The 114746-nt window shown below is 59.6% G+C and carries 112 protein-coding genes and 1 riboswitch (1 of these 113 only partly in view); of the genes, 53 read left to right on the forward strand and 59 right to left on the reverse strand.

Annotated elements, in window-relative coordinates:
• Nucleotides 1-31: 31 nt before the first annotated feature.
• The 9 genes from mvk to IEX40_RS03080 all read right to left on the reverse strand — a co-directional run bounded on the left by mvk (nucleotide 32) and on the right by IEX40_RS03080 (nucleotide 10874).
• Entirely contained in the window at nucleotides 32-970 is a 939-nt protein-coding gene (gene mvk / locus IEX40_RS03040; protein ID WP_229680526.1) for a mevalonate kinase, read from the reverse strand.
• The gene (locus IEX40_RS03045) at nucleotides 942-1952 is read right to left on the reverse strand and encodes a mevalonate kinase family protein (RefSeq protein ID WP_188745605.1); all 1011 of its coding nucleotides are present in this window, start codon (nucleotides 1950-1952) and stop codon (nucleotides 942-944) included. The genes mvk and IEX40_RS03045 overlap by 29 nt, the downstream gene beginning before the upstream one ends.
• A gap of 13 nt (nucleotides 1953-1965) precedes the next feature.
• The gene (locus IEX40_RS03050; RefSeq protein ID WP_188745606.1) at nucleotides 1966-3132 is read right to left on the reverse strand and encodes a hydroxymethylglutaryl-CoA synthase; all 1167 of its coding nucleotides are present in this window, start codon (nucleotides 3130-3132) and stop codon (nucleotides 1966-1968) included.
• Nucleotides 3133-3147: 15 nt separating this feature from the next.
• A complete protein-coding gene (gene fni / locus IEX40_RS03055; RefSeq protein ID WP_188745607.1) occupies nucleotides 3148-4176 on the reverse strand; it encodes a type 2 isopentenyl-diphosphate Delta-isomerase in 1029 nt (342 codons plus the stop codon).
• Nucleotides 4176-5213 carry a hydroxymethylglutaryl-coenzyme A reductase family protein gene (locus IEX40_RS03060; protein ID WP_188745608.1) on the reverse strand — a complete coding sequence of 346 codons (1038 nt, stop codon included), beginning with the start codon at nucleotides 5211-5213 and terminating at the stop codon, nucleotides 4176-4178. The genes fni and IEX40_RS03060 overlap by 1 nt, the downstream gene beginning before the upstream one ends.
• A 161-nt stretch (nucleotides 5214-5374) precedes the next feature.
• Nucleotides 5375-6751: a TolC family outer membrane protein gene (locus IEX40_RS03065; protein WP_188745609.1), complete on the reverse strand. Its 1377-nt coding sequence runs from the start codon at nucleotides 6749-6751 to the stop codon at nucleotides 5375-5377.
• Nucleotides 6752-6784: 33 nt separating this feature from the next.
• A complete protein-coding gene (locus IEX40_RS03070) occupies nucleotides 6785-7405 on the reverse strand; it encodes a LuxR C-terminal-related transcriptional regulator (RefSeq protein ID WP_188745610.1) in 621 nt (206 codons plus the stop codon).
• 1 nt (nucleotide 7406) lies between these two features.
• A complete protein-coding gene (locus tag IEX40_RS03075) occupies nucleotides 7407-8723 on the reverse strand; it encodes an HlyD family type I secretion periplasmic adaptor subunit (RefSeq protein WP_188745611.1) in 1317 nt (438 codons plus the stop codon).
• 30 nt (nucleotides 8724-8753) lie between these two features.
• A complete protein-coding gene (locus tag IEX40_RS03080) occupies nucleotides 8754-10874 on the reverse strand; it encodes a type I secretion system permease/ATPase (RefSeq protein WP_188745612.1) in 2121 nt (706 codons plus the stop codon).
• 90 nt (nucleotides 10875-10964) lie between these two features.
• Here IEX40_RS03080 and IEX40_RS03085 point away from each other — a divergent pair, with 90 nt between their 5' ends.
• Nucleotides 10965-11351 (forward strand): hypothetical protein, encoded by a 387-nt coding sequence (locus IEX40_RS03085; protein WP_188745613.1) that lies wholly within the window; start codon nucleotides 10965-10967, stop codon nucleotides 11349-11351.
• Nucleotides 11352-11376: 25 nt separating this feature from the next.
• On the opposite strand, the gene IEX40_RS03090 is transcribed toward IEX40_RS03085, so the two are convergent.
• The 3 genes from IEX40_RS03090 to IEX40_RS03100 all read right to left on the reverse strand — a co-directional run bounded on the left by IEX40_RS03090 (nucleotide 11377) and on the right by IEX40_RS03100 (nucleotide 15348).
• Nucleotides 11377-12963: a hypothetical protein gene (locus tag IEX40_RS03090; protein WP_188745614.1), complete on the reverse strand. Its 1587-nt coding sequence runs from the start codon at nucleotides 12961-12963 to the stop codon at nucleotides 11377-11379.
• A 177-nt stretch (nucleotides 12964-13140) separates the two neighbouring features.
• Nucleotides 13141-14367 carry an argininosuccinate synthase gene (locus IEX40_RS03095; RefSeq protein ID WP_188745615.1) on the reverse strand — a complete coding sequence of 409 codons (1227 nt, stop codon included), beginning with the start codon at nucleotides 14365-14367 and terminating at the stop codon, nucleotides 13141-13143.
• A gap of 111 nt (nucleotides 14368-14478) precedes the next feature.
• Nucleotides 14479-15348 carry a flagellar protein MotY gene (locus IEX40_RS03100; RefSeq protein WP_188745616.1) on the reverse strand — a complete coding sequence of 290 codons (870 nt, stop codon included), beginning with the start codon at nucleotides 15346-15348 and terminating at the stop codon, nucleotides 14479-14481.
• Nucleotides 15349-15561: 213 nt separating this feature from the next.
• Between IEX40_RS03100 and rnt the strand changes: the two genes are divergently transcribed.
• Nucleotides 15562-16182 carry a ribonuclease T gene (rnt, locus tag IEX40_RS03105; protein WP_188745863.1) on the forward strand — a complete coding sequence of 207 codons (621 nt, stop codon included), beginning with the start codon at nucleotides 15562-15564 and terminating at the stop codon, nucleotides 16180-16182.
• 68 nt (nucleotides 16183-16250) lie between these two features.
• Here rnt and IEX40_RS03110 read toward each other — a convergent pair whose 3' ends face one another.
• Both IEX40_RS03110 and grxD read right to left on the reverse strand, forming a co-directional pair.
• The gene (locus IEX40_RS03110; protein ID WP_188745617.1) at nucleotides 16251-16853 is read right to left on the reverse strand and encodes a peroxiredoxin; all 603 of its coding nucleotides are present in this window, start codon (nucleotides 16851-16853) and stop codon (nucleotides 16251-16253) included.
• Nucleotides 16854-16984: 131 nt separating this feature from the next.
• Nucleotides 16985-17323 carry a Grx4 family monothiol glutaredoxin gene (grxD, locus tag IEX40_RS03115; protein ID WP_188745618.1) on the reverse strand — a complete coding sequence of 113 codons (339 nt, stop codon included), beginning with the start codon at nucleotides 17321-17323 and terminating at the stop codon, nucleotides 16985-16987.
• A 303-nt stretch (nucleotides 17324-17626) separates the two neighbouring features.
• On the opposite strand from grxD, the gene IEX40_RS03120 reads away from it, so the two are divergent.
• The 7 genes from IEX40_RS03120 (at nucleotide 17627) to IEX40_RS03150 (ending at nucleotide 25780) form a co-directional block, all read left to right on the forward strand.
• Nucleotides 17627-18820, forward strand: coding sequence for an aspartate aminotransferase family protein (locus IEX40_RS03120; RefSeq protein ID WP_188745619.1), 1194 nt, complete (start codon nucleotides 17627-17629; stop codon nucleotides 18818-18820).
• 60 nt (nucleotides 18821-18880) lie between these two features.
• The gene (gene argF / locus IEX40_RS03125) at nucleotides 18881-19792 is read left to right on the forward strand and encodes an ornithine carbamoyltransferase (protein ID WP_188745620.1); all 912 of its coding nucleotides are present in this window, start codon (nucleotides 18881-18883) and stop codon (nucleotides 19790-19792) included.
• A 120-nt stretch (nucleotides 19793-19912) separates the two neighbouring features.
• Complete coding sequence (locus tag IEX40_RS03130) at nucleotides 19913-20830, forward strand: LysR family transcriptional regulator (protein ID WP_188745621.1); 918 nt, start codon at nucleotides 19913-19915, stop codon at nucleotides 20828-20830.
• A gap of 126 nt (nucleotides 20831-20956) precedes the next feature.
• Nucleotides 20957-22312, forward strand: coding sequence for a class II 3-deoxy-7-phosphoheptulonate synthase (locus tag IEX40_RS03135; protein ID WP_188745622.1), 1356 nt, complete (start codon nucleotides 20957-20959; stop codon nucleotides 22310-22312).
• A complete protein-coding gene (locus tag IEX40_RS03140; RefSeq protein ID WP_188745623.1) occupies nucleotides 22309-22635 on the forward strand; it encodes a YqcC family protein in 327 nt (108 codons plus the stop codon). Before IEX40_RS03135 ends, IEX40_RS03140 begins: the two co-directional genes overlap by 4 nt.
• A gap of 31 nt (nucleotides 22636-22666) precedes the next feature.
• Nucleotides 22667-24646, forward strand: coding sequence for a monovalent cation:proton antiporter family protein (locus IEX40_RS03145; RefSeq protein WP_188745624.1), 1980 nt, complete (start codon nucleotides 22667-22669; stop codon nucleotides 24644-24646).
• 75 nt (nucleotides 24647-24721) lie between these two features.
• Nucleotides 24722-25780, forward strand: a complete 1059-nt coding sequence (locus IEX40_RS03150; protein ID WP_188745625.1) for a DUF3549 family protein — start codon at nucleotides 24722-24724, stop codon at nucleotides 25778-25780.
• A gap of 13 nt (nucleotides 25781-25793) precedes the next feature.
• Here IEX40_RS03150 and IEX40_RS03155 read toward each other — a convergent pair whose 3' ends face one another.
• The 3 genes from IEX40_RS03155 to purU all read right to left on the reverse strand — a co-directional run bounded on the left by IEX40_RS03155 (nucleotide 25794) and on the right by purU (nucleotide 28361).
• Nucleotides 25794-26468, reverse strand: coding sequence for a replication protein P (locus tag IEX40_RS03155; protein ID WP_188745626.1), 675 nt, complete (start codon nucleotides 26466-26468; stop codon nucleotides 25794-25796).
• A gap of 64 nt (nucleotides 26469-26532) precedes the next feature.
• Complete coding sequence (locus IEX40_RS03160; RefSeq protein WP_188745627.1) at nucleotides 26533-27435, reverse strand: DnaT-like ssDNA-binding domain-containing protein; 903 nt, start codon at nucleotides 27433-27435, stop codon at nucleotides 26533-26535.
• Nucleotides 27436-27506: 71 nt separating this feature from the next.
• A complete protein-coding gene (gene purU / locus IEX40_RS03165) occupies nucleotides 27507-28361 on the reverse strand; it encodes a formyltetrahydrofolate deformylase (protein WP_188745628.1) in 855 nt (284 codons plus the stop codon).
• Nucleotides 28362-28516: 155 nt separating this feature from the next.
• On the opposite strand from purU, the gene IEX40_RS03170 reads away from it, so the two are divergent.
• The 5 genes from IEX40_RS03170 to IEX40_RS03190 all read left to right on the forward strand — a co-directional run bounded on the left by IEX40_RS03170 (nucleotide 28517) and on the right by IEX40_RS03190 (nucleotide 33399).
• Nucleotides 28517-30049 (forward strand): thymidine phosphorylase family protein, encoded by a 1533-nt coding sequence (locus IEX40_RS03170; protein WP_188745629.1) that lies wholly within the window; start codon nucleotides 28517-28519, stop codon nucleotides 30047-30049.
• Nucleotides 30049-30939 carry a ribose-phosphate pyrophosphokinase gene (locus IEX40_RS03175; protein WP_188745630.1) on the forward strand — a complete coding sequence of 297 codons (891 nt, stop codon included), beginning with the start codon at nucleotides 30049-30051 and terminating at the stop codon, nucleotides 30937-30939. The genes IEX40_RS03170 and IEX40_RS03175 overlap by 1 nt, the downstream gene beginning before the upstream one ends.
• Nucleotides 30940-31097: 158 nt before the next feature.
• A complete protein-coding gene (gene nfsA, locus IEX40_RS03180; protein ID WP_188745631.1) occupies nucleotides 31098-31835 on the forward strand; it encodes an oxygen-insensitive NADPH nitroreductase in 738 nt (245 codons plus the stop codon).
• 116 nt (nucleotides 31836-31951) lie between these two features.
• Entirely contained in the window at nucleotides 31952-32275 is a 324-nt protein-coding gene (locus IEX40_RS03185) for a hypothetical protein (RefSeq protein ID WP_188745632.1), read from the forward strand.
• 113 nt (nucleotides 32276-32388) lie between these two features.
• Nucleotides 32389-33399 (forward strand): CobW family GTP-binding protein, encoded by a 1011-nt coding sequence (locus IEX40_RS03190; protein WP_188745633.1) that lies wholly within the window; start codon nucleotides 32389-32391, stop codon nucleotides 33397-33399.
• Between the two features lie 103 nt (nucleotides 33400-33502).
• Here the strand turns inward: IEX40_RS03190 and IEX40_RS03195 are convergent, their stop codons facing one another.
• Nucleotides 33503-33715, reverse strand: coding sequence for a cold-shock protein (locus tag IEX40_RS03195; RefSeq protein WP_010325086.1), 213 nt, complete (start codon nucleotides 33713-33715; stop codon nucleotides 33503-33505).
• Between the two features lie 871 nt (nucleotides 33716-34586).
• Here IEX40_RS03195 and IEX40_RS03200 point away from each other — a divergent pair.
• Nucleotides 34587-36563 (forward strand): methyl-accepting chemotaxis protein, encoded by a 1977-nt coding sequence (locus IEX40_RS03200; RefSeq protein WP_188745634.1) that lies wholly within the window; start codon nucleotides 34587-34589, stop codon nucleotides 36561-36563.
• On the opposite strand, the gene IEX40_RS03205 is transcribed toward IEX40_RS03200, so the two are convergent.
• The 3 genes from IEX40_RS03205 to IEX40_RS03215 form a co-directional block, all read right to left on the reverse strand.
• Entirely contained in the window at nucleotides 36560-38887 is a 2328-nt protein-coding gene (locus IEX40_RS03205) for a YgiQ family radical SAM protein (protein WP_188745635.1), read from the reverse strand. The genes IEX40_RS03200 and IEX40_RS03205 overlap by 4 nt on opposite strands.
• 82 nt (nucleotides 38888-38969) lie before the next feature.
• Entirely contained in the window at nucleotides 38970-39650 is a 681-nt protein-coding gene (gene mtgA / locus IEX40_RS03210) for a monofunctional biosynthetic peptidoglycan transglycosylase (protein WP_268235759.1), read from the reverse strand.
• A gap of 243 nt (nucleotides 39651-39893) precedes the next feature.
• Entirely contained in the window at nucleotides 39894-41315 is a 1422-nt protein-coding gene (locus tag IEX40_RS03215) for an aminotransferase-like domain-containing protein (RefSeq protein ID WP_188745637.1), read from the reverse strand.
• 172 nt (nucleotides 41316-41487) lie between these two features.
• Between IEX40_RS03215 and IEX40_RS03220 the strand changes: the two genes are divergently transcribed.
• From IEX40_RS03220 to IEX40_RS03230, 3 genes are all read left to right on the forward strand, one after another.
• Nucleotides 41488-41658 carry a YjiS-like domain-containing protein gene (locus IEX40_RS03220; RefSeq protein WP_188745638.1) on the forward strand — a complete coding sequence of 57 codons (171 nt, stop codon included), beginning with the start codon at nucleotides 41488-41490 and terminating at the stop codon, nucleotides 41656-41658.
• 199 nt (nucleotides 41659-41857) lie between these two features.
• Nucleotides 41858-43564, forward strand: a complete 1707-nt coding sequence (locus IEX40_RS03225; protein WP_188745639.1) for an ATP-binding protein — start codon at nucleotides 41858-41860, stop codon at nucleotides 43562-43564.
• A complete protein-coding gene (locus tag IEX40_RS03230) occupies nucleotides 43561-43932 on the forward strand; it encodes a hypothetical protein (RefSeq protein ID WP_188745640.1) in 372 nt (123 codons plus the stop codon). Before IEX40_RS03225 ends, IEX40_RS03230 begins: the two co-directional genes overlap by 4 nt.
• 15 nt (nucleotides 43933-43947) lie before the next feature.
• Here IEX40_RS03230 and IEX40_RS03235 read toward each other — a convergent pair whose 3' ends face one another.
• The 9 genes from IEX40_RS03235 to IEX40_RS03275 all read right to left on the reverse strand — a co-directional run bounded on the left by IEX40_RS03235 (nucleotide 43948) and on the right by IEX40_RS03275 (nucleotide 52898).
• A complete protein-coding gene (locus IEX40_RS03235; RefSeq protein ID WP_188745641.1) occupies nucleotides 43948-44334 on the reverse strand; it encodes a c-type cytochrome in 387 nt (128 codons plus the stop codon).
• A 190-nt stretch (nucleotides 44335-44524) separates the two neighbouring features.
• The gene (locus IEX40_RS03240) at nucleotides 44525-46030 is read right to left on the reverse strand and encodes a fumarate hydratase (RefSeq protein WP_188745642.1); all 1506 of its coding nucleotides are present in this window, start codon (nucleotides 46028-46030) and stop codon (nucleotides 44525-44527) included.
• 159 nt (nucleotides 46031-46189) lie between these two features.
• Nucleotides 46190-47044 (reverse strand): prenyltransferase, encoded by an 855-nt coding sequence (locus IEX40_RS03245; RefSeq protein ID WP_188745643.1) that lies wholly within the window; start codon nucleotides 47042-47044, stop codon nucleotides 46190-46192.
• 81 nt (nucleotides 47045-47125) lie between these two features.
• Entirely contained in the window at nucleotides 47126-48478 is a 1353-nt protein-coding gene (gene trhP, locus IEX40_RS03250; RefSeq protein ID WP_188745644.1) for a prephenate-dependent tRNA uridine(34) hydroxylase TrhP, read from the reverse strand.
• Nucleotides 48479-48498: 20 nt separating this feature from the next.
• On the reverse strand, nucleotides 48499-49068 hold the full coding sequence (gene thpR / locus IEX40_RS03255; RefSeq protein ID WP_188745645.1) for an RNA 2',3'-cyclic phosphodiesterase: 570 nt from the start codon (nucleotides 49066-49068) through the stop codon (nucleotides 48499-48501).
• Nucleotides 49069-49156: 88 nt separating this feature from the next.
• Nucleotides 49157-50047, reverse strand: coding sequence for a hypothetical protein (locus IEX40_RS03260; RefSeq protein ID WP_188745646.1), 891 nt, complete (start codon nucleotides 50045-50047; stop codon nucleotides 49157-49159).
• A 105-nt stretch (nucleotides 50048-50152) separates the two neighbouring features.
• The gene (gene groL / locus IEX40_RS03265) at nucleotides 50153-51793 is read right to left on the reverse strand and encodes a chaperonin GroEL (RefSeq protein WP_188745647.1); all 1641 of its coding nucleotides are present in this window, start codon (nucleotides 51791-51793) and stop codon (nucleotides 50153-50155) included.
• Between the two features lie 73 nt (nucleotides 51794-51866).
• Nucleotides 51867-52160, reverse strand: a complete 294-nt coding sequence (locus IEX40_RS03270; protein WP_188745648.1) for a co-chaperone GroES — start codon at nucleotides 52158-52160, stop codon at nucleotides 51867-51869.
• 237 nt (nucleotides 52161-52397) lie between these two features.
• Nucleotides 52398-52898 (reverse strand): FxsA family protein, encoded by a 501-nt coding sequence (locus IEX40_RS03275; protein WP_188745649.1) that lies wholly within the window; start codon nucleotides 52896-52898, stop codon nucleotides 52398-52400.
• Between the two features lie 257 nt (nucleotides 52899-53155).
• On the opposite strand from IEX40_RS03275, the gene IEX40_RS03280 reads away from it, so the two are divergent.
• A complete protein-coding gene (locus IEX40_RS03280) occupies nucleotides 53156-53917 on the forward strand; it encodes an SDR family oxidoreductase (protein ID WP_188745650.1) in 762 nt (253 codons plus the stop codon).
• Between the two features lie 50 nt (nucleotides 53918-53967).
• Here the strand turns inward: IEX40_RS03280 and IEX40_RS03285 are convergent, their stop codons facing one another.
• The 3 genes from IEX40_RS03285 to IEX40_RS03295 are packed head-to-tail and all read right to left on the reverse strand — an operon-like array spanning nucleotide 53968 to nucleotide 58041.
• Nucleotides 53968-55053, reverse strand: coding sequence for a lipocalin-like domain-containing protein (locus IEX40_RS03285; protein WP_188745651.1), 1086 nt, complete (start codon nucleotides 55051-55053; stop codon nucleotides 53968-53970).
• A complete protein-coding gene (locus IEX40_RS03290; RefSeq protein WP_188745652.1) occupies nucleotides 55046-57379 on the reverse strand; it encodes an ABC transporter permease in 2334 nt (777 codons plus the stop codon). Before IEX40_RS03290 ends, IEX40_RS03285 begins: the two co-directional genes overlap by 8 nt.
• On the reverse strand, nucleotides 57370-58041 hold the full coding sequence (locus IEX40_RS03295) for an ABC transporter ATP-binding protein (protein ID WP_188745653.1): 672 nt from the start codon (nucleotides 58039-58041) through the stop codon (nucleotides 57370-57372). Before IEX40_RS03295 ends, IEX40_RS03290 begins: the two co-directional genes overlap by 10 nt.
• A 119-nt stretch (nucleotides 58042-58160) precedes the next feature.
• Between IEX40_RS03295 and IEX40_RS03300 the strand changes: the two genes are divergently transcribed.
• Together IEX40_RS03300 and IEX40_RS03305 are read left to right on the forward strand one after the other, a co-directional pair.
• Nucleotides 58161-59504: an AmpG family muropeptide MFS transporter gene (locus tag IEX40_RS03300; protein WP_188745654.1), complete on the forward strand. Its 1344-nt coding sequence runs from the start codon at nucleotides 58161-58163 to the stop codon at nucleotides 59502-59504.
• Nucleotides 59505-59621: 117 nt separating this feature from the next.
• A complete protein-coding gene (locus IEX40_RS03305; protein ID WP_188745655.1) occupies nucleotides 59622-59879 on the forward strand; it encodes a PA4570 family protein in 258 nt (85 codons plus the stop codon).
• Between the two features lie 22 nt (nucleotides 59880-59901).
• On the opposite strand, the gene IEX40_RS03310 is transcribed toward IEX40_RS03305, so the two are convergent.
• The gene (locus tag IEX40_RS03310; protein ID WP_188745656.1) at nucleotides 59902-60384 is read right to left on the reverse strand and encodes a YajQ family cyclic di-GMP-binding protein; all 483 of its coding nucleotides are present in this window, start codon (nucleotides 60382-60384) and stop codon (nucleotides 59902-59904) included.
• Nucleotides 60385-60499: 115 nt separating this feature from the next.
• On the opposite strand from IEX40_RS03310, the gene IEX40_RS03315 reads away from it, so the two are divergent.
• From IEX40_RS03315 to IEX40_RS03335, 5 genes are all read left to right on the forward strand, one after another.
• The gene (locus tag IEX40_RS03315; RefSeq protein WP_188745657.1) at nucleotides 60500-61429 is read left to right on the forward strand and encodes a ketopantoate reductase family protein; all 930 of its coding nucleotides are present in this window, start codon (nucleotides 60500-60502) and stop codon (nucleotides 61427-61429) included.
• Entirely contained in the window at nucleotides 61426-62187 is a 762-nt protein-coding gene (ppk2, locus tag IEX40_RS03320; RefSeq protein WP_188745658.1) for a polyphosphate kinase 2, read from the forward strand. Before IEX40_RS03315 ends, ppk2 begins: the two co-directional genes overlap by 4 nt.
• A gap of 66 nt (nucleotides 62188-62253) precedes the next feature.
• Nucleotides 62254-62447: riboswitch (cobalamin riboswitch) on the forward strand.
• Nucleotides 62448-62494: 47 nt separating this feature from the next.
• On the forward strand, nucleotides 62495-64444 hold the full coding sequence (locus IEX40_RS03325) for a TonB-dependent receptor (protein ID WP_188745659.1): 1950 nt from the start codon (nucleotides 62495-62497) through the stop codon (nucleotides 64442-64444).
• A gap of 33 nt (nucleotides 64445-64477) precedes the next feature.
• On the forward strand, nucleotides 64478-65092 hold the full coding sequence (locus tag IEX40_RS03330) for a cob(I)yrinic acid a,c-diamide adenosyltransferase (RefSeq protein WP_188745660.1): 615 nt from the start codon (nucleotides 64478-64480) through the stop codon (nucleotides 65090-65092).
• Nucleotides 65067-65354 carry a hypothetical protein gene (locus IEX40_RS03335; protein WP_229680530.1) on the forward strand — a complete coding sequence of 96 codons (288 nt, stop codon included), beginning with the start codon at nucleotides 65067-65069 and terminating at the stop codon, nucleotides 65352-65354. Before IEX40_RS03330 ends, IEX40_RS03335 begins: the two co-directional genes overlap by 26 nt.
• A gap of 4 nt (nucleotides 65355-65358) precedes the next feature.
• Here the strand turns inward: IEX40_RS03335 and IEX40_RS03340 are convergent, their stop codons facing one another.
• The 3 genes from IEX40_RS03340 to acuI all read right to left on the reverse strand — a co-directional run bounded on the left by IEX40_RS03340 (nucleotide 65359) and on the right by acuI (nucleotide 69003).
• Nucleotides 65359-66906 carry an HDOD domain-containing protein gene (locus tag IEX40_RS03340; RefSeq protein ID WP_188745661.1) on the reverse strand — a complete coding sequence of 516 codons (1548 nt, stop codon included), beginning with the start codon at nucleotides 66904-66906 and terminating at the stop codon, nucleotides 65359-65361.
• A gap of 120 nt (nucleotides 66907-67026) precedes the next feature.
• Nucleotides 67027-67908 carry a cobalamin-binding protein gene (locus tag IEX40_RS03345; protein ID WP_188745662.1) on the reverse strand — a complete coding sequence of 294 codons (882 nt, stop codon included), beginning with the start codon at nucleotides 67906-67908 and terminating at the stop codon, nucleotides 67027-67029.
• A 111-nt stretch (nucleotides 67909-68019) separates the two neighbouring features.
• Nucleotides 68020-69003, reverse strand: coding sequence for an acrylyl-CoA reductase (NADPH) (acuI, locus tag IEX40_RS03350; protein ID WP_188745663.1), 984 nt, complete (start codon nucleotides 69001-69003; stop codon nucleotides 68020-68022).
• 209 nt (nucleotides 69004-69212) lie between these two features.
• On the opposite strand from acuI, the gene IEX40_RS03355 reads away from it, so the two are divergent.
• Nucleotides 69213-69947, forward strand: coding sequence for a FadR/GntR family transcriptional regulator (locus tag IEX40_RS03355; RefSeq protein ID WP_229680531.1), 735 nt, complete (start codon nucleotides 69213-69215; stop codon nucleotides 69945-69947).
• Nucleotides 69948-70010: 63 nt separating this feature from the next.
• A complete protein-coding gene (locus IEX40_RS03360; protein ID WP_188745665.1) occupies nucleotides 70011-70541 on the forward strand; it encodes a Z-ring associated ZapG family protein in 531 nt (176 codons plus the stop codon).
• 27 nt (nucleotides 70542-70568) lie between these two features.
• On the opposite strand, the gene IEX40_RS03365 is transcribed toward IEX40_RS03360, so the two are convergent.
• Nucleotides 70569-71342: a Nif3-like dinuclear metal center hexameric protein gene (locus tag IEX40_RS03365; RefSeq protein WP_188745666.1), complete on the reverse strand. Its 774-nt coding sequence runs from the start codon at nucleotides 71340-71342 to the stop codon at nucleotides 70569-70571.
• A 77-nt stretch (nucleotides 71343-71419) separates the two neighbouring features.
• Here IEX40_RS03365 and IEX40_RS03370 point away from each other — a divergent pair, with 77 nt between their 5' ends.
• Complete coding sequence (locus tag IEX40_RS03370) at nucleotides 71420-72562, forward strand: trypsin-like peptidase domain-containing protein (RefSeq protein WP_188745667.1); 1143 nt, start codon at nucleotides 71420-71422, stop codon at nucleotides 72560-72562.
• 61 nt (nucleotides 72563-72623) lie between these two features.
• On the opposite strand, the gene hisD is transcribed toward IEX40_RS03370, so the two are convergent.
• The 9 genes from hisD to IEX40_RS03415 form a co-directional block, all read right to left on the reverse strand.
• Nucleotides 72624-73931: a histidinol dehydrogenase gene (hisD, locus tag IEX40_RS03375; protein WP_188745668.1), complete on the reverse strand. Its 1308-nt coding sequence runs from the start codon at nucleotides 73929-73931 to the stop codon at nucleotides 72624-72626.
• Nucleotides 73928-74581, reverse strand: coding sequence for an ATP phosphoribosyltransferase (hisG, locus tag IEX40_RS03380; protein WP_188745669.1), 654 nt, complete (start codon nucleotides 74579-74581; stop codon nucleotides 73928-73930). The genes hisD and hisG overlap by 4 nt, the downstream gene beginning before the upstream one ends.
• A gap of 16 nt (nucleotides 74582-74597) precedes the next feature.
• Nucleotides 74598-75860, reverse strand: a complete 1263-nt coding sequence (gene murA, locus IEX40_RS03385) for a UDP-N-acetylglucosamine 1-carboxyvinyltransferase (RefSeq protein ID WP_188745670.1) — start codon at nucleotides 75858-75860, stop codon at nucleotides 74598-74600.
• A gap of 25 nt (nucleotides 75861-75885) precedes the next feature.
• Entirely contained in the window at nucleotides 75886-76125 is a 240-nt protein-coding gene (locus tag IEX40_RS03390; protein ID WP_188745671.1) for a BolA family protein, read from the reverse strand.
• Between the two features lie 156 nt (nucleotides 76126-76281).
• Nucleotides 76282-76578, reverse strand: coding sequence for an STAS domain-containing protein (locus tag IEX40_RS03395; protein ID WP_188745672.1), 297 nt, complete (start codon nucleotides 76576-76578; stop codon nucleotides 76282-76284).
• Entirely contained in the window at nucleotides 76565-77230 is a 666-nt protein-coding gene (locus tag IEX40_RS03400) for an MlaC/ttg2D family ABC transporter substrate-binding protein (RefSeq protein WP_188745673.1), read from the reverse strand. The genes IEX40_RS03395 and IEX40_RS03400 overlap by 14 nt, the downstream gene beginning before the upstream one ends.
• A 1-nt stretch (nucleotide 77231) precedes the next feature.
• Entirely contained in the window at nucleotides 77232-77690 is a 459-nt protein-coding gene (gene mlaD, locus IEX40_RS03405) for an outer membrane lipid asymmetry maintenance protein MlaD (RefSeq protein ID WP_188745674.1), read from the reverse strand.
• Nucleotides 77691-77692: 2 nt separating this feature from the next.
• On the reverse strand, nucleotides 77693-78475 hold the full coding sequence (mlaE, locus tag IEX40_RS03410) for a lipid asymmetry maintenance ABC transporter permease subunit MlaE (RefSeq protein ID WP_188745675.1): 783 nt from the start codon (nucleotides 78473-78475) through the stop codon (nucleotides 77693-77695).
• Nucleotides 78476-79288, reverse strand: coding sequence for an ATP-binding cassette domain-containing protein (locus IEX40_RS03415; protein WP_188745676.1), 813 nt, complete (start codon nucleotides 79286-79288; stop codon nucleotides 78476-78478).
• A 220-nt stretch (nucleotides 79289-79508) separates the two neighbouring features.
• On the opposite strand from IEX40_RS03415, the gene IEX40_RS03420 reads away from it, so the two are divergent.
• The 12 genes from IEX40_RS03420 (at nucleotide 79509) to yjgA (ending at nucleotide 88329) form a co-directional block, all read left to right on the forward strand.
• Complete coding sequence (locus IEX40_RS03420) at nucleotides 79509-80480, forward strand: KpsF/GutQ family sugar-phosphate isomerase (RefSeq protein WP_188745677.1); 972 nt, start codon at nucleotides 79509-79511, stop codon at nucleotides 80478-80480.
• Nucleotides 80480-81016: a KdsC family phosphatase gene (locus IEX40_RS03425; protein ID WP_188745678.1), complete on the forward strand. Its 537-nt coding sequence runs from the start codon at nucleotides 80480-80482 to the stop codon at nucleotides 81014-81016. The genes IEX40_RS03420 and IEX40_RS03425 overlap by 1 nt, the downstream gene beginning before the upstream one ends.
• Complete coding sequence (gene lptC / locus IEX40_RS03430) at nucleotides 81017-81586, forward strand: LPS export ABC transporter periplasmic protein LptC (RefSeq protein WP_188745679.1); 570 nt, start codon at nucleotides 81017-81019, stop codon at nucleotides 81584-81586.
• Complete coding sequence (gene lptA, locus IEX40_RS03435) at nucleotides 81576-82097, forward strand: lipopolysaccharide transport periplasmic protein LptA (RefSeq protein ID WP_188745680.1); 522 nt, start codon at nucleotides 81576-81578, stop codon at nucleotides 82095-82097. Before lptC ends, lptA begins: the two co-directional genes overlap by 11 nt.
• Before the next feature lie 2 nt (nucleotides 82098-82099).
• On the forward strand, nucleotides 82100-82825 hold the full coding sequence (lptB, locus tag IEX40_RS03440; RefSeq protein ID WP_188745681.1) for an LPS export ABC transporter ATP-binding protein: 726 nt from the start codon (nucleotides 82100-82102) through the stop codon (nucleotides 82823-82825).
• Nucleotides 82826-82871: 46 nt separating this feature from the next.
• Nucleotides 82872-84389: an RNA polymerase factor sigma-54 gene (locus IEX40_RS03445; protein WP_188745682.1), complete on the forward strand. Its 1518-nt coding sequence runs from the start codon at nucleotides 82872-82874 to the stop codon at nucleotides 84387-84389.
• 51 nt (nucleotides 84390-84440) lie between these two features.
• Nucleotides 84441-84731 (forward strand): ribosome hibernation promoting factor, encoded by a 291-nt coding sequence (gene hpf, locus IEX40_RS03450; RefSeq protein WP_036189264.1) that lies wholly within the window; start codon nucleotides 84441-84443, stop codon nucleotides 84729-84731.
• Nucleotides 84732-84755: 24 nt separating this feature from the next.
• The gene (locus tag IEX40_RS03455; RefSeq protein ID WP_188745683.1) at nucleotides 84756-85223 is read left to right on the forward strand and encodes a PTS sugar transporter subunit IIA; all 468 of its coding nucleotides are present in this window, start codon (nucleotides 84756-84758) and stop codon (nucleotides 85221-85223) included.
• Nucleotides 85223-86080 carry an RNase adapter RapZ gene (rapZ, locus tag IEX40_RS03460; RefSeq protein WP_188745684.1) on the forward strand — a complete coding sequence of 286 codons (858 nt, stop codon included), beginning with the start codon at nucleotides 85223-85225 and terminating at the stop codon, nucleotides 86078-86080. Before IEX40_RS03455 ends, rapZ begins: the two co-directional genes overlap by 1 nt.
• Before the next feature lie 28 nt (nucleotides 86081-86108).
• The gene (locus tag IEX40_RS03465; RefSeq protein WP_188745685.1) at nucleotides 86109-86378 is read left to right on the forward strand and encodes an HPr family phosphocarrier protein; all 270 of its coding nucleotides are present in this window, start codon (nucleotides 86109-86111) and stop codon (nucleotides 86376-86378) included.
• 69 nt (nucleotides 86379-86447) lie between these two features.
• Nucleotides 86448-87800, forward strand: coding sequence for a magnesium transporter (gene mgtE / locus IEX40_RS03470; RefSeq protein ID WP_188745686.1), 1353 nt, complete (start codon nucleotides 86448-86450; stop codon nucleotides 87798-87800).
• Between the two features lie 4 nt (nucleotides 87801-87804).
• Entirely contained in the window at nucleotides 87805-88329 is a 525-nt protein-coding gene (yjgA, locus tag IEX40_RS03475) for a ribosome biogenesis factor YjgA (RefSeq protein ID WP_188745687.1), read from the forward strand.
• Nucleotides 88330-88363: 34 nt separating this feature from the next.
• Here the strand turns inward: yjgA and IEX40_RS03480 are convergent, their stop codons facing one another.
• From IEX40_RS03480 to IEX40_RS03510, 7 genes are all read right to left on the reverse strand, one after another.
• Nucleotides 88364-89227, reverse strand: coding sequence for a carbon-nitrogen hydrolase family protein (locus IEX40_RS03480; protein WP_229680533.1), 864 nt, complete (start codon nucleotides 89225-89227; stop codon nucleotides 88364-88366).
• Nucleotides 89224-93057 (reverse strand): YhdP family protein, encoded by a 3834-nt coding sequence (locus tag IEX40_RS03485; RefSeq protein WP_188745688.1) that lies wholly within the window; start codon nucleotides 93055-93057, stop codon nucleotides 89224-89226. Before IEX40_RS03485 ends, IEX40_RS03480 begins: the two co-directional genes overlap by 4 nt.
• A gap of 14 nt (nucleotides 93058-93071) precedes the next feature.
• Nucleotides 93072-94544 carry a ribonuclease G gene (gene rng / locus IEX40_RS03490; RefSeq protein ID WP_188745689.1) on the reverse strand — a complete coding sequence of 491 codons (1473 nt, stop codon included), beginning with the start codon at nucleotides 94542-94544 and terminating at the stop codon, nucleotides 93072-93074.
• 15 nt (nucleotides 94545-94559) lie between these two features.
• Nucleotides 94560-95156: a Maf family protein gene (locus IEX40_RS03495; protein WP_188745690.1), complete on the reverse strand. Its 597-nt coding sequence runs from the start codon at nucleotides 95154-95156 to the stop codon at nucleotides 94560-94562.
• A 14-nt stretch (nucleotides 95157-95170) separates the two neighbouring features.
• A complete protein-coding gene (gene mreD, locus IEX40_RS03500) occupies nucleotides 95171-95659 on the reverse strand; it encodes a rod shape-determining protein MreD (RefSeq protein ID WP_188745691.1) in 489 nt (162 codons plus the stop codon).
• Nucleotides 95652-96506, reverse strand: coding sequence for a rod shape-determining protein MreC (mreC, locus tag IEX40_RS03505; protein ID WP_188745866.1), 855 nt, complete (start codon nucleotides 96504-96506; stop codon nucleotides 95652-95654). The genes mreD and mreC overlap by 8 nt, the downstream gene beginning before the upstream one ends.
• A gap of 65 nt (nucleotides 96507-96571) precedes the next feature.
• The gene (locus IEX40_RS03510; RefSeq protein WP_188745692.1) at nucleotides 96572-97609 is read right to left on the reverse strand and encodes a rod shape-determining protein; all 1038 of its coding nucleotides are present in this window, start codon (nucleotides 97607-97609) and stop codon (nucleotides 96572-96574) included.
• A gap of 186 nt (nucleotides 97610-97795) precedes the next feature.
• Here IEX40_RS03510 and gatC point away from each other — a divergent pair, with 186 nt between their 5' ends.
• From gatC to IEX40_RS03545, 7 genes are all read left to right on the forward strand, one after another.
• Nucleotides 97796-98083, forward strand: coding sequence for an Asp-tRNA(Asn)/Glu-tRNA(Gln) amidotransferase subunit GatC (gatC, locus tag IEX40_RS03515; RefSeq protein WP_188745693.1), 288 nt, complete (start codon nucleotides 97796-97798; stop codon nucleotides 98081-98083).
• Between the two features lie 30 nt (nucleotides 98084-98113).
• The gene (gene gatA, locus IEX40_RS03520; protein ID WP_188745694.1) at nucleotides 98114-99565 is read left to right on the forward strand and encodes an Asp-tRNA(Asn)/Glu-tRNA(Gln) amidotransferase subunit GatA; all 1452 of its coding nucleotides are present in this window, start codon (nucleotides 98114-98116) and stop codon (nucleotides 99563-99565) included.
• A gap of 14 nt (nucleotides 99566-99579) precedes the next feature.
• Complete coding sequence (gene gatB, locus IEX40_RS03525; protein ID WP_188745695.1) at nucleotides 99580-101034, forward strand: Asp-tRNA(Asn)/Glu-tRNA(Gln) amidotransferase subunit GatB; 1455 nt, start codon at nucleotides 99580-99582, stop codon at nucleotides 101032-101034.
• A 331-nt stretch (nucleotides 101035-101365) separates the two neighbouring features.
• Entirely contained in the window at nucleotides 101366-101560 is a 195-nt protein-coding gene (locus IEX40_RS03530; protein WP_188745696.1) for a (2Fe-2S)-binding protein, read from the forward strand.
• Between the two features lie 142 nt (nucleotides 101561-101702).
• Nucleotides 101703-102176: a bacterioferritin gene (bfr, locus tag IEX40_RS03535; protein WP_188745697.1), complete on the forward strand. Its 474-nt coding sequence runs from the start codon at nucleotides 101703-101705 to the stop codon at nucleotides 102174-102176.
• 3 nt (nucleotides 102177-102179) lie between these two features.
• The gene (gene bfr / locus IEX40_RS03540; RefSeq protein ID WP_188745698.1) at nucleotides 102180-102647 is read left to right on the forward strand and encodes a bacterioferritin; all 468 of its coding nucleotides are present in this window, start codon (nucleotides 102180-102182) and stop codon (nucleotides 102645-102647) included.
• Nucleotides 102648-102997: 350 nt separating this feature from the next.
• Complete coding sequence (locus IEX40_RS03545) at nucleotides 102998-103906, forward strand: LysR family transcriptional regulator (RefSeq protein WP_188745699.1); 909 nt, start codon at nucleotides 102998-103000, stop codon at nucleotides 103904-103906.
• On the opposite strand, the gene IEX40_RS03550 is transcribed toward IEX40_RS03545, so the two are convergent.
• On the reverse strand, nucleotides 103889-104572 hold the full coding sequence (locus tag IEX40_RS03550; protein WP_188745700.1) for a phosphoglycolate phosphatase: 684 nt from the start codon (nucleotides 104570-104572) through the stop codon (nucleotides 103889-103891). The two genes, IEX40_RS03545 and IEX40_RS03550, sit on opposite strands and share 18 nt — an antisense overlap.
• Nucleotides 104569-105243 carry a ribulose-phosphate 3-epimerase gene (gene rpe, locus IEX40_RS03555; protein WP_188745701.1) on the reverse strand — a complete coding sequence of 225 codons (675 nt, stop codon included), beginning with the start codon at nucleotides 105241-105243 and terminating at the stop codon, nucleotides 104569-104571. Before rpe ends, IEX40_RS03550 begins: the two co-directional genes overlap by 4 nt.
• A 136-nt stretch (nucleotides 105244-105379) precedes the next feature.
• Here rpe and IEX40_RS03560 point away from each other — a divergent pair, with 136 nt between their 5' ends.
• Nucleotides 105380-106456 (forward strand): DUF3530 family protein, encoded by a 1077-nt coding sequence (locus IEX40_RS03560; RefSeq protein ID WP_188745702.1) that lies wholly within the window; start codon nucleotides 105380-105382, stop codon nucleotides 106454-106456.
• On the opposite strand, the gene djlA is transcribed toward IEX40_RS03560, so the two are convergent.
• From djlA to IEX40_RS03575, 3 genes are read right to left on the reverse strand one after another with little or no spacing between them, the layout of a single operon-like run.
• On the reverse strand, nucleotides 106457-107284 hold the full coding sequence (gene djlA / locus IEX40_RS03565) for a co-chaperone DjlA (RefSeq protein ID WP_188745703.1): 828 nt from the start codon (nucleotides 107282-107284) through the stop codon (nucleotides 106457-106459). It abuts the gene before it with no gap.
• A 2-nt stretch (nucleotides 107285-107286) separates the two neighbouring features.
• Nucleotides 107287-107973: an N-acetylmuramate alpha-1-phosphate uridylyltransferase MurU gene (gene murU, locus IEX40_RS03570; RefSeq protein ID WP_188745704.1), complete on the reverse strand. Its 687-nt coding sequence runs from the start codon at nucleotides 107971-107973 to the stop codon at nucleotides 107287-107289.
• Between the two features lie 3 nt (nucleotides 107974-107976).
• Nucleotides 107977-109011: an aminoglycoside phosphotransferase family protein gene (locus IEX40_RS03575; protein WP_188745705.1), complete on the reverse strand. Its 1035-nt coding sequence runs from the start codon at nucleotides 109009-109011 to the stop codon at nucleotides 107977-107979.
• Nucleotides 109012-109212: 201 nt separating this feature from the next.
• On the opposite strand from IEX40_RS03575, the gene IEX40_RS03580 reads away from it, so the two are divergent.
• The 4 genes in view from IEX40_RS03580 to rsmA are tightly spaced (at most 2 nt apart) and all read left to right on the forward strand, a layout consistent with a single transcriptional unit that may run on beyond the window.
• Nucleotides 109213-111960, forward strand: coding sequence for an LPS-assembly protein LptD (locus IEX40_RS03580; RefSeq protein ID WP_188745706.1), 2748 nt, complete (start codon nucleotides 109213-109215; stop codon nucleotides 111958-111960).
• Nucleotides 111947-113239, forward strand: coding sequence for a peptidylprolyl isomerase (locus IEX40_RS03585; protein WP_188745707.1), 1293 nt, complete (start codon nucleotides 111947-111949; stop codon nucleotides 113237-113239). The genes IEX40_RS03580 and IEX40_RS03585 overlap by 14 nt, the downstream gene beginning before the upstream one ends.
• A gap of 2 nt (nucleotides 113240-113241) precedes the next feature.
• Nucleotides 113242-114249, forward strand: a complete 1008-nt coding sequence (gene pdxA, locus IEX40_RS03590; RefSeq protein ID WP_188745708.1) for a 4-hydroxythreonine-4-phosphate dehydrogenase PdxA — start codon at nucleotides 113242-113244, stop codon at nucleotides 114247-114249.
• On the forward strand, nucleotides 114246-114746 hold the 5' portion of the coding sequence (gene rsmA / locus IEX40_RS03595) for a 16S rRNA (adenine(1518)-N(6)/adenine(1519)-N(6))-dimethyltransferase RsmA (RefSeq protein WP_188745709.1). The gene runs 315 nt beyond the window's last position; only the first 501 of its 816 coding nucleotides appear in the window; it begins with the start codon at nucleotides 114246-114248; its stop codon lies beyond the right edge, outside the window. The genes pdxA and rsmA overlap by 4 nt, the downstream gene beginning before the upstream one ends.

A 114746-nucleotide genomic window follows, 5' to 3' on the forward strand; every position in this document is an offset into this window, starting at 1 on the left:
CTGCGCTATGGCATATAAGGTTTTACCGCCGTTACCGGCGAGTGCATGTGGCGCCCTGCGCCGAAACGGCCACCGCAATCTGCTCGTACGCCAGATCCTCCGGTTGACCTGCACCGAGGGCAACCACGCAGTCGCCTAGACCCGAACCCGAGATCTTGGCCCCGTAAACCCCCTCTGTAGCGCGCAGCCGATACACCAGTTCGGACAGTTTGCCGTCATTGACGCCAAGCGTGTCCAGCAAACCCTGGTAGAAATTCATCAGCTCACCCAGCGACTGCCAGTCGCTCATCTCTATCGCCAGACGCGCCTGCAGACTGCAGCCCTCCATCAACCGGTCGAGACTGGCATACAGCGACGGGAAAGCGGCTGCCTTACGCTCAACCAACTCGAGCACTGCGGGGGTTTTCATCTTGTAACCGACATACCATAGACTCAGTTCAGGCAGCCCCTGCAGGGGGATCAGCTCACGCGGGACTACCCGATAGGCGATCAACCCGCCGTAAATACTGGCCGCCAGATCGGTTCCCGAGCCACGCCCATTCTGCGCCTCATGAATCACTTTTAGCGCAACATCGAACATCTGCTCGTTGCTCATGCCGGTTTCGGCAAAATTGTCCAGGGCGAAGGTTAATGCGGCCACCACGGCTGCCGACGAGCCCAGTCCCACCCGGTGGGAAAACTCGGATTCGATACGCAACTCCAGTCCGCTTGGCAGGCTGGGCAGCCACTGCCGCAACGTCGCAACGACAAACTGCAGATCGGGCGCATCGGGCAGCTCGTGCAGTGTTGCCCGGTAATCCCCCAATTCGCTGTGGACAAATACCTGGTCGTCATCGCGCGGCGTAAGCTCGACATGGATATAGCGGTTCACGGCGCAGGCGATCGCCTGGGCACCGCGTACCACCGCGTGCTCCCCCATCAGCATGATGCTGCCAGGAGCGCTAGCCTTGATCATCGAGTAGTCGGACACCTTGCTGATCCTCCCGTAATTGGCCCCAATGCCAGTCGCTCGGCATCTCCAGTTCTCCAGGTGTTCCCTCCGGCAGCCATACCAACATCAAGCCGCCGTTGTCACCGGATACGGATCCGGCGCCGGACACTTTGGCCGCACCGCCGTGCTGCTCAACCTGTTCCGCAAAACGCACCAACGGCGCCGGCACCACGCCGATACGGGTGAGCAAGCGGTGGTTCGCCCGGATCTGCTCCACCAGCGAGTCGCCGGCACAGAGCGCCAGTTCGATCTCGGCAGTAAGGTCGGCGAACTCACTCCAGATGGATGAGGTCGCGAAACCGCGCCGAACACGCTCGACGCATGCCCCGGTACTGGCAGCGGGGGTGCCGGTAAACACCCAGTACCAACCGTCGCCCAACCCCACATCACCCAATTGTAGTCGACTGATCCGGCCATCTCGCAGACGGACCAATCCGCCACTGCACACGGTCGCGGCATCGATCAGGCTACCCCGACCATGCTGCAGACGTTCGCAGTGATGCACCTGCTTGATCAGCTGATCAAGATCTTCGATATGGCCGAACAGCTTCAACAGCGCGGCGATCAACGCCGCAGAGGAGCCCATTCCGGCGCCGATGGGTATATCGGAATCGATGCGAACACTGCCACGGGGTATGGATTCCAGCCCGGAGATCATGCGTGCCATATCGACAGCATAGAAGGCGAGTTCGGCGGGCTTTTTCAGGATCTGGGTGATCGACAGTTCACCGCGCAGGTAGCGCTCGAAATGGCTATCGAGGCGACGGCGCAACGCCGCAAACTTGTCCAGTCCAAGGACATGGGTGCGCTCCTGCGCGTGCCAGCTTAACCTGGGTAGGCGATCCGGCTCGAAGTAGACGCGCATATGGCGGTCCACCGCCAGCGCCAGTGCCGGGGCACCATAGACCACGGCGTGCTCGCCGCTGAGGATAACCTTGCCCGGTGCGCAGGCGACTCGCATCAAGGTTCCTTGATTAACAGGGGATGTATTCGCGTTTATGGTGGCTGATCGCCGCCAGACGGAATCGGCCACGGGTCACGTGTGGCAGTTCATACTCACCGCCATCACGCGGGTCCGGATGACGGTAGAGCTTCAGGTACTCGTCATAGCTCAGCGGCTCACGAGCTTCCAGCATCTGCTGGTGGCGATCGGCGTGCAGGAACTGTTCGTAACCCGCCTTTACCGTACCGCTGAAGAACTCGGCCACACAGCCTGAGCCATAGCTGAAAAAACCGATACGCTGACCGGCCAGGCTGTCCCGGCAGGTTTCCAGCAACGAACAGAGACCGATATACATCGAGGCGGTGTAACTGTTGCCGATGATACGGTTGTAGCTCAGCGTCGGCTCGATCTGCTCGTCGATCTGCTCCGGCGCCATGATCGCCTTGTTCAGCTTGACCAGATGCTGATGCGCCTTCTGCGCCATACGGCTGAACGGCAGGTGGTAGCAGAAGCGACTCAGGTCCTCGAAGGCCAGCGGACTGGCTTCGCGGAAACTCTCCCACGCGCGCTTCAGCGACTTCAGGTAGATCTTGGTGGAGTACTTGCCATCGACCAGCGCCGTGCTGCGGTAGTTAGGACGCCAGAAATCCATCACGTCCTCGGTGTAGTTACCTACCTCAGGATCGATACTGACCAGACGCGGGTTGGCGCTCACCAACATCGCCACGGCACCGCACCCCTGGGTCGCTTCCCCCGGGGTGTTGAGATCGTAGCGCGCGATATCGGACGCCACCACCAGCACCTTGCGCTTCGGATCGCGAGCCACCAGTGCACAGGCCATCTGCAACGCAGCGGTGGCGCTGTAGCACGCCTGCTTCAGCTCAACCACGCGGCAGTTGGCGTTCAACCCCAGCAGACGGTGCACATAGACGCCGGCGGCCTTGGACTGATCGATACCGGTTTCGGTGGCAAACATCAGGGTACTGATGGCATCGGGCCCGACCCGCTCGATCAGCGGCATAGCCGCGTTCGCGGCCATGGTGACCACGTCTTCATCGGGCGCAGCCATGCCCATCTTTTCCTGGCCGATACCCACGTAGTACTTTTCAGGATCGGTATTCTGGACTTCCGCCAACGTCCTCAGATCAAAATAATAGCTGGACGTGTAAAAACTGATTTCGTCTATACCCACGGACATCTTTGGCTTAGATCCTCAACGCTCTTCTACGATCAGCGCCCGGTTGTTGCGCATCGCTGCAACATCCGGCATGCCAAGCAGAAACATCGCCGTTACAAATTCACGTCGGAGCCGTTCTATCACCTCGATGACGGCATCGACAGATTGGCTGGCCGGGCGCAGGAAAGGCGCGGCCATACCGCACAGAGAGGCGCCGAGTATAACAGATTTGGCCATATCAATCCCATCTCTGAGCCCGCCACTGGCGATCAGTGTGGCACGCTCCAGCCAGGGCTCGGCCCGCATCAGCGCCAGCGGCGTCGGCAGCCCCCAATCCTGAAAACGCAGTCCGATATCGCTGCCATCGCCGCGACGGTGATGCTCGATCCGGCTCCATGAGGTGCCGCCACTGCCGGCCACATCGAAGTAGCGTACGCCCTGCGCATAGCCCAGCGCGATATCCTCCGGCGACAGGCCGCAGCCCACCTCTTTGAGCAATACCGGCACCTGCAGGTTACGCTGGATCTCGCCGATCTTGTCCGCGATAGCGCTGAAGTCGGTATCGCCCTCCGGCTGCACCGCTTCCTGCAGCGGATTCAGATGCAGATACAGGCCATCGGCGCCGACGCACGCCACCGCTTCCCGTGCCTGCTCAATGCCAAAGCCGTAGTTAAGCTGCACCGCGCCGATATTGGCCAGCAGTGCCGTAGTCGGTGCCAGGGCGCGCAAAGCGAAACTTTCACGTGCCGCCGGCTGCTCAAACATGACCCGCTGCGAGCCGACCGCCAGCGCCACACCGCAGTGCTCGGCGGCCTGGGCCAGATTGCGATTGATGTTCCGTACCAGTTCATGGTCGCCACCGGTCATCGATGAGATCAGCAGCGGGAAGCTAAGCCGGCGTCCAAGAAAGTCGATACTCGCATCGACATCGGCCAGGTTCAGCTCCGGCAGCGCCCTATGGGTCAGGTGGATACGATCGAAATAGCGCGCGTCCCGGTCGGTGGCCGGATCCTGCTCTATCGCCCGGATATGTTCGATCTTGCGATCGTTGGTTTGATCCGACATCAACGCTCCAGTTGGATATGCGCTTCCATCAACTCACCCGGATTGGTTTGGGCGGCTAACAGAGACAGCTCTCCGCAGAGCACTGTCGCGGCGCAGATCGCGGCCAGACGACGCGCATTGGCGCCCGGTTCACGCGGCTCTCGACAGCCCAGCTGAGTCAGATTGGCGTCGACGAACTCTATCCCTTTGCCGTTTCCGACACTGCCAACGATCAGGTTGGGCAGGGTGCAGGAGAAATAGAGGTCATCACCGCGCACCTCGGCGTGAACCACGCCCTGGGAGCCCTCGATAATGTTGGCGGCGTCCTGCCCGGTGGCCAGGTAAAACGCCAGCAGCATGTTGGCGTAGTGGGCATTGGCGCTGCGCAAACCGCCCGCCATCAGCGTACCGATCAAATTCTTCTTGATATTGAGGTCGACCACCTTTTCCGGAGTGGTCTTTAACCGCCGCTCACACACCTCGCGCGGAATCAGGATCTCGCACACCACATACTTGCCGCGCCCGAGAATCCCGTTGACTGCCGTCGCCTTCTTGTCCGAACAGTAGTTGGCCGAAATCGAGCTGTAGCGCAGATCCGGGTACTCCTCGAGCAACCAGGGGATCAGCTTGTCGGCGGCATTGGTCACCATATTGTGACCGGAGGCATCGCCGGTCGTGAATTCGAACCGCAGGTAGATCAGGTTGCCGACGATCTGGCTGTGCATATCGATCAGTTGGGCGAAGCGGCTGGTCTGGGCCACCACCGCATTGAGCTCCTCGCGACGCGCCTTGATCGACTGCACCGCCTGATGGGCCGCCAGGGCGTCATCGGCCTCGAGCAGAATAGAGCGAGTCATCCGCTCATCGATCAATGTGGTCTTGATGCCGCCTTCGCACAGCATGGAGACGCGCGCGCCACGCCCGACGGAGGGCCAGAGCGGCGTTTCGTAGGTTGCCAGCGGTACGCTAAGCTGCTCGTCCAGCACGTTGCCACTGATCCGGATAGGCCCAACCCAGCGCATCGGGATCGGAGCCTGGAGTATTTTGTGCGCTTTCATCGGCTCTCTTCATCCCGCTGTTACGCATCGACGATGCCAGCGGGATACCATACATCCTGTATGTAAAACGAAAAGAGGGTTGCAAACCCTGCAACCCTCTCAGGTAAAAACCTAGGGTGGAGGCGATTTTAGCCACCCACCCAGGTAGATGCAATCACGCCTCAGCTGGCGCTCTCCGCCGGAGCTTCCTCCTGCATGGCCGGCTCTTCCTGCATATCTGCAGCATCGGCGGTCATACTGGCGGACTCTTCAAGTGGAAGCTGGATGTTCATCGCACTGAGCAGACTACCCATACCATTGAGAATACGCAGCTTGGCGATCTGCTGGTCCAGCTGCGCTTCCGCCAGCTGGTTCTTGGCAGTAAACACCTCGTTCTCGGTATCCAGCAGGTCCAACAGGGAGCGCTGACCGATATCGAACTGCTTCTGGTAGGAGTTGCGGGTCTGCTCACTGGAGTTGACGTGCTGCTGCAGATGCTCAATCTGACGTCCCAGAATCTCGTAGGCGTTCCAGGACAGCTCAAGACTCTGCTTGATCTGGCGCATGGAGTCACGCTGAACCTGCTGCGCCTCACCGATCTGGTATTCGGTCTGGCGGATACGGGCCTTATCGGCGCCACCGTTAAACAGGTTGTAGCGCAGCCGCAGCATCGCAGTCAGATCTTCGTCATCCCCTTCGACACCGTCGAGGTTTTCATCCCAGCGGCGCTCGATCTCCAGGTCCAGGCGTGGGTACATCCGACTCTTGGCGGCATCGCGCTGCGCGTAAGTTGCCTCAACGTCATACTGGGCGATACCAACAACGGGGTGGTTTTCATTCGCGTTAGTCAGCGCTTCCTCGAAGCTGCCCGGCATCGGCAGCGCATCGTCCATCAGCTGCTCCAGCTCAGCCGGCGGCTCCTGACCGACCACACGCTGATAGTTGGCCTGCGCATCGAGCAGATTGTTTTCCGCGGCCAGCGTATTGACCTCGGCCAGGGCAAGACGCCCCTCTGCCTGCTGAATCGAGGCCAGAGTACCCAAACCTGACTCGGAGCGGCGCTTGATCTGATCGTAGATCTTGACGTGGTTATAGAGGGTTTCTTTCGCCAGTTTGACCAACTGATCACGGCGCAGCAGCTCCAGGTAGGCACGTGAGGCCTGGAGCGCATAGTTCTCAGCGGTATCGGTCGCTTCGGCCTCCGCAGACGCCATACGCGCGCGCTGACGCTTGACCTCGCTCGGAGTCGCAAAACCGTCGAACAGCATCTGGTTAATATTCAGGTGCGCCTCACGGCGATTCAACTCCACATCCTGAACGCCCTGATCCTTGTCCGTCCATTCGTAACCGTAGCCCAAGGTGGCATCGACGGTGGGATAGTAACCCGCTTTCGCCTGATCAACCTCCTTGACCACCGCGCGATAAGCTTCGATCGCACGTGCGACATCTGGATTCTCCGCCAGATTATCGGCAACGACCTGCTGCACTGTCGCAGCGCTGGCCGCGCTGGAAACTGCAACCAGCACAGCCGCTGCAAGCATAGACTGTTTAAACGCCATTTTTATTCCCCTATCCTTAAAAGGTGTCCCTGTTCAGACAGCGTTACGCTCAGCTCGCTGAGCTAAAAGAATAAGCTCGACACGGTCTTTAGCGCCAGTTTTGTGGAGTATGGCACTCATGTGAGCTTTTACCGTGCGCTCGGTTATATCGAGCCGGCGTGCAACAACCTTATTGGCGGCACCGGACATCACCTCGACGAGCACTTCATTTTCCCGTTCACTCAATCCATACCGATCAGCCAAAGTCTGTGTCGGTGGATCGACCTGTTCCAGCAATTGTCGCAGTACAGACTGGAGCACTTCAGGGCCTGCCCAAATATCCCCGCGCTGTACCGCTTTAATCATCTCATTGAGCAGTCCGTAGGTGACGAACGTATTACCGTAGGCTTTTGCGCCCCGCCGAATCAGCTCGCGCCCTTCATCGGTATCCGGATGATCGGTCAGGATAATCAACCGCAAACCGCAGCCATGGGCGTGGGCGAGCAACAGCTCTCTATCCGAACCCGCCAGGCTCTGCCAGTGCACCAGGCAGATACCGTCCACAGGCAGTCGGACACTCGACAGCGGCTGGCCCATTCGCACCAGTCGAACATCAGTGGCATCTTTCCAGCGGTGTGCGATATCGTCCCTCATCACGATGCAGAAATAATCCATACTATCGCTCCGTTAGTGCCCGCTGACGCGCTTTGGTAATCGGCTTGAGCAGATACTGCATCACCGTTTTCTCGCCGGTGACGATATCCACGGACACCGTCATACCGGCGATCAAAGGTAGATTCTTATTTTCTCCCAGGAAGGGATTCTCGGTTTCCAGGCGCACGACATAGAAGGTTTCATCTTTCTCATCGATGATAGTACTCGGTGAGATATAGATGAGCTTGGCCGGAAGTCCGCCATAGATGGCAAAATCATAGGCACTGACCTTCACAACGGCCGGCTGCCCGACTCGAAGCTGACCGATATCGGACGGACGGATACGTGCCTCGATCAGCAGTTTGTCCTCCCAGGGTACGATATTGAGCAGTGGGTCGCCCGGACGCACGACACCATCGATGGTGTTGATCAACAGCTGCTTGACGGTGCCCTTGATCGGCGCCCGCACGTCGGTACGCTGAATACGGTCCTGCATGCCGCTGAACGTTTCCTGTAATCGAGCCCGTTCAGCCAGCACCTCGTTCAGCTCGGCACGTGCCGTGTTACGAAACTGCAGCTCCATCTCACTGCGCTTCTGTTCGATCTCTTCGATCGTCGACTGGATTCGCGGCAAACTCAGCTCGATGCTTGAGAGTTCACCACGCAGATCGTTGACCTGGCGCTTAAGGCGCAGGTATTCGACCTCAGAGATGACACCCTCGCTTAACAGAGGCTCGGTAATCCGCATCTCCTGCAGCAGCAGATCGTAACTGCGACGCACCTGGTCCTGACGCGACTGCGCCTCTTTAAGTTCCTGTCGCCGCTGGTCACGCTGCTGGCCAAGCACGGCCTGGTTGGCCCTCAACTCCTGCTGACGGGTAGTGTAGAGATTGACCTCCTGGGAGAGCAGATACTGATACTTGGCGGGGAAATCTTCAGGCGTATCCATCGGTTCGCCGTTAGCCTCAGCGCTAAGGCGGGCGGCTTTTGCCATCAGTTCGTAGAGGCGAACCTCGCTCTCCTTGACCGAACTGACGAAGCGCTTGTCTTCGATGCGCATCAACACCTGGCCTCGGTCGACCAGGTCGCCTTCGTGCACCAGAATCTCGGACACGATACCGCCTTCCAGATTCTGTACCACCTGCAGTTGGCGGGACGGAATGATCTCACCGTCGCCCCGGGTGATCTCATCCAGCGTTGCCCAGTTGGCCCAGGCGCCGGCGGCCAGAATGAACAGTGCCATCACCCACAACAGCGCACTGGCGCCTCGCGGCGTCTGCTCCAGCATCGCCTCGCTGATACTCGAGGTGTAGCCTAAATCCTCGGGTTTAATATTCATATCCTTAGGCTTCATCGACGGACCGACCCCTTAACGGCGCACATGCAGACGTCCCTGTTTGAGCGCTTCCAGAACCGTCTCTTTCGGTCCGTCAGCAACTACCTGCCCCTGGTCGACAACGATCAACCTGTCCACCAGCGTCAATAGTGACATCTTGTGCGTAATCATCAACAGAGTACGCCCCTCGAGCACCTCATTGAGACGACGCTTGAACTGCTCTTCCGACGCGTTGTCCATGGCGTTGCTGGGCTCATCCATGATCAACAGGTTCGGCTGATGCAGCAGCGCTCGGGCAATGGCAATCGATTGTCGCTGCCCGCCGGAGAGCGACTGGCCTCGTTCACCCACCTGCATGTCGAACCCCATCGGATGCAGGTTAACGAACTGATCGACGCCTGCCAGGCTCGCAGCTCGCAGTACATCGGCATCCGACACCTGCGGAGAGCCGACGGTGATATTGTCGCGAACCGTGCCAGCAAACAGCATCACGTCCTGAGGCACATAGCCGGTATTGAGACGCAGATCCACTGGATCGATCTGCTTGATATCGACCCCATCAAGCAGCAGCGAGCCTTCGGTAGGCTGATAAAGGCCGAGCAGCATCTTCTCGATCGTCGTTTTCCCCGAACCGATACGACCGATCATTGCCACTCGTTCGCCGGCTTCGATCTTGAACGACACCTGTTTAAGTGCCGGATACTCGACATTCGGATAGTGAAAACTGACGTTGCGGAACTCGATACCGCCCTCCAGGCGAGGGCGGTGAACGAAATGCTTACCCTCTTCACGCTCCACCGGCAGTGCCATGATCTCATCCAACGTCTTCAGCGCTTTGGCGGACTGCTCATACTGGATGATCAAACTGGCCATCTGGGCGGTAGGCGCGATCGCCCGACCGACCAGGATATTACAGGCGATCAACGCGCCCAGAGACAGCTCCTGCTCCATGATCAGGTATACCCCCCCGATCACCAGAATAACCGAGGCCATCTGCTGCACGGCGCCGGCAAAGGTAATAACGGAAGACGACAGCATTCGGGATCTCAGTCCCCAGCGCGATATATAACCGACGGCTTGCTCCCAACGTTCCTGTAGAGGGCTTGCGGCACGCTGGGTCTTGACGGTTTCCATGGCGGTCAGCGCCTCTACCAGGGTGCCGTTTTTCTGCGCGGTGGATGCGAAGGTACGCTCAACCGCGTCGCGCAGCTTGGGGCGTACGATCAGGGAGTAGATCACGATCAACGGAATCGCCACGGCAGGCACGACCACCAACGGCCCACCGATCAGACTGATGACGAGGATATAGATGACCATGAACGGAATATCGATCAGCACTGTATTGGTCGTGGAACTGAGAAAGTTCCGGATACTGTCGAACTCACGAAGATTGCTTGAGAACGCCCCGACCGATGCCGGCATACGATCGTAGCGAAGCCTCATCACCTTCTCGAACAGTTGTGCCGAGAGCAGCACATCCGACTTCTTCGCCGCCACTTCAATGAAGTAGGCACGCAGCATCTTGAGTCCGAAATCAAACAGATAGACAACCAAGACCCCGACTGCGAGCACCCACAGCGTTTCGACCGCACCATTGGGCACTACGCGGTCATACACGTTCATCACGAATAGAGGGTTGGCCAGCACAAACAGGTTGATCAGGAAACTGGCTATTAAAACGTCCCGATAGATGCGGCTCGAGCGCTTCAGCGTACCCCAAAACCAGTGTCCCGAGCGCCCATCCAGCACACGACTGGATTGGGTACCCGCCTTGTATTCGGCGCGCACGAAAATAAGATAGCCACTGTAGTGTTCGTCCAGCTCCGCCAGCGTAATGCGATAGGTACCACCGCTTTCCGGCTGCTGAACCACCGCTTCACCACTCTCGCTATCGATCTCTTGCAAGATACAAGCGGTATCGTCGTCCATGATCAGGACGACCGGCAACAACAACGAAGAGAGCTGATCGAGGCGCCGCTCAGCCACCTTGGCAGCCAGACCCGCACGCGCTGCCGCGCGCACGAACAGCTGAGGAGTCAAACGATGATTGACCAGCGGCAGGCCATCCGCCAACACTCCGGCCGAGGTGGGTCTGTGGTACTGCTGCGCCAGAATCACCAAGCAGCTCAGTAGAGGGTCGTGCGATGCATCCATACTCGTTGACCTTAGATTAATGGCGGTTAATACTAACAGCTGTTTAAGTAGAATCCATCCCCCCGTCTACCGCCAGAAGGACTCAGGCTGATGCTATACGCCAAGTTTGACGAACAAGGAAAGGTAACTGGCTTGTCCGAATCGCCTGAAAGCGGTGGCCGCGAGGTTAGCCTGAAAGACCCGGCGGTGCTCGAATTCCTGTCGATGAACAACGGCAATCAGGAGTTCGACCCCGACACCTTTCTGGACCAATCGGACAAATCGACGATCCGCATACTGGAAGATTTGATCGACACTCTGGTCAGCCAGCACCTGATACGCTTTACCGACCTGCCGATGCCGGCCCAGAAGAAGCTACTCAGCCGTAAACTGGCGCGCAACCTGGCTAGACAGGAGGCGGGCCTCGCCATGGATACCGAGGGTGATAGCGCCCCGAACGGTGGCAGCTTTCTAGATGAGGAAGATCAGCTTTTCTGATCATCCTCAACCTATCCGATCGGTATCAATCGGCACCACGCCCCAACCGCCCTACAACCTCGGACAAACGCTCCCCAAGCCCCTTATAGCGCTGTTTCTGCTTGGGCGTCAGCGCTGCATAATTCAACGCATAGAGGGTTTCGTCACAAAGCGCCAGCAGGTCACGTTCCAACATCGGCATCGCTGACCGTCGGATGATCTCCAGCGCCGTCTGCACCAGGTTCAACCCAACCCCCGGATTGCCCTGCTGCTGTTCGTAGGCCTCAAGAAACGAGTCCAGTGCCGGATCCAACTCACCGTGACGGAACTGGGTCATCCCCTTCAAGTTGGCACGGCCCCACTTCAGCCCCGCCATCTGCTTGGTCAACTCCTGCCGGAAACCACTTACCTCATCCGCAACACTGGTACCGTCAACGCCCTCAACCAACTGATCAAGCCACATCAGTCGCTCATCAAGCGTCAACTCCTGGTATAGATTGAGCGCGTCCCGCGCCGCCAGTTCGCCACTCTGCAGGTCACCGACCTTGCGGTAGACTTCGCCGGATAGCAAACGACACCTGAAATGGATCACAGAAACATCGAGAAAATCACGCTGCGCCTGCTCCAGCATGCGGATCGCTTCCTCCTCAGCATCGGAGCCTCGTCCGCTGCCGAGCATCCGCTCTAACAACACCCTCACCAGACCAAAATAATAATCGGGATGCTGGAAAGCGGAGTAGCGACTGTAGCGGATCGCGGCACGAAAGGCTTCCACGGCCAGCCGGGCATCACCATTCATCGCCGCGACGTTACCCAAATCACCCTGCAACAGGGCGACCGTCGGCTGCAACACGACTGCCTGGCGCAGCAGATTCTGCGCATCGGACAAGGCGCCACGCAGTCGATGCAGTCGGGCTCGCCAGACGAACGCCTCGATGCATATCTGCTGATCGCCGATCACCTTATCGAGCTGTTCCGCAGACTGATTGAACCAGCCACTGCGCGCAGCTGCGATCGCCAACCCGATACGTATCCAGGGCTGATCCCGGCCGTCCATCAACAGACCGAAGGTCTCATACGCCATCTGCGGCTCGTTGTGGCGCAGCAGGACAGCACCTCTCAAGCGCTGAAGATAGACCCGCATCCCGGGGTAGTTCTCCTCCAGCGCCTCGCACTCGTCCAAGGCCTGTTCCCACTCACCCTTGTCCAGCAACTCCTCAACAGTGCCAAGGTTGCGCTTCAGCCGCATCACCTTCTCAAGCTGCTGGCCGACCCTGACCCTGTCGTAGGGTTTGGATATATAGATATCGGGGGAGTTTTCCGGGGAACCGAGCAACAGGTCCGACTTCTCGGGCTCGATAACGAGCACGTAGCAGCTGCTGTAACGTCGCAACCCCTCAGCCTGGAGTTCCAACATCAGCTGCAACCCGTTCTTCTCGTCACGCCCCAGGTCGTAGCAGAGAAAACAGAAATCGACCGGCAGCTCACGCAACATACTGAGCGCCATATTGACTGATGAGGCCGCCAGCACTTCACCAAACCCCATACCTGACAGGATCGAGCGCAGAGACTGTAGGTCCTCCAGCTTCTTGTCGAGTATCAGTGCCGACTTTCCAGAGAACAGAGTTTCCATAACCTCAGAGACAGCCAAATTTTCGCAAAAGTAGCATGAGAATCAGCCTATTAGCAAAAAAAGCTGCCCTCCCCCTTGGTACTGAAAGGAAAAAGTACCGGAAATATGGGTACCAGAAATAAAAAACCCGCCAGCAGGTTTGCCGACGGGTCTTGAAGTCACTAATTACGTGCGTGATTAGTCATCCAGCAGGCTACGCCCCTTGCTGGCCGCAATGCGCATACGCAGTGCATTCAACTTGATAAACCCTTCTGCATCTTTCTGGTTGTAAGAGCCCGCATCATCCTCGAATGTCGCGATACTCTCGTCAAACAGACTATCCTCGGAACGGCGACCAACCACGGAAACCGCACCCTTGTACAGTTTAACGCGCACATCACCGTTTACGTTACGCTGGCTGTAATCGATCATCTGCTGCAGCATCTTGCGCTCTTCTGACCACCAGAAACCGTTATAGATGACCTTGGCGTAGCGCGGCATCAACTCATCCTTCAGATGCGCCGCTTCGCGATCAAGGGTAATCGATTCGATGGCACGGTGCGCCTTAAGCATGATGGTACCTCCCGGGGTTTCGTAGCAACCGCGAGACTTCATGCCAACGAAGCGGTTCTCGACGATATCCAGACGCCCGACACCGTTCTCACCACCAATCTTATTCAGATAGGCAAGCACCTCGGCCGGAGTCATCTCCTTACCGTCGATTGCGACGATATCTCCCTTGCGGTAGGTCAGCTCCAGGTAGGTCGGCTGATCCGGAGCCTGCTCCGGAGCAACGCTCCAGCGCCACATATCCTCTTCCGCCTCAGCCCAGGGATCCTCGAGAATGCCACCCTCATAGGAGATATGCAGCAGGTTGGCGTCCATGGAGTAGGGAGACTTCTTCTTGTTCTTGGCAAAGTCGACCGGGATATCCCGCTCTTCGCAATACGCCATCAGTGTCTCGCGAGAGGTCAGGTCCCACTCACGCCAGGGCGCGATCACCTTGACGCCAGGCTTCAGAGCATAAGCGCCCATCTCGAAGCGCACCTGATCGTTACCCTTACCGGTAGCGCCATGAGAGATGGCATCGGCACCGGTCTCATTGGCGATCTCGATCAATCGCTTGGCGATCAACGGACGGGCGATCGACGTACCGAGCAGGTACTCACCCTCATAGATGGTATTGGCACGGAACATCGGGTAGACGTAGTCGCGCACGAACTCTTCGCGCAGGTCCTCGATGTAGATCTCTTTCACACCCAGTGCCTGCGCCTTGGCGCGTGCAGGCTCGACCTCTTCACCCTGGCCCAGATCAGCGGTAAAGGTCACTACTTCGCAGTTATAGGTGTCCTGTAGCCAACGGACGATCACGGAGGTATCCAGACCGCCGGAGTAAGCCAGTACGACCTTCTTAATATCGGACATGTTGCGACTCCAGATCACAGAAATCCGGCCCCCGCTGCGAGGACCGGTCATTAAAAGCGGAAAGCGCGAAAGTATATCAGAAAGCGGGGCGTCGTATAACCAGCGTGATTATCAACGCACCGGCGCCTCTTCTCGCTCGAGGCGTATGGTGACGCGACGGTTTCGCGCCCGATTCTCGGCACTGGTATTGGGCACCACCGGATAGCGTTCACCGTGGTAACGGGTCACGATCCGCTCCTCCGGCACCCCCTGCTGTATCAGATAGCGCGCCACATCTTCCGCACGCTTCTTGGACAGATCCCGATTCAGCAATCGCCGCCCCAGATTATCCGAGTGGCCGTCAACATAGATCGTTTGCACGCTGTTATCGGCTTTGACATAGGTCGCAATCAACGCCAAGCGCTCCCGCGTAGCATCCGACAACGCCGTCTGCCCCGAGGGAAACAGCACGGCGGTCCGTGCAACCTGGCGATAGTTGACCGGCAGCAGTCCCGAGATACAGTTCAGATAATCGATATAGGCCGACTGGAAATTGGCAGCCGATATACCCACCTTAAGCAGTTCCGGCGTGCCATACCACTGATCGGTATTGAACGTGGGCGTCATCCCGCGGTAAAGCGCAGCCAGCATATTCTTGGCCAGCTCCGCCGGCACCTCGATAACCCCGGTACCCGGCACCGCCCTGACCACGCCGAGCAGCTGCGGATCGATCCCGGGCTGCCAGGGCGAAGCCTCCGCCACCAGCTTCGCCTGCCCCTCAACCTGCTGCCGCTGGGTCGGCGTCAGGGTAAAGTGCACCGCCTCCCCAGCCTGGTGTTCAAAGGCGGCCACTCCGTATGAGGGGATCTCCTGCTGCAGCCTGCAGATGAACTGAGAGCTCTCCATCTCCCACTGAGAATCGTCTATGGACGCACGAAAGGTCACCGCCCCCGCATACCGAAACGAGAAACACAGCACGAAAAACAGCAACCAGAAACGCATCCAAAGGATTCCCATCACACAGAGCAGAGGGCTGATCAAGACCACCCCATAGTATCAGGAAGTTATCGGCCGCCCAGCCTAAGGCTTTAACCCTCCTTGACGGGCACAACAATTGCCCTCCAACCAATGACTGTTAGAATGGTCTCATACACGATCGACAGCAACCAACAGCGCCTGATTTAAGGAAACCTATTGTCCTCCTCTAAACACCCCATGTCCGACCGTTTTCGCGGATTCCTACCTGTTGTCATCGACGTGGAGACCGCAGGCTTCAACCCCCGTACCGACGCTCTGCTCGAGGTAGCCGCAGTAACGCTTACCATGGATGAGCAGGGCTACCTGATCCCGGACAAAAGCTTCGACGCCAAGGTCGCACCGTTCGAAGGTGCCAACCTCGAACCCGAAGCACTGGCGTTCACCGGCATCGACCCCTTCGACCCGGAGCGGGAAGCGCTGACCGAACTCGACGCACTGGAGATGATCTTCAAACCGGTACGCAAATCGATAAAGTCGCACGACTGCAAGCGCGCCATTCTGGTGGGCCACAACGCCGCCTTCGATCACAGCTTTATCTGCAATGCGGCTGATCGGGCCGACATCAAGCGCAACCCCTTTCACCCATTCTCGACGTTCGACACCGCAACCCTGGCGGGCCTTGCCTTCGGTCAGACCGTCCTCGCCCGCGCCTGTGACGTAGCGGGAATCGAATTCGACGGCAAGCAAGCCCACTCAGCGCTTTATGATACGCAAAAGACCGCCGAGCTGTTCTGCACCATCGTCAACCGCTGGAAGGATTTAGGCGGCTGGGAGATGGTACTGGCGACACGAGACTAAGCGAGCGCGCAGGCCACTGGACACAAAAAAACCCGCCTGAGCGGGTTTTTTTAGTTTCAAGACAGCTGTTACAGCTTGTCTGACTCTTCAGACAGGTACGCAGCAACGCCTTCCGGAGAAGCGTTCATGCCCTTGTCGCCCTTGTTCCAGCCAGCCGGACAGACTTCACCGTGCTCTTCGTGGAACTGCAGTGCATCAACCAGACGGATCAGTTCGTCCATGTTACGGCCCAGCGGCAGGTCATTGACGATCTGAGAGCGAACCACACCCTCTTTATCGATCAAGAACGCGCCACGGAACGCCACACCACCCTCAGCTTCGACGTCATACGCCTGGCAGATCTCATGCTTGGTGTCAGCCGCCAGTGTATATTTGACCGGACCGATACCACCGGCATTGACCGGAGTGTTACGCCATGCGTTGTGAGTGAACTGGGAGTCGATGGAAACACCAATCACTTCAACCCCACGCTCAGCAAACGCATCCATACGGTGATCCAGAGCGATCAACTCTGAAGGACACACGAAGGTGAAGTCGAGCGGGTAGAAGAAAACCAGACCGTATTTGCCTTTGATCGCGTCGCTCAGAGTGAAGCTGTCAACGATGCTGCCATCACCCAGTACAGCGGCAACTGTGAAGTCCGGTGCTTTTTTACCTACGAGTACGCCCATTGTTCTCTACTCTCCATGCTAAGTTGAGATTTTCTTGGAATAATCAAAAACTTGACGTTACCTGATTAACCATGCGGGTTCTAATAGAGCCCAGCTATATGCTTGATTGAGACTCGCTATCGCCAGCTCGATCAGGCCTCTTCTGAATCACTCTGCTGCTTGGCAGCGGCGCTGACCAGCTCCTGCAGCGCACCGCTTTCCGCCATCTCGCAGATGATGTCACATCCACCGACCAGCTCGCCGTTTACCCACAACTGCGGAAAGGTCGGCCAGTTGGCATACTTTGGCAGCTCGGCGCGAATCTCCGGCGCCTCAAGGATGTTCACAAAGGCGAAACGCTCACCACAAGCGACCAGCGCTTCCGAGGCCCGAGAAGAGAAACCACACTGCGGGAAGCGGGGGGTGCCCTTCATATATAGCAGAATCGAATTGCTTTCGATCTGCTCTTTGATGGTATCGACTACGCTCATGGTTACACCTTGCTGTTAAATAGATTCTGTACCTAAAGCCACCCAGTCGACACCAGGCAGCTCGATTCATCACAGGCTATATCCTACCGCCTTACTGGGATTAATAAAATATCCAGCCACGGCAGACGCGTGCCCACTACCTTCTGTATATGGAGCCAGCACGAGCTGTTTCAAGTAGATAGCACAGGAAGCACAAACAGAAAGCCTGACACAATATTATTGCCAAAACACTAACCCCCACATAGAATGTCGGTTTTTTCGGCAGCTCCGGCTGCCTTTTTGCGTTGTAGGGAGAAACGCCCGATGTCGTTACAGCCACTGATGAACACCTATAACAGGCTCTCGGTCGCCTTTGACTATGGCAAGGGCGTCTGGATTTACGACACTGACGGCCACCGCTATCTTGATGCCCTGTGCGGCATCGCCGTTACCGGACTGGGTCACGCCCATCCTGCCGTCACCAGTGCGATCAGTGACCAGGCCGCGCGCCTGATCCACTGCTCCAACCTCTACACCATTCCGCTGCAGGAGCAGCTGGCGGAAAAATTGACCTCGACCTCCGGCATGGAGAATGCGTTTTTCTGCAACTCCGGCGCCGAAGCCAACGAGGCGGCGATCAAGCTCGCCCGCCGCTACGGTCATCAGAAGGGGATCGACCTTCCTACCATCATTGTAATGGAGAACGCTTTCCACGGCCGAACCCTCGCTACGCTGAGCGCTACAGGCAACCGCTCCGCCCAGGCCGGCTTCGAGCCGCTGGTTTCCGGCTTTGTGCGTGTGCCGTACGACGATATCGACGCAGTACGCCAGATTGCGGCCAAGAACCCCAACATCGTTGCCATCCTGGTTGAGCCGGTACAGGGCGAAGGCGGCGTGCACATACCGGCGCCGGACTACCTGAACCAGTTGCGTGATATCTGCGACCAGCAACAGTGGCTGCTGATGCTGGATGAAGTCCAGACTGGCAACGGCCGTACCGGGCGCTATTTCGCCTATCAGCACAACGGCATTCTGCCGGATGTGGTGACCACGGCTAAAGGCCTCGCCAACGGTGTGCCGATCGGCGCCTGCCTGGCGCGTGGCGATGCCGCGAAACTTTTCACTCCGGGCACCCACGGCACAACCTATGGCGGCAACCCGCTTGCATGCGCCGCAGCCCTGGCCGTAATTGATACCATCAGTGCCGAAAACCTTTGCCAACGCGTCGAAGAGCTGGGACGCTACATCGTCGACCAGTTCCGCGCCAAACTGGGCGACGCCCCCTACATCCGCGAGATCCGCGGCAAGGGCTTGATGATCGGCATCGAACTCACCGAAGCCGGAACCGAACTGGCCGTGCTGGCCAAGGTAAAAGGCGTGCTGCTGAATGTAACCGGCGGCGGCCGGGTGGTGCGTATGCTACCGCCCCTGATCATGAGCCAGAATGAGGCCGACCTCATGATCAACACTGTATCGCAGCTTATCCGCGTCTATTCGGGCGATGAGCGCACCGATTGACACGCTGCCAATTTATCCACTTGACCTCTGGAACCGGCGGCTTGGCCGCCAGTTGACACTATGAGTATTAGACACTTTCTGACTTTGCTGGATATGACGCCGGCAGAGCTGCAAGGCATTATCGAACGGGCTAGCAAGCTCAAGCAGATGCGCAATAACGGCGAGATCTACGAGCCGCTGAAAAACCGCGTGCTGGCGATGATCTTCGAAAAGGCGTCAACCCGAACCCGGGTATCCTTCGAGTCCGGCATGGCGCAGTTCGGCGGTCACGCCATGTTTCTGTCCCCCCGGGACACTCAGCTGGGCCGTGGTGAACCGGTGGAGGATAGCGCCCGCGTCATCTCCAGCATGGTCGATGCCGTCATGATCCGCACCTTCAGCCACGAAGTGGTCGAGACCTTCGCGGCATACTCGAAAGTACCGGTTATCAACGCACTGACCGACGACTTTCACCCCTGCCAGCTGCTCGCCGACATGCAGACCTTCAACGAACTGCGTGGCTCGATCAAGGGCAAGACCGTGACCTGGGTCGGTGACGGCAACAATATGTGCAACTCCTACATCAACGCCGCGCGTCAGTTTGACTTCAAGTTGAGTGTTGCCTGCCCCCCGGATTTTGCCCCCAACGAAGAGTTGGTACAGCAGAACGCCGATCGCGTCAGCGTGTTCAACAATCCGGAAGAAGCGGTCTCAGGCGCACATCTGGTATGCACCGATGTCTGGGCATCGATGGGCCAGGAAGATGAGCAACGCCAGCGCGAACGTCAGTTCCGCGGCTACCAGGTGACACCGGCACTGATGGACCTGGCCGCGGATGACGCACTGTTCATGCACTGCCTGCCCGCCCACCGCGGCGAAGAGATCAGCGAAGATATGATGGATGACCCGCGTTGCGTAGCCTTCCATCAAGCGGAAAACCGGCTCCACGCACAGAAAGCGTTGCTGGAATTCCTCCTTATCGGACCGCGCTGATTACTCACTGATAAGCTGAAACAGCTGCTCAACGGCCCGCCAGGTTCTCGCCAGAGCCTGGCGGGCCGTCTATACTGGCCTTCAGCGCCTTCTTTCGAGGACAGAGAGAGTCAGTCAGGTATGATAGAACTACGTCATTTGAAAACCCTGTCCGCACTGCGCGACGCGGGTAGCCTTGTCGAAGCCGCCGAAAGGGTCCATTTGACGCAATCCGCGCTCTCCCACCAGATCAAGGATCTGGAAGACCGCCTCAACTGCTCGCTCTTTATCCGCAAGACAAAGCCGATCTGCTTCACCAGTGCCGGGCAACGCCTGCTGGCGTTGGCCGATGACATGCTGCCGATGATTCGCAACGCCGAGCGCGACATTGCACGCCTGGCCGGCGGCGCGGCGGGCCGCTTGAACATCTGCATCGAATGCCATAGCTGTTTCGACTGGCTCATGCCCACGATCGACCACTTCCGCCAAAACTGGCCCGAGGTTGAGCTGGACCTATCGACAGGGTTCAGTTTCCAGCCCCTGCCCGCGCTCGCCCGCGGCGATCTGGACCTGGTCATCACCTCAGATCCGGAGCCACGAAATGGCCTGCACTATGTCCCGCTGTTTAGCTACGAATCGGTACTTGCCCTCAGCCGCCAGCACCGCCTGATCGCGCGGAAGTTCATCCATCCACGTGACCTCAGCCAGGAGACACTGATCACCTATCCGGTCGACACCAGCCGTCTCGATGTCTATACCCGCTTCCTGGACCCCGAGAATATCGAGCCGGCCGAGCAGCGCACCGCGGAGCTGACCGTGATGATGGTGCAACTGGTCGCCAGCGGACGCGGCGTTGCCGCCCTGCCCAACTGGGCGCTACACCAGTACCTGGAGCGGGATTATGTTGCCGCCCGGCCGCTGGGCGAAAAGGGCCTCTGGTGCACGCTCTATGCCGCCATGCGTGAGGACCAGAAAAATGCCGACTTCATGATCGACTTCCTCAATACCGCGCGCGAAGTTACCTTCCGCAACCTGAACGGCATTCGCGCTGCGTCCTGATCGGGCGCATTCCCCGTCGACTTACGCCTTTTACACAGCTCTACGCCTTTGTTTGCACGCCGCGATCCAATACACTAAACGAATCAATCAATTCCGCTTATACAAGACGTTTACGGACACCCCACTATGCCTAACTGGAGCCCCCGCAGCTGGCGGGCAAAACCGATCGCTCAACAGCCGGTCTACCCCGACCTGAACGCCCTGACTGCGACCGAAGAGGTGCTCGGCAGATACCCACCACTGGTGTTTGCCGGCGAGATCCGCTCTCTGCAGGATGAGCTGGCCGCAGTCAGTCGTGGTGAGGGGTTCCTGTTGCAGGGCGGCGACTGTGCCGAAAGCTTTGCCGAGTTCAACGCCAACAAGATCAAGAACACCTTCCAGCTGCTGCTGCAGATGGCGATTGTGCTGACCTTTGCCGGCAGCTGCCCGGTGGTCAAGATCGGCCGCATGGCCGGACAGTTCGCCAAACCGCGCTCGGCCGGTACCGAAACCATCGATGGCGTCGAACTGCCCAGCTACCGCGGCGATATCATCAACGACATCGCGTTCACCGCGGACGCGCGCACACCGGACCCGCAGCGCCTGCTGTCGGCCTACCACCAGTCCTCATCCACGTTGAATCTGCTGCGCGCCTTTGCCGGCGGCGGCCTGGCCGACCTGCACCAGGTGCACAAATGGAATCTCGGCTTTGTCTCTCAGACCCCGCAGCATGAGAAATATGAGCACTTGGCGGCGCAGATCGACCAGACCCTGGCGTTCATGGAGGCCTGCGGGCTGAATGCGGACAACACACCGCAGCTCAAGGAGACTGCGTTCTACACCTCCCACGAAGCGCTGCTGCTGAACTTCGAGGAGGCGCTGACGCGGCGCGACAGCCTGACCGGTGACTGGTACGACTGCTCCGCGCATATGCTCTGGATCGGCGACCGTACCCGACAGCCGGATCACGCCCATGTCGAATTCCTGCGCGGAGTGAAGAACCCGATCGGCATCAAAGTGGGGCCCAGTACCAATGTCGACGACCTGCGCCGCCTGCTCGAGATCCTCAACCCGCACAATGCAGCCGGCCGTATCACGCTGATTGCGCGCATGGGTGCCGACAAGATCCTTGAAAAACTGCCGCCGCTGATCCGCTCCGTGCAGCAGATGGGTTCCAGCGTGGTCTGGAGTTCCGATCCGATGCACGGCAACACCATCAAGGCATCCAACGGCTACAAGACACGTAACGTTAACGCCATCCTGCACGAGATGCAGGGCTTCTTCGAGGCCCATGAGGCCGAAGGCACCTATGCCGGCGGCGTCCACTTCGAGATGACCGGCAATGATGTTACCGAGTGCATCGGCGGCGCCTACCAGATCACCGAGGAGGGGCTCGCCGACCGCTACGACACCTTTTGCGATCCTCGCCTGAATGCCGACCAGTCACTGGAGCTGGCGTTCATGATCGCTGATACGCTGAAGATCGCGCGGAGGCAAAGGTGACCCCGGCACAACAGGTCCTGCCCCTGCTGATGGAGATCGAACGCGAGATGCGCGCGCTTGATCTCTGGTCTCAGACCATGCCCGACGCCCAGGCGTTGATGAGCCAGCAGCCGTTCTGTATCGACACTCTGGAGTTCCACGAGTGGGTACAGTGGCTGCTGCTGCCGCGCCTGCAGCACCTGGTACTGGAGCAACTGCCACTGCCGGAGAGCTGCGCGGTCGCGCCCATGGCCGAGGAGGCATTCAAGTTGATGGAGGAGAACACGGAACACCTGCTCGAACTGCTCGAGCAACTTGATCAGGCGGTAACAGACGCTACCTGAAACCGATCGTGCCGTGTTATGGAAAACCTGAATGGAACACCATCTTTTTGAACAGCTGTTGATGATTCTGGTGGGCGCGGTCGTGGCCACCACCCTGTTTCGCCGCTTCAACCTGCCACCGATCCTCGCCTACCTGAGTATTGGCGCGCTACTCGGCCCCTATGCGCTGCAGGTGACCGATCCGCACCAGATGACGTTGATGTCGGAGCTCGGCGTGGTGTTCCTGCTGTTCATGCTGGGACTGGAGTTTTCCCTGCCGCGCATGATCGCCATGCGTAAGCTGGTATTCGGGCTCGGTTCGCTTCAGGTCATACTGACCACGCTGATCCTGATCCTGATATCGATCGGCCTGGGTATAGAGTTTCGCGGCGCCATCGTCATCGCCGGAGCCCTGGCCCTCTCCTCCACCGCCATCGTGACCCGAGAGCTGCTGCGCCTGAACCAACTCGCCGCCCCTCACGGACAGCTGTCGTTCGGCATACTGCTGTTTCAGGACCTGGCCGCTGTATTCTTCCTCATTATCGTTCCGGTTCTGGGCAGCGACGGTGGCGAAATCGACACCAATACCCTGCTGCTTTCGCTGCTTCAGGGAGCCGGTCTGCTGCTGTTACTGATGGTTTTGGGCCGCACCATCCTGCCCGCCCTGTTTAACGAAATTGCGCGCTCCCGCTCCGACGAGATGTTCGTGCTGATGGCGTTGGTAACGGCACTGGCAGCGGCCTGGCTGACCCACGCGGCTGGACTGTCCATGGCACTGGGCGGCTTCCTCGCCGGCATGATGCTGGGGGAAAGTCACTACAAGCACCAACTGGAAGCGGATATCCGCCCCTTCCGGGATGTGTTGCTGGGCCTGTTCTTTGTCACCGTCGGGATGCAGTTGAACCTGCAGACGCTGATCGATAACTGGTACTGGGTGATCCTGCTCACGCTCGGCCTGATGCTGCTGAAAGCGGCCATCATCGCACTGGTCACCGGCCGCCTGAACCATGACTCGCGCAATGCTCTGCGCGCCGGCCTGTGTCTGTCCCAGGGCGGCGAGTTCGGCTTCGCGCTACTGGCGCTGGGTTTGAGCCACGCCATGATCGACAGCGAACTCAACGCCATGATCACCTCAACCATCATATTGAGCATGGTGTTGACCCCTGTACTTATCCACTTCAACGGCCCCCTCTCAGCGAAACTGTTGAAACAGCCGGAAAGTTCGCCTGCTGGGGACTTTGCTCCGCCCACCCTGGAGGAGTTGAACAGTGCAACCGCACATGTGGAGAATCACGTCATCATCTGCGGCTTCGGTCGTGTCGGCCAAATCGTGGCACGTTTCCTGCGGCCCATCGGCATCCCCTATATCGCCATCGACTCCGACCCCTTCCGCACCCATGAAGCGGCCCAGGCCGGAGAGCCGATGTACTACGGCGATGCCCGCCGCGGCGACATCCTCAAGGCGATCGGTGCCGACCGGGCACGCCTGTTGATCCTGACCGTGCCCGATCATAGCGAAAGCATGGCGGCACTGAAGCAGATCAAGCGCAACTACCCGGACCTGCCAGTACTGGTGCGCACCCAGGACGACAGCAAGCTTGAGCTGTACCAGAACGCCGGTGCCACCGAGGTGGTGCCCGAAGCGCTCGAAGGCAGCCTGATGCTGGTCTCCCACATCCTCACCCTGCTGGAGGTGCCGTCCGAGGAGATCCGTTCGCGTATCGACGCCGTGCGCTCCCAGCGCTACCAGATGCTGCACGGTTTCCTGCACGGCCAGCGCTCGCGCAAGGTGACCGATACCGGCACGCCAAACGAGCTGCGTCATCCGGTCACTCTGACCGAGGGGTGTTACGCCACCGGCCGCACGCTGGACAGCCTGGAGCTGAAAACCGAAGTGATCAGCCTGCGCCGCGGCGATATCGAACTTGGCTCGCCGCCGGCGGAAGAGCTGCTTGAGGCAGGGGACATTCTGATCCTGGCCGGCGAGCCGAGTCAGGTGGAAGCGGATGAGGAGCGGCTGTTCAGCGGCTGAGCCCGGGCTGGTAGAATACCCCCTCGCCGCTACCCCCTCGACAAGAGCCCTCGATACCAACGCGCAGGAGAGATGATGAGCACCAGCACCCCGCAACCCACCTTGATCCAGGTCCTGCGCGAGGCCGGTGCCGCCTTCCGTCTGTTCGATATGGGGCGCCGGGTCAGCAAGCTGAGCGCTGACAACTTCGAGCGCCTTGAACAGGCCCAGATCCCCTATCCCTCGCCCTTTCTCCAGCACGCCTGGATCGGCGTGCTGATCTGGCACCCCAAGCAGCGGGAACAGAACGCGATCTGGTTTCTGAAACTGCCGCTGGATGAACAGGGTTACCTGGTTCAGGCGGCCCGCGACGACCTGGTGCATCGACTGCTGCAGAACGCGGTCAACGCCCGTCAGGGCGCGCTGGAGGAGGATGCGCTGAAGGATAACCCCTTCGCGTTCAAACCTGATCAGGAGAAGATGGCGATCTTCCACGCGCTGGCCGCCCAGGCCACCGGCGCACAGGCATCGGGTTATTTCGAAACGGCGCAGGAGTATATCAACGGCGAGTTGCCGCTGGAGCGCTGGACCGATCTCGCCCTGCAGGGACTGGCTGACCTGGTGGTGCGGCTTGATGACAAAAGCATTGCCGCCGCGCTGGCCCGTCGCATACCGGAGTTGCCGCTACCGGCGCTGGCGTCGATAGCGACGCTGCTGGAGCACGCTGTCCCGCCGACGGCCGTACGTGACGCCCTGGCCGCACGCCTGGAGCGGCTGCTGCCGAGCAGTGACACCGACCCGCTTCTGGTGGCCGCACTGATCCGTGGCCTGTCCAATATTCAGGACGAGACCTTCAAGCAGCAGCAGGTGCTGAACGTACTACAGTCGCCACACGCACTGGAGCCGGAGGTGATTGTCGCCATCGCCAGCCGCTGCACCCTGGCGCTGCAGGCACCTGAGGTATTACTGATCTTCCTTGAACGGTTGGCGGCAGGCAAGGCGGGCCAGGCGGGATTCAGCCGGGTGCTGGCGGATCTGATGTTCATGCCCGCCCTGCGCGCCCTGATCATGCACGCGTTTCGCAACCCGGCGCGCAGTGACGCCTTATCCAGCGCCATTGGTCAGATGTTCGGCCAATCGTTCGCCGGTCACTAAGTAAGAGAACGCGCTATCGGTTGACGATGGCGCCGGCCTGATCGGGCAGTTCGATCTGCAACCCTTTCGCGTCGAGCTGTGCCTGGGCCTGCTGCTTCATGCGCTCGCGGGTGGCGCTGCCCTTGGGCAGGGTCAGGTAATAGAGTAACGAGCAGGCGAACTCCGGCTCCAGGCCCTGCTCTTCGGCAAACGCGAGCATATACCGGGCCACCGTACTGTCCTGCTTGTTCTCGATCGCCGGCACCACCGGCAGCTCCAGCTCTTCACCCTCGCGCACCCGCCGACAGAGCACTTCGTACTGGTAGCGAAAACGGGGCAGCACTTCGGCCTCATCCTCGCTACGCAGCTCGAACCAGCCGGTATTGCGCCCGGCCAGGTAGACCGCCGGATGACTCCAGCGATGTCGGCGCGGATGCGCGGCATGCATGCAGGCTTCGATGTAGGCATCGCGGGTGACCGGCAAGCCGAAATCACCGCCGATATCGCGCAGGATTGCCAGAAACTCGGAGATGGTGGGCATCCAGGCCAGTGTCTCCTTGCAGCGATTGACCGCCGCCACCAGCTCACCCTCGCCGTAACCGCGCAGGCTCAGCGCCCATTCACGCTTGGCGATACGGATCTCATCCTCGGTTTCGAAGCAGCTTTTGAACTTATGGCCGTAGATCGCCATAAACCGGGCGAAGATCATATTGACCAGCGCCTTGGTTTCGACCGTGATCGTTTGCGCCTGAGCCCGCGGCTCAGCGTCCTGATTACCAGTCGGTGTCCTTGATGTCCATGATCGCTGCGGTAACCCGTTTGCGTTTTTCCCGAGAATCTGGTCGGGTGTTTTCATGGCTGCCGGCCCCCGTTAGTGAAGAGTCACGCTCCTGCTGATAGCGCTTGTCGCGTGCATCCTGTGTCTGTTTCTTAACCCACTCGCGCTTGACCCAGGCGAGGAACTTCTGATCCCAGTTGCTCTCCTTGCGATCCTTGTCGAGGAAATAGAGCACGAACTCGTCGATACAGCCGTCGGCGAACTCGGCCGGGATCGCGTAGCGTGGCAACAGCTGATGAAACAGCTCGGAGGGTTGCCAGCCGATAAACATCGCCTGCAGCTTCTGGTTGCGCTGTTCCGCCTGCTCGAATATCTCCTCCAGCTCATCCTTGTGCCGGCGCCAGCCGATGCTGCCGCCAAAGGTCGGCGCCGGCCCCCGACGCTGAGCCAGATTGGCCTGGCGAACCGGACGCGGTGCCGGTGGCGGCTCATCGACAACGGGCAAACGGCGTACCGGCTCCGCCGGCGCAGATGTGCGCTGCGGCGCAGTTTCAGCTGCCGCTGCTCGTAACGCTGGCGCTTCAGCCGCAACAGGCGCCGGCTTGGGCGCAGGCATCCTCAGGCGCAGGTTCCCGGCACTGCCCCAGGTAATCTCAACCATCTGCTGCGCGACCAGCGCCTCACTGAGTTCACGCAGGCGCACCTCGTCCCAGAACGGCGCCAAGGCCAACCACTGAGCACGCGAGAGCAGCAGCTCCGAACGTCCACGTTCATCGGTCATGCCACTGCGCTCTACCGCCTCATGGTAGAGGCCAAGTAGCAGTGCGGGCTCCACCCCGATGCGGCATGCAAGCGAGGGGTAGATCAGCAGCGGCTTTTCCGGGAAGGTGAAGCTCATGGGCTTAGCGGACTCTCTTATTGGGTTTACAGCATCTCATACTAGCGTACCGGCGCGGATACCGATATCGATCAGGCAAAGACCACGGTCTTGTTGCCGTGCACCAGCACCCGGTCCTCCAGGTGCCAGCGCAGCCCACGCGCCAGCGCGAGCTTCTCCACATCACGCCCCAGGCGTACCATCTCCTCCGGCAGGTGACGATGACTGACGCGGGTCACCTCCTGATCGATGATCGGTCCGGCGTCCAGTTCCGGCGTGACATAGTGACAGGTCGCGCCGATCAGCTTGACGCCGCGGTCGTAAGCCTGGTGATAGGGCCGCGCACCCGCAAACGAGGGCAGGAAGCTGTGATGAATATTGATGATGCGATGGGTGTAACGATCGCACACTTCAGTGGGCAGAATCTGCATATAACGCGCCAGCACCACGGTATCGGCATCATGCTCACGAATCAGTTCATCGACACGCTGAAAATGGGGCTGTTTGTCAGCAGGATCCACCGGTACGCAGTAGTAGGGAATGCCATGCCACTCCACCATTGAGCGCAGATCCTCATGGTTGGAGATCACGCAGGGGATCTCGCAGAACAGCTCATTGCTGTGGTAGCGGTAGAGCAGATCGGCCAGACAGTGCGACTCCCGGCTGGCCATCAGAATCACCCGCTTCGGCTGTGTCGAGTCGGTGATATCCCACTCCATCGCAAAGGAGCTGGCGATCGGAGTGAAGGCTTCGCGCAGGCGCTCCAGGGAAAACGGCAGCGACGCCGCATTGATCTCCACCCGCATGAAAAAATAGCCGCTGATCGGGTCGGAGTGCTGGTTGGCGTCGGTGATCGAGCCGCCGTGGCTGGAGATGAAATTACTGACCATCGAGACGATGCCGACACGGTCCGGGCAAGAGAGAACCAAACGGTAACTACGTTCCATGAAGAGCGATCCTGCGCTGGCTGATAACGAAAGAGCGACATTCTATCAGCCCAGGGTCCACTCAGGGAGCCCAAGGCTGCATCAGCTCATACTCGTCAGGCATCCTTTGGGTTACTATCAGAGAAAATATAACAACGGCCGAGGATCTGTCCGCGATGAGTTTCACGCCGGAGAAGATGGCGCCCCTGAAAGCCCGCCGTCTCGGAATCAACACCCACCACGAACCCACGCTGTATCTGCGCGAGGACAGCCCGGTCTGCCGCTCCGAAGGGTTCGAGAGCCTGTCCAGGATCACCGTCAACTGCCAGGACCGGCATATCATCGCCTCGCTGAACATCGTCTGCTCCGATCTGCTCGAGCCGGATCAGGCCGGCTTCTCCGAATCCGCCTGGCAACGGCTTGAGCTCAAGCCTAATGCCGAGATCTGGCTCTCCCACCCGCGGCCGGTACAATCGCTCTCCTATGTTCGCGCCAAGGTATATGGACACGAACTGGATGAACTGCAGCTGCAGAGCATCATCAATGACATCGTTGAGGGGCGCTACGCCGATGTGCACCTGGCCGCGTTCATCACCGCCTGTGGCGACGATGCCCTCAGCGATCACGAGATCACCGCCCTGACCGAAGCGATGGTCAAGGCCGGCAGCCGCATCGACTGGGGTCTGGAGCAGGTGATCGACAAACACTGCGTTGGTGGCCTGCCCGGCAACCGAACAACCCCTATCGTGGTATCGATCCTGACCGCCTGCGGTCTGGTGGTACCCAAGACCTCATCGCGCGCCATCACCTCCCCTGCCGGCACCGCCGACACCATGGAAACCCTGACCAACGTCAGCCTGACGCTGGAGCAGATGCGCGAGGTGGTCAACCGGGAACACGGCTGCCTGGCCTGGGGCGGCTCGGTGCGCCTGAGCCCGGCCGACGATCTGCTGATCCAGGTGGAACGGGCGCTGGACATCGACAGCGAGGGGCAGCTGATCGCCTCCGTGCTGTCCAAAAAACTGGCCGCCGGTGCAACCCATGTCCTGATCGACATTCCGGTCGGCCCCACGGCCAAGGTGCGCAGCCAGGAAGCAGCGGAGAGACTGTCCCGCAGCTTTAAAGCCGTTGCCAACAACCTGGGACTGAAGCTCGAGGTGCTGCTCACCGATGGCGGCCAACCGGTTGGTCGCGGTATCGGTCCGGCACTGGAGGCGCGCGATATTCTGGCGGTATTGAAAAACAAGCCCGATGCACCTGCCGACCTGCTGGAGCGCTCGAGCCTGATCGCGGGCGCCATGCTGGAGATGGTCGGCGCAGAAGAACCCGGTCAGGGCCAGAACCGCGCCCTGGAGGTGATCCACTCCGGCGAAGCCTGGGATAGGTTCCGTCGCATCTGCGAAGCCCAGGGCGGGCTGAAAACTCCGCCGGTCGCCCCCTATCGCTATGCATTGGTAGCGCCGCAAGCCTGCGAAGTACTGGGTGTGGATAACCGGCAACTGGCCAAGATCGCCAAGCTGGCCGGCGCTCCCGCCGACCCGGCAGCCGGTATCGAGCTGCACGTCAAGATCGGTGACCGCGTGGAGCAGTACCAGCCACTGCTGACCATCCACGCCGAAAACGCCGGCGAGCTCAATTATGCCGTCGACTACCTGACCGATCACCAACTGGTCCTGTCACTGAGCTGCAACGGCAAGGAGAGCCTCTGATGCAACCCATTCTGTTTAACCTGGATTCCGATCCCGACCTGTCCTCTCGCCTGCGCAGCGCACTGGGGGCAGAACTCGGCGAGCTTGAGCAACGTCACTTCCCCGATGGCGAGAGCTACCTGCGGGTACACAGCGAGGTCGGCGCACGCGATTGCCTGGTGCTATGCAACCTGTATCAACCCGACACCAAGCTGGTGCGCCTGCTGTTTCTGGCCGATACCCTGCGCGATCTCGGCGCCCGCCGCATCGGCCTGATCACCCCCTATCTGCCCTATATGCGCCAGGATAAACGCTTCCAGCCGGGCGAGTGCGTCAGCTCGCGTCCCTTCGCCCGCCTGCTTTCGGACGCGTTCGACCTACTGGTGACCACCGACCCTCATCTGCACCGTTACACCTCGCTCGACGAGATCTATACCCTTAAAAGTCGGGTCGTTCACGCGGCGCCGATGATCGCTCAGTGGATCAAGCAACATATCGAGCAACCGCTGCTGATCGGCCCCGACAGTGAAAGCGAGCAGTGGGTCTCAGAGGTAGCCGCCTTGGCCGAGGCGCCGTTCCAGGTACTGAACAAGGAGCGGCATGGCGACTATGACGTCAGCGTATCCCTGCCGGAAGTGGAGCGTTGGCAACACCACACCCCGGTACTGGTCGACGATATCATCTCCAGCGGCCGAACCATGCTGGAAACACTCGAGCACCTGGCGGCACTGGGCATGCCAAGGGCGACCATTATCGCCGTACACGGGCTGTTTGCCGGCGACGCCTGGCAGCGTTTGCAGGCAGCGGCCGACGTAGTCACCTGCGAAGCGGTGCGCCACTCAAGCAACGCCATCAGCCTTTCGGCAGCACTGGCCACAGCCATGGCGGAACTCCTATCGGAAACCGATTGATGCAGGACTGAAATAGCATTGATGCAGCCTCAAAGTGAAAAGGACACACACAAGATAAACGCTGTTAATAGCGTTTATACAGCCTATGCATTGGCCGTGAACGTATTAAGCTGGCACCATTGAGGGCCTCACGATACAGTGAAAAGGATATACCCAAGATGAACGCCGTTATTGAGCTGCTAAAACAGCACCGCTCCATTCGCAAGTTCCGTCCGGAGCCCATCGACCAGGAAACCGTCAACACGCTGATCGAGGCGGGCCAGTGTGCCGCCACCTCCAGCTTTATCCAGGCCTGTACCGTTATTCAGGTGGATAACCCGGATCTGCGTGCCGAGCTGGCCGAGTGCGCCGGCAATCAGGCCTATGTGGCCACTGCGCCGCGTTTTCTGGTGTTCTGTGCCGATATGCGCCGCCATCAACTCGCCTGTCAGATGCACGGCGCGGATATGCAATCCGGCTATACCGAACAGTTTCTGACCGCCTCGCTCGACTGTGCCCTGTTCGCACAGAATGTGGCCATTGCCGCCGAGTCACTCAACCTGGGCCTGGTCTACATCGGCGGACTGCGCAACCAGATCGAGCGGGTCGCCAATCTGCTGGAACTGCCCGAACTGGTCTACCCGGTATTTGGACTCTGCATGGGCTATCCGGCCCAGGATCCCGAGACCAAGCCCCGGCTGCCGCTGGATGTGGTGCTTAAGCATGATCGCTACGATGACAGCCAGGACCACGGAGCCATCGCCAGCTACGATGAACAGGTACTCGAGTACTACCGTACCCGTACCGGCGGCAACAAGGAGATGAGCTGGAGCGGACAGATATCGGGCATGCTGGTAAAGGAGGCGCGTCCGCATATGCTGCCGTTCCTGCAGTCCCGCGGTTTTCTGAAAAAGTGATCGGCAGCACGGTCAACCCACTAGCCGCCGGATTGCGGCTCTGCCTATAGGCAGCGCATTAACTCTCGTCTATGCTGGGAATGTAACCCAGCAATCAGACGAGAGATGTGAACATCATGCCTGAACGACACATCAACTCCCTGCTCACCGAGCTCGAAACTCGCTCACGTCGCGTGGCCAACGAGCGCGCCGTCAGTTTAAAGATCGACCATGAGGACCTGGTCCGCCTGAAAGCCCTGGCTGAGGTCTATGGACTTAGCGTCGACGAAGTCACCGCCTGTCTGCTGCACCAGGTACTCGTCGAGGTAGAGGAGAAAATGCCCTACCGTGCCGGGACGCGCGTTATCCGGGTCGAGGACGATGAACCCGTGTACGAGGATGTCGGCCCCACCCCGCGCTATCTGGAAGCCAAGCGCCGCTTCGAACAAGAGTGTGCCTGACGGACTGAGCCGGCCTTGAAGGACGCCAGCCAACGCCAGGTGCTGCCATACTGCTTGCCGTTTCGGCAACGGCACAGGACAATTCGCCCCCTCGTCAGTCTTACTCTTCAGAGGTGGTTGCTATCAACGTCATCAGATCGGTTCCGACCAATATCATCACCGGCTTTCTGGGGGCGGGGAAAACCACCGCCATCAACCACCTGCTGACCCGTAAACCGGCTCAGGAACGCTGGGCTGTACTGGTCAATGAGTTCGGCCAGATTGGCGTCGACCAGTCGCTGATCAGTCAGGATGACAGCATCCAGATTCAGGAGATACCGGGAGGTTGCCTGTGCTGCGCGCGTGGCCCACAACTCAGGGTGGCGCTGACCCGCCTTCTGCGCAGCGCACGTCCCGATCGCCTGATTATCGAGCCCACCGGCCTCGGTCACCCCCTGGGCATTGTTGATCTGCTGCTCGGCCCGGATTTCGCCAGTGTGATCGACCTGCGATCGATGATCTGCCTGATCGATCCCCGGGTACTGGAACAACCGGAGATTCTGGCAAACCCGGTATTCGGCGATCAGATCGATCTTGCCGACATTCTGGTGCTGAACAAGGCCGACCTGTGTTCGGCTGAACAGCTTGGCGAGGCGCAAGCGCTGTCGAACAACATGTTTCCGCCCAAGCAACAGGTATTGACAACCCGTATGGGCGAACTCGACCCGACACTTCTCGACCGTGTTCGTAGCGGTTCGACAACCGCCGCCCGTCCGTCCCTGCGCCCGCGTACTGTCGCGCCGAACCTGGAGCAGAGTACGCCAGAGCAGGCTGCAGAGCCTGGGCAGCCGTTGCGGTTCAAAGGGGAGATGGAGGGGTTCCACAGCCAGAGCTGGCTGTTTCACGCCGACGACTGTTTCGACTCGACGCGCATCTTGGAGTTTCTGGATCAGCAACGGGACAGCCTGCGTATAAAAGCCGCCATCCGTATCGGCCACGGCTGGATCGGATACAACCGCATGCTGCAGGAGCGCTCAGTTACGCAGCTGGCCTGGCGCCGGGACTCACGTATAGAGCTGTTATCCACACAATCGCTGGATATGGACGAACTTGGACTGAAGCTGCAGGGATGCCTGAAAAACTGACGAGCGCTTGGCTTTCAAATCGCAAACGCGAGCTGAATAGCGAGAAGGGTATGGAGCGCGAGGAGCGGACACATGGTGTCCACTCCTCCGTATACGGTGTTACTTACGCGACGACCGTTACGTTCTCAGCCTGAGGACCTTTCTGGCCCTGAGTTACTTCGAAAGTAACCTGCTGGTTTTCGTGCAGAGTACGACGGCCAGTGCCGTTGATTGCACGGAAGTGAACGAATACGTCAGGACCGTTTTCCTGCTGGATGAAGCCGAAGCCTTTTTCATCGTTGAACCATTTAACGGTGCCGGTTACGAGCTGTGACATGTTTTGCCTCTTTCTTTTTTCTTTCATACCAGCCTCAGGCTGGCGACTTCAGTCCGATCGAAATCCTGTATTCCGATCTGGTTTATAACAAGTCCGGGCGATCCCGAATCCTGCTTGGCGCTGATCGACTACCCGAGTCAAACCTCGCCGTTCCGGCAACCGCGCGCAGAATTACCCGCGGCGCTGAACACTGTTGACGCAGCGCTCCAGCGCTGCATCGGGCCCTGGCTCACTTAGCCTGGACACTCATCCCCTGCTCTCCGGACAAACGCCAGCAACCCTGCACCTGACAAGCGGGAACTCGCGCAGAAACTCGGAACGTTTGTGTCAAACGGAGAACGGCGGCCAGAATGGCCGAGAAAGGAGAGTTGGCAGTCACTTCAAAGGCCGTCGGTCCCTGACTATTGGATCGTACCGGCAATTTATGAAGCTTTGCGGTCAAAAACCCGCGAAAAATTTGTAGCATCAAACTAAATGAAACTCCGAACCAGCTTACCCGCTGGCGGGTCCGGTCTTTCGCATCCTATCCGCACGCTGAATTTTCACCTACCCAGCCATGGCGGATTCGCCTCAAACTGCGCATTCTATGCGCCAATAAAGCTGCCAACCGGAGGACAACCTTTTCCGCATAATACTCCAGTTCAAACCAATTACAATGGCCTTTGCCGATGATATGAGCCCTTTTTACTATTTATTCGGCCCGAGGTTTACGCCTAAACTCTTCAGCACAATGCAACCTGACCCTGCCTGATAGAGCATTAGCTGTGTAATACTAGGCTGAGTGTGAACCCACCTGGTCATTTCACGTTGTCACAAACGCCAGGTAACGCTGCACTAAAGTGCGTCAGCTAAGGAATACGGGAGTTAACGGATGAAGCTCAAATTCGCACACAAGATCCTTACACTTGCGCTCTTACCCTTGATGCTCCTCACCCTACTACTGGTTTCGCTGTCGATTACCGACCTGAATACCAGCAGGGCCCTGGCGCGACTCGAGCACTACGCGCAACTTTCAACCTACAACAGCGCACTGGTCCACGAACTGCAGAAGGAGCGCGGCGCCACCAGCGGCTGGCTCGGTTCAGGCGATACAGCCTTCGCCGACAAGCTCAACAGTCAGCGACGGTTAACGGACCAGGCGTTGAAACGCTGGCGCGATTACCGCTCGACCCTGGAGATCAGTGAACCCAAGATCGACCAGACACTGACAAGGATCGACGACCAACTGAGACAACTAACGACCATACGGAGAGAAACCGACGCCCGCGCGCTCGACCTGAAGCGAGCCCTGGGTTACTACACCGGACTCAACAAAGAGCTGCTCTCAATTGCCGGCGAACTGTCGATCATCAGTACCAGTGCCGATCTAAGTCGAACCGCCAGCGCCTTTTTCGCCTTTCTTCAGGCCAAGGAGCGTGCCGGCATAGAGCGCGCGGTGCTGAGCAACACCTTCTCGGCCGACCGGTTCGCACCTGGACTGTTCGCCCGCTTCCTCACGCTGGTATCGGAGCAGAACACCTACCTGTCCCAGTTTGACGTCACCGCGCCCGCAGCGCTGAAACAGCAGTGGCAGACGCTCAGCCAACAGGGCGCCTTCGCCGACGTCGAGAAACGCCGCTCCATCGCGATCGAGAAAGCCGACCAGGGCGGTTTCGGCATTAGTGGTACCGAGTGGTTCGAACGCGCCACCGCACGCATCAACCTGATGAAGGAGATGGAGGACAGCATCGCCACCGCCTTGGTGATGCAGGCGAAGCGCGATCTCGCCTCTGCCAGTCTGCGCATGTGGATTGAACTGGGCATGCTGCTCAGTGCGCTGCTTCTGGTTGGCGGCCTCTCCCTGCGCATAAGTCACACGGTTAACCGTCAGGTCCGTACACTCAGTCTTACAATGGACAAAGTACGTAACGACAATGATCTCGGCGTACGCGCGGAACAGCTGTCATCGGATGAACTGGGGGATGTCGCCCTTGCCCTTAACCATACACTGGAGGGATTTTCCTCTGCCATCCGCGAGGTGACCGATGCCAGCCGCCGGCTCAGCCAGGAGGCACGCAATACCCGCCAGACGGTGCAGCAGACGGAACACAGCCTCAAGGTACAGAGTGCCGAGACGGTGCAGGTTGCCGCCGCTATCGAAGAGGTCTCAACCGCCATCGCCGATGTGGCTGACAGTACCTCGAACGCATCCGATGTCGCACGCTCGGCGAATGAGCTTGCTGCGATCGGGCATACCCGAATGAAGTCTGCCTTCGGCGCCATTCAGCAACTGGGCGAGGATATCGCCCGCGTCAGCGATATTACCGCTGAGCTGAGGGGCAGCAGCGACACCATCTCCCAAGTAATTGATGTGATCAACGCCATCTCCGAACAGACCAACCTGCTGGCGCTCAACGCCGCGATAGAAGCCGCCCGGGCCGGCGAACAGGGACGCGGTTTCTCCGTCGTTGCCGACGAGGTCCGCACCCTGGCGCAGAAGACCCACGCCTCCACGGCGCAGATCGAGGAGATCATCAAGCGCCTGCAGGCACAGACCGAGGATGCAAGCCGTTTGATGGAGGATAACCGGCGCGACATGGCCTCGACCACCGACCAGATTCGGGATGTCAGCGATGCACTGGATAATATCGTCGACGCCGTGGACAACATCAGCTCGCTGTCGACACAGATAGCCGCCGCAGCCGAGGAGGAGTCGGCCGCCATGAACGACATCGGCCGCAGCATCTCAACTATCGATGACAGCGCCGAGACAATCAGTCAGCATGCACGAGACCTGAGCCTGCAAGCGGAACAACAAGCCGCAATGGCCGAGCAGCTGGAACAGCTGATCAGCCGCTTTCGCGTTTAAACCCGCCGGGCCTTGCGCCCGGCCGGCCTGTCCTGCCCTCGTCCCTTGCCACCAGTGCGCGGGGCGGTTTTCCCTTTGTTCGCTTCAGACCGGCGCACCTGTGCTGTACCGGAGCCCGCCTTACCCGAGGCTGACGGGTTCCGCCCCTTACCCGGTCGCGGCGCCGTCGTCTCACGTGGAGGCAGTCCGGTATGCTGGGTCAGCAGCCGGCCTTTGCCTGCGCGGGCGGATTTTTGTGAGTTCTTGCGCCGAGGCGCAACGTAGCCCTCATCCGGCTGACGCTCCGGGATCAACTGCTGCTCAGTGGATCCGATCAGGTCCGCACGCCCCATCTCCTTGAGCGCGTCACGCAGCAGAGGCCAGTTCTCCGGGTCGTGCCAGCGCAGGAAAGCCTTGTGCAGCCGACGCTGCCGCTCACCCTTTACGGTCTCGACCTTTTCAGTACTCTTCTTGTAACTGAGCCGGCGTAGCGGGTTGCGCCCGCTATGGTACATCGCCGTGGCGGTCGCCATCGGCGAGGGGTAGAACGCCTGCACCTGGTCGGCCTTGAAGCCGTTGCGCTTTAGCCAGAGCGCCAGGTTCATCATATCTTCGTCGGTGGTGCCGGGATGAGCGGCGATGAAGTAGGGTATCAGGTACTGATCCTTGCCCGCCTCCGCGGAGAAGCGTTCAAACATCTTCTTGAACGCATCGTAGGTGCCGATACCAGGCTTCATCATCTTGTCCAGCGGCCCACGTTCGGTATGCTCCGGTGCGATCTTCAGATAGCCGCCGACGTGATGCGTCACCAGCTCACGCACATACTCCGGGTCCTCTACGGCCAGGTCGTAACGCAGCCCCGAGGCGATCAGTATCTTCTTCACCCCCTTGAGCTTACGCGCCTCGCGATAGAGCCGGGTCAGCGCGGCATGATCGGTATTCAGGTTATGGCAGATCCCGGGATAGACACAGGAGGGCTTACGGCAGGCAGCCTCGATCTCGCGGCTTTTGCACGCCAGACGGTACATATTCGCGGTCGGCCCGCCCAGGTCGGAGATCACGCCGGTAAAGCCCGGCACCTTGTCGCGAATCTCCTCGATCTCGCGAATGATCGACTCCTGGGAGCGGTTCTGGATGATGCGCCCCTCGTGCTCGGTGATCGAACAGAAGGTACAGCCGCCGAAGCAACCGCGCATGATATTGACCGAGAAACGGATCATCTTGTAGGCCGGTATCTCCTGCTTACCGTAGGCCGGATGCGGCACCCGCGCATAGGACAGGTCGAAGACGTAATCCATCTCCTCCATGCTCAGCGGAATCGGCGGCGGATTGAGCCAGACCTCCTGATCGCCATGCAGCTGCACCAGCGCGCGAGCATTGCCCGGGTTGGTTTCCAGATGCAGCACCCGGCTGGCATGAGCATAGAGCACCGGATCCTTGCTGACCTTCTCATAGGAGGGAATGCGGATCACGGTATGGCTGCGGTCGAGCCGCTGGCGCGGTCCCGGCTCGATATGCAGCAGCTGAACCTCGTCGCTGTCCGAGGGGGCCTCGGCGCTCTGCCGCTCGAGCTCGCAGGCGGGCAGGTCGCGGGTATTGACGTAGGGGTTGACGATCTTGTCGATCTTGCCCGGACGGTCGATGCGGGTGGAGTCGATCTCCATCCAGCCCTCTGGAGTATCGCGGCGAACAAACGCGGTGCCACGAATATCCGTGATCCGTTCAATCGATTCGCCTGAGGCCAGACGGTGGGCCAGCTCCACCACGGCACGCTCGGCGTTGCCGTACAACAGCAGATCGGCCCGTGCATCGAGCAGAATAGAGCGCCGCACCTTGTCCTGCCAGTAATCATAGTGGGCAATACGGCGCAGCGACGCCTCGATACCGCCCAGAATAATCGGTACCTCCCTGTACGCCTCCCGGCAGCGCTGGCTGTAGACCAGACTGGCTCGATCGGGGCGCTTGCCCGCCTCACCGCCCGGTGTATAGGCATCGTCCGAGCGTTTTTTCCGGTCCGCCGTGTAGCGGTTGATCATCGAGTCCATGTTGCCGGCGGCAACACCGAAGAACAGTCTGGGCTTGCCCAGCGCGCGGAACGCATCGGCGCTGTGCCAATCGGGCTGGGCGATGATACCGACGCGGAAGCCCTGGGCCTCCAGCAGGCGACCGATGATCGCCATGCCGAACGACGGGTGGTCCACATAGGCATCGCCGGTCACGATAATGATATCGCAGGCATCCCAACCCAGGCGCGCCATCTCCTCCCGCGACATGGGCAGGAACGGAGCGGGTGATCGTCCAGCCGGCACCGAGGCGAGCTGTTGAATGGGGGTCGGAGTCTGCATAGGGATTAACCGGTCAAATAGCGGGGGGCTGGGCGCAGTATACCTCAGAGGCAAACAACTTCCGACCTTCGCGCTGGGTTATTCATTGCCGCAAGGGTGACAGCCAGGCAACCCCCAGCTGCATCATCTGCCGCTCTATCCAGTAACTGCGCTGGAGCACGTAGCGGCCCGGCGGCTCGGCACGGTACTGCCAGGGATTGGGCAAAATCGCCGCCAGACGGGCGGACTGCGAGGGTGTCAGCTGCGACACGGGGCGTTTGAACCAATACTCGCTCGCCGCCGCAACACCGTATACACCGGGTCCAAACTCGACGATATTGAGGTACACCTCGAGGATACGCTGCTTGCCCCACATCAGCTCGAGTAGCAGCGCCAACGGCAATTCAAGTCCCTTGCGCAGCCAGTCGCGCCCAGGCCAGAGCAGCAGGTTTTTAGCCGTTTGCTGGGTCAGGGTGCTGGCACCGCGCAGGCGATCCCCCGCCAGCGCCTCCTCCAGCGCCTGGCTGATCGCCCGGGTGTCGACTCCCGAGTGCAGCGGGAAGCGCTGATCCTCGGAGGCGATGACGGCAAGTTGCACAGAGTGCGGTATTTTTTCCAGATCCACCCACTGGTGCCGGACCTCGGCTGGATACCCCTCCGGCGGGTTCAACATGCGGTGCACCTGCCAACTCCACACCGGAGGATCGACAAAGCGCAGAATCAGCAGAAGCGACAGCAAAGCACCAACCCCGCCCAGCAGCAACCAAAGGAACCCCCTCCGCACCCGTGCGAAGAACCCTCTGCGCTTGCGCGTATCACCTCTTTTTCGCCTTAATCTCAAATCTGACCTCTACCTTTACCCACACCAGGGCAGTCGCCCTAATGCAGCGCTCGACCTGAAGCTTGCACTCAGTCGCTTGCCCCGCATTCTACCGAGCTGTGGCCGATGCCGTTAATCAGTTTGTTCATGTTGCCCCGCGGCTGACATTTCGGCACTGAAAAACCGAAGCAGCGGCGATATGGCGGCTCAACCTGCCTTCGCATAACGCTGGTCGATCAGCGCCGCCAGGGTCAGCAGCGCTTCCTCCGTCTGGCGATCCAGTCCATTGACGAAGTTCAGTCGCATGCAGTTGCGATACTTGCCCGAGGCGGAAAACAGCACCCCCGGCGCAATACGGAACTGCGTATCGCTGAGCTCACGATTGAGCTCGACACAGTCCACCTCGCTGGCAAATTCAAGCCAGAGCAGATAACCGCCTTGGGGAAAACTGATACGCACCCCGGCCGGGAAATGCTGCTCCAACCAGTTCACCATCAGGTCGCGGTTGCGCTGATACTGCGCCCTCATCTTGCGCAGATGGCGCTCATACCCCCCTTCGGCGATGAACTGTGCCACGGCCAGCTGCGACAGGGTGCTGGACGCCGCCGTGGACACGAACTTGTTATGGATCACTTCCGTGCGGTAACGTCCCGGCGCGATCCAGCCCAGCCGCAAACCCGGTGCAAGGGTTTTCGAGAACGAGCTGCACAGCAGCACCCGGCCGTCGGTATCGAAGGCCTTGATTGCCCGGGGGCGCGGCCATGCATAGGCCAGATCGCCATAGATATCATCCTCGATAATGGCGATATCGAAACGCTGGGCCAGCAGCAGCAGGTCCCGCTTGCGCGATTCCGGCATGGTATAGCCGAGGGGGTTGTTGCAGGTCGGCGTCACCAGCACCGCCTTGATCGGCCACTGCTCCAGCGCCAACTCCAGCGCCTCGATACTGAGACCGGTTTCGGCGTGTGTCGGAATCTCCATCACCCTGAGGTCATTGGCCTTGATCGCCTGCATCGCACCGTAAAAACAGGGTGAATCCACCGCCACCACATCACCGGGTTGAGTCACCGCGCGCAGAGCGCAGAACAGCGCTTCCTGGCAGCCGGTGGTGATGATCAGCTCATCGGGATCCAGCTGACAGCCTGAGTGATTGCCCAGCCTGGCCACCTGTGTCCGCAGCTCTTCGGTGCCCTTCAGGCTGTCGTATTCCAAGCCCCGCATATCGCTGCGGCGCGCCTGCATCGACCAAAGCTTCAGCAACGGCTTGAGTGTCGGACCGGTAAAGTCTGGCATCGCATGACCGAGGGAAAACACCTTGGAGGGCGTTTCAGCACCCAGCATATTGAGCACATCCTCCCATTTCGATACCTCGATGGGACGGCGCACCGGCCTGCCAACCCGCGGCAACTCCGGAGTCGAACAGCGCACCCGGGCAAAATAACCCGACTTGGGTCTTGACTCCACGAGCCCAGCATCTTCGAGCTGTCGGTACGCCTCCTGCGCGGTGGTCACACTGACACCGTGCTCACGGACCAGCGTGCGGATAGAGGGCATGCGATCGCCCCCGGCATAAAACCCCTGCTCTATACGCTGACGCAGAGACTCCGCCAACTCCTCATACAGCTTCACAGATATAACTCCCCCTTCTATCAACACCGATACAGTTTACGAAAAGAAAACCGAAACAGATGTAAAATAGATCGATCTGTACTCTAAAAAAATATAATAACTGGATCTGTATACATAAACTAGCCTTTCATATCCTGCTCTTCAACAACACAACGACATTTAGGAGAGCACGATGTCCATATTCAACACTGCTCGCCGCCTCTATCGGCGACTCCGCTATCTGCAGCAACGCCAGCGTCAGCGCCGCCACCTGCTCACGCTTGAATCCCATACACTGAGGGATATGGGCATTTCACGAGCGGATGCGGTGCGCGAGGGCAGCAAGAGAATCTGGCAACCCTGAGCCTGACGTGGGAAAGGCTCCACCGAGTGACAATCGAACGCCATAAAGGGGCCAAGCCGCGCTAAAACTGCGAACAGTTGTCCGACAGATTGTGATGAATCAAACAGAACGCCCATTGGCTGGATATATATTTCAATCAGTTACGTCTGGCATGCGGCTTGCGATCTGCAGTTGAACACCTCACACCAAGGAGACCAGGGTGAAACTGCAGATCGAGCGCGCCGTCGCCATTAAACTGTTCGAACGTTGCTCCTCCCTGTCCAGCTGGGAGGAGCAACTCAAGCTCGCCAGCCGGGTCGAGATCCCGTTCCAGGCGTTCAACCATGAACAGCTCGGCGTACTCATCGATATCTATCAGCAGATCGCTGGCGGAGCCGGCAAGCAGGCGCAGCTGCAGGCGTTGCGAGAAGCCAGCGCAGACCCGCAACCACCACAGGTGGAGGAGGAGCTGGAGAACCTGCTGCCGGTTCTGATCGAGTATGTCAGCCAGAACGTCAGCCGCGGTTGGCTGTTCCGCCTGGAGGGCAGCGGTACGCTGCTGCCCTACACCCTCAGCCGTATCGACTACACACCGGCCGGCAGCGAGGAGCAAGCCCGCATCGTGATCGATCTGAAGGCCAACAGTCGGGGCAAGCTGCAAACCAAGCAGCTGATCATCTCCGAGCGCGACCTGCATGGACAATCGCTGGTGGAGCTGCTGGCCACCAAGGGCTATCTGCGCGAAACACCGACCCTGCTGCAGCAGTTCGACGAAGCCACCGAGCGTTATCTGAATTGGCGCTCCAACTTTGGCGAGCAGTTCTCCGGCCGCGGCACCGGCATCTATGCCGAAGACCCGGCGGCGTCGCATCGTAACGCCGACTGGGGCCGCAAACCACGCGTGATCCTCTCCACCAGCGGCAGCCCGGCCAGACTGGTCAATGACGAGGAGGTGCTGGCCGACCGCGAACTGACACTCAACCAGAGCGGCAACATCCTCAATGCGATCCTCAAGCGCATCGCCCGCCAATCCAGCTTCTCCGGAGCAGTGGACAAGCGGATAGAGGCACTGGCGGAGCAGATCCCGGAGGGGATGTTCTGTCGCATACCGGTACACGGTTTTATCCTGATGTTTCATCTGGAGCTGCACCACCACCTCTGGGTGCATGTGGATAACCTGACCCCTTATATCTACCAGCCGGAACTGAAGCAGAAGCTGGTACTGCCGCAGGAGCATATCGACCTGATCGATATCCTCACCGCCGAGATGGAGATGCTGCTGGACGATATCATCGACGGCAAATCCGGCGGCACCACCGTGCTCTGCAGCGGCCCGGCCGGCGTCGGCAAGACGTTGACCGCCGAGGTTTACGCCGAGATCATCGGCCGCCCACTGTACCGGGTGCACTCCGGTCAGCTCGGCCTCAACGTGGGCGAGATGGAAAAGAACCTTAAGGAGGTGCTGATCCGCGCCCAGCGCTGGGGCGCGGTGATGCTGATCGACGAGGCCGATGTCTATATCAAGCGCCGCGACGACAACCTGACCATGAACGCGGTGGTCGGCGTCTTCCTGCGCGTGCTGGAGTACTTCAACGGCCTGCTGTTCCTGACCACCAACCGCATCGATGATATCGACGAGGCGATCATCTCCCGCTGTATTGCCATGGTGCGCTACCTACACCCGGACCGGAGCGAGCGCAGCCGCATCTGGCAAGTGATGGCACAGCAGTTCGGCCTGGATCTCGACGCCGCCATGCCCGACCAGCTGGCCACCCGCTTTGCCGGCGCCAGCGGCCGCGATATCAAGGGACTGGCCAAGCTGGTGGCCAAGTTCTGCCAGTTCCGAAGTTGCGCCCCTAGCCTCGAGGTATTTGAACACTGCGCCGGCTTCCGCGGTCTCGACATGTCTGGGACCGATCCCCGATGAGTGCGTTAGTACCAGCCGCTGAGTGGTTGCGAAACCACAGGCTATCGCTGAAGGAGATCGACTGCGTGATCGCGCTGATGCTGAAGATCCTCGACGGCAAGTGCAAGATGAACGAGGAGGACAAGCGGCTGACGCGGGAACTCTATGCCCACTGTGTAACACTGGAGGGCGAACGACTGAAAAACGATCTGCACGCGCTGATTCGGGAAGCGTTGGACCATCCTTCTGCGCAACTGCTGGATCTGGTGTACGAGAAGCGGGTGCTGGCGGAAACGATGATCTCACGGCCGGTAATGAAGGCGTTCAAGGCCCGCCTCAGGCGGGAGGGGCTACTTCCGAAGAAGCAGCCCAGTGCTGAACAGGCGTGATTACTTGAGCGACTCTTACTTAAGCGATTTGAGGAACGCGATCAGGTAGTCCTGCTCAACCGGGTCGGATACCGACACGTGACGCATACGGGTACCCGGCACCAATCCTTCGTTGTCCACCACCCACTGGCGCAGGTTATCTTCGGTCCAGGTCAGCCCCGAGTTTTTCAGCGCATCGGAGTAGGCAAAGCGCGGTACCGTACCCGCCTTGCGGCCAACCACACCATGCAGATCTGGCCCGAAGCCGTTTTTAGCCGAATCGATCGTGTGGCAGGCTTCGCACTTGTGGAATACCGCACGCCCGGCGGCTACCATCGCATCCTGCTCGCCATCTTCGGCCAACGCCAGCGGCACTGCGAACAGAGCACTCAACGACGCGGCTGCTATCCATCGACTGTTCATGAGACATACCTCGGAAAGTTATTAACGGATAGGTCAACTATATTCCGCAGTGCAGCAATCGCACTCTAGTACTTCAGTACTGTTTGCGGGGTGGCTTGATACAGATCAAGTCGCCTCTGCGGTTCGGCGGTTGCGAAGCATAAAAAACCCCGGCAAGGCCGGGGTTCTTGAGGTAGCGACAGAAGTGGAATCAGGCGCTGTGCGCGATGATATCCTTCCACTTGGCCGGACCGGTGTTGTGCACCGACTCGCCGGAGGTATCGACGGCCACGGTGACCGGCATATCCTTGACCTCGAACTCGTAGATCGCTTCCATGCCCAGTTCCGGGAAGGCGATAACGTCGGCGTGGGTAATTGCCTTGGACACCAGGTAAGCCGCACCACCCACCGCCATCAGGTAAACCGCCTGGCTGTCCTTGATCGCCTCGATCGCCACTGGACCGCGCTCGGACTTGCCGATCATGCCGAGCAGACCGGTACTCTCGAGGATCTGACGGGTGAACTTGTCCATGCGAGTTGACGTTGTCGGACCGGCCGGGCCCACCACTTCGTCACGCACCGGATCGACCGGACCCACGTAGTAGATGAAGCGCCCCTTCAGGTCCACCGGCAGCTCTTCGCCGTTGTTCAGCATCTCGACCATGCGCTTGTGCGCAGCGTCGCGACCGGTCAGCATCTTACCGTTGAGCAGGATGGTCTCACCCACCTTCCACTCTTTCACCGCTTCCGGGGTGATCTCGTCCAGGTTGACACGGCGGGTGTTGGCGCCGACCTCGAAGGTCACCTCCGGCCACTCGTCCAGACTCGGCGGAGTCAGTACGGCCGGCCCGTTGCCGTTGAGCGTGAAGTGGGTGTGGCGGGTCGCGGCACAGTTCGGAATCATGCACACCGGCAGAGAGGCGGCGTGGGTTGGGTAGTCCTTGATCTTGACGTCGAGAATCGTGGTCAGACCACCCAAGCCCTGAGCACCGATGCCCAGCGCATTAACCGCATCCATGATCTCCAGACGCAGCTCTTCCACGCGGTTCTGCGGACCGCGCTCACGCAGCTCGTGGATATCGATCGGATCCATCAGCGACTCTTTCGCCAGTACCGCCGCTTTCTCCGCGGTACCGCCGATACCGATACCGAGCATGCCCGGCGGACACCAGCCGGCGCCCATGGTCGGTACGGTCTTGACGATCCAGTCGACGATGCTGTCGGACGGGTTCAGCATTACCATCTTGGACTTGTTCTCGGAACCGCCCCCCTTGGCCGCCACGTGAACCTCGACCTCATCGCCCTCGACGATCTCGTAGTGGATCACCGCCGGAGTGTTGTCCTTGGTGTTCTGACGCTTGCCGGCCGGATCGGCGAGGATGGAGGCACGCAGCACGTTGTCCGGGTTCAGGTAAGCGCGGCGCACACCTTCGTTGACCATATCGGTCACCGACATCTTGGCGTCCCACTGCACATTCATCCCCACTTTCAGGAATACGGTGACAATACCGGTATCCTGACAGATCGGGCGATGGCCTTCGGCGCACATGCGTGAGTTGATCAGGATCTGCGCCATGGCGTCCTTCGCCGCCGGGTTCTGCTCCTTAAGATAGGCTTCATGCACACCCTGGATAAAATCGATCGGGTGGTAGTAGGAGATGAACTGCAGCGCATCTGCAACGCTGCTGATGAAATCATCCTGGCGAATAACGCTCATTCGGGACTCTCCAATCAGACTCGGGCCGTCAAGGCTCTATTTTGAGGACCGGGCTGCGCTTTGCACTTTGACAGGATTCGCGCACCCCGCGGATTGTGCGCCGCATTATACACCAGTTGAAAGCCGGATGGCTGCGGCTATACAACTAACGGAGGGGGATCAGTTCAGCGTGAAACAGAACAGCATGCCGAACACCATTACCAGCTGCCCGGTGGCCGGTGTCAGCGGGCGGCGCTGATCCGGCGGATTATTCAGGTAGCGTAGCGGCCGGTACATGAAAGGCAGCGAGATCAGCAGAGGCCAGGGCGCATCGAGCAATCCGAGCAGCCAAAGCGCAGCACTGACCAGCAGGGTCAATACCAACAACAACCAGTACAGACGACGAGCGGTAGCATAACCGGCCCTGACCGTCAGCGTTCTCAGCCCCTGCTCACGATCACTCTCATAATCGCGCAACTCATTGCTCAGCAACAGCAGTGACACCAGCAGACTGATCGGTACCGACTGCGCGACTATCGCACCGTTAAGTTCACCACCTGCTGCGACATAACTGCCCACCACCATGAACACACCCATCAGCCAGAACACCAGAGCGACAGCGAGCCCACGTGATTTGTAGTTGATCGGATTAAGGGTATAACCAAGCGCACCAGCCAGGCCCAACAGGAACAGTACCAGCAACGCCAGCGAGCGATCGGCCACCAGATACAGGCCGATCGGGGTCGCCAACAGAAAGCAGAACAGCCCGGCACGGAAGTTTCTCTGCACCGCCGCTATCGCTACTGCACTGCCCTCTTCCGTCCTCAGTTGCTCGATATCCGAGTAGTCGTTGATCAGATTGACCCCGGACTGCAGCAACAAACCGCCGATCAGCACTAACAAAGCGTTGAGCGGCACCAGTAGACCTGCCTGCCAGGCCGCGGTGATGCCGATCAGGCAGGTGGTCAACGCAACACCAAAGGAGAAGGGTCTAAGCGCGTGCAGAAAGCTGTACTTGTTGGCTGGCGTGTTCACTCGATTACGGCCGGCAGGTTGGTAGAGATGAATCGGGAGCCACTGGGGCTCCCGAATGATGCCATTATCTGTTTGGAACGACTAGCGCGCCGGCGCGTTGGGCAGATCACGCATCAGCAGCGCGTACCGCATATCGGTATCGAAATCGAGCGGGATAGTGACACGATGACCGGAGCCCGGTGCCGCATCGACCGACTGCCCCTTCTTGTCATACAGTTCGGAGAGCTTGAAGCGGCGATTACCGGCCGGCGTCATCAACTCCAGGGTATCGCCCTTCTCGAAGCGGTTTTTGACGTCGATCTGCAGGGTGCCGCTCTGCGCATCGTGCTCGACCACTTCGCCGACAAACTGCTGATGAACGCCGACCGAGTTGCCGGTTTCGTAGTTCTGGTACTCGTCATGCACGTGGCGACGGTAGAACCCTTCGGTATAACCACGGTTGGCCAGGTTCTCGAGAATATCCATCAGCCCCATGTCGAAGGGCTTGCCGGCCACGGCATCGTCGATCGCCTGACGGTAGGCCTGAGCGGTGCGCGCTACGTAGTAATGAGACTTGGTGCGCCCCTCGATCTTCAGCGAATCTACACCCATCTCTGCCAGCTTATGCACATGCTGGATGGCACGCAGATCCTTGGAGTTCATGATGTAGGTGCCATGCTCATCCTCGAACGCGGGCATATACTCACCGGGACGGGTCTCCTCCTGCAGCAGGAAGATCTTGTCCGTGGGCTTACCCTCACCCAACGCGGGCTGCGCCTCAACGGCAGCAGGGTCGAAGGACTGCACCGGCACCACATCGCCGGACTCATCCTCTTTCGCCTCGTGGGCATCATACTTCCAGCGACAGGTATTGGTGCAGGTACCCTGGTTGGGATCGCGGTGATTGATATAACCGGACAGCAGGCAGCGCCCGGAATAGGCGATGCAGAGCGAACCGTGCACAAACACCTCCAGCTCCATCTCCGGGCAGCGATCACGGATCTCGGCCACCTCTTCCAGCGACAGCTCGCGGGACAGGATGATGCGCTCGATACCGGCACGGTGCCAGAACTTCACCGAGGCCCAGTTCATGGTATTGGATTGCACCGACAGATGGATCGGCAGCTCCGGATACTTGTCCTTGACCATCATGATCAAGCCGGGATCCGACATGATCAGCGCGTCCGGGCCCATCTCGATCACCGGCTCGATATCGCGCATGTAGGTGGTCAGTTTGGAGTTGTGCGGCATGATGTTGCTGGCAACGAAAAACTTCTTGCCCAGCTCGTGGGCGATCCGTATCCCTTCGGCCAGATTATCATGGGTGAAATCGTTGTTACGCACGCGCAGGCTGTAGCGCGGCTGACCTGCATAGACCGCATCCGCACCGTAGGCGAAGGCGTACTTCATATTTTTCAGCGTCCCGGCCGGGGACAGGAGTTCTGGAGTTCGCATGGTAGAAACTGTCTTTGGGTTCAGAGGCTGCCCACCAGGACGGGCAGGCGAGTTTCGAACAGGGGTGTATAGATAGAACCGCGCTCACCTGGGCGGCTCTGGAACAGCACCACCGAGTCGACCGGCACGGTCTCATTCAGCTTGGGCCAACTCTCGGGCACCTCGAAGCGGTTATCCGACGGCAGTCGCCCCAGTGTGACATGGGGCCGGAAACCTTTCTGGTGATAATCGATACCACACCGCCTCACCACCTGAGCCAGGCGCTGCTGCAATACCGCCAACAGCGCCACCTCACTGGGCAGGGCCGCCACCAGCGAAAGATGTGGATTGACCGGATAGTAATCCAGGGTATCCAGCGGCAGATGAAAGCCGGCTATATCGGCCAGCGCCTGCTCCACCGCTCGCTCCAGCACCTGCACCTGATCGAGGCTGATTTCGTTCAGAAAACAGAGTGTTAGATGGTAGCTCGAGGAATCGACCCAATGAGCGTCCAAGCCACGGTCGTACTCGCAAAGCGCATCGGCATAGTCTGCCAGGGAGCGCGAGATCCGCTCCGGGATCGGCAGTGCAAAGAAAGCACGAATATTCATCTACGCTTTGCGGGAACCTCTCTTCGAAAACCGGCTATTGTGCCGCTGAACTCCGACAGACGCAAATCCGAGTTGGCCGCTGGGGCATCTATCGGCCATCCAGACGTCGCTGCAACTCACTGATCTGTTCACGCATCTGCAACAGGCTCTGATTGAACTGACGTCGAGAGCCATCGATCGCCTGAATTGACTGCTCGATACTGGCGATTCGCTGACTCAAACCGGCACCGCCCTGCGCACCCTGCGCCAGTTTGTCAACTCGCACCGACAGCGCCTGATGAGCACTGATACGCTCATCTTTCTCCAGTGATAGCGCGAAACTGGCATCGGCCCCGACCTTTTTCAGCCCCTCGCTCTGCTGCTGCAGTGAAGCTTCCAGACCCGACACCTGTTTATCAAGCCCCGATACCTGCTTCTTCACCCCCGACAGATCGCTCTTACCAGCATCGACACTACTGCCAAGTGTAGTCAGTTTGCTGTTCGCTGCCGCCAGCTGCTTTTTCAATTCCGACAGCTCGGCCGCTTGCGCCTCGAGCGCTTTCTTCTGCTCTTCCAGTTGCGGCTTGTTACGCTGATACGCTACGGTCCACAGCTTGGCGATCTCTGAGTCGAAATGTTCATACTTTTCACCGGCACGACTTTCCATCTGCCCGATACGTCCCATCAGCGTCTGCCCAGACTGGCTGGCAGTATCGCTGGTCAGCGCCAGCAACTCCTCCATCTCGGCCAGGCGCGCCTGAGCCTTGGCCAACTCCGCCTGCTGACTGTCCAACGCCTGCTTGAGACCCACGGTCCAGTACGCCAAACCCGCGCCGCCGACGGTCAGCACAAGCAGTATCAGTGTCAGCAGGAAACCACCGCCACGCGGCTTGTCTGTCACCTGGACCTTGGCCCGCTGCGGCGCTCCGCTCACCCGGCGGTCGGACTCCTGGACATCCAATCCCGATAGATTGAGCCCCGGCTCTTTACGTTCACTCATTGTCGTTAACTATTCCGTACAAACTGGAAAAACCACCCTAGCAGGTTTGCCAAACACGAAAAAGCCCCGCAGGAGCGGGGCTTTTTTCAGCAACATAGGGGCTGATTACATCATGCCCATGCCGCCCATGCCACCCATGCCGCCCATGTCAGGCATAGCCGGCTTCTCTTCCGGGTGTTCGGCAACCATCGCTTCAGTGGTGATCATCAGACCGGCGATAGAGGAAGCCGCCTGCAGCGCAGAACGGGTCACTTTAGCCGGGTCCAGGATACCCATCTCCAGCATATCGCCGTACTCTTCGGTCGCGGCGTTGAAGCCGAACGCGCCTTCGCCAGCACGAACCTTATCCACAACTACGGAACCTTCGCCACCAGCGTTACCAACGATCTGGCGCAGCGGAGCTTCCATCGCGCGCAGAGCCAGCTGAATACCGATGGTCTGGTCGTGGTTATCGCCCTCCAGACCATCAACCTTGCTCAGGGCGCGGATCAGCGCAACACCGCCGCCAGGTACGACACCCTCTTCAACTGCAGCACGGGTTGCGTGCAGCGCATCGTCGACGCGGGCTTTCTTCTCTTTCATCTCGACTTCGGTAGCAGCGCCAACCTTGATCACGGCAACACCGCCGGCCAGCTTGGCAACGCGCTCCTGCAGCTTTTCACGGTCGTAGTCGGAGGTTGTCTCTTCGATCTGAACGCGGATCTGCTGCACGCGAGCATCGATATCGGCCTTGGAACCGGCACCGTCGACGATGGTGGTGTTTTCCTTGGTGATGTTGACGCGCTTGGCGGTACCCAGGTGCTCAAGACCTGTGGTTTCCAGGCTCAGACCAACCTCTTCGGAGATAACCTGACCACCGGTCAGAATAGCGATATCCTGCAGCATCGCCTTACGACGATCACCGAAGCCCGGAGCCTTGACGGCTGCAACCTTGACGATACCGCGCATGGTGTTGACCACCAGAGTAGCCAGCGCTTCGCCTTCAACATCTTCAGCGATGATCAGCAGCGGGCGTGAAGCCTTGGCAACCTGCTCCAGCGCCGGCAGCAGTTCACGGATGTTGGAGATCTTCTTGTCAACCAGCAGCACGAACGGCTCTTCCAGTTCGGCGGTCATGGTTTCCTGGTTGTTGATGAAGTAGGGAGACAGGTAGCCACGGTCGAACTGCATACCTTCAACCACATCCAGCTCGTTCTCGAAGCCGGAACCTTCCTCAACGGTGATGACACCCTCTTTACCCACTTTTTCCATCGCCTGAGCGATAATCTGGCCGACTTCCAGATCGGAGTTGGCAGAGATAGTACCGACCTGAGCGATCGCCTTGGAGTCGGCGCAGGGCACAGCCATTTGACGCAGCTGTTCAACAACGGCAGCAGTCGCCTTGTCGATACCGCGCTTCAGATCCATCGGGTTCATGCCCGCTGCAACCGACTTCAGACCTTCGTTGACGATCGCCTGAGCCAGAACGGTTGCGGTGGTAGTACCGTCACCGGCCACGTCGTTGGCCTTGGAAGCCACTTCCTTGACCATCTGCGCACCCATGTTTTCGAACTTGTCTTTCAGCTCGATCTCTTTGGCAACGGAAACACCATCTTTGGTCACGGTCGGTGCGCCGAAAGATTTTTCCAGTACCACGTTACGACCTTTCGGGCCCAGGGTGGTTTTTACCGCGTCTGCCAGAATGTTCACACCAGCGAGCATGCGCTGACGGGCATCATTACCGAAACGTACGTCTTTAGCAGCCATTATTCGTATATCCTGTAATTCTGTAATTCGTTAACGCTGTTAAGCGAAAAAAGTTAAGCGATTGACAGCGAGATCAGTCTTCCAGCACGCCGTAGATTTCGCTTTCCTGCATGATCAGCAGCTCGTCGCCGTCGATTTTGACGGTGTTGGAGCCGGCATACTGACCGAACAGGACTTTATCCCCCACTTTGACTGACGGCGCTTGAACCTCACCGTTGTTCAGCACGCGACCCGGGCCGACGGCTACGACTTCACCGCGGTTCGGCTTCTCGGCCGCAGAACCCGGCAGCACGATGCCGCTCGCCGTGGTGGTTTCTTCCTCACTGCGACGAACTACTACACGGTCGTGAAGTGGACGAATATTCATCTGGTTGTTCTCCTGGTATCTAGGATCCAATGCGATGTTGGTTTTTTTGTTTGATGAAGCCTATACGGAACTTCAAAACTCGATGCCTATGGCTTGTGGCTACCTAGGTGGGGCCGCTAATGCGGTTTTCAATGGTCAGAGAGAAACTTTTTTCTCACGCCCGCCCCAGGCCGCCGAGCCGTTGCGACCTATGTGGGGTAGCGGAAATGGAATTCAAGGGCTAGCAGAGAGATTTTTCTACCCTTTGTCGGCCGAGTCGTTTTTGTCCTCATCCCTGTCGACGATCTCACCCTCTATTACGTCCCCGTTCCGCCCATGGCGCCGTTGCTCACCAGGCGCACGCTGATGAAACTCACCCATGTCGCTCTGCGTCCGGGAGGCGACGATCACCGTAAAACGGCTCATCAGCAGGCGGGCAAACCCCTGGCGAAGCGGCGGTATCAGGCAGCTGAACCCGATCACATCGGTCACGAAACCCGGTGTTACCAACAGTGCGCCACCCACCGCCAGCACGATCCCTTCGACCATCTCCTGTCCCGGCAGCTCCTGGCGATCCATACGTTGCTGGGCACGGCTCAACGTTGCCAGCCCCTGATGCCTGAGCATATTGACGCCGATAAAGGCCGATAACAGCACCAGCCCAACGGTGTACCAGGCCCCTATGGCCTGTCCGACCTTGAGCAACAGGGTAATTTCAACGATCGGCAGGATGACAAACAGAAGAAAGAGGAAGCGCATCACGACTCTCGGTAGTTAACAGCTGATACAAGATTAACAGAGAGCGACACACAACAGTAACCGATGCAGGCAAGTGCACCATAAACGACCACGTTATTGCGACCAATTGCCTATATCAACGCAAAAAAGCGCCTCGCAAAATGAATTTTGCTGCAATACGGAATTTCCGTGTTGCAGCGCAGCATATTGCGACGCACAATTAGCACTGTATGCAAAACAACCAGCACTGTGATAACGCCCCGTAGAGGACTGGCAATATGGAACTGAAAGACAAGGTAATCGTAATAACCGGCGGCGGACGTGGCCTGGGTCGTGCTATGGCGCTTGAACTGGCAGCCAAGGGTGCAAAGCTGGCATTGGTCGACCTGAACCAGGCGGATCTGGACGAAACCATCGGCATGTGCGTTGATAAGGGTGTCGAAGCGCGCGGCTATGTTGCAGATATCAGCGAAGAGGCCGACGTTGAGAAGCTGTTCACTGATATCGTCGCCGACCTGGGCACGCTGAACGGCCTGGTGAACAACGCCGGTATCACCCGTGACGGTTTGTTCGTCAAAGCGAAAGATGGCCAGATCGTCGGCAAGATGTCGAAAGAGAACTGGGATCTGGTGCTCAAGGTAAACCTGACCGGAACCTTTTTGTGCGGTCGCGAAGCGGCCGTCAAGATGATCGAGCTGGGCACTGAGGGCTGCATCATCAACATCTCCTCGATCTCTCGCTCCGGCAACATGGGCCAGACCAACTACACGGCAACCAAGGCCGCCGTCGAAGCGATGGCGGTTACCTGGGCCAAAGAACTGGCTCGTTACGGCATCCGCGCCGCCTCGATCGCACCGGGCTATATCGGCACCGAGATGGTCATGGCGATGAAGCCGGAGGCACGCGAGAAGATTGAAGCGATGATCCCGACCAAACGCCTTGGCAAGCCCGAGCATATCGCCAAGACCGTGTCGTTCATTCTCGAGAACGATTACGTCGACGGCCGCTGCTTCGAGATCGACGGCGCCCTGCGCATCTGATCCGATCTCCCCTGACCGGCGCCGCCAAGAGGCGGCTGCCGGTGACCGGGCTAACGTTTAGAGTAGCCTGTCATCTCCAGATACCCCTTCCCCTGGACACTGCCCTGCACACTGACCGGCCCCTCCCAGTAACCGAGCCGCCCCGGGTTCCAGTACTCTCCAGGCCAGGAACGGATCTCCAGCGCCAGCTGCTGAGCCGGCAACTTGAACTCCCAGCTTACCGGTACACGCCCCTGCTCCGTTGACCGGTACGCCAGCGGCCTGAGCGTAAAGTCATCCGCGTCCAACGTCCGGGAATCGCCATCAGCGTCGACCAGAGTGCCGGTAAAATAGTCCGGATCGCCCCTGATCCGAAACAGCATCAGGTGCCGGCCATCATCCAGGTGCAGCGCCAGCCAGTCCCACCCCTGCTGACCGGGGCGCAGATACTGACTGCTCCATTCACGATCGAACCAGCCCTGCCCCGTCACACTGACAGGCTCACCATCAACCTCAATTTCGCCTTCGATATCGATAGCGGGGTAACTGAAGTACATCGAGCCGCCACCCTGTGCCGATTTGGCACTGAAGCCCTGCTCGCCATGCAGTACCGGCGGTAGCCGCGGCGACAGGATCAGGCGATAGGCGAACGTCGGCGCCTGAACATCGAGCAGATAAGACTCGGCAGCCCGCGCCTCCATCCGCCACTGATCGATCCATGCCCGGAATGGTTCAATGCTCACACCGGCCTGACCGCTGCCGCCCCGCGCCTGCTTGCTGGCGAACAGGTGCCGATCCGGTCGGCTCAGTGCGGCGTGCGCGAGCCAGAACTCATCACGGCGCCAGCCGGGTTCCGGCTGCGGCCCCTGATGCGGTTTCAGCCCCAGCCGGAACAACGTCCACTGCACACCGAAGGATTCGCCATCCCCGGCGTGCAGATTAGCGGTCAGGTACCACCACTCGAGCCGGAACTCGGGGTGCGCCCCCATATCCGCGGGCAAACTGATCGACATGCCGGGCTCCGCCTGGCGAAACGGCTCGCCCGGTGCGTCCAGCAGCGAGGCGATCTCACCCGGCGCATCCTCCTGCCCGCAACCCTGCAGTACCAGCAGAAAAAGCGTTGCCGCCACCCTGGCCAATACGCCATGCCTACTCATTTTTCAGTGTCTCCAGCCGCACGGGGTCGCCTACCGCCGCGCCCACCAGCGCACCGATCAGCGCGCAGGCCAGCCACACCTGCAGCCAATAGCCGGGATAGAGCCCCAACGGCAATGACCAGCCGAAGGCTGCCGGATTCACCTTCGCCACCAGTATCCAGCTGAGCCCAATCCCCAACGGAGTCGCCAGCACACCCAGCAGCAGGGTCAGCACCAGCGCATGGCCCACCAGCCGCCGGCGTAACGCTCGCTTGTCGACCCCCGCCACATAAAGCAGGGTGTAGTACGGCTGACGCAGCCGAAACAACCTGAACCCCATCAGCGCCAGCACCGCCGCTGCGAGCACCAGGGTCAGCAGATTCAGTGTCCGCGTCAGTTGGAAGGTTCGGGCAAACACCGCCTGCGCCCGCTGCAGCAATATCGCCCGCGGTCGCCAACGGCTCCCCTCGAGCCAGGGTAGCGCCGGAAGCACCTGCTCCGGAGCAAAGCCGGCTTTCAGTCCGAGCACGAAAGTGGTGTACTGCTCAGGCACTGCGCCGGGCAACGCCTCAAGCGGCAATACCACCTCCGCGGCAGGACGGCCGTAGTCGGCGTAAACGCCCAGCACCTGGCGCCGCACGCTGATATCGCCCAGGGTTAGCTCGAGCAGATCGCCCAACCCTACCCGCTGACGTCTGGCCAGCTGCTCGTTGACCAGCACCCCTGCGTCGCGCAGTCCGCTCCAGGGCTCCTCCGTCGCCTGCAGAAAGCGCCAGCCCGCGAGCAGCGGCGAGCTCGGATCCACGGCCAGCAGGTCACTCGGCCGGCCCTCGACCAACACCTGCCCCCGGGTCATCGGCAGCACCTCGGCCACACCCGATAACTCTGTCAACCGTGCCCGCCAGAGAGCCGCCGCCACCGGACGTCCCGGATCCAGATACAGATCCCCCCGCAGCCGTTGCTCCAGCCAGCGCGTGAAGGTGGCTTCGAATCCGCTGACCATCGCCTGCACGCCGATAGCGGCGGCGATCGCCAGGGTTAACGCCAGCAGTGGCAACCGCAGCAGGCGACACAGTGCCGCCATCTCCGAGCAGGACCACTCCAACAGCGGGCCTAGCGGCTGACGCTGCATCCAGACCAGTCCCCAGCCCACTCCAGCCGCGACCAGTAGCCCCACCCCCAACAGACAGAATCCGGTCATAGCGAAGATCAGCCACAACGCATCAACGGTCAGCAAGCCGATACCACCGACCAACAACAGCCCCGCCCCGATCCACGCCGGATAAATGGCGCCGGCCCGGACCTCTGGCGCTTCAGCCGGCTCACCAGGTACCGCGCGCAACAGATCCACACCGGCCCACAAGATCAGCAGCAGCAATACCAGCGCCAACTCCATCCAGATCTGCAGCATAGGCAGGCCTTTACCCAACGCCGGCAGACTGTAGAGGTTAAGCAACGTACTGCCGATCCCCTCGGCCAGCCCCTGCGCCAGCCACAGCCCTAACCCAACACCAACAGCACCGCCAATCAACGCCAGCAGCAGAGCTTCGACCAGCAGACAGAGCCTTAGCCGCCACCTTTCCACACCCAGGCGGTGCAGCAAGCGCATCGTGTGCCGACGCTGCTCCAACTCCAGCAGGTAGACGCTGCGCAACAACAGTGCGGCCACCAGCAACGCCAACCATCCCAGCGCGTCCAAGCTGAACAGGAAGCTATCCACCAGTGAACCGGGATCAACACCGTAATCCGCCACCACCAAGCTATAGCCAGCCGGGAGCGCCGCCGGCGTCGACAGCAGCAGCGCGAGCCGTCCCCCGCCGTCAGGGTCGAGCCGATCCGCCTCGGCGATATCGGTCAGCAACACGCCCTGGGGCAGCGTTTCCATCTGCGCCAGCGGATAGGCCACAGACGCGGAGCGCGGCAGTGCCTGCCAGAGCTGGAGAGTGTCAGACGTCCCCCAGAGCGGGACCTGTGTCGGCGCCTCCAGCAGGTGTTCGACAACGCGTGCTTGGGGTTCTGGCAAACGCAGGCAGTCAGCGCTCAGTGGATCGACCCCCAGCAACTCCAAGCGCTCGGACAGCTGCACGTGCAGTCGCGGGGTCACGCAGATCCCGGCCCGGCGCAAGCGCGTGAAATCACTCACCTGCAATGCCGCGCCATCCTCGCGTTCCACCTCGAAATGGGTTTGCAGCGCCGCGTTGGATACCTCGAGAGCGTCGCCCGCCCTCCCGGTCAGACTCTGAATCCCGCTCCACAGCGCACCCGCACAGGCCAGGATCGCCAGCATACCAATCAACTGTCCCGGATAGCGCCGGTACTGGCTCAGCAATACCGCGATCAGCCCCATGGCCGTAACGCCCCATCCACCAGTTCCAGTACCCGGTCGCAACGGCGCGCCAACTGCAGGTTGTGGGTCACGATCAGCGCGCTCAGGTGGCTTGCCTGGACCCGGTCGAAAAACAGTTGCATCACCCGCTCAGCGTTGTGGATATCCAGGCTACCGGTCGGCTCATCCGCCAGGATCAGCTCCGGCGTCATGGCAAAAGCGCAAGCCAGCGCCGCACGCTGCCGTTGACCGCCCGACAGCTGATCCGGAAAGCGCTCCGCCGTGGCCGCAATATCCAGCATCTCCAGCAACGCCGCTTCGTCCCCCTCGCGGCGTCCCGCCAGGGTGCGACGAAACGCCAGGTTCCGCGCCACCGTGAGGGTCGGGATCAGGTTGCCGTCCTGGAACAGGGTGGCGATACGCGAGCGCCTCAGCGCCGCCAGATCGCGCTCCTGAAGTTGCGCCAGATCCTCCCCGAGCAGTAGCAGGCGGCCTGCATCCGGGCGCAGCAGGCCGTTGAACAGGTTCAGCAGCGTGCTCTTGCCCGATCCTGACGGCCCTATCACGGCGACCGCCTCCCCTCTGTACAGGGTCAGGCTGAGGCCGTGCAGAACCCGGATGGACTCCCGTCCGCTGACATAGGACTTGGCGATCGCCTCCGCCTGGACCAGGATCTCACGCATATACTCTCCATCACCGCCGACTGTTACTGCAGTATAGAGTCCCGCCGACGCGGTTTCGGTTGCACGGCGCAGACGTATATACTCCGGCCCTTGTACTCAGGTTACACAGGTTCAGTTGCATGCCCACTTCATGGAAGGCCACCTTCGACCGCTACCGTGACATCCGTCTGCTGTGGATCTTTCTGATGGGGTGTTCAAGCGGATTTCCATTCGTGCTGATCGGCAGTACGCTGAGCGGCTGGCTGGCCGATGATGGCATCAGCCGCGCCGAGATCGGCCTGCTGGGTTCGGTCGCCACCGTTTACGCGATCAACTTTCTCTGGGCGCCGCTGGTCGACCGCGTTCACCTGCCGCTGCTGGGCCGACTCGGCCAGCGCCGCAGTTGGATACTGTTGACCCAGGCGATGATGCTGATGCTGGTACTCCTCATCGCCGGCCTGGATCCGAGTCAAAACCTGCTGCTGACCGGCGCCCTGTTCCTGGCGGTCGCAACCAGTTCCGCTACCCAGGATGTGGCCGTCGACGCCTTCCGTATCGACCAGTTCGCCCCGCATGAAAAGGAGAGACTGCCCCCAGCAGCAGCGATGTCGATCATCGGCTGGTGGACCGGCTACTCCTGGCCCGGCTACCTGGCTTTCGTGCAGGCGGACCGGATCGGCTGGAACGGGGTTTACCTGCTGATGGCCGGCGTGCTCGTGCTGTTGATGGCCTGCACACTGATCGTGCGTGAGCCCAGAACCGACCGTGACCGACTGCAGCATCGGGCGGAGGAGACCTATCAACAGCGACTGCATGCATCCTCTGTTCTGGCCTGGATAACAGTGACCCTGATCGAACCCTTTGCCGAGTTTTTCCGCAAAAACGGTGTCCGGGTGGCACTGATGCTGATGCTGTTCATCTTCCTGTTTAAGGTCGGCGAGGCGTTTCTCGGCCGTATGTCGATCGTGTTCTACAAGGAGGTGGGCTTCAGCAACGCCCAGATCGGCGAGTACACCAAGATGTTCGGCTGGTTCATCACCGTCACCTTCACGCTGATCGGCAGCGCGTTCAACACCCGTTTCGGCGTGGTCCGAGGCCTGCTGCTGGGCGGTTGTGCGATGGCGGCGAGCAACCTGATGTTCGCGGTTATCGCCGCCGCCGGGCCGGTGGAGTGGCTGCTGGTGCTGACCCTGGTGATCGACAATTTTACCACAGCGTTCTCCACCGTCGCCTTCGTCTCCTTCCTGACCCTGCTCACCGGACGCGCCTTCAGCGCCACCCAGTACGCGCTGCTCGCCTCGCTCGGTAACCTGAGCCGAACCACACTGGCCGGACTCAGCGGATACACCGTGGACTGGCTCGGCAGCTGGGAGCGTTTCTTTGTGGTGACCGCGCTGATGGTACTGCCCTCGTTGTTGATGCTCTGGACCCTACGCCATCGATTCAACCACATCACCGCGAATGCTCAGGCGGAGGCGCACTGAGCCGCACCCTGTTTAAATATTTGACAGGACTACTGTGTCGATCGCCCCTATTGCTAATGATATTGATTATCATTTATAGTCAGCTGACTGATTATTGATCGACACAAGGAGTGAGCGATGGCTTATCAAATCGATGCCTGGCTGGAGCGCAAAGACCCTGAGTTGCGGGTAACCCTGAGAAACAGCGGCGTCGTGTTGCTGCACTGGCACAGCGAGGAACTCAAGCCGATGCTGGATTCGGGCCTGTTGAATGCGGCGGACTTTTGCTGCTGTCTGGGCAGGGAGAAGGAGCTGGTGCGCGAACTGTTTCTGATCGCCTGCATGGACGAGGGGCGTTGCGGGCAGTGCCGTTATGGCGCCGGGGAGAAGCACTGAGCCTCTCTCCCGGCTGCAGAGATCAGTCGCGGAAGTTGTTGAACTGCAGTGGCAGCTCGATATCGGCCTCACGCAATGTCGCCATGGCGGCCTGCAGGTCGTCGCGCTTCTTGCCGGTGACACGCACCTTTTCGCCCTGAATCTGCGACTGGACCTTGAGCTTGCTCTCCTTGATCAGCTTGGTGATCTTCTTCGCCATCGCCTGATCCAGCCCCTGCTTGAGCACCACCTGCTGAGTCGCCCTGACGCCGCTGACGTCCGGGTCCATGACCTCCATGCATTTGATATCAACCTTGCGTTTGGTCAACGTGCCGCGTATCACCTCGAGCATCTGCTGCAGCTGGAAATCCACTTCGGCGGTCAGGGTGACGGTATCATCCTGCATCGCAAAGTCGGCTTTCACGCCTTTGAAATCATAGCGCTGCTGAATTTCGCGGTTGGCCTGGTCCACCGCATTGGTGACTTCATGCATATCCAGCTCGGATACGATATCAAACGAGGGCATTTTCAATCTCCTGATCTACGGTGGAAACGGATTAGACTCTAGACCCATTTCCAGGGGTTCTGTCGGATTGCCGGCGCCGCTATGATAACGCTTTACTGAGCGATGGAGAGTGCCGATGCGCTGGCATATTCTCGGTGCGGGTGCGATAGGCTGCCTGTATGCCGAACGACTGACCCGAGCCGGTATCGCGGTCACCCTTCTGCTGCGTGATGACGTGCAGCTGGACAGACTGAAACAGCTCGGCGGTCAGTTGCGCATCCAACGGCATAACGCCTGGCACACGGCCCAGGTCGATGCCGAGATGATCGCCGCGAGCGGCACCATTCAACACCTTCTGGTCACCACCAAGGCGTACGATTCACTGGACGCAATTCATGCCATATCGCCCCGACTAACGCCGGATGCGCAAATCCTACTGCTTCAGAACGGTTATGGCCACCAGCAAAAAAGTGCAGCGGCGCTTTCCCCGCGCCCGGTGTGGGCCGGTATCACCACCTCCGGTGCACGCCGCGCCGCGCCGTTCGAAGTGATCCAGTCCGGCGAGGGCCAGACTCTGATCGGCCGCCTCAATCCCCCGGCCGCTGCAAGCGCCAGTTATCCCGCGGGTTGGGAACGGTTGGATCACCCGGTCCAGATCAGCACCGATATAACCCGTGCCCTGTGGCAGAAACTGGCGATCAATGCCGCCATCAACCCACTGACGGCGCTGCACGGCTGTCGCAACGGCGAGCTGCTAAAGGCCGACTACCGTGAGGAGCTGACAGCGCTCTGCAGCGAGATCGAACGGGTGGCGACCGCCTGCTCACAACCCCTGTTCGATACCCCGCTGCTTGAGCAGGTCCAGCGCGTGGCCAACACTACCGCGCAAAACCGCTCGTCGATGCTGGAGGATCTGCGCGCCGGGCGGCGCACCGAGATCGAGCAGATCACCGGATTCCTTTGCTCCGCCGCGCGGGAGGTCGGCGTGGACACCCCGCTGAACACCCGCCTGTTAAATGCAGTACGCTTTGAACAAAGCCTCAATACCCGTGAGGGACCGGCATGAGCCAGATGAAAAAGATGAAGAGCGATGAGTATGAAGCGCTCAAACAGGATCTGCAGATCGAGCTGCTGAAGATGCAGAACTGGGTACGCGCCAATGGCGAGAGAGTGCTGATCCTGTTCGAAGGACGCGATGCGGCAGGCAAGGGCGGCACGATCAAACGCTTCATGGAGCACCTGAATCCACGCAGCGCCCGGGTTATTGCACTGGAGAAGCCCACCGAACGGGAACAGGGCCAGTGGTATTACCAGCGCTACATCAAACATCTTCCGTCCGCCGGCGAGATCGTCCTGTTCGACCGCTCCTGGTACAACCGCGCCGGCGTCGAGCGGGTGATGGACTTCTGCTCGCCATCTGAATATCTGGAGTTCATGCGCGAAACGCCGGAGCTGGAGAAGATGTTCGTGCGTAGCGGCATACGCCTGTTCAAACTCTGGTTCGATGTCAGCCGCGACGAGCAGTTCCGGCGTTTTCAGGCGCGCCGGCTTGACCCGCTCAAACACTGGAAACTGTCACCGATCGACCTGGCCTCACTGGACAAGTGGGATCAATACACCGAAGCCAAGGAGGCGATGTTTATCCACACCGACACCGCCGATGCGCCCTGGACGGTGATCCGCTCCGACGACAAGAAACGCGCCCGCATCAACGCCATGCGACATCTGCTCAACAACCTGCCCTATCCGGACCGCAACCAGGAGATCTGCCTGCAGCCCGAAGCGGAGATCGTGTTACCGGCACGGAGCACGCTGGGCGATTAGCGCACAACGCCAGGGCAACAAGATTGACCCGGCCCGCTGTTGCCCCGGCTCCTCCCCCTCTTTACAATCGCCCTTGCCCACCAGGGTGCCCGGCATGACCGGGATAATCGGGAAGTTGGTTAAATGCCAACGCTGCCCCCGCAACGGTGATGGATAGATGTGCCATACAGTGCCACTGGGAAACCGGGAAGGCCTGGCACAGTGCCTGAACAACTCAGGCGATCCTAAGCCCGGAGACCGGCCCTGGGGAGTGCCAAAGAGCTAATCACAACGCCATGCGCGGCGGGCGCATAGACGAGGTAACCCGATGTATTTCCCGACACCAGCCCTGCTGGCGGCAGCTGTTGCTGCCATCTCCCTGAACGCCCAGGCCGCACAAAGCAACACCGACAGTGACACCAGCGAGCCTCTGAATGTCGTGGTCACCGGCACTCGCTCGGCGCAGCCCGTTGGCAGCGCACCCGGTCAGGTCGATGTGATTACCCGCGCGCAGATAGAGGCCAGCGGTGCCCAGTCGGTGATCGAAGCGCTGCGCGCCAGCGGTGCCGTGCAGATCGGTCAGAATACGACTGGCAACAGCAACGACGGTGTGGTTTCCATGCGCGGCTTCGGTGAAAACGCCGGCCAGAACGTATTGATCCTGGTCGACGGGCGACCGCTGAACAATCCGACGCTGGAGGCGCCAAACCTGGCGACCATCAGTCTTAACGCCGTGGAGCGTATCGAGGTGTTGCACGGCAGCGCCGGAGTACTGTACGGCCAACACGCCGTCGGCGGTGTGATCAACATCATTACGCGCGAAATCGAGGGCACCTACGCCCAACTCAACGGCAGCGCCGGCAGCTATGACCATAACCGGCTGACGGGCACCTTCGAGCACCGATACGACTCGGGTGTCGGCCTATCCCTTTCCGCCGATCGGGACCGCAACGGCGGATACCGCGACAACAGCGGCTATGACTTTGACCAGGCGCAGGCCGAACTCTCTTATCGGTACGACGCCGGGGAGATCCTGTTCAGCCACGAGCAGATCAACAACAATCAGCGACTGCCCGGCTCACTGAGCGCAGCGCAAGTCAGTAACGACCGCCGTCAAAGCCTGAACCCGTCGGACTATTTCAACGAGGATCTCCGGATCGACAGGCTCTACCTGCAACATCGGCTGACCGACCACCTCGGCGTTACCGCGGACTGGAGTCAGCGCGACAGCAACGGTGAAGGCTCGCTGTCCAGCTTTGCCTTCCCTCAGGACACTCGGGTCACCGCATTCGCACCGCGTCTGACCGGGCACTGGGCTACCGCGCGCGGACCGCTACAACTGATCCTCGGCAGCGACCTGACCGACAGCGATTACGAAGCTTTCAGCTCTACCGAGATTACCCAGGATACCGAGGCCGTCTACGCACGTGCTCAGCTACCGCTTGTGCAGCAGTGGTCGTTGACGCTGGGGGCGCGTCACAGCAAGGTTGAGGACAGGGACCTGAGTGCGGACCTGAGGCACCACGACTCCCTGTTGGTAAAAGAGATCGGGGTCAACTGGACACCGTCCGAGGCGCAGCGGGTCTTCATTCGCCGTGACGAGAACTTCCGCTTCGCCACCGCCGACGAAAACGGGCTGACCCTGCCCGGTGTCGATTTCCTCGATCCGCAAACCGGTGTCTCCTGGGAGCTGGGCTGGAGCTGGTCAGCCTCGGCGAGCAGCCTGGATCTGACCCTGTACCAGCTCGATCTGGACGACGAGATCCTCTTTGACAGCGAGATCGTCAACCCGGACTCCTGGACCGGTACCGGTGCCAATATCAATCTGGACAGTTCCAGACGCAGAGGGTTTGTCCTGAGCACCGAGCATCAACTGACCAGCGCACTTAGAGTCGGCGGCACCTATACCCTGACCGACAGCGAGCTGACCGCCGGCAGTTTCAAGGGCAATGAGGTGCCCTTTGTTTCCCGTCACCAGTTCAGCCTGTACGGCAACTACCGTTTCGACCCGCAGTGGAGCCTGTATACCGATCTCCAGTACACCGGCAGCCGCTACCTGGCCGGCGACGATGCCAATGCGCAGTCACGCCTTGAGGCCGATCTGGTGGTGAACACCTCGCTGAACTGGCGTGCAGAACACTGGAACGCCCGCCTGAATATCAACAACCTGTTCAACGAGCGTTACTACGCCTACGCCGGATACTCGAGTTTTAGCGGTAACTACTACTATCCCGCCGCCGAGCGCAATCTGCTGCTCACGGTCGGCTACACTTTCTAACAGTCGTCATGGTCGCAACCGGGGGGATGAAAGATGGGTAATCGCCTGACACGCCTCTACACCCGCAGGGGTGACAAGGGCACCACGGGCCTGGCCAACGGCAATCGGGTGGCAAAAACCCATCCCCGTATTGAAGCACTCGGCGAGGTCGACGAACTCAACTCGCTGATCGGCCTGCTACTGGCCGACCTGCCTGAGGGCGATGCGTTGCAGCCGGCGTTGCTGAAGATTCAGAACGAGTTGTTTGATCTGGGTGGGGAGTTGGCGGTAGCCGACCCCCACTACACGGTGATCGACGCTGCTGTGCTGGAAGCGCTTGAAGAGCAGCTCGACCTGCTCAATGAAACCCTGCCACCGCTGAAGGAGTTTATCCTGCCCGGTGGAAACCGCCCTGCAGCCGAGGCGCACCTGGCACGCAGCGTCTGCCGTCGAGCCGAACGGCGCATGGTGGAACTGGCAGCAAGCGAAACGGTCAACCCTTTGTCTATCGCCTATTTAAACCGGCTCTCCGACCTGCTATTTGTCTACGCACGGCTGCTGGCCCGGCGCAACGATGGCAGCGAAGTGCTTTGGCAGCCTCGCGGCAGGCAAACCCAATCCACGAGCAAGAGTACAACGACCGATGAAGACCCTACTGCTCAGCCTTAGTCTACTGCTGGCGGCCCTGACCAGCCTGCAGGCACGGGCCAACTGTGCCATGGATCAGACACTGTGCGATGCACAGTGTAGTATCGAGCACTTCGGCGACAAGGCCGCACGCCTGGGGTGTGAATCGCGATGCGCCGCTGAACGTGCCGCCTGCAGCACCAAAGCCGGCGCTGAAAAAGCGGTGGAACTGGGCAAAAAGGCGCTGCGGGACACCGGTGCGTTCATCGAGGGTTTCACCGGCGACAAGGACAAGCAGGAGTAAACGGCTAGGCCGTGCGGGCAGAGTGGCGCTGCACCTCCAGTGCCAACCGCGTCTGGACCAGAAACTGGCTGAATACGCGGAATGCCGCATCGTCGACGTGTTTACCTATCTGAACCGTATCCGCGTAAAACAATCCGAGAGAGCGACTCCCGACGCGCAAAGGCGCGGCGACAAATCCGGTCGGTGCCACGGTGCGCATAAAATCAGGCGGCAGACGTTCCGACCACCCCTGTTCTGTGCAGTCGGACACCAGCAGGGTACTCCCCTTCTCCACCAGCCTTACAAACAGCTGCCCCTTGGGTTCCCCTGAGTCGAGCTGCATCGCCTTTTTCAGCGCGGCACCCTCCATACCCCGCACAATGCGTGCGGACAGCTTGCTGCGATCATCGCTGAGCAAACAGAAAGTGACCCGATCCAGCGTGGAACAGCGTTCGATCGCCTCCACCGCAACCTCAACGATTGCCGATGGTTTGGCTCCCGTAGACAACATCTCGTTGATCTTGGACAGATAATCCAGTTGCAGCTGGTCCTGAGACGGCTGCGCAGGCTGCGCCACCGGCGCTAACGGTCGCGGCTCGGCGGCGTGGAACTGCTCGCTGCGAGAGCTGATATAGAACGCCAACTTGCGTGACAACTCATCCAGTTGGCTATTCCCACTGCCCTGATAGGGGGGGGTCAGCGCCTTGGCCGGCAAGCCATACTCCACGCTGATATCGCACACCTGGCGGAACGAATCGCTGATCGACGCCTCCAGCTCCTTATGGGTAAGCCCGGTGCAGCTGGCAAGCTGGCGTATACGCTTGCCGTAATCCAGCTCTCGCCCGGTATCACGGTAATAGATCAACTCCAGCAGGTCATGGCAGCCGGCCGCCAGCAGATGGTTGAGCCGGTGCGAAGGCTTCAACTGCTCGGCACTCATCGGGTCCATGGCCTGGACCACACTCTTGGGAAAGCCCCAGCTCTGCGCCAGGTCCTGACCGATATCGCTGAAATGACCGCCCAGTTCGCTGAGCTGTATCCGCTCCCACTGCTCCTGGCCCAAGGCACGGAGTTTGAGCATTTTGCGATAACGCTCCGGCAGGGTATAGGCCACGACGACCTCCCCCAGACCATACAGCAGTCCGCAGATATAGCTCTCCTCGATATCCATGGCCCCTGAGCGCATGGCGATCTCCCGTGCCATCGCCGCGTTCAGGAAAGCGCTGATCAGCAGGTTATCCATCCCGGTACCGGGCTCATCGACGGAGAACGCCTCTATCAGCTTCAGTGTCATCGACAGGTTCTGAATCCGCTCGAAGCCGATCAATACCACGGCACGGGAGACAACGTTGATCTCACCGTGGCCGCGATTGTAATGGGGAGTGTTGGCAATCTTGAGCAGTTTCGCCGACAGATTCGCATCTTTCATTACCGCCAGCGCCAGCGCCATCGCATCACTCTCCCGCGACGAACTGACCTGACGAATACGGTTTACGGTGGCACTGAAAATGGGCAAGTCGCCCAGGCGATCGAGCTGCGCGTATACGGCGTTAAGCGTGGTCTGGTACTTCACCCTTCGTGATCACCTTCAAACAGACAAGGAAAACGGACCCCGGCGTACCTCGTACCCGGACCAGAAGCGCTAATATAGTGTCGGAAAAGCGGTATACAGTACAGCTGTTAGAACGCATGTTTAGCGAGGTTTTACCCCTGCGTACTGACGAGCACTCGCCACCGCCCCGCACAAGGCGTCCAATCCATCAAGAAACCGGGGCGTCGCCCGGTGAATGTGATCGGCACTCAGCGTATACAGTGCGTTCCTGCGCACCGCCGGTATCATCTGCCAGTTCAACCAGCGAGTCTGCCACGCCACGCCCACCTCATCGGTGCTGACGATCAGATCGGGTGCCGCCGATATCACTGCCTCGACACTGACCTGGGGGGCCGCCTCAGGACGACCGCCAAAGGGATTGTGTGCGCCGCAGAACTTGATCGCCTGCCCGATCAGCGCGTCATCACTGACCGTCAACAGAGGGTTATCCCAGAGCTGGTAAAATAGCGTAGGTACACCTTTCGACTCCGGCTTAAGTCCTCGCAGACGTGCCTCGAACCGGTCAGCCACCCGTTCAGCCTCAGGCACCATTCCGGTCAACCGCCCCAGCAGACGCAGGTTGTCGGGAATCTGCTCGATGCGTTTTGTCGACAGACGTGCCACCTTGAAACCAAAACTTTCCAGCCGCCTGAGTTCGGCCTCAGGATTACCCTCCAACCAGGCCAGAATAAGATCGGGCTGAAGACTCAGGATCACCTCGGCGTTGAAGCGCTGATAATCGCCCACCAACGGAATCGATTCGGCTTGGCTGGGGTAATCGGAATAGCTGACACGTCCGACGATGCGTTCGCCGGCGCCGACAGCATAGAGGTTTTCGACAATATCCGGCGCCAGCGCCACAATTCGGCGAGCCGGCTGATCCAGTACGATAGGGCGACCACTGGCATCGACCAGCGAAATCGCCCCGAAAGCGGTCAGGCTGCTGGAGAGTGCCAGCAGCAGGAACAACATAACCCTGAACATCGATCGCCCCTAACCCCCTTTGACGCACCTACATGCGCTCAGGGGATGCCGTAGATCCTGTCGATACAAAAGGCGCAGTATATCACCACGCCCCGGGGCCTATCCGGCGGATCACTCCGCGATTCTAACCAGAGTGCGGCCTCGCACCTTACCCTGCACGATTCGCTCGGCGTATTCCGGCACCTGCTCCAGCGCTATCTCCTGCACCAGATCGCTGAGCAGCGATGTATCGAGCTCCTGCTGCAGCCTGTTCCAGGCCTGGGTACGCAGATCTGGCGGGCAGGACACAGAATCCACACCCTGCAAACGCACATTGCGGAGGATAAACGGCATCACCGTCGTCGGCAGATCGGCACTGCCGGCCAGACCGCAAGCGGCCACCGCTCCGCCATAGATGGTTTCAGCCAGGGCTCTTGCCAGCACGGTTCCACCAACCGTATCGACCACACCGGCCCAACGCTGCTTCTCCAGCGGGCGACTGGCCGCTGCCATCTCGTCACGGGAACGGATGGAGTGTGCGCCCAATTTACGCAGGTAGGGCTCCTCCTCACTGCGACCGGTACCCGCGACAACCTCAAACCCTCTGTGGGCCAACAGGTTGACCGCCACGCTGCCGACACCGCCAGATGCGCCCGTAACCAAAATCGGTCCCTGTTCCGGTTTGACGCCGGCCTCCTCCAGTGCCAGTACGCACAGCATGGCCGTCAACCCGGCGGTCCCTATGGCCATGGCGGTCTGCGGCGACATGCCATCCGGCAGCGGCACCAACCAGTCCGCCTTCATCCTCGCCCTGGCGGCCATGCCCCCCCAGTGACGCTCGCCGACACCCCAGCCGGTGACCACAACCTGCGTACCGGGAGCGAAACGCGGATCCTCAGAGCTGATCACCTTACCGACAAGATCAATCCCGGGTATGGCGGGAAACTTGGAGATAATCGGCCCCTTGCCGGTGATCGCCAGACCATCCTTGTAGTTCAGCGATGAGTAGCCGACGTCGATCAGCACCTCGCCCGCCGGCAGTACCTCTTCATCAAGCTGTTTGATTTCGGCCGTCGTCTTACCTTCGACCTGATCCAGTACCAGTGCTTTGAACATCGTGCGCTCCTCTTTTTGCTATCACCTTAGACCAGTGCGCCGGAGAGCGGGTCTCAACGGGACAGATCTATTTGCCTTACAAATTAACATTAGAATGTCCCTGCCACCTTTTATTTGTCAAGCAAATTAACAAATAGCGCTGAATGTGGAATACTTTCAAAAAATCGGACCAGAAGCGGTCCACCCTCAGTTTCCTGCGGAGCAGATACGTGGAGTTCAATCCCGTCAGTCAACAGAACCTGCCACGGCAGATCGCCGACCAGATACGCGCGGCCATCGCCGACGGCACGCTCAACGCCGATGACCGCCTGCCCACCGAAGAGGAGCTGGCAAAACGCTTTCAGGTCTCTCGCCCCACCATACGTGAAGCCCTTAAACGGCTGGCGGCGCAGAACCTGGTGCGCTCACGTCGCGGCCCAACCGGTGGCACCTTCATCAATCGCCCGGATATCAGCGAGCTCGGCGAAGGGCTCTCCAGCGCAACACGCCTGCTGGTCGGTCTCAATAGCCTGTCGCTGGAGGAGATCGTCCAGTGCCGACTCGAGTTGGAGCAACTCTGCGCCACGCTGGCAGCGGAAAACCGCAGCGCGGACGATCTGCGGCGTCTGAAGGCCGCGCTCGCAGCGCAAAAAGGGCTGTGCGACCAACCCGAGCAGTTCTGTCTGGCTGATGTCGAATTCCACCGCGCACTTGCCGATGCTGCAGGCAACCGCCTGCTTAGCCTGCTGATGCATGCGGTTATCGAGGGGCTGCAGCCGGTCAGCAACATGGTGGTCTTCCGCTACCCGGAACGGGATCTGATCATCAACCAGCACCAGGCGCTGTGCGATGCCATAGCGGCCGGTAACGCCAGTATGGCCCGGGAACTGATCCACTCCCAGGTCGACACGCTGTCAGCGCAGCTGGAGCGCGCGCGGGACGAAAGTCGCGTCGCGGGGAGATAGGCATGAAGAGCGGTTTGTCATATTCTACCCGGGAGAAGAGAGTCGTTGTTTGAAGGAGATGTTGTGGAAGCAAGTAATGCCTGGACCCTGAGCCTCGTGGGTGTCGCTATCGGCCTGGTCATCGGTTACCTGCTGGGGCGCAGTAACAGCAGTCGCCAGCAGGAGATGGCCAGCGAACTGGATGCCGCGCGTGCGGAGCTCAACAAGTACAAGGACGAGGTCACCGAACATTTTGAGACAACGGCGGAGCTGGTCAACGGGCTGACCGAGCAGTACCGTCGGGTTCATCAACACCTGGCAACGGGCGCGCAGACGCTGTGCAGCAACGAACAGCCGGGAGAAGCGTTGCAGGCGTCGCTGCAACCAAGGCTGCACAAGCAGGACATCCCAACCGTGACGGACGCCGTGGACAATGCCGAGGTGGAGGAGCTACCGGAACCCCCGCGTGACTATGCGCCAAAACACGCCGACCAGGAGGGCACCCTGTCTGATCGCTACGGCCTCAAAGCTGCACAGGAAGACGGCGAAGAGGAGCAGACGCCTCCCCCCGACGTTCCAGCGGATAAAAAAGCAGCGCCCGCTGCGTCGCGCTGAACAGCGAACCGCTCAGCCGATATCGATTCAAACCGGATTATCGATATCGGCAAAGCGATGCTGGATACCGAAATGGCGCGCCACATGCGCGCCCAGCGCCTGAATCCCGTAGCGTTCGGTGGCATGATGCCCGGCCGCGATATAATGGATCCCCGCCTCGCGGGCGAAATGCACTACCGGCTCCGAGATCTCGCCGCTTAGAAAAGCGTCCGCTCCTAAAGCCTTTGCCTGCTCGATCATGCGATCCGCGGCCCCCGTGCACCAGGCGATATGACGTATCGGATGGTCACCGCCACTGATCACCTGGGGCTCCCTGCCCAGCGCACCCGCCACCCGCTCGCTGAACAGATCCAGCGTGATCGGCTGTGGCAACACCCCGATATTACCCACACTCAAGGGATTCTCGGGCTCCAGCCCACCCTGGACCTCGATACCCAGCAACTTGGCCAGCCGGGCGTTGTTGCCGTACTCCGGATGCGCATCCAGCGGCAGATGGTAGGCGAGCAGGTTGATATCGGCGCAGAGCAGGGTTTTCAGTCGCCGCTGCTTTATACCGGTGACCGCTGCGGCCTCCCCTTTCCAGAAGTAACCATGGTGAACCAGCAGCAGGTCGGCTTGCCAGGCCACCGCCTCATCCAGCAGCGCCTGACAGGCGGTTACGCCGGTCAATATCCGCTGCACATGGGTCCGGCCCTCGACCTGCAAACCGTTTGGACAGTAGTCCTTGAAGCGACCAGCCTGCAGCAGTTGGTCGCAATAACTCACGATACGCCCGATCTCGACGCCACTATTATCTGTCATCAGAGTTTCCCATTACTCAACAACTATCCGTATAATCTTTGCTTTTGGTAGTGATCCTGCTTTTGCACAATCGACCTATGCGAATACTTTCATTTCTCGGCTGGCCTATCATCGCGGGCATTCTCGCAGCGGCACTGATACTGCAGCTCTACCCTCAGCTGTTGCAGAACAGCCCCAGGGTCGAGATTCGCCAGGCCCGCAACGCAGGTAACAGTGTACAAGGCCCGTTCAGCTACGCCGACGCCGTCGACCTTGCGGCGCCTGCGGTGGTCAACATCTATACTCGCACGCTGGTCGATAGCGAAGGCAACCCTATCGGCAATGACCCGCTCTATAAGCACTATTTCAACTCGGAGACGCCGCCGACACAAGAGCGGGTCCACTCCAGCCTGGGTTCAGGGGTTATCATCAACCCGCAGGGCTACGTCGTCACCAACAACCATGTCATCGCCGGTGCCGATTCAATAGTCGTCGCGCTGCGCGATGGCCGCGAGGCGGTGGCCAAAACTGTGGGTACCGACCCGGAAACCGATATCGCGGTACTGAAGATCAACCTGAGCGATCTGCCCGATATTACACTGGCGCCGAGTGAAACGCTGCGTGTTGGCGACGTCGTGCTGGCGATCGGCAACCCCTTTGGCGTCGGCCAGACCGTGACCCAGGGCATCATCAGCGCCACCGACCGCAACAGCCTGGGCCTGAACACGTACGAGGATTTCATTCAGACCGATGCGGCGATCAACCCGGGTAACTCGGGCGGTGCACTGATCGACCCCAACGGCAATCTGGTTGGCATCAATACCGCAATTTTCAGCAAGTCAGGCGGCTCAGAAGGGATAGGTTTTGCCATACCCGCGGATCTGGTCAAGCAGGTATTGGAGGATCTGATCGAACGCGGCCGGGTTGTGCGTGGCTGGGTCGGGGTCGAAGCACAACCACTGAATCCGAGCCTGGCAGAGTCCTTTGGACTCACTGCCGACCAACACGGCCTGATCATCGCCGGTATCTACAGAGACAGTCCGGCCCATGCGGCGGGACTGCAGCCGGGTGATATTTTGTTGGCACTCGACGATGTGCCGATCACCGACGATGGCCATACCACAATGAACACCATCGCCCGACTGAAGCCGGGAGAGAAAGCCCGCTTCACCATCTTCCGCGACGGCACACAGCAGGACGTGGTGGTCACCACCATCGAGCGTCCCACCAATGTCAATTGACGAACATGCAAAAGAAAAGGCATGCCCGAGAGCATGCCTTTAGCCATTTCAACTGACCGGATCAGGACTTGATCCGGTACTCAGCGGATCGCGCGTGAGCGGTCAAGCCCTCGCCACGCGCCAACACCGACGCCACCTTGCCCATCTCCGATGCACCCTCGTCCGAGAACATGATCAGCGACGAACGCTTCTGGAAATCATACACCCCCAGCGGCGAGGAGAATCTGGCGGTACCCGAGGTCGGCAGTACGTGGTTCGGTCCGGCACAGTAGTCACCGAGCGCTTCGGCCGTGTAGCGTCCCATAAAGATCGCGCCGGCATGACGAATCTCGCCGAGCATCGCCTGCGGGTCGGCCACCGAAAGCTCAAGATGCTCCGGCGCCACGCGATTACTGATACGGGCCGCATCGCTGAGGTCCTGCGCCTTGATCAGGATGGCGCGGTTGCGCAGCGACGCTTCGATAATCTCGGCCCGCTCCATAGTCGGCAGCAGCTTCTCGATGCTGGCCTGCACCCGGTCGATGAACTCTGCATCCGGTGATACCAGAATCGGTTGTGCATCTTCGTCGTGCTCGGCCTGGGAAAACAGATCCATCGCCACCCAGTCCGGGTCGGTTTCACCGTCGCAGATCACCAGGATCTCCGAGGGCCCGGCGATCATATCGATGCCGACCGCGCCGAATACGGCACGCTTGGCAGTGGCCACGAAGATATTGCCAGGACCAACGATCTTATCCACACGAGGCACGGTTTCGGTGCCATAGGCCAGCGCCGCCACCGCCTGAGCGCCACCAACTGTGAACACACGATTAACGCCAGCCAGCGCCGCGGCGGCCAGCACCAGCTCATTGACCACGCCGTCGGGCGTCGGCACCACCATGATGATCTCTTCCACGCCCGCTACATGAGCCGGCAGCGCGTTCATCAACACGGATGAGGGGTAAGCCGCCTTGCCGCCCGGCACATAGAGCCCAACCCTGTCCATCGGCGTGACCTTTTGACCGAGCATGGTGCCATCGGCCTCGGTATACTGCCAGGAGGTGGCCAGCTGCCGCTCATGGTAGGCGCGCACCCGCTCGGCCGCTTTCTCCAGCGCCACACGCTGGTCGGCGGGCAGACCTGCCAGAGCCTGCTGAAGCCGCTCCTGGCCCATCTCCAGCTGCGCCATGGAGGCGACACTCATGCGGTCAAAGCGATTGGTATACTCCACCAGCGCCGCATCGCCCTCGGCACGGATGCGCCCGATGATCTCGTTGACGATATCGTTGACCCTGGTATCGGATACACTCTCCCAGGCCAGCAGCGCATCAAGACGCGATGCGAAGTCGTCCTGAGTGCTGTCGAGACGTACCATCTCCAGCTTGCTCATACCTGTGCCCCCTCGCGCTTGGCGGCGATCGCTTCGGCCAGTTGATCCAGAATCGGCTGGATCTGGCGGTATTTCATCTTCATCGACGGCTGACCGACGACGAAACGTGAGCTGATATCGGCAATATGCTCCATCGGCTCGAGGCCATTGGCCCTCAGCGTGTTGCCGGTATCGACGATATCGACGATGCGGTCCGCCAAGCCCATGATCGGCGCCAGCTCCATCGCCCCATACAGTTTGATGATATCGACCTGGGCGCCCTGGCGGGCAAAGTACTCCTTGGTCACGTTGACGAATTTGGTCGCCACCTTCATCCGTCCCTTAACCGGGGCGGCATCCTTCATGCCAGCGACCATCAGCCGGCACTTGGCGATCTCCAGATCGAGCGGTTCGTAGAGGCCCTCACCGCCATGCTCCATCAGCACATCCTTGCCCGCCACGCCCATGTCGGCGCCGCCATACTCGACGTAGGTCGGCACATCGGTGGCACGAATCACCACCAGCTTGATATGGGGATGGTTGGTATCGAAGATCAGCTTGCGGCTGGAGAAGATATCCTCCGCCGGCACGATATTCGCCGCCGCCAGCAACGGCAGCGTCTCCTTCAGAATGCGCCCCTTCGACAGGGCGATGGTCAGCTGTTCTTTCATTAGCCTCTTCGCTCAATCATCCCGGTACGCGTCGAATACGCGCACCAAGCAACTGTAGTTTCTCTTCGATACACTCGTAACCACGATCGATATGGTAGATACGGTCGATCAGGGTCTCCCCCTCCGCGACCAGTGCGGCGATCACCAGGCTGGCCGATGCACGCAGATCCGTTGCCATCACCGGCGCGCCCTGCAGCTTCTCCACCCCTTCGATAATCGCGGTGTTGCCGTCGATGGTGATATCGGCCCCCATGCGGATCATCTCCTGCATGTGCATGAAGCGGTTCTCGAAGATCGTCTCTTTGATCCGCCCCACACCGCTGGCAATGGTATTCAGCGCGGCAAACTGCGCCTGCATGTCGGTGGGGAAGGCCGGGTATGGTGCCGTGGTCAGACTGATCGCCTTGGGCCTGCGCCCGCCCATATCCAGGCTGACCCAGGTGTCGCCGGTTTCGATAGTCGCACCGGCCTCTTCCAGCTTCTGCAGCACTGCATCGAAGGTATCCGGACGGGTATTCAGGCACTTGACGCTGCCGCCGGTGACCGCTGCGGCGACCAGATAGGTACCGGTTTCAATGCGATCCGCCATCACCGGGAAGCGACAGCCATGCAGCTTCTCAACGCCGCGTACCGTGATGGTATCGGTGCCCGCCCCCTTGATATCGGCGCCCATTGCGATCAGGCACTCGGCCAGGTCCACCACCTCAGGCTCGCGCGCGGCGTTCTCGATAATGGTTTCCCCCTCGGCCAGGGTCGCGGCCATCAGGATATTCTCGGTGCCGGTGACGGTCACGGTGTCGAAGAACACCCGTGCCCCTTTCAGGCGACCATTCATGCGTGCGCGAATGTAGCCGTTCTCGACCTTGATATCTGCGCCCATCGCCTCGAGACCCCGGATATGCAGATCCACGGGACGGCTACCGATGGCACAGCCACCGGGCAGGGAGATATCGGCACTGCCGAAGTGCGCCAGCATCGGCCCCAATACCAGGATCGATGCGCGCATGGTCTTGACCAGATCATAGGGCGCGCAAAAGTCGTGGATGGTGCGCGGGTCGATCTCGACGCTGAGCTTTTCGTCCACCATCAATTCAACCCCCATGCGCCGAATCAGCTCGAGCATGGTAGTGATATCGTGCAGATGCGGTAGGTTACAGATGGTAACCGGCTCGCTGGCCAACAGCGTCGCCGCCAGAATCGGCAGCGCCGAGTTCTTGGCCCCGGAAATACGCACCTCCCCCCGCAGGGAGACGCCCCCCTCGATTAACAATTTATCCATCAGGCGATCCTGTCAGCTGAGCGTTTTACTGCTTGGCAGCCCACTGCTCGGGAGTAAAGGTCTTAATTGAAACAGCGTGGATGGCACCGCTGGCGATCTGCTCGGTCAGGCAGGCGTAAACCAGTTGCTGTTTTTTCACCGGACTAAGCCCGGCAAAGCATTCACCGACCGCGGTGATCTGAAAATCACAGCCTTCACCTGCTGTATAAACGGTGCAGCCCTCGAGCTCACGCTCGATGATCTGTTTCACTTCTTCAGCTTGCATGCGCAACTCCGAGTGCAGAGTATGGGTTCGTTTCTGGACAGGGAGGGAATGATACAGCTTCACCGCAGCGCGGGCCACCACAGGACCGACAGCGAGCGGAGAAGCAGGGGGGAGGGTTCGACGCTGGCGATGGAATAACCCGCGCCGACCTTTGCATCAGGCGTCGCGTAACGCCCCATCCAGTCCGACCAGGTCGGCGATCGCGTCCAGATCGGAGGGGATATTGATGGCGCTCAACTCTAGACTGTTGCGCGCCGCCAAACGGCAACAGGCGAGCCAGAGTGCCAAAGCCGAGCTATCGACGCGGGTGACCTGGCTAAAATCCAGCTGGCAGCGCTCCGTCTGTTTACTCAGTAGTGCCTCGACCTCGGCTCGGACGGCCATGATTGTGCCAAACAGCAGTTCGCCGCTGAGTGCAATGACGCCAGGCGAGGACTGCTCAACCTTCGTCACTTTCGCCCTCTCCGCCCGTCGCCTTGATCGACACCTGCGATTCCCAGCCATCGATGACACCGGTGACACTGTTGTAGCGTTGATAGAGATCGGCGAACTGGTTCTTGAACGTCAAGCGCAGATTGACACCATCGACGTTGACGTTGACCAGTGTCCAGCGATCCCCCTGCTTCAGCATGTAGTACACCAAACCATAGCTGTTGCCATTGGCGGCACGCACGTTGACCGTCACCACCTGCTTCTCCGGCTCAGGGCTCTCGGCCTGCTGCGGCTGAATCTCGTAGGTTTCGAACTCGAAACCGACGATCGCCTTGGCAAAGGTTTTCAGCAACGTAGTCTTGAACACCTCGGAAAAACGACTCAGCTCCTCGTCGGAAGCCTGGCGGTAGTACTTGCCCATAACCCGCTTGGCTATGTACGGGAAGTCGACCACCGGCGCGATCACACGTTCGACCTCGACCATCATCTCTTCCAGCCTGTCCGGAGATTTGAGACTCTCGTTCTCAACCACCGCCAACATGTCACGCGTTACACCATCCATGACACCACTCGCCTCCTGCCAGGAGGGTTGTGCATTGGCATGAGCACCGAAAGTGGGAAGCAGCAGAGTCAAACCGAGCAACGCGGCCGATACAAGATTTCGCACGTTCATCTTACTCACTCACTTTGTTAAACAGGAACTTACCGATCAGGTCCTCAAGCACGAGGGCCGACTGGGTATCCTGGATTCGATCGCCGTCCATGAGGTTTTCATCTTCGGCCCCGGGGGTGATGCCGATGTACTGCTCGCCCAGCAGACCGGAGGTCAGGATCTGAGCCGAACTATCGGTGCTTAGATAGTCCACATCGTCGCGAATTCGCATCTCGACCTCGGCGACTAGAAACTTCGGATCCAGCCTGATCGCGGTCACCTCACCTATCTGCACGCCGGACATCGCCACCTTGGCACGTGTCGTCAAACCGCCGATGTTCTCAAACCGTGCGTATACCCGGTAACCACCACTCTGATCGGCCAGACTCAATCCGCTGATATTCAGCGCCAGTACCACCAATGCCACAGCTCCTGCCAGCATCAGAAAGCCCACGCCGATCTCCATTGTACGCATGCGCATTATTACAACTCTCCAAACATTAACGCTGTCAGAATGAAGTCCAACCCCAGCACTGCCAGCGATGAGAACACTACGGTACGCGTCGTTGCCTGACTGATTCCCTCCGAAGTCGGCACACAGTCATAGCCTTCGAACACCGCAATCCAGGTTACAACAGCACCGAATACGATCGATTTAATGATGCCGTTGAGGACATCCTCGTAAAAATCTACCGAATGCTGCATGTTGGCCCAAAAGGAACCGTCGTAGATACCCAACCAATCAACAGCAACAATCGCACCACCCCATACCCCCACAACCGAAAAGATCACGGTCAGGATCGGCAGGGAGATGAAACCGGCCCAAAATCTTGGTGCGATGACGCGCCGCAATGGATCGACCCCGATCATCTCCAGGCTGGCGAGCTGCTCGGTGGCTTTCATCAGACCGATCTCGGCGGTCAACGCAGAACCTGCGCGCCCGGCAAACAGCAGCGCGGTCACCACCGGCGCCAGCTCACGCACCAGGCTCAGTGCAACCATCTGACCCACCGCCTGCTCCGAGCCGTAATCGACCAGTATCGTGTAGCCCTGCAGCCCCAGCACCATGCCGATAAATCCGCCAGAGACCACAATGATCACCAATGACAGGACGCCAACAAAATAGAGTTGTTGCACCAGCAGTGGAAACATGGTGAATGGCGCTGGCCGCGCGATCAACGACTGCATCAACAGCTGTCCGGCGCGTCCAAACGCCGCCAGCCGCGACAGGGCGCTTTCGCCCAGCGTCTGTATCCAATCCAGCATTTAGGGGGTTTCCTGTAACAGATCCTGCATCAAATCCGGCGCCGGATAGTGGAAGGGAACCGGACCATCCGGCAGCCCCTGCATAAACTGACGCACCTGCTCAGAGTCGACGGCGGCGAGTTCATCCGGAGATCCCTGTGCGATCACGTGTCCGTCGGCCACCATATAGACATAATCCGCGATACTCAGCGTCTCTTTGATATCGTGCGAGACGATGATACTGGTATGACCCAATGCCTGATTGAGGCGCCGGATCAGGTTGACCAGCACTCCCATCGCGATCGGATCCTGACCGGTGAACGGCTCATCGTACATAACGATATCGGGATCCAGCGCGATCGCCCTGGCCAGGGCCACGCGCCTGGCCATACCGCCGGACAGCTCGCTCGGCATCAACCGCGCCGCACCGCGCAATCCCACCGCCTGCAGCTTCATCAACACGATGTCGCGAATCATGTCGCCGGTCAGGTCGGTATGCACCCGCAGCGGAAAGGCCACGTTTTCGAACACGCTCATATCGGTAAACAATGCACCGCTCTGGAACAGCATCCCCATACGCTCACGGGCCAGGAACAGCTCTCGCCGACCCAGCTTTGGGATATCATCCTGCTCCAGCAGAATCTGTCCGCTATCGGGCTTCAGCTGGCCACCAATCAACTTCAGCAGCGTAGTTTTGCCGGTACCCGACGGCCCCATGATCGCCGTCACCTTACCGCGCGGGACCCGGATACTGATGTCGTCGAAAATGGTGCGTGAACCGCGACTAAAGCTCATGCCGCGTATGTCGATGATTATATCGCTCAGTGGCTCCATAGCTGCCCGAGAGGCCTCACACTCAGTTCCTTCTGCGCGGCGCGCATGCATCGCAGACTAATTTCAGAGCGCAGCAATATATCACTCCCCGGCTAAAACGTGAACTTCATGCCGCCATTTCCCGCTTTCCTGCCCGCCGCCTGCTGGGCCCAACCAGCCCTGTGTTGTACACTTCCCACCTTAATTACCAGCAACCGACTGTTCAGAGATACCACCACTCATGACCGACTTCGATTTTCTCCGCACCGGTAGCCGCACCATCGAGCTGGAACTGGATGCGGTGCAGAATCTGCTGAAACATCTCGATCAGCGTTTCAGCCACGCCTGTGAGCTGATGCTCAACTGCCGAGGACGGGTGATCGTCACCGGGATGGGCAAGTCCGGACATATCGGCAACAAGATAGCCGCGACCCTCGCCAGCACAGGCACGCCCTCCTTCTTCGTTCACCCCGGAGAGGCCAGCCACGGCGATCTGGGCATGATCACGCCCGACGATCTGGTACTGGCGCTGTCCAACTCCGGAGAAACCGCTGAAGTCGTCACCATCCTGCCGCTGATCAAGCGCATGCAGGCACCACTGATCAGCATCACCGCACGTCCGGACTCCACCCTGTCGAAAGCCGCAGACGTCAGCCTGCACATACCGGTGGATCGTGAAGCCTGCCCACTGGGCCTGGCACCGACCTCCAGCACCACGGCGCAACTGGTGCTCGGTGATGCCCTGGCGATCGCGCTGCTGGAAGCGCGCGGCTTCAGTGCCGAAGACTTCGCGTTCTCGCACCCGGGAGGCGCGCTCGGCCGACGCCTGTTGCTGAAGGTGGACGACATCATGCATACCGGCGACGCCATTCCGGTGGTCGGTGCCGAGACATCGGTACGCGATGCCCTGCTGGAGATGACACGCAAACACCTGGGCATGACCGCTGTCATCGACAGCAACAGCGCACTACTCGGCATCTTCACCGATGGTGACCTGCGCCGCACCCTCGACCAGGAGGTGGACCTCAAGCAAACCCGAATCAGTGACGTGATGACAACCAATTGCACCACCGTTCAGCCCGGCATACTGGCAGCGGAAGCACTGCAGATCATGCAGAGTCGGAAAATCAACGCCCTGGTGGTGGTAAACGCCGACAAACACCCGGTGGGTGCGCTGAATATGCACGACATGCTCAAGGCGGGGGTGATCTGATGCTGAACGACCTGAGTCAATCCCAGCTCGACAGCCTGCGCAAGATCCGCCTGGTGGTGTTCGACGTCGACGGTATTCTCAATACCGGGCAGCTCAACTTCCTTGCGGATGGCCGCGAGATCAAGTCATTCAGTATCCTCGACGGCCTGGGCATTAAACTGCTGCATAAGGGCGGCATCAAAAGTGCCATCATCACCGGTCGCCGTTCACCTCAGGTGGAGATCCGCGCCGAGGCACTGGGCATCAACTACCTGCGTCAAGGACGCGAAGACAAGCTGATTGCCCTGGAAGAGCTCTGGCACGAGACCGGATTCGACGCCGAAAGTACCGCCTACATCGGAGACGACCTGCCCGACCTTGCGGCTATCCGCCGGGCAGGGTTCGGCGCCACGGTGCCTAACGGACACTGGTTTGTGCGTGAGCATGCCGACTGGATCGCCCAAACCGCAGGCGGCATGGGTGCAGGACGCGAGCTGTGCGAACTGGTGCTCGCCGCCCAAGGCAAACTGGACGACCTGCTCAAGGAGTATCTGTAGGTGTTCAGCAGCGCACGTATTCGCCTGCTCATAGCGCTAGCGATAGTCACCCCGGTATTGGTCTACTGGGGTTTTTCCGGCGACACCGTGCCACAACAGCCGGGAGGCACCCGGGAGGACAGCGGCAGCATCGACTTTTTCATGCGCGATGCCGAAACCGTGTACTGGTCAACCGACGGCGCGCGTGCGCGCGAGTGGAGCGCCCCGGAACTCAACCACTACCCTCAGCGCTCACGCAGCGAGTTGCGCCAGCCACAAACCCTGATGCCAACAGGTGACGGGGGGATATACAAAATGCGCGCCAATGAGGGCTGGATTGTCGACGACCAGAGTCAGATTCAGCTTGCAGGTAGTGTAGAGGTTCACCATAATCCGCAGTCCGGACCCGCAGGAATCCTGACCACCAGCAGCCTGACGATCTTCCCGCCACAGAACCTGGCCCGCACCGATGAGCCGGCAACATTGGTTCGCGACGGCGAGCGAACAGATACGGTTGGGCTCGAGGTCTATTTCGATCAACGAAGGATAGAGCTGCTTTCAAATGTACAGGGTAGATACAATGCGCGCTAAACGCTTGCTTCAAGCCACCCTCTGCTGCCTGGCACTGAGCAGTGCCGCTCCCTCCGTTCTGGCACTCCCCGAAGATCGCTCCGAACCGATCAATATCAGCGCTGATAGCGCCAGCATCAATGAAAAAACCGGCGTTACCGTTTACAGCGGCCGGGTCGAAATATCCCAGGGTTCGATGAAGATTCGTGGCGACCGTATCGAGCTTTATCGCTCAGGTGATGGTGATGTCGATCGCATTGTCGCCATCGGCAAACCGGCGCAGTTTGAACAGCAGCCCAAGGCCGACGAGCCGGTCACGCATGCCTACGGCCTGCGCATGGAGTACAGAATCAGCGCTCAAACGGTCACCATCAATGAGCAAGCCAAAGTTGAACAGGGCCAGGACACCTTCACCGGGGAGCGCATCGTTTACAATATGGACAAGGCGATAGTCGATGCCTATGGCAGTGAAGATGGCGATCAGCGCGTGAAGATGGTGATTCAGCCCAAGAGTAGCAGGAACGCGCAATAGTCATGATGCAGCTAGAAGCACTACACTTGGCCAAGAGCTACAAAGGACGCCAGGTAGTTCGTGATGTATCAATAGCAATCAGCAGCGGTGAGGTGGTTGGCCTTCTTGGCCCAAATGGCGCCGGCAAAACCACCTGTTTCTACATGATCGTCGGCCTGATCAAAGCAGATCATGGCCAGATACGCATAAACGAAGACGATATTACCCGCCTGGCCATGCATGGCCGGGCGCGTCGTGGCATAGGCTATCTGCCCCAAGAGGCATCGATCTTTCGCAAGCTGAGCGTTCACGACAACCTGATGGCGATCTTGGAAACCCGAAAGGACCTGACTAAACAGCAGCGGGAACAACGGGTTAACGAGCTGCTGGAGGAGTTCCACATCACCCACCTGGCGCGTAACCTCGGCATGTCACTGTCGGGGGGCGAAAGACGCCGGGTGGAGATCGCCAGAGCGCTGGCAACAGAGCCTGCATTCATCCTGCTTGATGAGCCCTTTGCCGGTGTCGATCCAATCTCGGTGGGCGATATCAAGCAGACAGTGCGCCATCTGCAGGACAGAGGGATAGGCGTTTTGATCACGGACCATAATGTGCGCGAAACGCTGGATATCTGTCAGCGCGCCTATATTGTTAGTGATGGGGGCATACTGGCTCAGGGAGGACCAGAAGAGATACTGGCAAACCAACAGGTACGAAGGGCTTACCTCGGCGAACAGTTCAAACTCTGATGCTGAAAGCCACAACATCCGATCCAAGTAACGGCATATCGCGTATATGAAGCAATCCTTACAGCTAAAAATCGGTCAGCAACTCACCATGACGCCCCAGCTGCAGCAGGCGATACGTCTGTTACAGCTGTCGACACTGGATCTGCAGCAGGAGATCCAGCAGGCACTGGAGAGTAACCCGCTGCTCGAAGTCAGCGAAGAGGATGCAGATCTTCCCGGCGATGACGGCGATCAGAACGCCGACCAGGAACCTCCTCGCAGCAACGATGAGACCGCCGAAAGCGCCGAAAGCGCCGCAGAGGAAGCATCGTACGAGGATAGCGCTGAGGACAGCTGGAGCGACGACATCCCCTCTGAGCTGACCACCGACAGCTCATGGGACGATACGTTTCAGGCAGCCCCCACCAGCGGTACCTCATCCAGGGATGATGACTGGGAGCCGGGCGACAACGACACCCGCGACGAGACACTGCAGGACCACCTGCTCTGGCAACTCAACCTGACACCGATGAGTGACAGCGACCGCCTTGTCGCCGAGTCGATCATCGACGGCATCGAACCCGATGGCTACCTGACGATCAGCACCGAAGAGTTGCTTGAACAGTTCAGCCAACAATATCCGCAAGAGTTCGCCGACAGCGAACTGGATGAGATCGAGGCGGTGTTGCACCGGGTTCAGCAGTTCGACCCGCCCGGTGTTGCGGCGCGCAACCTGAGCGAATGCCTGGCGATCCAGCTGCGCCAGCTGCCGGCCGACACCCCCTGGATCGGAGAAGCACTTAAACTGGTAGAGGATCACCTGCAACTGCTGGGCAACCACGACTACAAGACACTGCTGCGCCGGATGCGAGTCAAGGAGGAGGCGCTGCAGGAGATCATCCGCCTGATCCAAACACTGAATCCGAAGCCGGGCGCCATGATCACGTCCAGCCAGTCCGAGTATGTGATACCCGACGTGGTGGTCGCCAAAATCAAGGATGAGTGGGTTGTCAACCTGAACCCCGACGCCGCCCCCCGCCTGCGGATCAACACCCAGTATGCCGACCTGATCCGTCGCGCCGACAACAGCGCCGACAACAGCTTTCTGAAGAATCATCTGCAGGAGGCGCGCTGGTTCCTGAAAAGCCTGCTAAGCCGCAACGAAACGCTGCTCAAGGTAGCCACCGAGATCGTCGGTCGCCAGTCGGAGTTTCTCGAACAGGGTGAAGAGGCGATGAAACCGATGGTCCTGCATGACATCGCCGAAGCGGTGGGGATGCATGAGTCGACCATCTCTCGTGTCACCACACAGAAATACATGCACACGCCGCGCGGCATCTTCGAACTTAAGTACTTTTTCTCGAGCCATGTCAGCACCTCGGATGGCGGCGCGGCGTCCTCAACCGCCATTCGCGCCCTGATCAAGAAACTGGTTTCGGCCGAAAATCCGGCGAAGCCGCTTAGCGACAACAAGATCGCTCAGCTTCTGGATGAACAAGGAATCAACGTCGCACGGCGCACGATTGCCAAATATCGCGAGGCGTTAGCGATTCCGCCTTCTAATGAGCGCAAGCGTCTGGTTTAATTGAAGTGGAGAAGCACGATATAAAAGCGTGCAACGACGAGGAGAGAACGTATGCAGATCAACATTACTGGCCATCATGTCGAACTGACTGAAGCGCTTAACGACTATGTCCGCTCAAAGTTTGACAAGCTTGAGCGCCATTTTGACAACATCACCAATGCCCAGGTGACCCTCAGCGTTGAGAAGCAGCGTCAACAAGCTGAAGCCGACGTGCATATCGCCGGTGGACAGATCTTTGCCACCCATGAACACGATGACATGTATGCCGCAATCGATGGACTGATCGACAAGCTTGATCGCCAGATCATCAAGCACAAGGAAAAGATGAAGGCTCACAAATAAAACTGAAAGCTCCTGTCATACATAATGAACTTGACCGAACTTCTGACCGAATCGTGCACTCTCTGTCACGCCGATATCGTCAGTAAGAAACGAGCTCTGGAACTGGCCAGCGACACCCTCGCTGGCCAGTCCGGTACTCCCGCCGCCGAACAGATCTTCAGCGGCCTGCTCAACCGCGAGCGCCTTGGCAGCACCGGCATCGGTGATGGCGTTGCGATTCCCCACTGTCGTCTTCCAGATTGCCAGCACGCTATGGCACTGCTGATGACACTGGCCACTCCAATAGACTTCGACGCAATCGACAACCGCCCCGTCGATCTGCTCTGCGTATTGCTGGTGCCGGAAGATGGTGCCGAAGAGCATCTGCAGACCCTGGCAGGTCTTGCTGAACTGTTCAGCCAGAGCGAGGTCAGGGAACAGCTTCGCGCGTGCGAACAGTCTCCGCAACTGTTCCAGACCATTCAGCAACTGGCCGACGCGCAGAGGGCCTGATGAAACTGGTCGTGATCAGCGGCCGCTCCGGCTCAGGCAAGAGTACCGCACTGCAGGCACTGGAGGATGTCGGCTTCTACTGTATCGACAACCTGCCGGCCCGCCTGCTGCCCGAGCTGATCGAACAGATGCTCGGTGACCCCGAGCACCCGGACCAGCTGGCGGTGAGTATTGACGCCCGCAACCTGGTCAGCAATCTGCATGCGTTTCCCGGCATCATCACCTCCCTGTCGGCGCGCGATGATCTCAGCTGCGAAATCCTCTACCTGGACGCCGCCGAACCGACGCTGATCAAACGTTATAGCGCTACCCGGCGCAAACACCCGCTGTCAGACAGCCAGGCGGGCCTGCAAGAAGCGATAGGCTATGAACGCATCCTGCTCGAAGGGATCGCCAGCCTCGCCGATATCCGTGTCGATACCACCCGACTGAGCCTCTATGAGCTGCGCGACACGATTAAATTGCGTATCGCGCAACGTAGCGAACAAACCCTGTCGCTGCAGTTCGAGTCCTTCGGATTCAAGCACGGTGTACCCCTGGATGTGGATTTTACCTTCGATGTCAGAATGCTACCCAACCCCTACTGGGTACCGGAGCTACGCCAGTTCACCGGCCGCGAAACGGAGGTGATCGAATTTCTGCAGAGATCACCCGAGGTCGATGACATGATCGCCGATATCCGTGACTTCCTGGAGCGTTGGATCCCGCACTTCCAGCGCAATAATCGGAGCTACGTGACCATCGGAATCGGCTGTACCGGCGGGCAACATCGCTCGGTCTACATCGCCGAGCAATTGGCTGGTCATTTCAGTCAACTTATGGATAATGTCCATGTTCGCCACCGCGAACTGACCTGATCGCCCCTCGCTCGCCCCAAGGAAGCCGATGATCGAGAAGCAGCTGACAATAATCAATAAACTCGGCCTGCACGCACGGGCCGCAGCCAAGTTGATCAACACCACCGGCCACTACTCCAGCGAGATCAAAATCGACAAGCAGGGGCGGGTCGTCGACGGTAAAAGCATCATGGCGGTGATGATGTTGGCCGCCTCCAAGGGCACGGATTTGATCTTTCGCATCAGCGGTGACGATGAAGAGGAAGCGATGACCGCCATCGAGACTCTGATCAACAACCGCTTCGACGAGCCGGAATAGGGCTCGCGCCTCGATCTCACCGCTATACTTTTCGTTACATCCGGCCACCTCCTCCTTGAGTGATCGCGCATGAGTTCTCAGCAGGACAAACAAAGCCGTCTCGACATGCTTGGCAGCGCGCTCGACAAGAGCGAGATCCGCCAGCTCAGGTATATGTTGAACAAGGGATTACGGCCGGTCGAAGCCGCCAAGCTGCTGGAAAAAACGCCGCCAAAGGAGCGTGAGCTGCTGTGGAATCTGCTCAACCAGGAGAACGAGGGCAAGATCCTTCAGCATCTGGGCGACGATCTCCAGGCCGATATTCTCAGTCGCATGGATGCCAATGAGCTACTGGTGGTGACCGAAGGGCTCGACTCGGACGACATGGCCGACATACTGCAGCAGCTGCCCGAAACGGTGATGAAAGAGCTGCTGCGCATCATGGACAAGCAGAACCGCAAGCGAGTCGAAAAGCTGCTCTCCTACCCGGAAGATACGGCCGGCGGCTTGATGAATACGGATGCCGTAACTGTACGACCGGACATCAATATCGAAACGGTATTACGCTACCTGCGTCGGCACACGGAGCTTCCACAATCCACCGACAGCCTGTTTGTAGTCAGCCGCAAAGACTCCTTCATCGGCATTTTACCCTTGAGCCGTCTGCTGACAGCTGACCCTCAGGTTATGGTTCGCGAGATCATGCAGACCGACCTGGCGCCGATTCCAGCGGACAAGCCAGCACAGGAAGTGGCACGTTTGTTCGAGGATCAGGACCTGGTATCAGCACCGGTGGTGGACGAACAGGGTAAGCTGCTCGGCCGCGTCACCATCGACGATGTGGTCGACGTAATCCGTGAAGATGCCGACCACTCGCTGATGAGTATGGCCGGTCTCGACGAGGACGAAGACACCTTTGCACCGGCGCTACGCACCACCCGCAGACGGGCGGTCTGGCTCGGCATCAATCTGATCACCGCGTTTATCGCCTCGGCGGTTATCGGCCTGTTTGAAGATACCCTGGAGCAGGTGGTTGCATTAGCGGTGCTGATGCCGATCGTCGCCTCTATGGGCGGGATCGCCGGCAGCCAGACGCTGACACTGGTGATCCGCGGTCAGGCGCTAGGACAGATCGAGCGCAGCAATATCGGCTGGCTATTCAATCGTGAGCTGATCTCAGGCGTCCTGAACGGTACACTATGGGCCCTGATCGTTGCCGCCGTTGCCGTGATCTGGTTCAGCGACCTGACGGTCGGTATCGTCATCGCGCTGGCGATCGTAATAAACCTGCTGGCCGGCGCCATGGCCGGCACCTTGCTGCCGATGATCCTGAAGAGCGCCGGCATAGACCCAGCACTGGCAGGCAGCGTACTACTGACGACCATAACCGATGTGGTCGGTTTCTTTGCATTTCTGGGTCTGGCGACCCTGTTTTACGGTTAATACGATGAGTGAATTTGAGCACGACACGGGACTCGATCCCGATGAGGAGCTGGGGCCGAGCCGCAGCCAGGTCAAGCGGGATATGGAAGCGCTGCAGGAGTTGGGTAAGCGCATCACCGAACTGAACCCGGATCAGCAGGCACAGGTGCCGATGGACGAGCGTCTGGCGAACGCCGTCGCCGAGATGCGCCGCATCACCTCGCATGGCGCCCGGAAACGCCAGCTTCAATTTATCGGCAAGCTGATGCGTACCGCCGACGCGGAGGCCATTCGCGCCGTTATCGAGCGCTTCGACTCTGCCTCAGCTGCCCACAACCAGCATTTTCACGCGCTGGAACAGTGGCGTGAGCGCTTGATCGACGGTAGCAATGACGAGCTGCAGAGCTATATCGATAAACATCCGAGCGCCGATATACAGCACCTGCGCCAACTGGTGCGTAACGCTCAGAAGGAGCGCAAGGAGGGCAAACCTCCGGCTCAGGCGCGTAAACTCTTCCGTTACCTGCGTGAGGTCAGCGAGCAGGCTTGATACCTGCTTGCCGGCCGGGATTCAACTCCGCTGGCTACGCCCAACTGTCGCGCCGATGCTGCCATACCGGCATCTCGGCGCGCAGGCGCTTGAGCTTGTCCAGATCCACTTCGGCCAACACCACCCCTTCCCCCTGATCCTGGCAACCTAGCACCTCGCCCCAGGGATCCACGATCATCGAATGTCCCCAGGTCTGCCGCCTAGGGCTGTGTACCCCCCCCTGGCCCGCCCCGACACAGTAACACTGAGTCTCGATTGCCCGCGCCCTGAGCAGTATCTCCCAATGCGCTTCACCGGTAACCTTGGTAAACGCCGCCGGAACCAGCAGTACATCCGCCCCCAAATCACGCAGACGCTGATAGTGGCCGGGAAAACGCAGGTCGTAACAGATGCTCAGACCGATACGGCCGACGGGCGAATCGACAACCACCACCTCATCACCGCCCGGCTCAAAACGCGCCGATTCACGGTAGCTCGCAAGCGCATCGCCAACGTCCACATCAAACAGGTGACGCTTGTCATAGCTGGCCACAATCTCGCCCTTCTCGTCGACGACCAGCAGGCGGCTGCGCACCCTGCCATCGTCGATTTTGGAGCCGTCGGGCCGTATCAGTGCCGGTGAACTGCCCGCCACCAGCCAGATGCCATGCTTGCGGGCCTGGGCCGACAGCCAGCCGGACAGGCGTCCCTCGGCCAACTCCTCTTCCGCAAGCTCCCGAATCTGACCACTCTCGATCAACGCGAAATTTTCCGGCAACACGGCCAAGCTTGCGCCCTGCATCGCCGCAGCGGCGATAAGCCTGGCCGCCTGATCCAGATTGACCGCTACGTCCTTGGTCGAGACCATCTGAATCGCAGCGATCTTGTTGCTCATCTTTTCAACCTTCGGACCGGTCATGGCGAATCCTTCCTGTTCTGCGCATTCGAGGTCTGCAGCTCAACCTGAGGCTCGCTCCAGTCCCCGGAGATGTGGTATTTCAACGTAGTCACCCGCTCCAGCTTATCGCCAATCAGCTTGTCGATCAGGAAAACGGCGCCGGCGACCTGGGGCGCCCCCAGCAGTACTGCAGCAAACGGCACGTTACTGGCCAGAGGCAACACCACCTCCATCTCCTTATCCACCGTCTCATCGATCAGATTCAGCGAGCCCGTCGCTTTCAGGTTAGCCGAAGGCCCCTCCATCACCAGCGGATCCAGTGTGGATGCAATACCCTTTGCGATGCGATAGCGCCCCTCAAGCCGATCAAAGGCGACCCCTTTCTGGAACAGGTCGGAAAAATCAAGTTTAAGCCGACGCCCCAGGGTGTTGAAATTGAGTATGCCGAAGACCCGGAGCAGGTTGGCACTGTTACCGGACTCGATCAGGCGACCATCCTTGAACTGGAACTCAAACGCACCATCCAGATTGGCGAGGCTGATCGACCAGGGGGCTCCAGGCCAATCCAGTTGCAGGTCCGAACTCAAGGCTTCACTTTCGATCGCCTTGTCCATCTGCCACTGTTCCAGCTGACGCCCGATATCCCTGCCCTGTATCTTTAACGTCAAGCCGGTATGAGGATGCGCACCGCCCAACCAGTTAAGCTCGCCCTTGAGGCTGAACTGAGCGAGCTGGGCATCGATATTCTGTACGCGCAGACGCTGCCCTTCAGGGCGCAGATTAGCCTTCCAACGGCCCCAGTCACGGCCCCTGAACAGGAGCTTATCGATCTCGATATCGGCCGCTGTCATCGACGCGGGTGACAACAACTGACTGTTATTGCCCTCTTCGACAGCGAGGTCGGACGCAGAGTCGTCGGTTTGCGACTGGCCCAACGACAGGCGGGACAGCTTGATCTCGATCGGCTGTTCGGCATCGGGAATCCGTACATCCCCGACAACCTCCTGCCCTTCCAGATGCACCGCCCAACCGGCGGATCCAGGCTTCACGATCGCGTGCAACTGATTAAGTACGTTTCCGCCGACCAGTAAACGGTCTACCCACAGATCGACCTCCTGCAGGGGCTGAACAGCTTTCCCTTCCGACTCAGATCCAGCCTGGGCCTGTGCCACCGCAAGGCGATCCAGCAGCGACATCAACTCACTTGCATCCAGCTGCACCAGGGAACCGTCCACATACAACCCCGCGCCCGGCCTGAATACGGCTGCACCCTCCCCCAGGTGCAGGGTACCGCGCAGGCTAGGATCAGTCAGGTCAAAACGCCCCTTCAACGCCTGACGATAACTGAAATCGAGCTGCTGAGTATCCAGCGCCAAGTGCAGTTTCAGCTCGCCCGGCTGATCGGCGGACAGATGCAAGGGTGCGGGCAGATCCACAGCCACCCCTTGCAGATCGGAATAGATCTCCAGCTGACTGGCGCAATCGGCCTGGCCGCTACAGAGTGATAGCGCCGCCGAGTAGTTCAGGGTACCGCTCATCAGGCTCAACTGGTCGATTTCGGTCCAACCCTGCGCTGTCTCAATGGGCAGCCGCCCCTGCATATCAACCCGGGTAACGCCCTTGTTGGTTGCGATCCGGCCACTGATCGACTGGTCGAAAATTTTCCCCTCCAGCTTGCCACTGCTGAGACCAGCAGAGGAGGTATAAGCCAATGTCCCGCTAAGTTGCGACAGACTCAGCCGCGCCGCCTGCGATTCGAGTCTGCCGTCGCTTAGCCTGCCGTTCGCTACAACATTCAGTTTGGCGCCAGTACCGGTCTGCACCGGAATCTCCAGCCGCAAACCGGTTTTCATCGCGCCGTCGAAATGCCAGTCACCCAGCGCATCACCGACCGACTGCAGTGGCTTTGAGCGCAGTACCTGCTCCAGATCCTTCGCCGGTCCGTCGAGCTCCGCTATCACCGCCAAGCGGGGATCGTGCAGCGGTTTATAGGCCCAGCCCGAGGTTATCGTCGTATCCAGCAGTGTCGCGTGACGAATATCGACCCGCAGGTCACCGTTATGGATATAGAGGAAAAAATCAGCGTCATCGATACTCGGCCAGTCCGGATCAAATTTCAGCTGCGCTTGACCGATATCGAAAAACAACTGCACCACCGGCGGCTGTCTCGATTCTAGACTACGCGTACCACCGTGCAGCAAAAGTCCGGCCTGGCGAATATGTCCTGCCTGGATGGCGTCGCCCAACCAACGATACAAGCCTTCACCCACCTCATGCCCAGGCGTAAAACTCTGTGCACGGGTCGCATCTCCATCGGTGATACCGATCTGCAGGGTGAGCTCCGTCTGCTGTTCACGATCGTAGGGGATATCGATACTGAAGCGGCCAGCGGCGCTGACACTCGCATCCTTGAGATGCAGCAGTTCGCTGTGGATAAGTGCCGCCTCCGGGCTCAGCTCCCAGCGTACAATGCCGTCGGCCCGGTTAAACGCCCACCCCTGGGGGTAGAGCTTGGGGAAGTGAAGATCAAAGCGGTCCGAATCCAGGTGCACCGCACCACCGCTGATGTTCGCCTGCAATAGACCGGACACCCCGGAAGCGGCGGGCGCTCCGTAATAGGCCTGTACGGCAAGCTCATCGGCATCCGCACGCAGTTCAAAATCGCGCCAGTCGCCGTTTGCGGGCCATTCGATCACCAGGTTCTGCAACCGTCCGCTCGGCTGCAGCTCGCTTGCCAGCGCAATTGCGGCTTCCGGCAATGCCGCCTGATGCAGCAACCAGTCGGTCAGTGCTGCAAGCTCCAGCTCCGGCATCGCCAACCGTTGCAACCGGAACGGTTGCTGCCACCCGGCGCTCTCCAGCAGCACCTGCGGCAATACCAGCTCAGCGCCTTCGGTATTGAGGTGTATATTGTTCAGCTGCAGCTGATAGCCGTCCGACTTGGGCAATAACGCAAAATCGAGATAGCTGTTACTCAGCACAACCCGATTCGGTGCAACGCCGTAGTCCAGCTCGCCGATGGCCAGCGCTCCATTGAGTGACTGCAAGGCTCCGTCATGCCAGCGCCCCCAGAACTCGGTACCGGCACGCAACCGGATCAACGGCAACTCGATATCGACCAGGTTGAACAGCTCGGGTCCCAAGGAGTCGAGTTTGAGGTAGAAGGGATAGTCTCCGCGTAACGGATCCTCAGGCGTGCCTTCGAACTGTATCGCGAACTGCAGCCGGGTATCCTCACTGAGCCCCGCCAGGCGCGATTGGCCACTCAGCTGGTGCCGCGAATCGACATTTTCCAGTACCGCATCGATCGACTCCAGCTGGCGGGCGCTGCCTACATCAGGGATCATCATCAAGCGGGAGTCGCGAATACCCACTTTCGGCTGACTGAGGATCAGACCGAGCAGACGGCGCCACCCCCGCTCCGACATACCGCTGCTGTCGGCGCCGACTCCGGGCCGGTGCAGCCACTGGCCGTCACGTTGTTGCCAGAAGCCGTCAGCAGCACTCAACTCCAATCGCTCGAAAATCGGCTGCCAGCGCAGCAACGAGCGCCAGGGGTCGAGCTGCACGTCGATAGTTTCGATACTCAGGCGCACTTCGGGCCCCTGCTCACCGGCGCTGATCACCCTCAGCCCGCCCACGCTGAGCGCTGGATAGTACCCCTCCCAGCGCGCGTCGAGTGTGGTGATATCGAGATTGACCCCCAGTGATTCGCCGAGATACTCGGCAATCTCGCTACGGTAGTCAGCCACTTTCGGCAGCCCCAGGCGCAGCGCCAGAATGGCGAGACCAAGCAGCATCGCCAGCATCAAGCTCCACCAGCTAAGGTGCTTAACCGATGCCTTGAGCATAACGGACGCGATCCTTAGCGCAGAACAACATCGAAGTGTTCGGGGTTATACATCGGCTCGACCTGGAAACGGATCGTCTTGCCGATGAAGACCTCGAGCTCAGCCACATGGTCGGAGGCATCATCGAGCAGGTAATCGACCACCCGCTGATTGGCCAGTACCAGGTAGGAGTCAGTATCGTAGGCACGATGCTGACGCAGGATTTCACGGAAGATTTCGTAACATACCGTTTCCGGGGTGCGGATTGATCCACGCCCCTCGCACTGCTGACAAGGCTCGCAGAGCACCTGCTCCAGGCTCTCACGGGTACGCTTGCGGGTCATCTCGACCAACCCCAGTTCGGAAACGCCGGTGACCTTGCACTTGGCATAATCCTTCTCCAACACCCGCTCAAGGGTACGCAACACCTGACGCTGGTGGTCCACATCCTCCATATCGATAAAATCGATAATGATGATGCCGCCCAGGTTACGCAGGCGCAGTTGCCGCCCTATCGCGGTGGCGGCTTCAAGGTTGGTCTTGAAGATCGTCTCCTCGAGATTGCGGTGACCGACAAACGCGCCGGTATTCACGTCCACCGTGGTCATCGCTTCGGTTTGGTCGAAGATCAGGTAGCCGCCGGACTTGAGTTCCACCTTGCGGCCCAGTGCCTTCTGAATCTCCTCTTCCACATTGAACAGATCGAAGATGGGGCGCTCGCCCGGGTAATACTCCAGCTTCGCCTCTATCTCCGGCACCAGCGAGTGAGAAAACTCGGTGGCCTTCTGGAAGGTTTCACGCGAATCGATCCGTATGCGCTCAACCCCGGCGTGAGCCATATCGCGCAGTGCGCGCATGTTCAAAGGCAGGTCTTCGTAAACTGCAGCCGGCGCCACCGCCTTGGCAATCCGGCCCTGTATAGAATCCCAAAGACGGATCAGGAACTGGATATCCGCCCCCAGCTCGGACTCGCTGACCTGCTCAGCCACGGTACGCAGGATAAATCCATGCTCAGGCGCGTCCTGGTCATCGCCGGTGGTGAGTTTCTGAATCAGCGTACGCAGCCGTTCGCGCTCCTCCTGATCCTCTATGCGCTGCGAAACGCCGATATGGGAGCTACCCGGCATCAATACCAGATAACGGGAGGGGATAGACAGATGTGTGGTCAGCCGCGCGCCCTTGGTTCCGATCGGATCCTTGGTGACTTGCACCAACAGCGACTGCCCCTCTCTCAGCACCTGGGAAATCGACAGATTGCCACGAGACTCCGGGGCCTGGTTTTGATCGACGACCTCGTCGACATGGATGAACGCGGCCCGCTCAAGGCCGATATCGACAAATGCCGCCTGCATCCCGGGCAGTACCCGCACCACCTTGCCCTTGTAGATATTGCCGACAATACCGCGACGCTTGGCGCGCTCGACATAGATCTCCTGCGGCATGCCGTTTTCGATAACTGCGACGCGCGTTTCCATCGGTGTAAAGTTGATCAGAATCTCTTCTGCCATGCCGATTTCCTTACATCAGGCACTGAGTTCCGGCGGTGACTGCCAGACCTCTATATTAAACTCTTTTAATAGGGCCGCCGTCTGCGCCAGCGGCAGGCCGACAACGGCGGAGTAGCTACCGTCGATCGACTCGACGAATACAGCGCCCAGCCCCTGGATGCCGTAAGCCCCAGCTTTGTCCGCCGACTCACCGCTGGCCCAGTAGGCACGGGCGCGGGACTCATCGAATAACACAAAGCTGACTTCAGTTATGACGGTTTCGTAGAGACAACGTTCCCCATCCGCGACAGCAACCGCGGTCATCACCTGGTGACGTCGCCCGGACAACCGCATCAACATATTCACGGCATCGGCCTCATCACGCGGCTTACCCAGAATATCCCCATCGAGGATTACCGCCGTATCGGAGCCCAGCGCAGGCGCATCGGCACCGGCGGCAAGGTATCCGGCCTGGGCCTTCTCTCGCGCCAGACGCGCGACATACGCCTCGGGCGACTCGCCCGGTTGCGGGTCTTCGCACAGATCCACCGGTACCACGCGATGCGGCACACCTATCTGTTCTAACAGTTCACGACGACGAGGGGAAGCGGAGGCAAGAACCAGAGCAGGCATCGACCAACCTTGCATCAACGTATCCGGAACAAACGCCGGACACTTCTCAATAACAGGAACAGCCAAGGCCAGACCAAAGCACTGACCGCGGCTGGTAACAGAAACAGCAGCGAATCACTGGTGGTACCGGTGATCCCCTGCATCCAGTGGAACAGCAGCTGATTGATTCCAACCAGAACCAGGATCAGGCTCGATTGCTGCCAGAGCGGGAACATGCGCATGCGCTTGTAGAGTATGAGCACGAGAAACGCGATGATCGTCATCGACAGCGCATTCAGGCCAAGTACACTGCCGCGTACCAGATCCATCGCCAGACCCAACAGGAAGGCGATGCCGATACCGATGCGGTAGGGCAGCGCCATGACCCAGTAAATCAACACCAACACCACCCACTCGGGACGGGCCCAGGTCATGAAGTCGGGCATCGGGATCTGGCTCAGCACCAAGCCGACGATGAAGGTGCCCAGAATGATCAGCCCGCCACCGGCGCGCTCCTCACTCATCAACCGCCTCCCTGGGCAGTTCGGCGGTTGTGCGATCATGATCGACCAGCAGCAGGTGACGACTCTTATCCAGGCGGGCCGCTGGACGTGCCTTGACCTGAACGAATTGACGCCCCGGATCGCGGATCACCTCGGTCACTTCCGCCACCGGGTAGCCGCGCGGAAAGCGCCCGGCAAGACCCGAGGTGACCAGCAGATCGCCAACACGGATATCCGCCGTATCGGCTACATGCTCAAGCTCGAGCTCCCGTAGATCCCCCTTACCCAGGGCGATGGTACGAAAGCCGTTGCGATTGACCTCCACCGGCAGTGCCGCACGGGCATCGGTAATCAACATCACCCTGGACGTGTAGTGCGACAGAGTCACCACCTGCCCCATGATACCACCGGCATCCAGCGCCGGCTGTCCTTCGTAAACGCCATCCTCGGAGCCGCTGTTGACGATCACCTCGTGCTGGAACGGATCCGGGTTTACGCCGATCAGCTCAGCCAGTTTCACCGGCTCCTCTATCCGTTTCGCCGCGCCGAGCAGCTCGCGCAAGCGGATATTCTCGGCGATCAGCGCCGCGTTCTGCTGCACCTTGCGCTCAAGCAGCAGCGCTTCGGAGCGAAGACGTTCGTTATCGCTGAGCAGCGTGGCTCGACTGACCACGACACTGGAGAGGTTGTCCGCGGCACGGGCAGGCAGGTCGACCAACCACTGCAGCGGCGTGGTCAACAGGGAGAGATAGGCGCGCCCCTCCTTCATCTTCGTCCAGTTCAGGTCAGAGATGATCAGCAGCAACGCCATCAGTATCAGAACGACGAAGAGCGCACCCGGCGCCCCCCCTCGGAAGATCGTTTTAATACCAGACCTCCAGTTTCTCCGTCACCGGCGCCCAAGGCAGCGGCGATCCGAAACGGGCGATTGTCTTATTCGTAGGTCAGCAGCTCGAACGCGTGCTTGTCGAGCATCTCCAGCGCCTTGCCGCCACCACGGGCGACGCAGGTAAGCGGATCTTCGGCCACGATCACCGGCAGACCGGTCTCCTCGCTGATCAGTCGATCGATGTTGCGCAACAACGCGCCACCGCCGGTCAGCACGATGCCATGCTCGGCGATATCGGCCGCCAGTTCCGGCGGACACTGCTCCAGCGCGCTCTTGACCGCCTGAACGATCGACGACAGCGGTTCCTGTAGCGCCTCGAGAATCTCATTGCTGTTCAGGGTAAAGCTGCGCGGAATTCCCTCGGCGAGGTTGCGGCCGCGGACGTCGATCTCGAACACCTCATTACCGGGATAGGCGGTGCCGATCTCCTGTTTGATCCGCTCAGCCGTGGCCTCACCGATCAGGCTGCCGTAATTGCGGCGTACATAGGTCACGATCGCTTCATCGAAACGGTCACCGCCAACGCGTACCGACTCGGCGTAGACGATACCGTTCAACGATATCACCGCGATCTCGGTGGTACCGCCACCGATATCCACGACCATGGATCCGCTCGCTTCATCCACCGGCATACCGGCACCGATCGCCGCTGCCATCGGCTCCTCTATCAGATACACCTCACGGGCACCGGCCCCGATCGCCGATTCCTTGATTGCGCGACGCTCAACCTGGGTCGATTTACAGGGCACGCAGACCAGCACACGCGGACTCGGTTTCAGGAAGGAGTTGTCGTGCACCTTGCTGATAAAGTACTGCAGCATCTTTTCGGTGACGTGGAAGTCAGCGATGACGCCATCCTTCATCGGCCGGATTGCGGTGATGTTGCCCGGTGTACGGCCTAGCATTCTTTTCGCGTCGGTACCGACAGCCGCTACCGACTTCTGGTTACCGTTGACGCGAATCGCCACCACCGAGGGCTCGTTAAGCACGATATCCCGATCACGTACATATATAAGGGTATTAGCAGTACCCAGGTCGATCGACAGGTCGCTGGAGAAAATGCCGCGGATTTTCTTGAACATGAGAAGTGGATACCCTGAGGTTATCTGCGGGCCGGTGCGCCGTCCACAGACGGGCGACTTATCTGACCACAAGTCCTGAAAGGCGATAACTCTAACAACGGCGGGGATTTTGGGCAAGGAACAAATATGGTAAGTTAGCCCGCCTCAAACTCTTTCCCGAATGAGCTAAAAGCGAGAAGCGGACTTATGTCTCTGGACCGATCCGACGTTGAACGTATCGCCCATCTGGCGCGCCTGCAGATAGACGACAGCGATATTCCGTCTTACACCGAAAATCTCTCCAGCATCCTCAATCTGATCGACCAGATGCAGCAAACCGATACCGCCGGAGTGGAGCCCTTGGCCAACCCTCTCGATGCCGTGCTGCGCCTGCGTGATGATGTGGTCAGCGAAAGCAATCAGCGCGAGCAACTGCAGACGGTGGCCCCCGCTGTTGAGGAGGGGCTATTCCTGGTCCCGAAAGTGATCGAGTAACCCTCGCCCCATTTCAAGGAATGCTTACCCATGTTTGACAAGACACTGGCCGAGCTGGCTGCAGGCCTGCGCAAGGGCGACTTCAGCAGCGTCGAACTGACCAGCGCCTATCTCGAGCGCATCAAGGCTGAAGACGGCCGTTACAACAGCTTCATCACCGTGACCGAAGAGCAGGCGCTCGCACAGGCGAAGGCCGCCGATGCCTCGATTGCCGCAGGCGATGCCGGCGCCTTTACCGGCCTGCCGATCGCCCACAAGGATCTGTTCTGCACCCAGGGCGTACGCACCAGTTGTGGCTCGAAGATGCTGGACAACTTCGCTTCGCCCTACGACGCCACTGTGGTCGCCAAATTCAAGCAGGCCGGCGCGGTCATGCTGGGCAAAACCAATATGGACGAGTTCGCCATGGGCTCCTCCAACGAATCCAGCTTCTACGGCGCGGCGCGCAACCCTTGGAATACCGACTGTGTACCCGGTGGCTCCTCCGGCGGATCCGGCGCAGCGGTTGCCGCACGCCTGACCCCGGCCGCCACCGGTTCCGATACCGGCGGCTCTATTCGCCAACCGGCCGCGCTGTGCGGCATTACCGGGCTGAAACCCACTTACGGCCGCGTCTCCCGCTACGGCATGATCGCCTACGCCTCGTCGCTGGATCAGGGTGGCCCGATGGCCCATACCGCCGAAGACTGTGCGATGATGCTCAACGTCATGGCCGGTTTCGACCCGATGGATTCCACCTGCCTGAACCGTGAGGTGCCGGACTACACCGCGACACTGAACGAGCCACTGGCCGGGCTGAAGATCGGCCTGCCAAAGGAGTACTTCAGCGATGCACTGGATCCGCAGATCGCCGAGCGGGTGAAAGCAGCGGTTGCCGAGTTCGAGAAACTGGGTGCGACCGTGAAAGAGGTTAGCCTGCCCAGAACCGAGTTGTCGATCCCGGCCTACTACATCATCGCCCCAGCCGAAGCCTCCTCCAACCTGTCGCGTTTCGATGGCGTGCGCTACGGCTACCGCTGCACGGATCCCAAGGATCTTGAGGATATGTACAAGCGCAGCCGTGGTGAAGGGTTCGGCGCCGAAGTCAAGCGCCGCATCATGGTTGGCACCTACGCTCTATGTGCCGGCTACTACGACGCTTACTACAATAAAGCACAGCAGATCCGCCGCCTGATCCAGCAGGACTTCGTCCGCGTGCTGGAGGATGTGGATGTGATCATGGGGCCGACCACGCCGCATCCGGCCTTCCGCATCGGCGAGAAGAACAACGACCCGGTCAGCATGTACATGGAGGATATCTTCACCCTGTCGCTGAACTTGGCGGGTCTTCCCGGCATGTCCGTGCCCTGCGGCCAGGTTAACGGCCTGCCGGTGGGTATGCAGATCATCGGCAACTACTTCGCCGAAGCCAAGCTGCTGAACATCGCACATCAGTTCCAGCAGGTAACTGACCACCACAAACAGGCACCGGCCGGCATCTGAGAGGTTAGCGAACGATGGAATGGGAAGTTGTCATCGGGCTGGAGATCCACGTCCAGCTCTCTACCACGACCAAGATATTCTCCGGCGCAAGCACCGCGTTCGGCGCCGAGCCCAACACCCAGGCCTGCGCGGTGGATCTCGCGCTGCCCGGCACTCTGCCGGTATTCAACGAGAACGCGCTGCGCATGGCGGTGATGTTCGGTCTGGCGGTGGATGCCGAGATCGGCAAGCGCTCGGTGTTTGAGCGCAAGAACTACTTCTACCCCGACCTGCCCAAGGGCTACCAGACCACCCAGCTGGCCGAGCCGATCGTCGGTCCCGGCCATGTGGACATTGAGACCGACGATGGCGTCAAGCGCCGCGTGCGCATCCACCACGCCCATCTGGAGGAGGATGCCGGCAAGTCGCTGCATGAGGACTTCCACGGCATGACCGGCATCGACTTGAACCGCGCCGGCACCCCACTGGTGGAGATCGTCTCCGAGCCGGATATGCGCTCCTCCAAGGAGGCGGCCGCCTACGCCCGCAAGATCCACGCGATCGTCACCACGCTTGGCATCTGCGATGGCAACATGGCGGAAGGCTCCATGCGCTGCGACTGCAACGTCTCCGTGCGTCCCAAGGGCCAGGAGGAGTTCGGCACCCGCACCGAGCTGAAGAACATCAACTCCTTCCGCTTTATCGAGCGCGCCATCGACACCGAGGTGGCCCGTCAGATCGACCTGATCGAGGATGGCGGCAAGGTCGTGCAGGAGACCCGCCTGTACGACCCGGACAAGAACGAAACCCGCAGCATGCGTTCGAAAGAGGATGCCAACGACTACCGGTACTTCCCCTGCCCGGATCTGCTACCGGTGATCATCGACGACAGCTATATCGAGGCGATCCGCGACACCCTGCCCGAGCTGCCGGACGCCCGTCGCGCCCGTTTTATCGACGAGTACGGTCTATCCGAGTATGACGCCGGCGTGCTCTCCGGTTACCGCGCCCAGGCCGACTACTATGAACAGGTGGCGAAAGCCTGTAGCGATGCGAAGCTGGCGGCCAACTGGGTCATGGGCGAGCTGGCCAAGCATCTGAACCAGCACGATACCGACATCAAGGAAAGTCCGGTCAATGCCGAGCAACTTGGCGGCCTGCTGGTGCGCATCAAGGACAACACCATCTCCGGCAACATCGCCAAGAAGGTGTTCGAGCTGATGTGGAGCAAGGGCGGCAGTGCCGACGAGATCATCGAAGCCGAGGGCCTGAAACAGGTCACCGACACCGGCGCCATCGAAAAGATCGTCGACGATGTGATCGCCAATGCCGGGAAGCAGGTCGAGCAGTACAAGGCCGCCGAACCGGACAAGCGCGGCAAGATGCTCGGCTTCTTCATGGGCCAGGTGATGAAGGCCACCGGTGGTAAGGCCAACCCGGGCGCCGTCACCGGCATTCTGAAGCAGAAGCTAGACGCACTCTGCGACTGAATCACAATCCATCGAACAGGGCTCCTGCCCTGTTCGATTTCCAACACACCTCCAACATTTCACCCTCCACACCCAGCACCCGCACGAACCAGACCAGCCAACACACTGTTTTTTAAAGGCGATCTCTATCTCCTCAGATGGCACTGCGATTGCTTGCCTATTGCTGGAGCGACTTCGCTCACCACGGTCGAAACATGAGGCATGGACACATAAGGCTGGACACCTCGGCAATTGACTCTGATCAGAAAAAAGCCAACAACAGTTGCATTTTACTAATACGAACCATTATCATTACCAACACTATTTAACTATCCGACCGTTTGGAGGGGCCATGTACGTTTGCATCTGTAACAACATCACCGAGCGCCAGGTCCAGCAAGCAATCGACGAGGGAGCACGCAGCGTACGCGACCTCAACCGCACCCTGTGCGTCGGCAGTGAGTGCGGCAAATGCACCTGTACTGCACGCCAGATCATCAAGCGGGAACAAAATGCCCGAGCCAACGAACTGGCGATCCCTGCTTAGCCCCGGTTTCCTTCGCGGTATCACTGCCTAAACCTCACCTTCGTTTAGGCTATACTCTCGCTCGTGAAGGCTATACTCTCCTGTTAAGACTGCTCTCCGCCCAGCCTTACCATCTGCAGTGCGCATAGAAAAGGAGCTATCCATGCAAGGTGACAACTCACTTGTCCGCCGGCTCAACAAGGTCCTTACCTTCGAGCTAACCTCAATCAACCAGTACTTTCTCCATGCCCGTATGTTCAAGAATTGGGGCTTGGAAAAACTGAATCACAAGGCCTACAAGAAATCGATCCTCGATATGAAGCAGGCGGACGAACTGATCGAGCGTATTCTGTTTCTGGAAGGCCTGCCCAACCTGCAGCAGCTCGAGCGCTTACGTATCGGCGAAAATACCGCCGAGATGCTGCAGTGTGATCTGGAGATGGAGCTGGAACAGATAGCGCTGCTGCGAGAGGTGATTGCCGAGTGCGAAGCCGCTGGCGATTATGTCAGCCGTCATCTGCTGACTGAGATCCTCGAACACGAGGAGGAGCATGTAGACTGGATAGAGGCGCAGCAGTACCTGATCGCCGAGACCGGCATCGAAAACTACCTGCAATCCGCAATTGAGAAGGAGTAAGCGATGAAGGGCAACAAAAAAGTCATCGGAGCACTAAACAAGCTACTCGCCGGTGAGCTGGCCGCCATGGATCAGTATTTCATCCACTCCGAGATGTATGACGATTGGGGACTGAGCAAGCTGTACGAGCGTATCGCCCATGAGTTCGACGACGAAAAAGGGCACGCCAAAGCGATCATCTCCCGCATCCTGTTCCTTGAAGGCACTCCGGATATGGTCACCCGTGAGCCGATCCACATCGGCAAGGATGTGCCAGAGATGCTGAAAAACGATCTCAACACCGAGTACAGCGTGGCAAGAAACCTGAAAGAGGTGATCAAGCTCTGCGAAGAGGAGCAGGACTACCAGACTCGTGAGATGTTGCGCCGTCAGCTGGAGGACACAGAGGAGGATCACGCCTACTGGCTGGAGAAACAGCTGGGCTTGATCGACAAGATCGGACTGAAGAACTATCTGCAATCGCAGATGTAGGCCGGTCCCGGCAACTTGACGTTAACAAGGCAGCCCCCGGGCTGCCTTGTTCGTTCTGACAGCCGACAAGCATTGAAACCCCGGGGTGAAACCCTGCGCCCGCGGGGTACCGCACATCCTACCCACCCCGCTCCTGCACATCCATGTGCTCGCAGGATAAATACATCCATGTACAAAAAAAACCCCGCCGAGGCGGGGTAAAACTGTGTGTGATAAAGCCGATGTCCGTCCACATACCAGGAACAGACCAATCCAGTCTCGGGGAGAGACTGCATGAGCAAGATCCAGTATAGTGATTTCATACCTATATAAAATTCGAATTTAATTAGATGGATGTTCGATAATTTCGAATGAAAATACACAACCTGAACTTCCGCCACCTACGCTATTTCATGGTCGTCGCGCAGGAGGGTAGTATCGCCCGCGCCAGCGACCGACTGAACCTGACACCGCAAACCATCTCCGGACAGCTCAAAACACTGGAGGATATGCTGGATATTGAGCTGTTCGAGCGCAGCGGTCGTCGACTGGAGCTCACCGATGCGGGTCGTCAGGCGCTGGAGTACGCAGAGGAGATCTTCAGCCTTGGCGAGGCGATGCAGCTACAGCTGCATCACGCCGATACGGTCCAACGTACCTGTGCCGTGGGGATTGCAGACGTAGTGCCCAAGAGCATCGCCTACCGCCTGCTGGCCCCGGCGTTGGAGTTGGACGAGCCGTTACGCCTCGAGTGCCGTGAGGGCTCGATGGAAGCCCTGCTCGGCGAGCTGATCGCCAACCGCGTCGACCTGATCCTGGCCGACCGTCCGATCGATGCCGGTACCCATGTGCGCGCCTACAATCATCTACTCGGTGAAACCGGGATCAGCATGTTCGCCAGCCCCTCGCTGGCCAGCCGCTATCGTAAGGATTTCCCCGGGGGGCTGGACGGCGCACCGCTGCTGCTACCCACCGACGACACAGTGGCCGGTGCCAATATCATGAAATGGTTTCGTGCCCGGCAGATAACACCGCTGGTTCAGGTCGAATGCGTCGACAGCGCCCTGATCGACACCTTCGGCCAGGCTGGAATCGGGCTGTTTTGCGGCCCATCGGTACTAGAAGCCGAACTACAGCGCCAGCACGGTGTCGAGTTGATCGGCCGCTTGGAGGGTATTCGCGAACGCTACTACGCGATCTCGCTGGAACGGCAGATTCGCCACCCCGGCGTACAGGCGATCACCCACCGGGCGAGAGAACTGCTAAGCGTTGACAGCTAGAAGCTCGGCCAACGAGTCGATCACCCGATCGGCACCTGCCTCATGGATAGGCTCACCACGGTTGTAACCATAACTCACACAGATCACCGGACAACCGGCGGCCCGCGCCGCCTCCACATCCACCCGGGAGTCACCGATCATCAGCGCACTGCCGGGTAGCACACCACTCCGGTCACAGGCGTGCAGCAGCGGGGCCGGCGAAGGTTTTTTCTGTTTCAATGTATCGCCGGCCACGACCACGGGAAAGTATTGCGACAACTGCAGCTGATCGAGCAGGCTGTGGGTAAAACCTCCGGGCTTATTGGTCACCAGCGCCATCGGCACCCCTTCACGGCGATAATGCTTAAGCAGGCTATCCACACCGGGATAGAGGCTACTGGTGCGCCCGTTGGCCTGTGCGTAGGCGGTCATGAACAACTCCTGCGCAATCGGAAACAGCTCCTCGTTCTCCGGATCTGCCTGCACCTGCACAGCATCCGCCAGTGCTCTACGCACCAGCATTCCCGCCCCATTGCCAACCCAGCGGCGAACCTTGTGCTCCCCCGCCGGCGCACGCCCCAGCGCAGCCAGCATCTGGTCCACCGCACGCGTGAGATCGGGCACGCTATCGACCAACGTGCCATCCAGATCAAACATCACCAGGGCGGGATGCTCCGACCGACTCATATTGCGGCCTTGGCCAGTTCCGCCCGCATCTGGTCGATGGTGGCGCGGTAATCGTCGGTATTGAAGATCGCCGATCCGGCGACAAAGGTATCCGCGCCCGCCTGCGCGATCTCCCGAATGTTGCCTATGCCTACCCCGCCATCGACCTCAAGCCGCACCGAATAGCCACTCTCATCGATCCGGCTACGCACCTGTTTCAGCTTATCCAAGGTCGACGGGATAAACTTCTGCCCACCGAAGCCCGGGTTCACCGACATCAGCAGGATCATATCCAGCCTGTCCATGACATGGTCGAGATAGTGCAGAGGCGTTGCCGGATTGAGTACCAGCCCCGCCTTACAGCCACCATCGCGGATCATCTGTAACGAGCGATCGATATGCTCCGAGGCTTCCGGATGGAAAGTGATATAGGTTGCCCCCGCGTCGATGAAATCCGCTATCATGCGATCCACCGGCTTGACCATCAGATGGACATCAATCGGCGCCTGGATGCCATAGTTACGCAACGCCTTGCACACCATCGGACCGATGGTCAGATTAGGTACATAGTGGTTGTCCATGACGTCGAAATGGACGATATCGGCACCCGCTTCGAGTACCGCATCGACCTCTTCGCCAAGGCGGGCAAAGTCGGCTGAGAGGATGGAGGGTGCAATCTTGTAGTCGGTCATCGGGCAAAACACCGCATGGCTTTATGATGTGGATCGCCATTGTACAAAAGCCGGCCCAGGTTAACAGCCTCTGACATACGTTGAGCCCCTTGCCGGAGACCCTTGTGCCGCCGATAATCCAGCCATGACCTATCTCATGCTATTAAATGTCCTGGTGCTGGTGCTGCTTACAAGCCTGCCTCGCTTCGCTATTGCCGCCGATGGGCCGGCTGGGGCCGATAATCCGGCTTCTGCCACGCCAACCGATATGGGCGCGCTGTACGATCTGCAACGCAGCGAAGCGGGAAATCCGCCAAGCGACGAGCGACTCGGACGGCAGTTACCGGCGGACACCAGCGTGCTGACCATGGAGATCGATGGACAGCGTTTCCATGCCTTGCGTCAGGAGGCCGAACGCGCAGAGCCCTGGGGATGGATACTGCTGCTGCCAGATCCGGGAATGGGTCCCGCGTGGCCCCAACAGGTAGAAGCGTTGCGCTTTGATCTGGCCAGGCATGGTTGGCTGACGCTGGCGCTGGAGCCACCACAACCTGTTCCACCGGCAGTACCCGAACGCTCGCTACCGGTGATGAAGAGTTTCTCCTCAGCGTCCGAGCCCGCCGAAAGTATGCCGACTCCCGCACCAGCGGACCGGGAGGGTAGTTCCGTGCAGGCAGAGCCGGACACCGAGACGGATGCAGCCAAGCCGCCTGGAACTTTCGCCGAGCGCTTCAACGAGCGCATCGCCCTTGTGCGGGAGCAGCTGCCGCAGCAGGAAAACCAAATCCGTATTGTACTCGCGTTCGGCCGTGCTGCAGGCTGGAGTGCAGCCTATATCGCCGCGCATCCGGAGCTGGACGCCAGCCTGGTTCTGCTCGACCCACTGCCCGATACACAAGCAGATGCTCCCAGGCTGTCGGGATTGTGGGAGCAGCTCGGTTCGACTCCCGTACTCGATCTCTATCACGCCCCGCTGCCGGGACACCCTGAGGCGGCATCAGCAGCGAGGATACGCAAATCCCAGGCACAACGAGCCAAGATGGAGCACTACCGACAGTCCCGGATAGCACCGCCGTTTATCGGCTGGCAGCCCGAGATGCCCTGGCTTACCCAGACCATCAGGGGCGTGATCAAGAGCCAGATTATCGAATCGCTAGAACAGGTCAGAACTCCGGAGCAAGGTACACAACCCAGTATTCAGGGGCAAACCCAGCCAGGCGCCGCCACTCGTTAATCAACGCATCCCCCGGGCCTTGCGAATCTGATCATAGGCGGCCTGAATCTCCTGGGTCTGCTCCTTGGCCAGCTGGATCATCTCCTCCGGCAACCCCTTGGACACCAGTTTGTCCGGGTGATGCTGGCTCATCAGTCGACGCCAAGCCTTTTTCACCTCTGCATCCGAAGCGCTGGGCTCAACACCCAACACACCATAGGCCTGCTCCAGGGTGGCACCCGAGAACTGCTGGGGGTCCTGGTGCGCACGATAGGCCTGCTCGCGAAACGCCTGCTCGGCGCGAATCCGACTCAGCAGAGCCTGAGCCTCATCCGGGGTGAACTGCAGCATTCTGCAGATCTCGGACAACAGCGCCTGCTCAGCAGGACTGACCTCACCATCGGCCATCGCCGCCTGCAACTGAATCTCGACGAACATCAGTTTGACCGCACTGCGATGACGCAACAGCGCTCCCAGCGGCAGCAGTACACTCGAGATCTCGAATTCGGCCTGTTTGCCTTCGGAGAAACATTCGATCGCCTCGCGCCGCTTCTCCTCGCTCAGGTTCATCCGCGCCATCACTTCGCGAGCAAAGTTGATCTCAGTCTCCGATACCCGGCCATCCGCCTTGGCCACCTTGCCCATCACGGTGAAGGTGGCACGGAAGAACAACTGTTGCGGGTTGTACTTGGCCGCACTGGTGCGCAGCGCTCGATCGATCAAGAATCCCAGTGCCCCGCCCAACAACAGGCCGACGATACCACCACTGAACAGGCCGATCAGAGCCCCTATACCCAATCCAGTACGATGACGATAGAGCGACTGCCCCAGGGATTCGGCTCCTGCCATGACTAACACTCTCCTCTTAATCGTTGATCGAGCGCAGTGAGACGCTCGGGGGTGCCGATATCGTCCCAAAAGTCTTCGATTTGGGTTCCGCAAACCGCATCTATCGCCATCGCTTCGCGCAATAAAGGCGCCAGCGCGGCGGGTTGCCCGGGTATCAAAGCACTGAACAGGGAGGCCCTCAACAAGCTTATACCGGCGAAGGTCAAGCGCGGGCAGCCCTCGGCGGCCACATGCCCGCCCTGCAGATGGAAATCCCCGGTCGGGTGCCAGGGCGGGTTATCGACCAGCAACAGATGCGCCTGCTGCTCGGGCGAAAGAGACAGGGCCGACAACGCATCATCGCTCAGCTCGGTATACACATCGCCGTTAACGACCAGAAAGCACTCATGCTCATCATCGGCCAACATCGGCAGCGCCTGCCGAATGCCTCCTGCCGTCTCCAATGGTTCGGTTTCGGCGGAGTAGAGCAGTGGCACACCGAAACGCTCGCCATCGCCGAGCTCAGCTTCGATCTGCTCCCCCAGCCAGGCATGGTTGATGACGATGCGTTCAACCCCGATACGTGCCAGGCGTTCGATATGGTATTCGATCAGCGCCTTTCCGCCAGCCTTAAGCAAGGGCTTGGGGCGGGTCAGGGTCAAAGGCCGCATGCGCGTACCCAACCCCGCCGCCAGAATCATCGCTCGCATAGGTCAGGCCAACTCCTGATCCAGGTCTATCTCCTTGAACATCGGATGCCGGGCCATCGCCGGCACCACGCGCCGATCAAGCAGCTGTTGCAGTTCCGCCATTGATGAATGGCGTCCCGCGGCTCGATACAGGTAACCAAGGGTGCGCGGCATATCCTGCACGTAACCGGCCTTGCCGTCGCGCAGACAAAGGCGGGAGAAGATGCCGAGCACCTTCAACTGACGCTGCATCCCCATCAGGTCGAACTGCTGCAAAAACGCTTCACGCGTGGGGGTTCCGCCACGAAGCGCCAAGCGGTGGCGGAAATCCTCGACCCAGCGCGCCACCTGTTGATCGGGCCAACGCACGTAGCTATCCCTGAGCAGGGATACCAGATCATAGGTGACAGGGCCTGACACCGCGTCCTGAAAATCGATCACGCCCAGTTCGCCGTCATGCAGCAGCATCAGGTTGCGAGAGTGGTAGTCGCGATGCACGCTGACCTGCACCTGCTCCAACGCATTCGAAACCAGCGCCCGCTTCGCCTCATCGAGTACACGTTGCTCGGCCGGTGAGAGCTCAAGCTGCAGCATCCGCCCGACAAACCACTCATCGAACAACCCCATCTCGCGGCGCAGCAGCACCTCGTTATAGGCGGGTAGATGTTCATGGGGAATCGCCTGGATCGTGTCGAGCACCCTGAACGCCTGCCCATACAACCGGTCGACACTCTCGGCATTCAGCGCCGGCAGCATCAAGCGATCGCCAAAGTCCTCCAACAACATGAACCCCTGCACAAGATCCAGTGCAATCAGCCCTGGTACGCGAACGCCGGCCTCATGCCAGTGCCTGGCGATATCGACAAAGGGTTGGCTGTCCTCCTTCTCCGGCGGCGCATCCACTGCGATCCAGTTTTCCTGTTCACCTGTGGCGCGAAAATAGCGCCGAAAACTGGCGTCACCGGAAACCGGCTGCAAGGATTTACTGACAACTGCCAGCCCATTTTGCTCCGCCTGTTCCGCAACCCAGTTCTGTAGCTGTCGAAGACGCTCGCCCATCGATCTTAAAATCCCCCTGCACCTCGCGAATCGCCTCACGAGTCTTACCTTGTGGTCCAGTTTTGGACACCGCGCCTCAAGCCCGATGAGGTCTGGCATTAGCGCCCGTAACAGCTGTATCATGCACAGCTCGTTATGGTACTCGACTTCGAGGGTGGCGAGAAACAGGCCGCCTTAATCGCGCAAACGGAAAGCGACTTGATGCCCTTTTACAGAGCCCACTCTTTTAAGCTGGTGCTTGCCATTGCCGCAGCCATCAGTGCCTCGCAGGCGATGGCTGAAAATGATCAGCGCCTGTGGAACTGCAATCTGAACAGCGCCGGTGAATGGGACTGTGAAGTCAATGAACAGCTGATGCGCGAAACGCAGCAGCAGAGCAGTTCGGTACAGCCACAGACGAACCCCGGCGCCGAGACGATACCCGAGAGCAGCAGTGAACAGCCGGCACTGGCCGAACCCGTGGAGGTTCAATCCGCGCCGCAGGCGATAGCCGCTCCCGCAGCGTCAATCGTGCAGACCCAGCCTGTCAATCAGCCTCGACAGGTAGTCGACAGGGTGGGGTCGGTCGTCCAGAGCAATACCCTCGCCGCGAATAATCAGTTTGAGTGCAGTGGGCTGGAGGGACAGTGGCAGTGCCAGCAGAACACTGACTACCAGAGCGACAACATAGGCAAGGCGGGAACGCTGGCCGTGGTGCGCCCTGTTCCGCAGCTGTATGCCAGTCTTGACTGGTATACCTACTCACCTGGCGACGCTGGTTTTGGCGGCTCCTGCCCCGGCGAGTATCGCGAGGCAGACATGGACCTGAGCCGCGCCATGACCCAGTCGGAGCAGCAGACGATCTTCCTTGAAGCCCTGCGCTCCTCCACTGTGCTTGGCGGCGTCACCCAGCTCGAGGGCGGTATCAACATGCGTCAAGGTGGTCGCGTACTCAGCAGCGACCAAGCCGTGTATGACCCTGAATCCCGTCGCGCCACTCTCAGCGGAAACGTGCGTTACCGCGAACAGGGGCTATTGTTGCTCGCCGACAGTGCCGAAGCCGACCTGACCCAGGGCAATGCCGGTTTTCACAACGCCGAATACGTGATGCACCGGGAGCATATGCGCGGCGAGGCGCAACGGATCGAACGGTTCGGAGATGCCCGTGTAGAAATGACGGAAGGCCGGGTGACCTTCTGCGAACCGGGCAACAACACCTGGGCCATTGCCGCCGATTCACTGGAGATCCACACCGACGAAGGCTACGGCGAAGCCTACCATGCCACCTTCGAGGTGGCAGACGTGCCGGTGCTCTACCTGCCCTACTTCTACTTCCCGATCAACGATAACCGGCGCTCAGGTTTTCTCTATCCAAAACTGGGCTATTCGGACAGTGACGGGCTGGATATCGCCACCCCCTACTACTTCAATCTGGCACCGAACTATGACGACACCTTTACCCCGCGTATTGTGAGCGAGCGCGGCCTGGTGCTCGAAAACGAGTTCCGTTACATGAACCAGTGGTCGATGAATACGCTGAGTACCGCCTATATCGCCGACGACGACAAGTACGGCGACAGCCGCTGGGCATTGGGCGCGACCCACCTAGGCAATCCAGCCGAGCGCTGGTTCAGCAAGATCGACTACCGCCGCATCAGCGACGACGATTACCTCGACGACCTGGACACTACCAATCTCGAAATTGCCAACCAGGACGATCTTAACCAGATCGGCGAGCTGCGTTACCAGGCCGATACCTGGCAGTTTATCAGCCGCGTGCACGAGTATCAGACCACAGATGAAGGCCCCGAACCCTATGAGCGGGTCCCTCAGTTGCAATTCAGCGGCAAGGAGCTGGCACTGGAGCAACACCTGGCGCTGGACTATCTGGCTGATCTCACGGTATTTGACCGCAACAATGACGACTTGACCGGGCGTGAGCGTATCACCGGCACCCGAGCCCACCTGCGCCCCTCTCTGAGTTACCGCTGGGAGCGTCCCTGGGCCTATTTCGAACCAAGAGCCACCTACTGGTACTCCCAGTACGACCTAAACGATCAGCCCAGTGGCTGGAGCAGCAACCCAAGCCTGAGCGTACCGATTCTCAGCGTCGACAGTGGCCTCAAGTTTGAGCGTGATTACGCCGATCTGCTGACTCAAACGCTAGAGCCCCGTATCAAGCTGATCAGCGCCGGTAAAGAGGATCAATCGGAACTGCCCGACTTCGACTCGTCCAGGCTCTCGTTCAGTTACTACAACCTGTTCAACGAAACCGGCTACAGCGGCAACGACAATATTGCCGGAACCGATCAGGTCACACTGGGGCTGAGCAGCGGGTTCTACTCCATGCTCGGTATCGAGCAGGGCCGTCTGGCGGTCGCCCAGGCGTACTACTTCGACGACAGGGAGGCGAGCAGCGGCTTGCGACCAGGCGATGAGGATGGCACCGAGGATAGCTCCAACCTTGCCCTGCTGGCCAACTGGAACATCACCCCCAGCCTGCAGTTCCGCCACGACAGCGAGCTCGACGAACAGGATTTCGAGATGGTGCAGCAGAACTACCGGCTGACCTATAAACCTGACGACATGCGTTTGGTTTACCTGAGTTACCGCGACAACTCAGGCAGCCGGTTCGATGACCCCAACGATGAGATACGTCAGACCGACTTCGCCGTCCGCTGGCCTCTCTCACCGACCTGGAACATCTTAGGTCGCTGGCAGGAGGACCTGTTACGCAGTGAAAACCTCGAAACCCTGCTCGGCATCGAGTATGTCAGCTGCTGCTGGAAAGTGCGCCTGACCGGACGCAAGTGGGTAACCGATAACGACAATTCAAACCAAGGCGATACCGACAAGGGTATCTTCCTGCAGTTCGTTCTGCGCGGCCTGGGCTCCTTCGGCCAGGAAGGTGGGCGCGGATTCCTGGAAGATATCACTGGCGAGAAAGAGGATGCGCATGAGACTTTTTAAGCGTGTGATTGGACGCAAACTACCGCTTTTAGCGGCCCTGCTCTGCTTCCAGCAGGTACAGGCCGCCGAGCTTATCGACCGGGTCGTCGCCGTCGTCAATGACGATATCGTATTGCAGAGCGAGCTGGACAACCGCACCCAACTGGTACTCGATCAGATACGCGCCCAGGGTAGCCAGGCGCCGCGGGAGGGTGTACTGAGAAACCAGGTACTCGAGCGCTTGATCATGGACCACATCCAGCTCCAGATCGCCAAGCGCCAGGGCATTCGCGTCAGCGATCAGGAGCTGAACGCGGCGCTGCAAAATATCGCCGACAAGAACAACCTGACCCTGGCCCAGTTCCGTGAGGCACTGATCGCCGAGGGGCGTGACTATGCCCAGGTACGCGAGCAGATACGCGAGGAAATACTGTTGGCGCGCGTCCAGCAGGCCAACGTCAACCGCCGTATCAGCGTGTCACAGCAGGAGATCGACAACTACCTGGCCAGCGATCAGGCGTCCAGTAACGTGGAGTACCTGCTCAGCAACATCCTGATCGCCCTGCCGCAAAGTGCGTCGCCGGACATTATCCAGCGCGCACAGGAGGAAGCCGATGCGTTGTACCAGCAACTGAGCGATGGTGCCGAGTTCAAAGAGCTGGCGGTGGCCAACTCCGATGCATCCAACGCCCTCAACGGCGGCGAGCTGGGCTGGCGTGCCGAGAATGAGCTACCCTCGGAACTGGCCGGCGCTATCCGTTCCCTGCAGGCAGGCCAGGTCAGCAAACCTATCCGTACTCCGGCCGGTTTCCATATCCTGCAGGTCAGAGACAAGCGCGGGGACCAGCAAGCACTGGTCGAGCAGACCAAGGTCAGCCATATCCTGATCTCCCCGAACGAGATCCGCAGCCCCAGTCAGGCGCGTCAGCTGGCCGACGACCTCTACCGTCGACTGCAGGACGGCCAGCCCTTCGCCGAACTCGCGCGCCAATACAGCGACGACCCAGGCAGCGGCTCCCAGGGCGGCGAACTGGGCTGGACCCAGGCCGGACAGATGGTGCCGGAGTTCGAACAGGTGATGAACACCACCGCCAAGGGGCAGATCAGCACTCCGTTCGAGTCCCGTTTTGGCTGGCACATTCTCAAGGTCGAGGACCGCCGCACTCAGGACTTTTCTGACGAGATGCGCGAGACCACGGCCCGCAACGCCATCCGCAAGCGCAAGTACAGCGAGGAGTTCGACAACTGGATGCGTGAGATCCGCTCCGAGGCCTATATCGACCGCAAGGATCTGAACTGACCGTGAGCACCCCGCTTCGACTCGCTATCACCCCCGGCGAGCCCGCCGGCATCGGCCCGGACCTCTGCATCCAGATCGCCCAGCAGGGTCATCCACAGCAGCTGGTGGTGATAGCCGATCCCGAGCTGCTGCGTGCCCGCGCCGAGCGCCTGGGATTGCCGCTGGTGCTACGCCAGTTAGACGACAGCACCCCGGCATGCGCCACCGCCGCAGGTGAGCTCTACATCGAACCGGTGCAGCTGGCCGCCAAGGTGGAACCGGGCGTGCTTAATCCAGCCAACGCCCGCTATGTGTTGCAGACTCTGGAGCTGGCCGCCAAGGGGTGCCTGAACGGGCGCTTCGATGCGCTGGTTACGGCCCCGGTACATAAGGGCGTGATCAACCAGGCCGGGATAGCGTTCAGTGGACATACTGAATTTCTCGAGCAGCTAACCGGCAGCGACAAGGTGGTGATGATGCTGGCAACAGAGGGGCTTCGCGTGGCGCTGGCCACCACCCACCTGCCCCTGTCCAAGGTAGCTGAGGCGATCACCAAACCCCTATTACGTCAGGTCCTGCAGGTTCTGATCGACGATCTGAAAACCTACTTCAACGCGCCCAAACCGCGCATTCTGGTGTGCGGACTCAACCCTCACGCCGGTGAGGGCGGCTACCTTGGGCACGAAGAGATCGACACCATCACCCCCGTGCTCGAACAGATGCGCGACACCGGCGCCGACCTGATCGGACCGCTGCCCGCTGACACCCTGTTCACCGAACACAACCTGCAGGGCGCCGACGCGGTGCTGGCGATGTACCATGACCAGGGCCTGCCGGTGCTGAAGTACAAGGGCTTCGGACGCGCCGTGAATATCACACTGGGGATGCCGATCATCCGTACCTCCGTCGATCACGGCACGGCACTGGACCTGGCCGCGACCGGCCGGGCCGACTCCGGTTCCCTGCGCACCGCCATCGACTATGCTAGCAGCATGGTTCAGAGCAAACAGAGCAGCAGCGCTATCCAATGAGCAAAAAACCGATTATGCACAAGGCGCGCAAGCGTTTTGGCCAGAACTTCCTGCACGACGTCGGCATCATTCGCCGCATCCTGCGCGAAATCAATCCCAAGCCCGGTCAGCACCTGGTCGAGATCGGCCCAGGTCTTGGCGCCCTGACCGAAGAGCTGCTTGCCGAAGCCGGTGCACTGGACGCCGTCGAACTGGACCGCGATCTGATCCCAGTGCTGCGCACCAAGTTTTTCCGTTACGAGGATAACTTTCGCATCCATGAGGCGGACGCGCTGAAGTTCGATTTCAGCAGCCTGCGCCAGGATGAGCGCCCGCTGCGCATCGTCGGCAACCTGCCCTACAACATATCGACACCGCTGATATTCCACCTGCTCAGTTTCTCGGGCCTGATCAGCGATATGCACTTTATGCTGCAGAATGAGGTGGTCGACCGGCTGGCCGCCCAGCCCGGGGAGAATCACTACGGTCGCCTGGGTATCATGGCGCAGTACTACTGC

This window comes from Marinobacterium zhoushanense (assembly GCF_014641945.1).
Taxonomy (GTDB): domain Bacteria; phylum Pseudomonadota; class Gammaproteobacteria; order Pseudomonadales; family Balneatricaceae; genus Marinobacterium_D; species Marinobacterium_D zhoushanense.

Bases quoted from the DNA above. Each gene is read 5' to 3' on its own strand.
- IEX40_RS03280 (WP_188745650.1), top strand. From the start codon at position 53,156: ATGGAACTGAAAGACAAGGTAATCGTAATAACCGGCGGCGGACGTGGC.
- IEX40_RS03145 (WP_188745624.1), top strand. From the start codon at position 22,667: ATGGAACACCATCTTTTTGAACAGCTGTTGATGATTCTGGTGGGCGCG.
- IEX40_RS03480 (WP_229680533.1), bottom strand. From the start codon at position 89,227: ATGACCGGTCCGAAGGTTGAAAAGATGAGCAACAAGATCGCTGCGATT.
- hisG (WP_188745669.1), bottom strand. From the start codon at position 74,581: ATGAAAGAACAGCTGACCATCGCCCTGTCGAAGGGGCGCATTCTGAAG.
- IEX40_RS03455 (WP_188745683.1), top strand. From the start codon at position 84,756: ATGAACTTGACCGAACTTCTGACCGAATCGTGCACTCTCTGTCACGCC.
- IEX40_RS03160 (WP_188745627.1), bottom strand. From the start codon at position 27,435: ATGAGCTTCACCTTCCCGGAAAAGCCGCTGCTGATCTACCCCTCGCTT.
- IEX40_RS03045 (WP_188745605.1), bottom strand. From the start codon at position 1,952: ATGCGAGTCGCCTGCGCACCGGGCAAGGTTATCCTCAGCGGCGAGCAC.
- lptB (WP_188745681.1), top strand. From the start codon at position 82,100: ATGATGCAGCTAGAAGCACTACACTTGGCCAAGAGCTACAAAGGACGC.
- IEX40_RS03575 (WP_188745705.1), bottom strand. From the start codon at position 109,011: ATGGGCGAGCGTCTTCGACAGCTACAGAACTGGGTTGCGGAACAGGCG.
- purU (WP_188745628.1), bottom strand. From the start codon at position 28,361: ATGGAACGTAGTTACCGTTTGGTTCTCTCTTGCCCGGACCGTGTCGGC.
- djlA (WP_188745703.1), bottom strand. From the start codon at position 107,284: ATGGCAGGAGCCGAATCCCTGGGGCAGTCGCTCTATCGTCATCGTACT.
- IEX40_RS03070 (WP_188745610.1), bottom strand. From the start codon at position 7,405: ATGGATTATTTCTGCATCGTGATGAGGGACGATATCGCACACCGCTGG.
- IEX40_RS03310 (WP_188745656.1), bottom strand. From the start codon at position 60,384: ATGCCCTCGTTTGATATCGTATCCGAGCTGGATATGCATGAAGTCACC.
- IEX40_RS03155 (WP_188745626.1), bottom strand. From the start codon at position 26,468: ATGATCTTCGCCCGGTTTATGGCGATCTACGGCCATAAGTTCAAAAGC.
- IEX40_RS03295 (WP_188745653.1), bottom strand. From the start codon at position 58,041: ATGCGTGAGATCCTGGTCCAGGCGGAGGCGATCGCCAAGTCCTATGTC.
- IEX40_RS03200 (WP_188745634.1), top strand. From the start codon at position 34,587: ATGAAGCTCAAATTCGCACACAAGATCCTTACACTTGCGCTCTTACCC.
- IEX40_RS03130 (WP_188745621.1), top strand. From the start codon at position 19,913: ATGATAGAACTACGTCATTTGAAAACCCTGTCCGCACTGCGCGACGCG.
- IEX40_RS03075 (WP_188745611.1), bottom strand. From the start codon at position 8,723: ATGAATATTAAACCCGAGGATTTAGGCTACACCTCGAGTATCAGCGAG.
- IEX40_RS03315 (WP_188745657.1), top strand. From the start codon at position 60,500: ATGCGCTGGCATATTCTCGGTGCGGGTGCGATAGGCTGCCTGTATGCC.
- IEX40_RS03275 (WP_188745649.1), bottom strand. From the start codon at position 52,898: ATGCGCTTCCTCTTTCTTCTGTTTGTCATCCTGCCGATCGTTGAAATT.
- IEX40_RS03420 (WP_188745677.1), top strand. From the start codon at position 79,509: ATGACCGACTTCGATTTTCTCCGCACCGGTAGCCGCACCATCGAGCTG.
- IEX40_RS03285 (WP_188745651.1), bottom strand. From the start codon at position 55,053: ATGAGTAGGCATGGCGTATTGGCCAGGGTGGCGGCAACGCTTTTTCTG.
- IEX40_RS03110 (WP_188745617.1), bottom strand. From the start codon at position 16,853: ATGGGCGTACTCGTAGGTAAAAAAGCACCGGACTTCACAGTTGCCGCT.
- ppk2 (WP_188745658.1), top strand. From the start codon at position 61,426: ATGAGCCAGATGAAAAAGATGAAGAGCGATGAGTATGAAGCGCTCAAA.
- mlaE (WP_188745675.1), bottom strand. From the start codon at position 78,475: ATGCTGGATTGGATACAGACGCTGGGCGAAAGCGCCCTGTCGCGGCTG.
- hpf (WP_036189264.1), top strand. From the start codon at position 84,441: ATGCAGATCAACATTACTGGCCATCATGTCGAACTGACTGAAGCGCTT.
- IEX40_RS03090 (WP_188745614.1), bottom strand. From the start codon at position 12,963: ATGGAAACTCTGTTCTCTGGAAAGTCGGCACTGATACTCGACAAGAAG.
- argF (WP_188745620.1), top strand. From the start codon at position 18,881: ATGAGTATTAGACACTTTCTGACTTTGCTGGATATGACGCCGGCAGAG.
- IEX40_RS03100 (WP_188745616.1), bottom strand. From the start codon at position 15,348: ATGCGTTTCTGGTTGCTGTTTTTCGTGCTGTGTTTCTCGTTTCGGTAT.
- lptA (WP_188745680.1), top strand. From the start codon at position 81,576: ATGCGCGCTAAACGCTTGCTTCAAGCCACCCTCTGCTGCCTGGCACTG.
- IEX40_RS03095 (WP_188745615.1), bottom strand. From the start codon at position 14,367: ATGTCCGATATTAAGAAGGTCGTACTGGCTTACTCCGGCGGTCTGGAT.
- IEX40_RS03335 (WP_229680530.1), top strand. From the start codon at position 65,067: ATGAAGACCCTACTGCTCAGCCTTAGTCTACTGCTGGCGGCCCTGACC.
- IEX40_RS03365 (WP_188745666.1), bottom strand. From the start codon at position 71,342: ATGACAGATAATAGTGGCGTCGAGATCGGGCGTATCGTGAGTTATTGC.
- murA (WP_188745670.1), bottom strand. From the start codon at position 75,860: ATGGATAAATTGTTAATCGAGGGGGGCGTCTCCCTGCGGGGGGAGGTG.
- acuI (WP_188745663.1), bottom strand. From the start codon at position 69,003: ATGTTCAAAGCACTGGTACTGGATCAGGTCGAAGGTAAGACGACGGCC.
- IEX40_RS03060 (WP_188745608.1), bottom strand. From the start codon at position 5,213: ATGAAAGCGCACAAAATACTCCAGGCTCCGATCCCGATGCGCTGGGTT.
- IEX40_RS03330 (WP_188745660.1), top strand. From the start codon at position 64,478: ATGGGTAATCGCCTGACACGCCTCTACACCCGCAGGGGTGACAAGGGC.
- IEX40_RS03465 (WP_188745685.1), top strand. From the start codon at position 86,109: ATGATCGAGAAGCAGCTGACAATAATCAATAAACTCGGCCTGCACGCA.
- hisD (WP_188745668.1), bottom strand. From the start codon at position 73,931: ATGAGCAAGCTGGAGATGGTACGTCTCGACAGCACTCAGGACGACTTC.
- IEX40_RS03120 (WP_188745619.1), top strand. From the start codon at position 17,627: ATGTCGTTACAGCCACTGATGAACACCTATAACAGGCTCTCGGTCGCC.
- IEX40_RS03195 (WP_010325086.1), bottom strand. From the start codon at position 33,715: ATGTCACAGCTCGTAACCGGCACCGTTAAATGGTTCAACGATGAAAAA.
- gatC (WP_188745693.1), top strand. From the start codon at position 97,796: ATGTCTCTGGACCGATCCGACGTTGAACGTATCGCCCATCTGGCGCGC.
- IEX40_RS03510 (WP_188745692.1), bottom strand. From the start codon at position 97,609: ATGTTCAAGAAAATCCGCGGCATTTTCTCCAGCGACCTGTCGATCGAC.
- mlaD (WP_188745674.1), bottom strand. From the start codon at position 77,690: ATGCGCATGCGTACAATGGAGATCGGCGTGGGCTTTCTGATGCTGGCA.
- IEX40_RS03545 (WP_188745699.1), top strand. From the start codon at position 102,998: ATGAAAATACACAACCTGAACTTCCGCCACCTACGCTATTTCATGGTC.
- mreD (WP_188745691.1), bottom strand. From the start codon at position 95,659: ATGAGTGAGGAGCGCGCCGGTGGCGGGCTGATCATTCTGGGCACCTTC.
- IEX40_RS03580 (WP_188745706.1), top strand. From the start codon at position 109,213: ATGCCCTTTTACAGAGCCCACTCTTTTAAGCTGGTGCTTGCCATTGCC.
- groL (WP_188745647.1), bottom strand. From the start codon at position 51,793: ATGGCTGCTAAAGACGTACGTTTCGGTAATGATGCCCGTCAGCGCATG.
- IEX40_RS03170 (WP_188745629.1), top strand. From the start codon at position 28,517: ATGAGTTTCACGCCGGAGAAGATGGCGCCCCTGAAAGCCCGCCGTCTC.
- rnt (WP_188745863.1), top strand. From the start codon at position 15,562: ATGTCCGACCGTTTTCGCGGATTCCTACCTGTTGTCATCGACGTGGAG.
- IEX40_RS03370 (WP_188745667.1), top strand. From the start codon at position 71,420: ATGCGAATACTTTCATTTCTCGGCTGGCCTATCATCGCGGGCATTCTC.
- rng (WP_188745689.1), bottom strand. From the start codon at position 94,544: ATGGCAGAAGAGATTCTGATCAACTTTACACCGATGGAAACGCGCGTC.
- yjgA (WP_188745687.1), top strand. From the start codon at position 87,805: ATGAGTGAATTTGAGCACGACACGGGACTCGATCCCGATGAGGAGCTG.
- IEX40_RS03390 (WP_188745671.1), bottom strand. From the start codon at position 76,125: ATGCAAGCTGAAGAAGTGAAACAGATCATCGAGCGTGAGCTCGAGGGC.
- IEX40_RS03050 (WP_188745606.1), bottom strand. From the start codon at position 3,132: ATGTCCGTGGGTATAGACGAAATCAGTTTTTACACGTCCAGCTATTAT.
- thpR (WP_188745645.1), bottom strand. From the start codon at position 49,068: ATGAATATTCGTGCTTTCTTTGCACTGCCGATCCCGGAGCGGATCTCG.
- bfr (WP_188745697.1), top strand. From the start codon at position 101,703: ATGCAAGGTGACAACTCACTTGTCCGCCGGCTCAACAAGGTCCTTACC.
- IEX40_RS03585 (WP_188745707.1), top strand. From the start codon at position 111,947: ATGAGACTTTTTAAGCGTGTGATTGGACGCAAACTACCGCTTTTAGCG.
- IEX40_RS03560 (WP_188745702.1), top strand. From the start codon at position 105,380: ATGCTATTAAATGTCCTGGTGCTGGTGCTGCTTACAAGCCTGCCTCGC.
- IEX40_RS03445 (WP_188745682.1), top strand. From the start codon at position 82,872: ATGAAGCAATCCTTACAGCTAAAAATCGGTCAGCAACTCACCATGACG.
- IEX40_RS03150 (WP_188745625.1), top strand. From the start codon at position 24,722: ATGAGCACCAGCACCCCGCAACCCACCTTGATCCAGGTCCTGCGCGAG.
- trhP (WP_188745644.1), bottom strand. From the start codon at position 48,478: ATGCGAACTCCAGAACTCCTGTCCCCGGCCGGGACGCTGAAAAATATG.
- IEX40_RS03345 (WP_188745662.1), bottom strand. From the start codon at position 67,908: ATGTTCAGGGTTATGTTGTTCCTGCTGCTGGCACTCTCCAGCAGCCTG.
- IEX40_RS03240 (WP_188745642.1), bottom strand. From the start codon at position 46,030: ATGAGCGTTATTCGCCAGGATGATTTCATCAGCAGCGTTGCAGATGCG.
- IEX40_RS03205 (WP_188745635.1), bottom strand. From the start codon at position 38,887: ATGCAGACTCCGACCCCCATTCAACAGCTCGCCTCGGTGCCGGCTGGA.
- IEX40_RS03080 (WP_188745612.1), bottom strand. From the start codon at position 10,874: ATGGATGCATCGCACGACCCTCTACTGAGCTGCTTGGTGATTCTGGCG.
- IEX40_RS03085 (WP_188745613.1), top strand. From the start codon at position 10,965: ATGCTATACGCCAAGTTTGACGAACAAGGAAAGGTAACTGGCTTGTCC.
- gatB (WP_188745695.1), top strand. From the start codon at position 99,580: ATGGAATGGGAAGTTGTCATCGGGCTGGAGATCCACGTCCAGCTCTCT.
- IEX40_RS03325 (WP_188745659.1), top strand. From the start codon at position 62,495: ATGTATTTCCCGACACCAGCCCTGCTGGCGGCAGCTGTTGCTGCCATC.
- IEX40_RS03175 (WP_188745630.1), top strand. From the start codon at position 30,049: ATGCAACCCATTCTGTTTAACCTGGATTCCGATCCCGACCTGTCCTCT.
- IEX40_RS03415 (WP_188745676.1), bottom strand. From the start codon at position 79,288: ATGGAGCCACTGAGCGATATAATCATCGACATACGCGGCATGAGCTTT.
- IEX40_RS03230 (WP_188745640.1), top strand. From the start codon at position 43,561: ATGAGTGCGTTAGTACCAGCCGCTGAGTGGTTGCGAAACCACAGGCTA.
- IEX40_RS03260 (WP_188745646.1), bottom strand. From the start codon at position 50,047: ATGAGTGAACGTAAAGAGCCGGGGCTCAATCTATCGGGATTGGATGTC.
- fni (WP_188745607.1), bottom strand. From the start codon at position 4,176: ATGTCGGATCAAACCAACGATCGCAAGATCGAACATATCCGGGCGATA.
- IEX40_RS03305 (WP_188745655.1), top strand. From the start codon at position 59,622: ATGGCTTATCAAATCGATGCCTGGCTGGAGCGCAAAGACCCTGAGTTG.
- bfr (WP_188745698.1), top strand. From the start codon at position 102,180: ATGAAGGGCAACAAAAAAGTCATCGGAGCACTAAACAAGCTACTCGCC.
- IEX40_RS03185 (WP_188745632.1), top strand. From the start codon at position 31,952: ATGCCTGAACGACACATCAACTCCCTGCTCACCGAGCTCGAAACTCGC.
- rpe (WP_188745701.1), bottom strand. From the start codon at position 105,243: ATGACCGACTACAAGATTGCACCCTCCATCCTCTCAGCCGACTTTGCC.
- IEX40_RS03530 (WP_188745696.1), top strand. From the start codon at position 101,366: ATGTACGTTTGCATCTGTAACAACATCACCGAGCGCCAGGTCCAGCAA.
- mgtE (WP_188745686.1), top strand. From the start codon at position 86,448: ATGAGTTCTCAGCAGGACAAACAAAGCCGTCTCGACATGCTTGGCAGC.
- IEX40_RS03425 (WP_188745678.1), top strand. From the start codon at position 80,480: ATGCTGAACGACCTGAGTCAATCCCAGCTCGACAGCCTGCGCAAGATC.
- IEX40_RS03290 (WP_188745652.1), bottom strand. From the start codon at position 57,379: ATGGGGCTGATCGCGGTATTGCTGAGCCAGTACCGGCGCTATCCGGGA.
- IEX40_RS03220 (WP_188745638.1), top strand. From the start codon at position 41,488: ATGTCCATATTCAACACTGCTCGCCGCCTCTATCGGCGACTCCGCTAT.
- gatA (WP_188745694.1), top strand. From the start codon at position 98,114: ATGTTTGACAAGACACTGGCCGAGCTGGCTGCAGGCCTGCGCAAGGGC.
- IEX40_RS03135 (WP_188745622.1), top strand. From the start codon at position 20,957: ATGCCTAACTGGAGCCCCCGCAGCTGGCGGGCAAAACCGATCGCTCAA.
- IEX40_RS03065 (WP_188745609.1), bottom strand. From the start codon at position 6,751: ATGGCGTTTAAACAGTCTATGCTTGCAGCGGCTGTGCTGGTTGCAGTT.
- IEX40_RS03485 (WP_188745688.1), bottom strand. From the start codon at position 93,057: ATGCTCAAGGCATCGGTTAAGCACCTTAGCTGGTGGAGCTTGATGCTG.
- IEX40_RS03300 (WP_188745654.1), top strand. From the start codon at position 58,161: ATGCCCACTTCATGGAAGGCCACCTTCGACCGCTACCGTGACATCCGT.
- grxD (WP_188745618.1), bottom strand. From the start codon at position 17,323: ATGAGCGTAGTCGATACCATCAAAGAGCAGATCGAAAGCAATTCGATT.
- IEX40_RS03400 (WP_188745673.1), bottom strand. From the start codon at position 77,230: ATGAACGTGCGAAATCTTGTATCGGCCGCGTTGCTCGGTTTGACTCTG.
- IEX40_RS03550 (WP_188745700.1), bottom strand. From the start codon at position 104,572: ATGAGTCGGTCGGAGCATCCCGCCCTGGTGATGTTTGATCTGGATGGC.
- IEX40_RS03235 (WP_188745641.1), bottom strand. From the start codon at position 44,334: ATGAACAGTCGATGGATAGCAGCCGCGTCGTTGAGTGCTCTGTTCGCA.
- IEX40_RS03270 (WP_188745648.1), bottom strand. From the start codon at position 52,160: ATGAATATTCGTCCACTTCACGACCGTGTAGTAGTTCGTCGCAGTGAG.
- nfsA (WP_188745631.1), top strand. From the start codon at position 31,098: ATGAACGCCGTTATTGAGCTGCTAAAACAGCACCGCTCCATTCGCAAG.
- rapZ (WP_188745684.1), top strand. From the start codon at position 85,223: ATGAAACTGGTCGTGATCAGCGGCCGCTCCGGCTCAGGCAAGAGTACC.
- IEX40_RS03495 (WP_188745690.1), bottom strand. From the start codon at position 95,156: ATGCCTGCTCTGGTTCTTGCCTCCGCTTCCCCTCGTCGTCGTGAACTG.
- murU (WP_188745704.1), bottom strand. From the start codon at position 107,973: ATGCGAGCGATGATTCTGGCGGCGGGGTTGGGTACGCGCATGCGGCCT.